Raw genomic sequence first — 88,412 nt, 5'->3', positions numbered from 1 at the left:
CCAGGCCTGATTAGGCGCTTTAGCGTCGACATCAGGCCATATGTGCCGGATGGCGGCGTGACCGCCTTATCCGGCCTACAGAGTGTATTATCGTAGGCCGGGCAAGCGAAGCGCCCCCGGCATTCCTGTTTATATCAACGCAATACTTCCCACTATCACGCCAGAGATCACCACCAGCGCCGCCGTTAACCACAGCGCTTTTGCCGGGAATGCTTTACGCAGCATAATCAGCGACGGCAGGCTGACGGCGGGTAATGTCATCAGCAGCGCAAGCGCTGGCGCAGTCCCCATCCCTGCCAGCATCATCGTCTGTACAATCGGAATTTCTGCCGCGGTCGGGATCACAAACAGACAGCCGGCCACCGCCAGCGCAATCACCCACAGCAGGCTGTTATCGATAGCCCCATCCGCATGTGGAAACAGCCAGACGCGCGCAGCACCCAGCACCAGCACCGCCAGGATGTAGACAGGAATAGTGCTCCAGAACAGCGTCCACAGCGCGCGGCCCCAGCGGACAAAGAACCCGTCCTGTGCGTCCGGTTGCGTGATTTCCACCGGCAACTCAGCCTGCGCAGGCTCTTTCACCCATTTCTGCACCAGCGTTGCCACCACCAGCACCATTGCCAGTCCGGCAACCAGGCGGATAGCCGCAAAATGCCAGCCGAGGACGAAGCCCATAAACACCAGCGTCGCCGGGTTTAACAGCGGATTCCCCATCCAGAATGCCAGCGCCCCGCCCATCGAAACCTGCTGGCGACGCATCCCCGCCGCCACCGGTGCAGCACAGCAGGTGCACATCATGCCGGGCAGAGAGAAAAGCGTCCCGAACAGCGTGCCGCGAAAACGCGTTTGCCCGAGCGTACGTAACAGCCAGTCACGCGGGATCAGAACCTGAATCAGCGAACCAAGGATCACCCCCAATACCGCTGCCTTCCAGACCGCAATGAAATAGACCATCGCATAGTCCCAGGCCGCCTGCCACGGGTTCGCATCAGCCTGCGCCAGAATGGATTTACCGATACTGTGAGTTTCTGCGGCAGTGAAGGCTTTCCCGTAATAAGGCTGCCATTTCACATACCAGAGACCGACGATGACGACGAGAAAGAAAAGAGCGGGCTTCCACCATTGAAACGGTGTTGCCGCCTGAGATGAAGACTGACCAGCCATAGCATTCCCCAGGGCGTGTGAGAGTAATTAGCCGGGAATATACGCCTTTGGGAAATGTTTGGAAATGTTAAATTGACCGGGTGAATTGTCCGGCCTGCACCTCACGCGTCAGGCGGCCCTCTCCCGCAACTGGGACGAGGTCAGGATCGTCACCCCCTCGTGTTCAGGTGCCAGCGCGTCTGCCAGCATTGCGCGCGCCACGTCCCGCGCGTCAATCGACTTCCAGTTGCCGGGCAGCAACCGGAATAATGGCGCAAAAAGGGTTTCGCTGAATCGCTGTCTGGTGCGGTCGCCGAGCAGCATCGACGGGCGCGCAATCGTCAGCTTCGGCCACGCCTGCGCAATCAGCGCCTCTTCCATCTCCCCTTTTACGCGGTTGTAGAAAAACGGCGAACGGGCGTTGGCCCCCATCGAACTCACCACCAGCATATGCTGCGCACCCAGACGGCGACCGGTCAAGGCGGTGTCGACCACCAGTGTATAGTCGGCATGAATAAATGCCTCTTTGCTGCCGGCTTCGCGCCGGGTCGTGCCCAGACAGCAAAAAACGATATCGACAGGATCGGAAACCTGCGCCAGCGCATCGCTCAGTTGCGGATCGTGGGGATTATAGACGCCAGGCATGTCCGCCAGCGGGCGTCGCGTCGGTGCGGCTATCGAATGGATCTTCGGTTCATTCAGCAGCATCCGCAGTAAATGCCCGCCAACCAACCCGGTCGCCCCGGTAATCAGTACCTGACTCATCCTCACTCCTTTCCAGAATAGTCCGCCTTGCGCCCTCAGTCTCATCGACCAGGCTTATTAGTTCACAGTGTAATTATCCATCATCATGGAAAAATTGCCTTATCCAATGCCACTATCGCGGAGGACGCATGAGTAAGAAGATTGCCGTTTTGATCACTGATGAGTTTGAGGATTCAGAATTCACCTCACCTGCGGCAGAATTTCGCCAGGCCGGGCATGAGGTCATTACGATTGAAAAACAGGCGGGGAAAACGGTGAAAGGTAAAAAAGGCGAGGCCAGCGTCACCATTGATAAAGCGATTGATGAAGTCCGGCCTGCTGATTTTGATGCTCTGCTGTTACCTGGCGGTCATTCACCGGATTACCTGCGAGGTGACGATCGCTTCGTCACCTTTACGCGCGATTTCGTAAACACCGGTAAACCGGTCTTCGCCATCTGCCACGGGCCACAGTTACTGATCAGCGCCGATGTTATTCGTGGTCGTAAACTCACAGCGGTGAAGCCAATCATTATCGATGTGAAAAACGCGGGGGCGGAATTTTACGATCAGGAAGTGGTGGTTGATAAAGACCAACTGGTCACCAGCCGTACTCCTGACGATCTGCCTGCGTTCAATCGTGAAGCATTACGTATCCTCGGTGCCTGACTGACGTAACCAAATCAACTTTTTACCAAAGCCCAGGGTGTTGTCGGTGAATTTGAGTTCATCCAGGCGGATTTCCCATACCGGCGCAGACAGCATTCTGGCGACCGGGAAGCGGCGAAGATAGGCCTGTCGTGCCGCGTCGCTTTCTTCTCCTGCCAGTTGACGGATCTCGCCTTTAAACTGTACGCCGCGAATCAAGGCGACCGTTTTCGGTTGACCATTGACGGTCCCGGCAACGGGGGCTCGCGGGCCTGACATCTGCGCATGACGCGTTTTCTCTTCCGTCAGCAGATAAAAAACCACCTTTTTGGCGTCGAAGAGATAAAACGCATTGGCACACCACAGTTCACCTTCGTGATGTACGCACCAGGTCACAACATGTTGTTTTGTCAGCCAACGACCGATCGCAGTGAGTGTTTCCATCTCGGTTCTCTTTTATACTGGATGCCAGAAACGTAACACGCCGAAGGCTATGATGACACCCTGGTATCTTTATCTGATCCGCACCGCCGACAATGCCCTGTATACCGGGATCACGACCGACGTGGCGCGCCGCTACCAGCAACATCAACGTGGCAAAGGCGCGAAGGCGCTACGGGGAAAAGGGGAGTTGACGCTGGCGTTTTCCGCACCGGTTGGCGATCGTTCACTGGCGCTACGCGCAGAATACCGGGTCAAAAAACTCACCAAGCAACAGAAAGAACGGCTTGTCGCAGAAGGCGAAGGGTTTGCAGCGTTACTGAACGACCTGCAAACCCCGACGCTTAAAAACGATTAAAGTGATCGTGATACTCGACCAGTCCCGTGACGCCGCTTAGCGCGTCTTCCGCTAAACGATGTACCTGAAACGCGCTTTCGGTGCCCGGCCAGCGGCAATGCAGATCGTAATGGGCGGCCAGTTCGAAACCAAAGCGGCTATACAGTGCCGGTTCACCCAGGGTGACCACGGCGGCGTAGCCAAATTCGTTGAGTGAATCCAGCCCTTCATAGACCAGTTGGCGCGCCAGCCCCTGCCCACGGTAGTTTTCATCGACTGCCAGCGGTGCCATGCCGACCCACTGCAGATCTTCGCCCTGTACATCGACGGGGCTGAATGCCACGTAACCCACCACCTGGCCTTCATCGTCTGTGGCGACCAGACCGAGCGTCAGAAAACCATCTTCACGCAGGGAGTGTACCAGTTCCGCTTCCGCATCGCTTTCGAATGAACGACGCAGCAGGGCATCAATGCCGGGGGCGTCAATGGGAATTTCTACTCGAATCAGCATGGTTCACCTACCGATGTCTGTTTGGTTTCTGGCGAGTATTTCATGCCCGCCTCAACAAAATCCGCCAGTTGCAGCAGCATAACGCGCAACGCTTTGGGCATCTGCTCCAGCTCAATGGCATCCATCAGGTTCTTAACATACAACCCTAACTCCGTATCCCCTTCAATCACCAGCCGGCGCTGGAAGAAGAGCGTATCCGGATCCTGCTTACGCGCAGCGATCATCAACAGATCGCTGGCATCAGCGCTAAAACTCACGTCGGCTTGCGCATCCTCGCTGACGATCAGTTTGTCATTCTCGACCGAGGTATACCATTTCAGGCCGATATCGCGAACCGTAATGCTTAACCAACGGCCTTCAAGGAACGCCAGCTCCCCGTCAGCCAGGGCCTGGCGAAACTGCCAGCTTAGGACCTGTTCCAGAACCTGGCGCTGCAGTGCAAAGGGCGTCAGTTTAACTGGCACACTCATCAGAGACGGACCGAAATGTACTAAGCGTGAACGCAGCTTATCTAACACGAGCTTTACTCCCTGTTTCAATTATCCTGCTATTCTGCCATATCAGATAAACGACATAGCGGCGTAAATCAACAATTGCGTGCGAAATCCCTAACTCTTTATTGCTGATATCAATACGACTTTAACTGCCTTAAATCAAAAATTGTCGCAGCAAGGTTAACTAAAATCCTTGTTCGTTAACAATTATGCGTCCCAGGCGGCGCAATCTTCAGGATAAATTATGGAGCTGCTCTGCCCTGCCGGAAATCTCCCGGCGCTTAAGGCGGCCATCGAAAACGGCGCGGATGCCGTTTATATCGGGCTTAAAGATGATACCAACGCCCGCCACTTCGCCGGCCTTAACTTTACCGAGAAGAAATTGCAGGAAGCGGTGAGCTTTGTCCATCAACACCGCCGCAAATTACACATCGCCATTAACACGTTTGCGCATCCGGACGGCTATGCCCGCTGGCAGCGTGCGGTGGATATGGCTGCGCAACTGGGGGCGGATGCGCTGATCCTCGCGGATCTCGCTATGCTCGAGTATGCCGCAGTTCGTTACCCGCATATTGAGCGCCATGTCTCTGTTCAGGCCTCGGCTACCAATGAAGAAGCGATCAACTTTTATCACCGCAATTTTGATGTTGATCGCGTCGTCCTGCCGCGCGTGCTCTCTATCCATCAGGTGAAACAGCTTGCCCGCGTGACGCCGGTGCCGCTGGAGGTTTTTGCTTTCGGCAGTCTGTGCATTATGGCCGAAGGCCGCTGTTACCTCTCATCCTATTTGACCGGTGAATCCCCCAATACTGTAGGGGCCTGTTCCCCTGCCCGCTTTGTGCGCTGGCAGCAGACGCCCCAGGGGCTGGAATCACGGCTGAATGAAGTGCTGATCGACCGCTATCAGGACGGGGAGAACGCCGGCTATCCGACGCTGTGTAAAGGTCGCTATCTGGTCGACGGCGAGCGTTACCACGCACTGGAAGAACCGACCAGTCTGAACACGCTGGAGCTACTGCCGGAACTGCTGGCGGCAAATATTGCCTCGGTGAAAATCGAAGGTCGTCAGCGCAGCCCCGCCTATGTCAGCCAGGTTGCGAAAGTGTGGCGTCAGGCGATCGACCGCTGCATAGCCGACCCGCAGAACTATGCGCCGCAGGCAGACTGGATGGAGACGCTCGGCGCGATGTCCGAAGGCACTCAGACGACGCTTGGCGCCTATCACCGTAAATGGCAGTGAGAAAAGCAATGAAATATTCCTTAGGGCCGGTGCTTTACTACTGGCCGAAAGAAACGCTGGAAGACTTTTATCAGCAGGCAGCCACCAGCAGCGCTGATGTTATCTATCTCGGCGAAGCGGTGTGCAGCAAACGCCGCGCCACTAAAGTCGGCGACTGGCTGGATATGGCGAAATCGCTCGCCGGTAGCGGTAAGCAGGTGGTGCTTTCGACGCTGGCGCTGGTGCAAGCCTCTTCTGAGTTGAACGAACTGAAGCGCTATGTCGAAAATGGCGACTTTCTGCTGGAAGCCAGCGATCTTGGCGTGGTGAATATGTGCGCCGACCGCAAGCTACCGTTTGTCGCCGGACACGCGCTGAACTGCTACAACGCCGTCACGCTGCGCCTGCTGCTCAAACAAGGGATGGTGCGCTGGTGCATGCCGGTGGAGCTTTCCCGCGACTGGCTGATAAACCTGCTCAATCAGTGTGATGAACTGGGGATTCGCCAGCAGTTTGAAGTGGAAGTCCTGAGCTATGGGCATCTGCCGCTGGCTTACTCCGCCCGCTGCTTTACCGCCCGCTCGGAAGATCGTCCGAAAGATGAGTGCGAAACCTGCTGCATCAAGTACCCTAACGGCCGCGACGTACTCTCCCAGGAAAATCAACAGGTGTTCGTCCTCAATGGCATTCAGACCATGAGCGGCTATATCTACAACCTCGGCAACGAACTGACGTCAATGCAGGGGCTGGTGGACATCGTGCGCCTGTCTCCGCTAGGCACGGAGACATTCGCAATGCTCGACGCCTTCCGCGCTAACGAAACGGGGCGCGCTCCGCTACCACTCGCTGCACACAGCGACTGCAACGGCTACTGGAAACGTCTGGCCGGTCTGGAATTGCAGGCCTAATGCCTCTCTGCCGGATGGCGGCATAACTGCCTTATCCGGCCTACTCCAGGCCTGATCATCAGGTATTTTCTGTCCGCCACGCGTTTTATAAAGCTCACTTTGTTAACTACGGTTATCATTTTTTAATGCACTATTAAAAAATATGCCGATGACAAAGTGAGCCATTATGACTGACAAAACCATTCCTTTCTCGGTGCTGGATCTGGCACCGATCCCCGACGGATCCTCAGCAAAAGAGGCATTCTCACACTCTCTGGATCTCGCACGCCTCGCAGAAAAAAGAGGCTATCATCGCTACTGGCTGGCGGAACACCACAACATGACCGGTATCGCCAGCGCGGCAACCTCAGTGCTGATTGGCTATCTGGCCGCGAACACCCAGACTTTGCATCTCGGTTCCGGCGGCGTCATGCTCCCCAACCACTCACCGCTGGTGATCGCCGAGCAGTTCGGTACGCTGAACACGCTCTATCCGGGACGCATTGATCTCGGCTTAGGACGTGCGCCGGGTAGCGATCAGCCGACGATGCGGGCGCTGCGCCGTCATATGGGTGGTGATATCGATAACTTCCCTCGCGACGTCGCTGAACTGGTGGACTGGTTTGATGCGCGCGATCCCAATCCGCAGGTACGCCCGGTTCCTGGCTACGGCGAGAAGATCCCGGTCTGGCTGTTAGGCTCCAGCCTCTATAGTGCGCAGTTAGCCGCACAGCTTGGTCTGCCGTTCGCTTTTGCCTCCCACTTCGCGCCGGATATGCTGTTCCAGGCGCTGCATCTGTACCGCACTCAGTTCAAGCCGTCAGCGCGGCTGGAAAAACCGTATGCGATGGTGTGCATCAATATCATTGCCGCCGACAGTAACCGTGATGCGGAGTATTTGTTCACCTCGATGCAGCAAGCCTTCGTGAAGTTGCGGCGTGGTGAAACGGGCCAACTCCCGGCACCGATTCAAAATATGGATCAGTTCTGGTCGCCGTCAGAGCAGTTCGGCGTGCAGCAGGCGCTGAGTATGTCGCTGGTAGGCGATAAAGCGAAAGTAGGCCACGGGCTGGAGTCTATTCTGCGTGAAACCCAGGCGGACGAGATTATGGTTAACGGGCAGATTTTTGACCATCAGGCGCGTCTGCATTCGTTTGAACTGGCGATGGATGTGAAAGAGGAACTGTTGGGGTAGTTTTGTCGTTTGCCGGATGGCGACTGCGTCTTATCCGGCCTACAGGTTCTTGTAGGCCCGGTAAGCGCGCGCCACCGGGCAAAATAATTACTGATAAACCGGCAACAGATTAAAGCTCGACAGAATGTGTACCAGCGCGTTACCCACCCCGAAAACCAGAATCAGGACAATCATCGGCTTACCGCCCCAGACGCGGAATTTCGGGCTACCGAAGCGCTGACGTGATTTACGTGCCAACAATGCCGGCACAATCGCGGCCCAGATGGTCGCCGCCAGTCCTGCATAGCCAATGGCATACAGGAATCCGTTCGGCCACAGCAGTCCCCCGACGATCGGCGGAACAAAGGTGAGCAGCGCCGTTTTGAAGCGTCCTGGCGCCGAATCGTCAAAACCAAACAGATCGGCCAGATAGTCAAACAGTCCCAGCGTGACGCCGAGGAATGAACTCGCCACCGCAAAGTTAGAAAACACCACCAGCAGCAGATCCAGACTACGACTGTTCAGCACGCCGCTCAGCGCCTGCACCAGCACATCAATATTGCCGCCTTTCTGCGCAATGCCGATAAACTCTGGGCGCGGAATGTTCCCCATCGTCCCCAGCAACCAGACGGTGTACAGCATCAGCGCCAGCAGCGTCCCGTAGACCAGGCACTTCACAATGGTGCGAGGGTCTTTACCGTAGTATTTCATCAGGCTCGGGACGTTACCATGATAGCCAAACGACGCCAGACAGAACGGCAGCGTCATCAACAGATACGGCGTATAAGAGGCGTTACTTTCCGCGACGTTAAACAACGTAGTCGGCGTAACGTGCCCAAGCAGACTGCCGAAGGTCAGGAAGAAAGTAATGACCTTCGCACCCAGCACGATAGCCGTCATGCGACTCACCGCTTTGGTACTCAGCCACACCACAAACGCTACCAAAAGAGCAAAGCCAAAACCTGCCGCACGGGCGGGCACGTTCAGCGACATCTCGCTGAACGTATGGTGCAGAATCGAACCGCTCGCCGAAATATAGGCGTAGGTCAGGATATAGAGTACGAAGGCAATAGAGATACCGTTGACCACGTTCCAGCCTTTGCCCAGCAGATCTTTGGTGATGGTGTCGAAGCTCGAGCCAATTCGGTAGTTGAGGTTTGCTTCCAGGATCATCAGACCGGAATGCAGCATGCAGAACCAGGTAAAGACCAGCGCCGCCATTGACCAGAAAAACCAGCTACCTGCCATAACCACCGGTAAAGAAAACATCCCTGCGCCGATAATGGTGCCGCCGATAATCACCACGCCGCCAAGCAGCGAAGGTGATGTCTGGGTGGTGGTTAGTGTTGCCATTTAGCGATTTCTCCAGCGAATAATGTTGTGACCGCATTTTAGTGTGTTGCACTGTACCAGTACAATAGTACAAATGAAATAAAAAAAGCCCCGATGATTTTATCGGGGCTGTATCTATTACTTTACGTCAGTAAACGAAAGGTTTACGCGTCACGACGACGGCTGGTACCGTCTTCACGACGTGGCGCACGACTACCTTCACGACGTTCGCCGCTGAAACGACGACCATCACCACGACCGCCTTCACGACGCTCACCGCCGAAACCGCGACCGCCTTCACGACGTTCGCCGCCGAAGCTACGACCACCGCCACGACGTTCAGTGTGCGGCTGGGCATCGCCCACTAACTGCATGTTCATCGGTTTGTTAAGGATGCGGGTACGCGTAAAGTGCTGCAGTACTTCACCCGGCATACCTTTCGGCAGTTCGATGGTGGAGTGCGATGCGAACAGCTTGATGTTACCAATGTAACGGCTGCTGATGTCGCCTTCGTTGGCGATCGCGCCAACGATATGACGCACTTCCACGCCGTCATCACGACCCACTTCAATGCGGTACAGTTGCATATCACCAACGTCACGACGTTCACGACGCGGACGGTCTTCACCGCTGCGTTCTGGACGGTCGCCGCGCGGGCCACGATCGTTACGGTCACGCGGACCACGATCGTCACGGTCACGGAATTCACGCTTCGGACGCATCGGCGCATCTGGCGGAACGATCAGAGTACGTTCGCCCTGTGCCATTTTCAGCAGAGCGGCAGCCAGCGTTTCGATATCCAGCTCTTCGTCTTCCGCTGTCGGCTGCAGTTTAGCCAGCAGCGCACGGTACTGATCCAGATCGCTACTTTCCAGCTGTTGCTGTACTTTGGCCGCAAATTTTTCCAGACGGCGTTTGCCCAGCAGATCTGCGTTCGGCAGTTCAACTTCCGGAATGGTCAGCTTCATGGTGCGTTCGATGTTACGCAGCAGACGACGCTCGCGGTTCTCAACGAACAGCAGCGCACGGCCTGCACGACCCGCACGACCGGTACGGCCAATACGGTGAACGTAAGACTCGGAATCCATCGGGATATCGTAGTTTACCACCAGGCTGATACGCTCAACGTCCAGGCCACGGGCCGCAACGTCGGTCGCAATCAGGATATCCAGACGACCATCTTTCAGACGTTCCAGCGTCTGCTCACGCAGCGCCTGGTTCATGTCGCCGTTCAGCGCGGCGCTGTTATAGCCGCTACGCTCCAGCGCTTCAGCCACTTCCAGCGTCGCGTTTTTGGTACGAACGAAGATAATCGCCGCATCAAAATCTTCCGCTTCCAGGAAACGCACCAGCGCTTCGTTCTTACGCATACCCCAGACAGTCCAGTAGCTCTGGCTGATGTCCGGACGGGTAGTGACGCTGGACTGAATGCGCACTTCCTGCGGCTCTTTCATAAAGCGACGGGTAATGCGACGAATCGCTTCCGGCATGGTGGCAGAGAACAGAGCGGTCTGATGACCTTCCGGGATCTGCGCCATGATGGTTTCAACGTCTTCGATGAAGCCCATGCGCAGCATTTCGTCAGCTTCATCCAGAACCAGACCGCTCAGTTTAGAGAGGTCCAGGGTGCCGCGTTTCAGATGATCCAGCAGACGACCCGGCGTACCGACGACGATCTGCGGCCCTTGACGCAGGGCGCGTAACTGCACGTCATAACGCTGGCCGCCGTACAGGGCAACCACGTTCACGCCGCGCATGTGTTTAGAGAAATCCGTCATGGCTTCGGCAACCTGAACCGCCAGTTCGCGGGTCGGTGCCAGCACCAGGATTTGAGGTGCTTTCAGCTCAGGATCAAGATTGTTGAGCAGCGGTAAGGAGAACGCTGCAGTTTTACCGCTACCGGTCTGGGCCATGCCCAGTACGTCACGACCATTCAGCAAGTGTGGAATACACTCAGACTGGATCGGTGATGGTTTTTCGTAACCCAGATCGTTAAGGGCTTCAAGGATAGGAGCCTTCAGGCCCAGATCTGCAAAAGTGGTTTCGAATTCAGCCATGTAGTACGTGTGCCTCAAAATTAATGGCGGCCAGTCTACATAACTCATCATGAAATTGATCTGCAATTTTCATTGAAAAGTGTGAACCGGCTCAAAGTAGGTGTATTAACGAACAACAACGCCCTCACCCGTGAAGGTGATGGCAATCAAAAAAGATTACGGGCTGATGTGTACGTCAGCTATTGCTGGTCCGATTCTGCCAGGTCATCTTGGTCCTGGCCCAGGAGCGATAATTCCAACAATGCATATCGGTGCTCAACAAAGTTATGAACGTTGTTAGCCACCGCCAGTTTGAACAATGCCGTAGCGTTGTCCAAATCCCCCAGACTTAGGTAGTACTTACCTAAATAGAAGTTGGTTTCACTGAGATGCTCAGCGAGCGAGGTGTTATCCGTTGCGTCCGCCTTGAGCTTTTCCATCAGCGATGCTTCGCTAAGGTTGCCCAGGTAGAACTCGACAATGTTCCATCCCCATTGTTCTTTATCCGATTTCTCGAAGCGCTGTTTCAGCGCGACTTTTGCCTGCTTCTCATCGAGCTTCTGCTCAGCGAGATAAAGCCACAGGCTGCGGAAAGGATCATTGGGATCGTCTTGATAAAACGCCAGCAGATCATCTTGCGCTAACTTGTCGCGACCGCCGTAATACAATGCGATACCGCGATTTAAGTGCGCGTAGTTGTAAGTTGGATCAAGCTCAAGTACAGAATCAAACGCTTCATAGGCAGCATCAAAATTGCCTGCCTGCGTTAAATAAATGCCTAAGTAATTGAATACTTCAGGCATATCGGGTCGGATTGCCAACGCTTGTGAAAAATCATTTCGCGCTAATGCCCTCAGACCGAGACTATCATACAACACTCCGCGCTCATATAAAAGCTGTGCGCGTTCGTCATCGGTTAAAGCCCGACTGGCAAGAATTTGTTCCATGCGTGCCAGAATCACTTCCTGCTGCAAAGTCGGTTGCAATGGTACTGCGAGGACTTCACTCTTACGCCAGGTGGAATTACTGCATCCAGCCAGCGTGAGTGCTGTTGCCACGAAACACCAGCGCAAAAAAGGCGTCATTTCCCACTCCCGAAGACAACGATTAATTGAACGTCCTGTTCCCCGGTTGCTAACAAGGCGTCCTGCCAGGTTAAAAGCCCTCCGCAACCGCGGAGGGCAAATGGCAACCTTACTCGCCCTGCTGGCTAGCCGGAGCTTCCGGTGCAGCCGCTGGCTGAGATTGTTCAGTTGCTTCTTTAATGCTCAAACGTACACGGCCCTGGCGATCGACTTCCAGAACTTTAACCGGTACTTCCTGACCCATCTGCAGGTAATCGGTCACTTTCTCTACGCGCTTATCCGCGATCTGAGAGATGTGAACCAGACCTTCTTTACCGCCGCCGATGGCAACAAATGCGCCAAAGTCAACGATACGGGTCACTTTACCATTGTAGATACGACCGACTTCGATTTCTGCCGTGATCTCTTCGATACGACGGATAGCGTGTTTCGCTTTCTCACCGTCGGTCGCCGCGATCTTCACAGTACCGTCATCTTCGATTTCGATGGTGGTGCCGGTTTCTTCGGTCAGCGCACGGATCACAGAACCGCCCTTACCGATCACGTCTTTGATCTTGTCCGGGTTGATCTTGATGGTGTGGATACGCGGAGCGAACTGAGAGATGTCGCCGCGCGGCGCGTTGATCGCCTGTTCCATCACGCCCAGAATGTGCAGACGCGCACCTTTAGCCTGGTTCAGTGCAACCTGCATGATCTCTTTGGTGATACCTTCAATTTTGATATCCATCTGCAGTGCAGAGATACCGTCGCGGGAACCCGCTACTTTGAAGTCCATATCGCCAAGGTGGTCTTCGTCGCCCAGGATGTCAGACAGTACGACAAAGTTGTCGCCTTCTTTCACCAGACCCATTGCGATACCCGCAACAGCAGCTTTGATTGGCACGCCTGCATCCATCAGGGCCAGGGAAGCGCCGCACACGGAAGCCATGGAAGAAGAACCGTTAGATTCGGTGATTTCAGACACCACGCGAACGGTGTACGGGAATTTGTCAGCTTCCGGCATAACAGCCAGCACGCCGCGCTTCGCCAGACGACCGTGACCAATTTCACGACGCTTTGGAGAACCGACCATGCCAGTTTCACCTACGGAGTACGGAGGGAAGTTGTAGTGGAACAGGAAGTTGTCAGTGCGCTCGCCCATCAGTTCGTCAAGAACCTGCGCATCACGTGCGGTTCCCAGCGTTGCGGTAACCAGCGCCTGCGTTTCACCACGGGTGAACAGTGCAGAACCGTGAGTACGCGGCAGTACGCCAGTGCGCACGTCCAGACCACGGATCATGTCTTTTTCACGACCATCGATGCGTGGCTCACCGGCCAGTACACGGCTACGCACGACATTTTTCTCGATCGCGTGCAGGATTTCACCCAGTTCGTTAGCGTCCAGGGTTTCGTCTTCAGCAACCAAAGTCGCGATGGTTTCAGATTTGATCACGTCAACCTGAGCATAACGCTCTTGTTTGTCGGTGATACGGTAAGCATCGCTCAGGCGAGATTCAGCCAGTGCAGCAACGCGCGCATTCAGCGCTTCGTCTACGGCTTCCGGCTGCCAGTCCCAACGCGGTTTACCCGCTTCTTTCACCAGATCGTTGATCGCCTGGATAACCACCTGCTGCTGATCGTGGCCGAACACCACTGCGCCCAGCATTTGATCTTCGCTCAGCAGTTCCGCTTCGGATTCAACCATCAGTACGGCAGCTTCAGTACCGGCAACCACCAGATCCAGCTTGCTCTCTTTCAGCTCGTCCTGAGTCGGGTTCAGTACGTACTGGTCATTGATATAACCCACACGTGCCGCGCCGATTGGGCCGTTGAACGGAATACCGGACAGAGACAGCGCAGCAGAGGCACCGATCATCGCCACGATATCCGGGTTAACCTGCGGGTTAACGGAAACGACGGTCGCGATGACCTGAACTTCGTTCACGAAACCTTCCGGGAACAGCGGGCGAACCGGGCGGTCAATCAGACGCGCGATCAGGGTTTCGCCTTCGCTTGGACGGCCTTCACGACGGAAGAAGCTGCCTGGGATACGACCAGCAGCGTAGGTACGCTCCTGATAGTTAACGGTCAGCGGGAAGAAGTCCTGACCCGGCTTCGCTTTTTTCTGGCCGACAACGGTAACAAATACCGCAGTGTCGTCCATGCTAACCATAACAGCGGCAGTAGCCTGACGGGCCATCATGCCGGTTTCCAGCGTGACGGTATGCTGACCGTACTGGAATTTACGAACGATCGGATTAAGCAAAATAATATCCTTTCAAATTTTAGGCGACACAAACTGAATCGCCGTTAATACCCGATCTTCTGCGCATCCTCGCGACTAATGACAACCCTAACCCATACGATATTGGGTAAAGCCTCTCATTAGCCGCGCGAACCTCTGCAACGGAAGATCATTCATAGCAACAATACAATAGTTTCCAGTGAATTGCTGCCATCTGCTTGAAAAAAGGGGCCATGAAGGCCCCCTTTTACGAAACTCGCAAGAATTAGCGACGCAGACCCAGACGCTCGATCAGCGCGGTGTAGCGTGCAACATCTTTACGTTTCAGGTAGTCGAGCAGTTTACGACGCTGAGAAACCATGCGCAGCAGACCACGACGGCTGTGGTGATCTTTTTTGTGCTCTGCAAAGTGGCCCTGCAGATGGTTAATCTGTGCAGTCAACAGCGCAACCTGAACATCGGTAGAACCGGTGTCGTTTGCATCACGACCGAACTCAGAAACGATTTTAGCTGTAGCTTCAGTACTTAGAGACATTTTAAAACTCCAAAGTATTAAGTATGAAAGGACGCCGATCTCTAATTCAGCGTTCCCAGTGTACGCCGTGCGAACTGTTAAAAAATTCACGCAACGTTAAGCGGCAGTATTCTACTCGTAGCGCCTTCTTATCGCAAGACGAACCCGTGCTACGCCGGATACTCCACCACTAATCGGCGAGGAGCCACGCGACCTTCGTCGTCGATCTCGCCCATGCCGATAAATTTACCGTCATCACCTTCCGTAACACGAACCAGCCCTTCCAGCGGCGCGCCGTTCGTGCGAACGGGGTTGCCGTTCTTAAAGTAAACTGAAGAGGTTAACGGCAAATTAACAACAGGATAGTCCGAAGCCGGACTGTCCATTGGCATCAGCAGCGGATCAAGCCACTGTGCGGCCGGAATTCCCTGTTGTTCCGCCTGTTCGACCATTTCACGCAGACGTTCCAGCGTGACCATACGATCCACCGGATATTTGCTGACCGTCAGACGACGCAGGAAGATAACGTGCGCGCCGCATCCCAGTTTCTCACCCAGATCGTCAATAATGGTGCGAATATAGGTGCCTTTCGAGCAGTGCACTTCCAGCTCCAGTTCATTCCCTTCATGGCGGATAAACAGCAGTTCGTAAACGGTAATCGGTCGGGCTTCGCGCGGCACTTCAATGCCCTGACGCGCGTATTCATACAGCTTTTTACCCTGATACTTCAGCGCCGAATACATCGACGGCACCTGTTCGATATCGCCGCGGAACGTGTCCAGCGCGGCAGCCAGCTGTTCAGGGGTGAAGGTGACCGGACGCTCCTGCACAATTTGCCCATCGGCATCGGAGGTGTCTGTACGCTGCCCCAGACGGGCAATCACCCGATAACGCTTGTCGGAATCCAGCAGATATTGCGAAAACTTGGTCGCTTCCCCGAGGCAAATCGGCAGCATACCGGTCGCTAGCGGATCCAGCGCCCCGGTATGCCCGGCGCGGTTGGCGTTATAGATGCGTTTGACTTTTTGCAGTACGTCATTGCTGGACATGCCCTGCGGCTTATCCAGCAGCAGCACACCATGAATGTCGCGACCACGACGACGAGGACGACTCATTAGTCCTCCTTGCTGTCGTCCGGGTTTACACGACGTTCTTCGTCATGTTTAACCACGTTGGTCACCAGGTTGGACATCCGCATCCCTTCCACCAGCGAGTTATCGTAGAAGAAGGTCAGTTCCGGCACGATACGCAGACGCATCGCTTTACCCAACAGGCTACGGATGAAGCCAGACGCTTCCTGTAACGCTTTGATGCCCGCTTTAATCGCGTTTTCATCTTTGTCATTCAGGAAGGTGACATACACTTTGGCATACGCCAGATCGCGGGACATTTCGACCCCCGACACGGTGGTCATCATGCCCAGACGCGGGTCTTTAATTTCGCGCTGCAGGATGATTGCGATCTCTTTTTGCATCTCCTGTCCTACGCGCTGCGGGCGACCGAATTCTTTCGCCATAATAAATTCTCCAGACAAAAAAGGGGCCTTGAGCCCCTTTTAAAAATTATTGCCGGGTGGCGCTTTGAAGCCTGATGACGCTACGCTTATCAGGCCAACAACCCGGACGTAGGCCCGGTAAACGCAGTGCCACCGGGCATAACGAAGATTACGCGATGGTACGCTGAATCTCGATGATCTCGAACACTTCGATCATATCGCCAACGCGAACGTCGTTGTAGTTCTTCACGCCGATACCACATTCCATACCGTTACGGACTTCGTTAACGTCATCTTTGAAGCGGCGCAGGGATTCCAGCTCGCCTTCGTAGATAACCACGTTGTCACGCAGTACGCGGATTGGGTTGTGACGCTTAATCGTCCCTTCGGTAACCATACACCCTGCGATGGCACCAAATTTCGGAGATTTAAACACATCACGAACTTCAGCCAGACCGATGATCTGCTGTTTCAGTTCCGGAGACAGCATACCGCTCATCGCCGCTTTCACTTCATCGATCAGGTTATAGATGACGGAGTAGTAGCGCAGATCCAGGCTTTCAGATTCAATCACTTTACGTGCAGAGGCATCCGCACGAACGTTGAAGCCCACCAGAATCGCGTTGGACGCAGCGGCCAGGGTCGCGTCGGTTTCGGTGATACCACCGACACCAGAACCGATGATCTTCACTTTCACTTCGTCGGTAGACAGTTTCAGTAAGGAGTCGGAGATCGCTTCCACAGAACCCTGAACGTCGGCCTTCAGCACGATGTTCACTTCGTGAACTTCGCCTTCGGTCATGTTGGCGAACATGTTCTCGAGCTTAGATTTCTGCTGGCGAGCCAGTTTCACTTCACGGAATTTGCCCTGGCGATACAGCGCAACTTCACGTGCTTTCTTCTCGTCACGTACGACAGTCACTTCGTCACCGGCAGCCGGAACACCGGACAGACCCAGGATTTCCACCGGAATGGACGGACCCGCTTCCAGCACTTCCTGACCCAGTTCGTTACGCATCGCGCGAACGCGACCGTATTCGAAGCCACACAGTACGATGTCGCCTTTATGCAGCGTACCTTCACGCACCAGTACAGTAGCAACCGGACCACGACCTTTATCCAGGAAGGATTCAATGACCGCACCGCTTGCCATCCCTTTACGTACCGCTTTCAGTTCCAGAACTTCGGCCTGCAGCAGGATTGCATCCAGCAGCTCGTCGATACCGGTACCTGCTTTTGCAGACACGTGCACAAACTGGCTCTCACCGCCCCACTCTTCCGGCAGGATGCCGTACTGGGACAGTTCGTTTTTAACGCGATCCGGATCGGCTTCCGGCTTATCGATTTTGTTCACTGCAACCACAACCGGCACACCCGCCGCTTTCGCGTGCTGGATAGCTTCGATGGTCTGCGGCATCACGCCATCGTCAGCGGCCACAACCAGAACCACGATATCCGTTGCCTGCGCACCACGAGCACGCATGGAGGTAAACGCGGCGTGACCCGGGGTGTCCAGGAAGGTGATCATACCGTTGTCGGTTTCAACGTGGTAAGCACCGATGTGCTGAGTAATGCCGCCCGCTTCGCCAGAGGCCACTTTCGTTGAACGAATGTAGTCCAGCAGAGAGGTTTTACCGTGGTCAACGTGACCCATGATAGTCACAACCGGTGCACGCGGTTCAGCCGCAGCACCTGTGTCACGGTCGCTCATTACCGCTTCTTCCAGCTCGTTCTCACGACGCAGGATGACTTTGTGGCCCATCTCTTCGGCAACCAGCTGTGCGGTTTCCTGGTCGATCACCTGGTTGATGGTCGCCATTGCGCCCAGCTTCATCATCGCTTTGATGACCTGAGAGCCTTTAACCGCCATCTTGTTCGCCAGATCGCCAACGGTGATGGTTTCGCCAATCACAACGTCACGGTTAACCGCCTGCGCTGGCTTCTGGAAGCCCTGCTGCAGTGCGGAACCTTTACGCTGTTTGCCGCCTTTACCACCGCGAACCGCGGCACGCGCTTCTTCACGGTCAGCTTTAGATTCAGCGTGTTTGTTGCCTTTCTTCGCCGGACGCGCTGCTTTCGTGCTGCGACCACGGCCACGACCGCCTTCTACTTCACGATCGTTTTCGTCTTCGGCCTGGCGAGCGTGCTGAGAAGTGGTGACATGATAATCGCTCTTATCTTCTTCCACTTTTTCCTGCTCGGCCCATACGCCCGCGTTCTCTTCCGCCATACGGCGAGCTTCTTCCGCAACGCGGCGCGCTTCTTCTTCAAGCTTGCGACGTGCTTCTTCTTCCGCTTTACGCTTCAGCTCTGCAGCTTCATTCTCACGGCGGGCTTTCTCGGCCTGGGCGGTTTTGGTCATATCGTCAGTCTGTTGATTGCTCACTTTGTCTTTTTCCGCAGCTTCACGTTTCGCTTTATCAGCGGCGTCACGCTTAGCTTGTTCTGCGGCCTCACGGTCAGCTTTTTGTTGCGCCTCGCGTTTGGCCATTTCTTCTGCCTCACGACGGGCTTGCTCTTCCGCTTCACGCTGCGCTTGCTCTTCCGCAGCAAGGCGTTCGGCCTCTTGCGGATCACGTTTCACAAAGGTGCGCTTCTTGCGGACTTCGATTTGTACCGATTTGCTTTTTCCACCGGTACCAGGAATATTCAGGGTGCTACGCGTTTTACGCTGCAGCGTAAGCTTATCCGGGCCAGAACCATTTTCACGGTTCAGGTGCGCCAGTAAAGTCTGTTTTTCTTGTGCGGACACAGAGTCATCAGCAGACTTCGGGATACCGGCATCAGCAAATTGCTGTACCAGGCGATCCACGGAGGTCTGTATCTCTGCGGCCAGCGCTTTTACGGTTACATCTGTCATGCTGTTCCTTCCTGCTACAGTTTATTACGCTTCGTCGCCGAACCAGCAAATATTACGGGCAGCCATAATCAGCTCACCGGCTTTTTCGTCGGTCAACCCTTCGATATCAGCCAGATCATCAATGCCCTGTTCGGCGAGATCTTCCAGCGTACAAACACCACGGGCAGCCAGTTTGAAGGCCATATCGCGATCTAATCCTTCCAGATTCAGCAGATCGTCAGCCGGCTTGTTATCACCGAGGCTTTCTTCCTGGGCCAGTGCCAGAGTGGTCAGTGCGTTTTTAGCACGCTCGCGCAGTGCTTCAACGGTCGGCTCATCAAGGCCGTCAATTTCCAGCAGTTCTTTCATTGGCACGTAGGCCAATTCTTCCAGAGTTGCGAACCCTTCTTCAACCAGAACTGTGGCGAACTCTTCATCAATATCGAGATATTTGGTGAAGGTATCGATCGCGGCATGTGCTTCAGCCTGATGTTTAGCCTGGAGGTCATCAACGGTCATCACGTTGAGTTCCCAGCCGCTTAATTGCGAAGCCAGGCGGACGTTCTGACCATTACGTCCAATTGCTTGCGCCAGGTTACCGGCTTCAACGGCGATATCCATGGTGTGTTTATCTTCATCCACCACGATAGACGCAACGTCAGCAGGCGCCATAGCGTTAATGACGAACTGCGCCGGGTTATCATCCCACAGGACGATATCGATGCGCTCACCGCCCAGTTCGGTCGAGACCGCCTGAACGCGCGCGCCGCGCATACCGACACACGCACCGACCGGGTCGATTCGCTTGTCGTTGGTTTTCACTGCGATTTTCGCGCGAGAACCAGGATCACGAGCAGCGGCTTTAATTTCGATCACTTCTTCGCCAATTTCCGGCACTTCAATGCGGAACAGTTCGATCAGCATTTCCGGCTTGGAGCGGGTGACGAACAGTTGCGCGCCGCGTGCTTCCGGGCGAACAGAGTAGAGAACGCCACGAATACGGTCGCCTGGGCGGAAGTTTTCACGCGGCAGCATATCTTCACGCAGGATCACGGCTTCAGCATTGCTGCCCAGATCCAAAGAGATGTTGTCGCGGTTCACTTTCTTCACCACGCCGGTGATGATTTCACCTTCGTGTTCACGGAACTGATCGACAACCATCGCGCGTTCAGCTTCACGAACCTTCTGCACGATAACCTGTTTTGCCGTCTGGGTCGTGATACGGTCAAAAGTCACAGATTCAATCTGATCTTCAACGTAATCGCCCAGGTTCAGGCTTTCGTCTTCATAACGCGCGGCTTCCAGCGTGATTTCTTTCGTCGGCTGGGTCACTTCTTCCACGATCACCCAGCGACGGAAAGTGTCAAAATCACCGCTTTTACGATCGATTTCTACGCGAACGTCAATCTCTTGTTCATATTTTTTCTTTGTCGCTGTAGCCAGCGCACTTTCCAACGCTTCAAAAATTTTCTCGCGTGGCAGCGCCTTTTCATTGGATACGGCTTCAACAACAGCCAAAATTTCTTTGTTCATCGCGGGCTTTTCACCTCATCCAGACTGTTAAAAGTGGGGAACCAGGTTCGCCTTCTGGATATTACTCAGCGCGAACACTTCATCTTTTCCTTCGACTGTGACAGTGATCATTTCACCATCTACCGCTTTGATAACGCCCTGCCATTTACGGCGGTTCTGTACCGCCATGCGGAGTACCAGCGAAACTTCTTCACCCAGGAAACGCACATAGTGTTCAGCAGTGAACATTGGGCGGTCGAGACCCGGTGAGGAGACTTCCAGGTTGTAAGCCACAGTAATAGGATCTTCGACGTCCAGTACTGCGCTCACCTGATGGCTCACATCAGCACAATCATCAACATTGATGCCATCTTCACTATCAATATAGATGCGCAGTGTGGATGTGCGACCGCGAATAAATTCGATGCCGACCAGCTCATAACCTAAGGCTTCAACTGGTGCTGTAATCATCTCTGTTAATTTTTGCTCTAATGTGGACAAGCCCACCCCCAAGACATAAAAAAAGGGCCTAAAGCCCAGTTATTCTGTAGTCAGATAACAAAAAACCCCGATAAATCGGGGCTTTAGATAACTGAACCCTATAACCGCAACTGCGGTCTGGAGAACCTTCCGAAAGAATTTTTTTCAAATCCAGCTACGAAGGCCATAGTCTTCACAGTATATTTGAAAAAGAACTCTTAGGGAAAGTGGTTGCGGGGGCCGGATTTGAACCGACGACCTTCGGGTTATGAGCCCGACGAGCTACCAGGCTGCTCCACCCCGCGCCTGAAACGTGGCAAATTTTACTCGTTTTGGGTAAAAGATGCAAATACTGTTGGGATTTGGTACCGAGGACGGGACGTAAAATCTGCGCGTATTATATTGATTAACTCCCCATTGTGTCAACCTTGTTAACGACATAACCTGAGACGTCGTCGTCAGCGTTATTTGTGGAAAAAAGCACGAAACTCTTCCTGTCTCCGTAAAAAGATGATTAAATGAAAACTCATTTATTTTGCATAAACATGCACTGAAAGCAGAAAGCCGATCTCACCATCAGTCTATCAAGCAGGGTTTTATTTTATGACGACGATTCTCAAGCATCTCCCGGTAGGTCAACGTATTGGTATCGCTTTTTCCGGCGGCCTGGACACCAGCGCGGCACTGCTGTGGATGCGACAAAAAGGGGCTGTCCCATATGCATATACTGCGAACCTGGGTCAACCAGACGAGGAGGACTATGATGAGATCCCTCGTCGTGCAATGGAATACGGTGCAGAGAACGCTCGCCTGATCGACTGCCGTAAACAGCTGGTTGCTGAAGGTATCGCCGCGATTCAGTGTGGTGCATTCCATAACACCACCGGCGGGCTCACTTATTTCAATACTACACCGCTGGGTCGTGCAGTCACCGGCACCATGCTGGTTGCAGCGATGAAAGAAGATGGCGTCAATATCTGGGGCGATGGCAGCACCTATAAAGGAAACGACATCGAGCGTTTCTATCGCTATGGCCTGCTGACCAACGCCGAATTGCAGATTTACAAACCATGGCTGGATACCGACTTTATCGATGAGCTGGGCGGCCGCCATGAGATGTCCGAGTTTATGATTGCCTGTGGATTCGACTACAAAATGTCCGTCGAAAAAGCCTACTCCACGGACTCCAACATGCTCGGCGCGACGCACGAAGCCAAAGACCTCGAATTCCTGAACTCCAGCGTCAAGATAGTCAACCCGATCATGGGCGTGAAGTTCTGGGATGAGAACGTGAAGATCGCGGCGGAAGAAGTCACCGTGCGTTTCGAACAGGGCCACCCGGTCGCGCTGAACGGTAAAACCTTCAGTGACGATGTAGAAATGATGCTGGAAGCGAACCGTATCGGCGGACGTCACGGTCTGGGGATGAGTGACCAGATTGAAAACCGTATAATCGAAGCCAAAAGCCGTGGCATTTACGAAGCCCCGGGGATGGCGCTGCTGCATATCGCCTACGAGCGTCTGCTGACGGGTATTCACAACGAAGATACCATCGAGCAGTATCACGCCCACGGTCGTCAACTGGGCCGCCTGCTGTATCAGGGCCGTTGGTTCGACTCTCAGGCACTGATGCTGCGTGATGGTCTGCAGCGTTGGGTCGCCAGCCAGATTACCGGTGAAGTGACTCTGGAACTGCGTCGCGGCAACGACTACTCGATCCTGAATACCGTGTCCGACAACCTGACCTACAAGCCAGAACGTCTGACCATGGAAAAAGGTGACTCCGTGTTCTCACCAGACGATCGTATTGGGCAATTGACCATGCGTAACCTGGACATCACCGATACCCGCGAGAAGCTGTTTGGTTATGCACAGTCCGGCCTGCTTTCAGCCTCTTCAGCAACAGGTTTGCCCCAGGTCGAAAACCTGGAAAACAAAGCGAAGTAACGGGTTTAAAATCTGAAAAAGGCCGCGAAAACGGCCTTTTTTTGGGTCGTGTCACCTACATCAGAATGTATATTGCAGCCCTAAACGATATCGACTTTCGCGATCGTCTCGTATCGGGGATACCGCAACATTTCCCACCTCGACATAGGGCGTCCATTGCGCAGAGGCTTTCCATGCAATTCGGCCATTATATTCATAATCCTCTTTCTTATTATCATACTTGATTGCGTCGCTGTGCTTATAGACGTAATTGGTTTCAAAGGTGAGTGTGTTCCACCGATATCCCAGCCAGATATCGCCTCGGTTAATATGTTCGTCATCTTTGCCCGCGCTGGTATCCCGCGCATACTCATAACGATACCGTGCGGAAAGATAGAACCCCGAATCAAAGTTATACCAACCGCGTAAGTACGGTTTATAGATTGTTTTAGACGACGTGGTTTCGAACTCTACTCCGGGTTGTAAATCGATTACCGGAGTCAGTTTGTACGTGTAATTGAGCGAGTATTCGCTACCGTTGTCGACAATATCTGAAAACGGTTTATCCGTTGAATCTCCACCCGATTTAAATTTCCCTTCAACAAAGAATCCCACACCATTCGCAAACCGATGCGAAACCTGAATCCTGTCACGGTGAACTTTATTATCGTCGAGATACTCATGCCTGAAATCAAGCATGACCGCAGTCGAAGAAAATGCTGTCGTGAATAAAAAGAGGCTTAATACAATATTCCTTTTCATAATATTACCCTGTGATATTTATTTTTTAAAAATACCAATTTCAGAATTGGTTGCAGGGGAAATACGCAGCCGTAATTAAACCGTTGCCAGATAACGTCAATAATTCTATTGACTCACGTTCTTAAACGACCAGACGTATTTATTCTTATCATTACTCAATAAGGAGACGTTTCCTTTACAGCAACAACCGTTAACGCCAGATATCTTCAATAATTTCACATTGCTTACTGGCGAGATCCCTGTCCACCCAACTGCGGTCAGCGTTACCCGCCCGGGTTGCCAGCAATTTTTTACTGTCAAAAAGCTGATATTTTTCAGCTTCAGCCAGAAGTGCTCGCGCATCTTGCCGGGCAATAACAATAACGCCATCACCATCGCCGACAATGATATCCCCCGGCATTACCGACATACCGCCACAGGATATTGGCACATTAATCTCCCCCGGTCCGTCCTTAAAAGGACCCGCAGGCGTACTTCCCGTCGCGTAAACCGGAAATTCCATCGCCTGAATACTGTATAAATCACGCACAGGACCATCCAGAACGATCCCGCTGGCCTTACGCGTTTGGGCATACGTAATCATGATCTCACCCATCAGCGCCTGGCTATTACCGCCATCATTGGAGACCACCAGCACATCACCCGGTGTCAGGATATTTAATGCCTTATGGACCATTAAGTTATCACCGGCACGGGCTTTCACTGTCAGTGCCACCCCAACCATATTGTCTTTACATGGCAAAGACAGTCGACGGATAGTGCTGTTCATCGCACTGAGTCTTCCCATGCAGTCAGCAATATTCGCGGCCGGGATAGCTTTAAATGCAGCAATCAGCTCCGGGTCCGGAAGATGACGCTGAGTAAATACTCTGAATCCATTGCTCATACTCTTTCCTCCTTTTATTTGAGTGTCTCAGAGCGATATTCCACCGCTGAGTTTTTTGACTGCGTGTTAAGCGTCTGGCGCATTTGTTCTTTATCAAGAACACCGTCCCATGCAGACACCGCAATGGCTGCAATACCGTTACCGATCAGGTTGACAATCGCCAGTCCGGTTCCGACAAAACGGTGGATACCCAGAATAAGAACCATCCCGGCGACAGGCACGACGGGCAGAACAATCAGGGTACTGGTTAACATGACAAATGCCGCACCCGTCACGCCTGCCGCGCCTTTAGAGGTCAACATCGCAACAAGGATCAAGATCATCTGGCTGGAGAAGGAAAGTTCCGTATTCGTCGCCTGGGCGATAAACAGGATGGCCATCGTCATATACAGGTTGGTGCCATTAAGATTGAACGAATACCCTGACGGTATGACAAGCGCCACTACCGGTTTTGGGCACCCCATCCGTTCCACTTTTTCCATCAGGTGAGGTAAGACGACCGATGAAGAACCCGTCCCCAGAATGATCAACAGTTCTTCTTTGATAAACCGGAGATAAGCGAACAGGCTGAAACGGCAGACGCTGGCGACAGCACCATAAACAACGACCACAAAAACAATCAGCAGCAGATAGAAGCCGAAGACCATTTTGACCAGCGGGATCAACGACGCAAGCCCATAGGCGCCGATGGTATACGCAATGGCGCCAAATGCCCCAATTGACGACAGTTTGGAGATCAGATGCACATTATGGAAAAAGACGCGGGACGCACTTTCAACAAACTGAAATACCGGACGCCCTTTCTCACCGATGGCTGACAAAGAATAACCAAACAGAATAGACACCATCAGAATGGCCAGCACATTCCCCGAAGAGAAGGCGCTTACAAAGGTTGATGGGATAATCCCCATCACGAAAGTCACCACGTTCACCTCTTTGGCGCTCTCGGTATATTTGCTTATCGCTGAGGTATCCAGAGTGGAAAGCTCAACATTAAATCCGGCGCCAGGCTGGATAACATGGCCGCCAATCAGACCGATAATTAAGGCAACAATCGACATGACCGCAAAATAGATCAATGCCTTGCCGCCCACCCGGCCCAGTTCTTTCATATCACGCATCCCGGCAATGCCGGTGACGACGGTACAAAAAATGATCGGGCCAATGATCATGGCTATCAACTTAATGAAGCCATCGCCTAATGGCTTCATTTTTACTGCCAGATCCGGAAAGAAATAGCCAAGAGAAACACCAATCACAATCCCAACTATTACCTGAAAATAAAGTTCTTTATAAAATGGTTTGCTGGTCATCTTATTCACCTCCACATTTCAATGTGGCTTCAGTAACCTCTGAACACTCAAATCCGTATAAAAAGTCACACGCCTCTGGTCGAGCTTATGCCTCAACAGGCGTAAAACCATAGATACGGACGGGGTTTTCGACGAGCAGTTTGCGGCGCATGTGCTCATCCTCACAGAAATCCAGCATCAGATTGACCAGTTCACCGTCGTTAGGCATGTCGTTACTGATATTGGGATGTGGCCAGTCGGTTCCCCACAACACCCTATCCGGGGCGGTTTCAATCAATGCGCGGGCAAAAGGAATGGCATCATTGAACGGTCGAATGCCAGCAGAAATACGCTCCGAGCCGCTGACTTTAACCCATGCAAACGGATTGTCTCGCATGAGGTGCAGTAACTGCTGGAAGGGTTTTTGCTCAAGACCTGACGCGGTTTTCGCCCGACCCATGTGATCGATAATGAACGGAATATCAATTTTGCTAATCACGTCGGAATAGGTAACGATATCCTGCGCGTCCAGATGCAGCACGACATGCCAGCCCAGGTCTTTAACACGGTGCAGAACCGAGAAAAAACGAGGGAGATCGGGTGCGCCGCCAAGGTGTTGAACGAAGTTAAAACGAACCCCTCGCACCCCACCAGTATGGAGCCGCTCCAGTTCGGCATCACTTTCATCGCCATTGACCATGGCAACGCCGAGATAACGTCCTTTGCTTCGGGCGATAGCATCCAACATCGCGCGGTTATCAGTACCATGGCAACTGGCCTGGACAATCACGGCCCGGCTGATGCCCAGCCAGTCATGCAGCGCCATCAGCTTTTCAAACGGCGCATCTTCCGGGGTGTATTTCCGGTTTGGCCCGTAGGGGAAGATGCTACCAGGACCAAAAACATGGCAATGCGCGTCACACGCACCGGGCGGTAACATCGCCCTCGGTTTAATCGGGTTGGGATCGGGTGATTTGCAGCTTTTCATGGGGCCTCCTTGGGCATTATTTTTCATCAAGAAAACTGGGCGGTAACCTGCGGGAAAATGCGCTGATAACCTTCGGCGTATTTAATTTTCAAATCTGAATTTCTCGACGCCTGCACGCCGCGCTGCAATGCGACTCGGGTGTAGTACTCCCAGAGATGTTCCTGTGCCGCCATGGACTCCATCGCTTCACGCTTGGTTTGCCAGACGTCGCTGATATCCAACAACACTTCTGGCTTCCATTCACATTGCTCGGGTTGATGAGGTTCAAACAGAAAGACCGGCGGTGCGCCAATCACGGGCTTTTCAGGATGGTGGCCGTGCGCCTGGGCGACGATACGTGCTTCCTGAGCGATATGCGTCGCCATTGGGTGGTCGAAGTTGTAGGGATCTTTCAACGAATGCGTCAGCACAAACTCAGGTTTGAGTTCACGATACAAATCAGCGAGGGCAAACAGAACGTCATCATTGACTCGCATGGGATAGTCACCGACATCCATAAAATGGATCGTTCTGGCCCCCAGGATCCCAGCAGCCTTCCGCGCTTCCTTCTCCCTTTCCTGTTTTACGGTGGTCATCTCCATGCCTGGCTGACGCCAGAGTTTGGCGGATTCACCACGTTCACCAAACGACAGGCAAACAATATGCATGTCCCAGCCACGAGCGGCATATAGCGCAATGGCACCACCCGCACGCCAGACAAAATCAGCGGAGTGAGCGCTGACGACCAACGCGGTTTTAGGTTGCGTATTCATATTTCTTCCTTCTGTGAGAGCTAACAAATCAAGGAACGAGCACGTCGCCACGCATGATCAACCGTGCCGTTCGCATCAATGCGGCCTGCGCCACAGAGCCATCCTCATTCAGGTGCAGATACACCGTTAATTCGCCGGAAGGATGCTCGATGGACAGGCGTTGTTCAGTGCCACCGGAAAGTTGTGATACGGCGTGAGCGACGGAACCCGGCATAACGGCAGCGGTAGCAACGGTGACGGCACCGAGGACGCCAATGGCGGCATGGCAGGTATGAGGGATGAAGGTTCTGGTGCAGAGCGCGCCTCCAGATTGCGCTCTGGCAACCATGCTGATTTTCGGCACCGACTTATTGGCTAAATCAGTGATACCCATCAGCTTGCCGGCTTTCAAACGCAGGTTTTCAATACGCGCCGCCAGCGCGCTATCCGCATTAAGCCGATCTTTCGTTTCATAACCGGTTATCCCCATATCGCTGGCAGCAACAATAATGACCGGCATGCCGTTATCGATGCAGGTCACCCGGATGCCATCAATGACATCGCACAGTTGACCCGTGGGGAGTAAGGCGCCGCAGACCGAACCTTCCGTATCAAGAAAATTCTGCAACACCGGGGCGGAGGTTCCCGGAACGCCGTCAATACTGACATCCCCTTCGTAACAAGGATGTCCACCGGGCGTTTGTAGGGTCACTTCAGCGATCATGTTGGTATTGAGTGTACGGATACGCAGCACCGTTTGATCGCCCTGCGCGGCAATCAGACCCGCCTCCAGCGCCGCCGGCCCTGCCGCGGCCAACATGTTTCCGCAATTGGGCGTGGTATCCACACGCCGTTCGTTGATGGCGACCTGGGCAAACAAAAAGTTGATATCAGCCTCTGCATCGGGGGCCAGCGAGATAATGCCAACTTTACTCGTCAGCGTCGTGGCACCGCCAAGACCATCAATTTGTCTTTCATCAGGAGAGCCCATCACTGACAGAATTAAACGATCGCGTTCGGCAATCTCCTCCGGCAGATCTTTCGCCAGGAAAAACGGTCCTCTTGATGTGCCACCGCGCATAAACCAGCAGGGTAATGTCTTCATGATCTTCTCGCTTCGTCATAACCATCAGGTCTGTGAGGACTAAGCTAACAACGAAGATGGCTATGAAAAAGATGCAAACGGTTATAGCTGAATTGCATTTTTTGCATAGAAGTCGGGAAGCATGATGTAGTGATGACCACCAATGTCGGCAAGAAAAGATTCAGGATAATCGCTGACTGATAATCCGTTGCTGGAGAAGCAGTTCCATCGTCCGCTGGGCGAGAGAAGAGAAATGATGCTGGTTCGATGTGGCCAGGATGACCCGGTTCAGGATAGGGGGCGTAATGGGAACAGCCGTTAATCCTTCAGGGCGGTAATCAACTTCCAGTGAATTCGCGGGTAATACCGCATACCCAAATCCTCTGGACACCAGTCCCAGCATTGAGGGAACCGTGTCAATCTCCAGGACGACATTCAGACTTACATCATGACGGGCGCATTCTATTTCGACCAGATTGCGCAGCATTTGCTGTCGGTTAGGGATAATAAGGGGATAGGTGCTGAGTTCACGCAGTGGAATATTCTTGTTGCTGGCAACAGGCGAATGACTCGGCGCAATAAGACATAATTTTTCAGTCCAGAGATGCTGATATTTCAGGCTGCGTTCAGGAGAGGGGTTATAAAGTATTGCAATATCCAGTTCCCCCAAAATTAAACGTTTTTGCAGCCAGTACGTCAGGTTTTCGGTAATCGCCAGGGAACAGTCAGGAAATTCAGCAAGAAAATCGGTGACCAGACCCACGGTTAAGAGTTTCCCCAGTGTAGGAGGCATGCCAACCGTCACTTTGCCCTGGTATATACCATCACCGGTACTCAACGCCTGCTCGGCGATTTCAACCTGCCGCAGAATACCTTTGCCGTGCTCCAACAGTTGCCGGCCTTCGGCGGTCAGCGTCACGCCACGACCGTTACGTTTAAGCAAGGTTTTCCCCAGTTCCAGTTCTAACTGACGTACCTGTCGGCTAACCATCGACTGAGATTGATCCAGTGTCTGGGCCGCCTGGCTGAAACTGCTTTGCTCCGCTACCCGGATAAAACTGCGTAATTTCTTTAAATCCACACATCCCTCCTGCGCCGTGTCATGTCATTCTGAAAAGAAAACAGAGAATTAAAGCGACAAAGGTAATCCAGGCAATCGACTAACATACCTCTGGGCGGAGGTTGTGCCGCTGAAAAAATCAGGATTCTCCGACGTACCAGGCCGTCCTCTTGCTCTCTGATGGCACCATGATCCCAAACGTGAAGCCGTCATCATGTGATCCATCACTGATACTGATGATCCTCCTTCTTTTGATAACCATTACACGATCTGCGATCAAAATCACAGACGATCCTTCATCTGCCTGTATATTTAGGTAATCGATTACCTAAAATTAAAAACAATGAAAAAGAAACTGCTAATTAAAGATGTTGCAAACATGGCGGGTGTATCAACGGCAACAATCTCCCGTTTTCTTAATGGGAAATATCAGTCTATGAGCGAAACCACCCGCCAGAAGATTGCCAGTACGATCGAAAGCATTGGTTACCAACCCAATAACATTGCCAGGTCGTTACGCCGTCAGGAAAGTAAAACTATCGCCGTTATTATGGCAGATATTTTTAACCCGTACTCTATGGATGTATTACGCGGCATTGAGGAGTATTGCTCGCAGGAAGGATACAAAATATTTATTTGCGATGCGAAAAACTCAGGAGCCAGAGAACGTAACTACATTGAAGAGATGGTTAATCGGGGAGTGGATGGGTTTATCCTCAACACTACCGGCGAAAACGATCTTTTTATTAAGGGCATTTCTTTAGAACACCCTGTCGTATTAATCGGCAGAAAGATAAAAAACAGCAACATCAGCAGTGTCGCGGCAGATAACGCCCAGGGTGTTAAGCTTGCCCTTGAACATCTGCTGAATACTCATTGCAGTCGTGTCAGTTATTTAACACCAACACCAGGGAATGTCTCACCACGTATTGAAAGAGTTGACACTTTCGAACGTTTTGCCGCTTTAAGCGCTTATTCGCATATTGCCTTTGAATGCATCCAGTTCGATGTCGTCGATCGCGAACACGTGACAAAAGCACTGGAAACGTTGACTCCTCGTTCCTCACCAAACCACACCATCATCACTGGGAACGGGTTGCTGTCATTGTATGTGGTGCAGGCGGCTAAAGCGCTAAGTAAGCGGATCCCGGAGGATTTCTCGCTGATCGGTTTTGACGAGACCGAATGGTCGGAGATCCTCAAAAACCCGCTGACTGTCGTGGCACAACCAACCTATGACATTGGCTGTAGTGCAGCGAAAAAAATAATCACCACGCTCAGAAAAGAAAATGAAAGCAATGAAGAAAGGATCACTCTCTTGCCATTTTCACTGATTGTCAGAGAAACCGCCTGACGGATGAGAGGATATGATGAAAATTAGATCAATCAATACCCGGGTAATTACTGACGAGTTGCCAGAGAAATTTGGCATGTCACAATGGTTCTGGAATAAACGAGCAATATGCATCGTTGAAGTCGAAACCGATGAAGGTATCACCGGCTGGGGCGAATGCTTTGGCCCGGCACAGGCGAATGCCGCGTTGATTAACGAGCTATTCGCTCCGCTATTAAAAGGCAAAAATCCGCTACAGCGCCGGGTAATATGGGAAGAGATGTACAATCGCACGCGGGAATTTGGCAGAAAAGGCATTGCCATTACCGCATTATCAGGAATTGATATTGCACTGTGGGATATTTTTGGCAAAGCCACCGGTAAACCCATTGCTGAACTACTGGGTGCCGATCTTGAAACACCCATTACCGCTTACGCTTCCAGCTTTTATTATTCGCCCACGGATGATTTCCGGCAAATTGCAATAGACGCCAGAAGCGGCCTGGATGAAGGCTATCAACATTTTAAAATGAAAGTCGGCGCCCTGACGCTGCCAGAAGATATTAAGCGCGTTGCACGCGTGCGCGAACTCATTGGCCCTGACGTTACACTCGCCGTGGATGCTAACCGTGCTTATACCACTCATGAAGCGCTGAAATTCGCCCAGGCGATTGAGCAATATGACATTAGCTGGTTTGAAGAACCGATCTTGCCCGACGATACGGCGGCATATCACCAACTTAAACAACAGTTCCCGATAAAACTCGCGGCTGGGGAATCGGAATTCACCCGTTTCGGTTTCCGTCGTTTCCTTGAGGCCGATTGCGTAGATATCGCGCAACCTGACGTCGCCGCCTGCGGCGGTATCAGCGAAATCCTTAATATCGCCGCCCTTTCCACCGCCTATGGCGTTGAGTGCTATCCGCATCAGTGGGGATCAGGCATCTCGCTCGCAGCCACGCTGCACGTGATGGCGGCGCTACCCGCCGCAGTACCACGGATGGCAAAAGAGCCGGCACGGCTGGAGCTCGATCGCGCACCCAATATTTTCCGTGACAAGTTAACCGATCTGGATATTGGTCCAGTCATGACCGTGCCTAATAAACCCGGGCTGGGTATCGAGATCGATCCTGACATGCTTGACCATTACGCGCTGAAATAAAAGGTAGAGAAAATGTTTAAATCAAAATGGTTCAGAATTGGCGTCACGCTGATGGTAGGGCTATTTGTTGCCTACCTTGATCGTTCAAACCTCTCTATCGCACTGCCGGGCATGGAGAAAGAACTTGGCATTGATGGCGCAGCCACAAAGAGTCTCGCATTAACGGGTTTTCTGATTGGCTATGCGCTGGCTAACTTTTTTGGCGGCTTTCTGGCGAACCGTCTGAATCCCAAAATTACCATTGTCACCATGGTGTTCCTGTGGTCGGTAGTACAGATTATGACCGCCTGGATCACCTCAGCAGCGCTACTGATTGCATTCCGTATTATTCTGGGTATTGCCGAAGGCATTTACTGGCCACAGCAGTTTCGCTTCGCCAGGGCCTGGTTTAATAAAGATGAAATCACGCGCGGCACAAACCTGATCCAGTTTTACGGTCAATTTCTGGCGCTGAGTCTGGGCTTTATCATTCTGACCCCGATCTTCGATCACCTCGGCTGGAAATGGGTGTTTTACATTACTGGCGGCATGGGTGTCTTTATTGTGGTGCCAATGTTCCTCGCATTCCTGAAAAACAGCCCGGACAAGGCTTCAGCTCCAGACGAACCAGCGGAAGAACCGGAACCCGCTGGGGGTAAAATAAGCTTCAGCGATCTCGGCGGTGCACCGTTCCTGCTGCTGGTGTTCAGCTATTTTGCTAATGGCATGCTGTTCTGGGGGATCACACTGTTTATTCCAATGGCAGTGTTGTCACTGGGTTTCAGCGGATTTTCACAAGGTGTAGCAAGCGCGTTACCTTATTTTCTGGCGATTCTGCTGGCGATCCCGGTGTCGTGGTACAGCGATAAAACGCAAAAACGCGGGCTCATTGCGGCCTGCGGGCTTGGCTCAGCAGGGCTGTTTTTAATCGCGTTGCCATTTATCGACAGTCCGTTCGGCAAACTGGCGCTAATCACCTTAGCCATCGCCTGGTTTACCAGTTGCTACACCACCAATATCTGGTCAATTATCACTTCCAGCGTGAAGAAATCAGCGGTGGGACCTGCGGCAGGGGTCATAAACGGTGTGGGAGCAGGTCTCGGGGGAACGACAGCCGGGTTTGTTGTACAGTATCTGCAATCCTGGAGCGGATCGTATGTGCCAGGGTTCACGGTACTTGGCGTTGTCGCAATCCTGGGCGGACTCAGCGTTTACACCTACAGCCGGATTATGGCGGCGCGTCCGGTTATCGCATAAGGTAGAAACATAAAGCGGCAGTCGTGACACCACGACTGCCGCTTATTTCTTTTACGTTCTCTGCAAAAAACGCGGGATTATTTATCTGCAGCGATGCGGTCGCGGATATTCTGCGCGCGTTCCTCTGAAGGTGGATGCGAATCAAACAGTGATGCTTCATGACCTGCAGACAACTTCGCCAGTTTTTCAAAACTGGTGACCAGTCCCACTGGATTGATATTTCGTTTTTTCAACAAATCGTATGCAAAGTTATCAGACTCAGTTTCCTGACTGCGCGAGAAGGCGGAATTAACGATCCCTTCCGTCACATCGCCCAGTTGAGATTTCGATAATGCTGCAGCAGCACCGCCGGAAGCTGAAATGGCATCACGAGCCGCGACGGTAGAATAAGCAGTCTGCATAGCTTTGCGGGAATGTCCGAGAGCCACGTGACCGAGTTCGTGACCCAGCACCGCTTTGATTTCGTCATCCGTCATCATATCCATCAGACCGCTGTACACACGTACGCAGCCATTGGCCATCGCCCATGCGTTGACATCTTTGACCATATAAACTTTGTAATTGACTGGCGTGTTATTAATACTGTGTCCCAGCGAGTTGGCTATTTTGACCAGTCGCTTGTTATAAGGGCTAGAAGCGGGAGCAACCGCGTTTTGACTATCCATTTCCTGGCAAGCCGCGTCAGCCAACGCTTTTGCGTCTGCATCGCTGAGCGTCGCCGCTTTATATGCAGTCATACCAGCAGAGGTCAACTGGTTGATATCCATATTTTTACAACCAATAAGCAGAGTCGCTGCCGAGATCGCCAGCGCTAACATAATTTTGTTTTTATTCATATTGTAAAATCTCATCCAATGAAATTGTAATACCTGAAGCCATCCACTCAGGTATAATATTCAGGCTTCAGGAGTGAAGCTGCATAATATTATTAAAGCTATTCATCTACGTGACCATAAACCCCTAAGAATTTTCCAAAAATCACGCCAATGAAGAATATCACTCTTGATTTTGAGTTTAAATCTGCCCCGCTTATTTTCAGACTTTTACGCTTAAATCTCTCTCCTGAAAATAGTGTCTGGTTAAACGGCAGCATCCGGTCTTTTCCCCCTTTATCGGGAGGCTATTCGCCATGGAAAAAAACCGTTTTACCGAAGAACAGACAGCTTTCGCACTGAAACAGACCGAAACCGACACCCGCGTCGGGAAGTCAGCAGAAAGATGGGGATTTCTGAGGCCACTTTTTATAACCAGGAGAAGAAATTTGCTGGTCTGGGCCTGACGTAACTGCGTCGTCTGCAGCAGATTGAGGATGAAAATCAGCGGCTGAAGAAACTGGTGGCCGATCTGAGTCTGGATAAGGAGATGTTGCTGGAGGTATTGAAGCAAAATTCTGAGGCCGGTTCAGAAGCGCCAGGCGGCGCATCACCTGGATCTTTTCGACATCCTGACGGCACATTTCACCTCGCCACGAGTCGGCTAACACGAGGAATAATGCGAAAGGGATTACGTTCTTTCCGGTTTCAATCCCCTGGAAATGTAGTAGTAAACCATAATTGAGACAACCCAAGTCATTACCCTTTCTCTTTTTCTGGCCCGTAATAAATAATGGACGCCTTCACTGTATCTGTTGCTTTTTGGCTATCAGGTGCGCAATCACTTCAATGACTCAGTATTGCTGTATTTTTCCGCCCTCTTTCATCAGATCCGAAAAAAGTTAAATTCGGATCTGTGCATGTCCACTTAAAAAGTTTTTTGTTTGACGCTCTGACCAGAAATGATTTGAGAACACACTGAGCAGAATGGAAAGAGAATATATGATTGCTGCCGGTTGTCGGTGACTCGACTTTATTGATCACTTAGCAGAAGCTTACAGCACTAACCTGCATACCAGGGTGTCGACGAGGAAGTAAATTAATTAATGCTATCCCAGGCCGGAGCGCATTAGCCAGAAGTGTGAATAACCTGACAAAGGTAAAATGAACGAGGGAGATTATCCTGTAGATGTATATAGCACATATTTAAAGCTCATAATGAATTTCTTCCCTCCCTCGCAACAGGTATATCTAATACTTTTTCGGTAAATGCTTGATTGTCACTAGCACCCCTCGGTTAAGCTCAATGTATCCAGCGTCGCGCAAATCCGCCAGGATCCGCATAATGCCACTACGTGACAGATACGTCCGGCCTTTTATGTAATTTGCTGCTGTAATGCTGCTGCGGATCTGGTCAGGTTCGGACATTAGCTCCTGCAACTGAAATCGGATAATTTCATAAGAAGACATCTGCGAGATAAGCGTACAGTGTTCATAAACCCTCGAAACGGTGTAAAGTAGAAATTTACACATACTTTCCCAGAGCAGATTTCTTTCTATAAGTAAATTAAACCTTTCCAGCGGAAGTTGGCTTATCAAGGCGCTTTCCGTCACACGCACATATAAATTTTCTGACTGGGAAAAAGGATTGCTGACACCGAGAATAAAGGTCGCGTTTTCGGAATTAAGAATCATCCCATCACCTCTGCGATTCAGTGTCACGCCCCCCTGATGCAGCAAATAACATGTGCGCTTGTTACCTGTATAAAAACGAAGAATTTCTCCTCTTGCGCACTTGAATGACGTTGCAAATGGCGATATTTGCTCAATGATTTTATCTATCTCAGCTTCCGGTTTTATGGCTTGTGTAGATGGTGCCAGGGGAAGTGTGGCTATAGTGATTTTAGTATTCATTACCTTAACTCCAGACTTACCTTTATCGTCACGCTTCTGCCACAATTATCAATCCGAACATGTACTAAATAAATATTTAATAGGTACAAAAATAGACTGGATAATTAACAAGGCCACAACACATCCATTTGTTCAAAGCTTGATGATTTAATGCTTGTTAATTATCTGTTAAGTATGGAGTCTAAAGCTAGAATAAAAACAATTTGAGTTTGAATAAATAGTTTTATAAATTGCACTCAGGCAACCAAGCCAATAAAGCAAAGCAAGCAAGTAAATAGCTTTGTGTTCTGCCTGCTGTAAAATAGAAATGAAATGACTGGCGTAAAATATATGGTTGTAAGGCCATCTGGATGCTGCTGCCTGAATTTCAGAAATTAATAGTGTTACTAAGGATATTTAATTTATGAAAAAAAATATTATCGCGGCTGCTGTCGCTGTTACCGCTGTTCTGTCTGTGTCTAACGCATTCGCAATTTCCGGCACCGTGAACTTCAACGGCGAAATTCTGGATGCGGCATGCACCGTTGACGTGGGTTCTCAGAACCAGACCGTTGAGCTGGGCAGATATAACAAGTCTGAATTTACTACTTCTGGCGACGTGACGGCTGCAACGAAATTCGACATCGTTCTCAAGAACTGTCCGGCAACGGTGACCTCTGCATCTGTACGTTTCGACGGTACACCTGACGCGACTAATTCTTCTCTGCTGGCTATAGACAGTTCTGTTGCCGGGGCTGCTACAGGTGTTGCTATCAACCTGATGACCGCTGACAAGGCTGACCTGCCGCTGCACGGCTCTAACGGTTACAGCTACCCACTGACCTCCGCTGTAGACAACACCCTGGACTTCTACGCGCAGTACAAATCAACTGCTGATTCTGTCACTGCCGGTCCGGCAAACTCGGTAGCTAACTTCTCCATAGTCTACAACTGATTTTCCCTGCCGGAAAAACAATGGGGCCAGCCTGTCGGCCCCTTTTTTAATCGAGGTATAAAATGCACTTTCTGAGTAAAACTTTAATTGCCTGTGCGATTCTTTCCGCTGGTATTTCAGGGGCCAATGCCGGAGTGGTTATTGGCGGGACTCGCGTAATTTATGACGGCAATAAAAAAGAATCCTCTGTTAGCGTCAATAACCCGGACACAACGCCGTATTTAATTCAGTCGTGGGTGGAAACGCAAAATGGGGGTGCTGAGAAAGCACCTTTTATTATTACTCCGCCCTTATATCGTCTGGATAAAGATCAGCAGAACGTGGAGCGTATTGTATTAGCCGGTTCAGTTGCACAGGATAAAGAGTCGCTCTACTGGCTGAATATCAAAGCCATTCCGGCAGCTTCGCGCAAAGACAATACCCTGCAAATTGCGGTGAAAACCCGTATCAAACTGATATACCGTCCGGCGGCGCTGAAGGGTGTTATTCCGGAAGAGCTGGCGGATAAATTAACCTGGCAGCGAAGCGGAAATCAGATCCAGGTGACCAACCCCACCAGTGTGGTGATGAACTTCAACGAAATTAACGTCAACGGTAAAAAGCTGGAAAACGTGACCTACGTTTTGCCGGGTTCAACTGCACACTTTGATTTGCCGAAAGGTGTTAACGGCGGGGCGGTGACCTTCAAAATAATTAACGACTACGGCGGCATTGGAAACGTTCATAACGCCACACTGTAAACCGCCCCGGGGAAAGGACACCTGTTTCGTACCGACGGAGTAACGTTGTGATAAGTGAAAATAAGCAGGCATTTTTATTTAATCCTGCTCGCCTTGCCTTTTTAATCACTTTAGCGCTCGGTGCAGCCTCAGAAGCCGCCCAGGCACGTGATTATTTTAATCCCGAGCTGATTGAGCTGGATACCCCGGGTATGAAAGGTGCCGATCTATCGGCGTTTGAATCCGGCTCGCAGTTGCCCGGCACCTATCGTGTCGACGTGATCATCAGCGAGCAGATTATCGATACCCGCGAGATCAGATTCGACGCTGTAAAAGGGGCGGATGGCGAAGAGTCGCTGCAGCCGTGCCTGAGCATGGCACTGCTGAAAAGCTGGGGCGTGAAGACCGAGCTGTTCCCTGAACTGACTTCTGGTGGCGAATGCGCGAAGCTAAACGCAATTCCGCAGGCCTCAGCCGAATTCCAGTTCAGCACCCAGCGTCTGGTGATCAGTATTCCGCAGGCAGCCCTATCGCCGCAAGCGCGTGGCTACGTGCCGCCAGAGATGTGGGATGAAGGGATCACCGCCGCGATGCTCAACTACAGCCTGAACGGATCGAACAACCGGGCGCGTAACGGTAATGGCAGCGATTCCAATAGCCAGTACGCCAACCTGCGTCCGGGGTTTAACATCGGACCGTGGCGGCTGCGTAACTACACCACCTGGACCCGTGACAGCAGCGGCAGCGACAAATGGGACACGGTCTACACCTACGGTCAGCGGGCGATTATCCCGCTGAAGGCACTGCTCACCACCGGTGACAGTTCCTCGCCGGCGGACGTGTTCGACAGTATTCCGTTCCGCGGGGCGCAACTGGCCTCTGACGACGACATGATGCCGGATTCGCTGAAAGGTTATGCGCCAGTGGTTCGCGGGATTGCGCGGACCAACGCGCAGGTCGTTATTCGCCAGAATGGCTACCAGATTTACCAGAGCTACGTGGCGCCGGGTGCCTTTGAAATCACCGACATGTACCCGACCGGCGGCGCGGGCGACCTCGACGTCACCGTGAAAGAGAGCGACGGCAGCGAACAGCACTTTACCGTGGCCTTTGCCTCCCTGCCGGTTCTGCAGCGTGAAGGGCGCTTTAAGTATGCGGTGACCGGTGGTCAGTACCGCTCGTATAACAGCGACGTGGACAAAACCCCGTTCAGCCAACTGACCGGTATTTACGGCCTGCCGTATGGCCTGACCCTGTACGGTGGCTTCCAGGAGTCGAGCAAGTATCAGTCTCTGGCGGCGGGTATTGGTAAAAACATGGGCGATTTCGGTGCGTTCTCCACCGACCTGACCCAGGCGAGGTCAAAACCGCAGGATATTGATAAGAGTAACGGCCAGTCCTGGCGGATCCGTTACAGCAAAAACTTTGTTGAGACGGGTACCAACTTCGCCATTGCCGGTTACCGATATTCGACCAGCGGCTACTACGGCATGCAGGAGGTGCTGGATTCATACGGTGACAGCAGCGCGCTACAGGACCGTCGTCGCAACCGCGCCGAGCTGACCATGAGCCAGAATATTGGCCAGAGTCTGGGTTCGCTGATGCTGAGCGCCGTGCGTGAAGATTACTGGAATAGCGGTAAGACCATGGAGTCGTACAGCGCCGGTTATAACAACTCGTGGAACAGCGTGAGCTACGGGATCACCTATACCTACAGTAAAAACGGAAGTACCGACAGCTACGGCCATACGACCAGCTACGACAAGGACCAGCAGATTGCGCTGAACATCAGCGTGCCGCTGGAGAAATTCCTGCCGCGTACCTGGACCAACTACAGCATGAATGTCAGCAAGAACAACGGCACCACACACAACGTAGGGCTGAACGGCACGGCGCTGGAAAACAACGCCCTGAGCTGGAACGTGCAGCAGGGTTACGGCACCAATGATGTGGGTTATTCCGGCAACGCTAACGCGGATTACAAGGGTACCTACGGTGAAGTCACTACGGGTTACGGCTACGACAGGGACAGCGATCGTCTGAACTACGGCCTGCAGGGCGGGATCATTGCCCATGGCGACGGCGTGACCTTCTCGCAGCCGCTGGGTGAAACCAACGTGCTGGTAAAAGCACCTGGCGCGAAGGGGGTGAGCATTCAGAACCAGAGCGGGGCGAAAACTGACTGGCGCGGCTATACCGCCGTCAGCAACCTGACGCCGTACCGTAAGAACGACGTGGCGTTGATGACCGATACGTTGCCGGATGACGTGGAGCTGGAACTGACCAATAAAACCGTTATTCCAACCCGTGGCGCGGTGGTCAGGGCGGATTATGTGGCAAACGTGGGGATGCGGGTGTTAATGACGCTGACGCAGTCTAATGGAATGCCAGTGCCGTTTGGTGCGATTGCGACGATTAACGATCGGAGAAACGACCAGGCATTTATCGTCGGCGGCAATGGACAGGTATATCTGACAGGATTAGAAGAATCCAACGCTTTGAAAGTGAAGTGGGGTGATGGTGCAGAGAATGAATGTCAGGTTACATATCATCCTTCTAAAACCCAATCTGTTAATGGCTTAATCGTTACAGAGTCGCGTTGTGATAAATGAGAGATAAAATGAAAATCGCAAGAATAGTAAATATATTGCTGCTTATCTTATTAATAACTTGTGTAAAAAACACTTTTGCAAGCTGTACAAAAAATGGTTATGTTTCAGGGACGATTTATTTCGGCAATGTGCTGGTTCAACGTGACGCTCCTGTAGGAAGCATTATTGCTACGGCAAGTGTTACAATGCCTACAGGAGTAAATCTTCTGACTTGTTACAGTGGCAATACATATTATTTAATGAATTATAAAGGGGGGCGCGTAGTATATGGTTTTACCAATTACTACGAGACAGGTATAGGTGGCGTGGCAATATCAATAGTAGATAGCGGTGGTGTATATGCTACCAATCCGGCCAGCCCGGTATATCAGGGAACAGCCACGGTTTATTCTGGTCGCACCTACACTGCAACCTTAAAAAAAGTTGGGGATATTTCCTCTGGTACACTTTCGGCAGAGAAAATTCTTTCCGCATATCTTGATTCTAATTCTGCAATCATTTACACCGATATTTATATGGGTGCCGGGAGCGTTACACAAGTCGCTTGTTCGATAACAACGCCAAGCCTAACTTTTCCGATTGGTGATGTATTAGTATCTGGATTCAGTAGTAGCGTAGGAACCGTCCCCGTCGGTGCCCAGAATACGCAAAATCTTGGCCTGAACTGCGATGCCGGAGCCAACATTAACGTTATGCTCCAGGGTACCCAGAACCCGGACGTCAGCACGACCAGCGTATTAGCCTTAACCGGCCAGGGAAATGCCGACGTGGCAAAAGGTGTCGGCGTACAGCTGTTATATAACGGCGCGCCGTTAGTACTCAATAACCGTATTGTGCTGAAACGATCGGCAGGCGGCCAGGAAACCTTCCCGATCACCGCCCGTTATTATCAGACCCGGACCAGTGTTGCCACGGGCAAAGCAAACGCATCCGCGACCCTTGATTTAACGTACCAGTAATAACCGCAGGAATAATTGAAATGGCAAAAATAACCCTTTTCGCCGCGGCTTCGCTCGGCTTAATGATGGCAGGCCACAGCGCATTTGCCGGTGATACCGTGACCATGAATATTACCGGCAACGTAGTGGCTTCTCCGTGCGTGGTGAACGGTGGCACCGGCAACATCGACGTCGATCTCGGTAATATTCAGGCAACCACCCTGGCGGCACCTTCCTCTTCCTCCCCGGAAGTGCCGTTCGATATTAAATTAACCAGTTGCCCGACCGGTACCTCCGGCGTGGTGGCGACCTTCGCCGGTACCAGCGATCCCGTGGCTGGCGCAGGCTATTACACTAACACCGGGACGGCGACGAACGTGGCGGTGGCCTTAATTCAGGCCAGTAGCGGCACCCTGAAGGGGAACGGTTCGACCATCACCCAGAGCGTGCAGGCTGACCGTACCGTGACCATGTCGATGAAGGCGAAGGCTTACTCCAGCGCGGGTGGCGCTACACCGGGCACCATTAAAGCCGTGGTGACGGCAACCTTTACCTATCAGTAACCCGTCAAATGCCCCGGAATGCTGGGGCGAAAAGGTGACAGCTATGTTCAAGCCCGGCCTGAAAACCGCCTTCTGCTTAACGTTATTCTCCACTGCTGTGCAGGCAGATCCCTCAGTATCCGTTTCCGGGAACGTTGTCGCCAGCCCCTGTACGGTGGATACCGGCACGGTCAATAAAACCGTGGAATTAGGCACGCTGCAACGGCGCGATCTGCAAACAGCAGGCGAAGGCGGGGAGTGGCAGGACTTCGACCTGCTGCTCACCAACTGCCCGGCAGGTACCGCCACCGTTACCGCTCTGCTCAGCGGTACGGTGGATACCCAGGACGCCACGGCCTGGAAAAACAGTGGATCCAGTACCAACATGGCGCTGCGTATCGCCAGCCGTGACCATAACACGACCTGGGCTCCGGGGAGTTCCCTGCGGCAGAGCGTCAGTATCAGTACCCGATCGGCATCCTTCCCGCTGTCGGCCAGGATGTTTACCCCGCAGGGCAGTGCGACAGCGGGTACATTTCAGTCTGTGATGAACGTCGATTTTACCTGGCAGTAGAGCGCTCCCTGGCAGGGATAATTATGTTGAAGGTGCACTATGTATCGCTTACCGTTTGAAAGTGCGGTGCTCGGGATCCGTTTTCAGCCCATTTATTCTGTGGCTGAAAAAATGATTAAGGCGTGGGAGGTATTAAGTTTACTGCAACCCGGAATTAATCATGAGCAGTACTTTGCCTCACAGTCCGATCTTGCCTGTCTGAATCTTTTATGCTGGCAGTTGCAGATCGTTGAAAAAATGAAAAACAGAAAAACGTACTATTTAAACGTTCCCGCTCGGATACTCTGTTCTTCACAAGCTACTGAACAACTCCTCCCGTGGCTGCGGGAGGGGATTGTTCTTGAGGTTCAGGATCCTGAGAATTTTATTTCGTTATCATACTCCGGGCGCCAGGCCTTTTATGCCTGTGCCAGGATGATACAATCCATGGGCGCAGAGCTGTGGCTGGATGATATTTTACCGGAGCAGTATGGTTATCTGGAAGCTGAGCTGGCGCGATTCGACGGGGTGAAAATTGACAAAAGCGTATTACAGGAACCCTCATCCTTAAGCCTGTTTATTATGCTTTGCGCCCGGCACGTTAACTCCGTACTTGTGGAAGGTGTGGAAAACAGTCAGCATTTTAAAATAGCGGAACGAGGCGGTTGCCATTTCCTTCAGGGATTTATGTGGCCTGAAGAGCGGTTTTTCATCAGCTATACACCAGGTTAAAAATGCTTAATATTTTAATAAAAGATCCCGATATGATATTCCGCCGGGGCATGATGTATTTTCTCAAAGAATTCTACCTGATGAGATTCAGGTGTGACGTTGAGTTCATGACTGACTACACGCCTGAGAATATTGCCACCGCTGATGTGATTATTCTCTCCATGTGTAATGGTGAACGTTACACCTGTATACCGGAGCTACGGGACCGCCGCAAGGGTATTATTATTGGACTGGTAGATGAAAATGATAATGGACAAAAATCGCCGTCCTGCTTTGGCGATATTGTGTATATTACACGACGAGAATCTCTTGAGGTTCTTACGCAGAAAATTTATATCGCTTGGTTTAAGTGGGTAATCAGCAACGTATTCCCTCAGCCCCCGTCTTGTCCGGATTGTAATCACCGTACTTTATCTCTTCAGCAACGAGATACGATGGCACTGTTTTACGAAGGACTTTCGATAGCTCAGATCGCAAAAATAAAGAATATGAGCTATAAAACGGTCGCTACCCATAAATACCTTGCCATGCGTAAATTCAATCTGGATCGTGATTACGATTTGTTAAGATTTTTAGACGTTTTTCTCAAAAATGACCTGAAACGGAGAAGCTACCGTAAAAAAGGAATTACAGGAAGGGATGACAGATAATACGCCCACTCCCGTAAAGAAAGAGAGGTCAGAACAGAAGAAATAAAACCGTCCCCACTTAAATCGTATTCATCAGCGTTCCTGGCTTTCACGCGCATGATCTATCTGGTTTCACTTTAGTTTCGCCATTCAGGTACACAGCACTGTGGATTTTAGGGGCATCGGCTAGTCGCACCTTAAATCCACTTCGTCGGCGATCGCCAGAATTCCGCGTCACTGCTTGATGCGCGTCTGCTGGCAGTCAATAGTGTCAGGGCGTTTCATCATCTTCAGCATGTGCGGACTGGCGTACTTCAGCGGGATATCCCGTTACGGCAGGATTTTACCGACCTCCATCAGCAGGAAGGTTTCATAATTTATGAGAGCCCCGTCTGTTGTGACGCTACACTTAGTTTAACGTGGATCATATGACAGGAATTTTATGGCTACCGACGTGCCACCCTCGTTGATTTTACAGCCTTCAGAATTCGTCCCGTTGCTGGCTGAACACCTCATGCGCAATGCTGAAGTAAAGCGTATCCTTCCACGTCGCCGGTTAGGATACCAGGTTGGTGGAGAACGCTTCTGCTATCTGATAATCAGGGGCAACGGCACCCTTCACCGGACCCGCGACGATCGCCTGATGGGCACCGTCACGGCACCAGCACTGCTGGGTCTGGCTAACCTGTACCGGCTGGAGACGGATGCCTATATCAAAACGCAGGTCCCCTGTGATATTGCCATTCTCAGGATGGCAGATGTGCACGCCATCATCTGCGCAAATCACCTCTGGGAGCCTGTCGCGAAGCATATGATGGTTGTGGCCGGTAAATTGTTCAGCTCTCACGAGCAGCTCACTGCCCCGTCCGCCTATCAGATTGTGCGTGCCCAGCTCTACGAGCTGCTTAACGAAAATCCGGGGATCAGAGAGAACATAACGGCAGCGCAGTATATTCGTGACAAATCACATTTATCGCGCAGTGGGATCATGCGCATACTCGCAGCCCTGAAAGAGGGCGGGTTTATTGAACTGGACAGAGGGGTGCTTAAAAATATTATAAAGCTCCCGGAAAAATTTTAATTTATATCTCACGACATCCGGAAATTGTCAGAGACGGATCTTCTGCTCCCGCCCCACCGCCCGTCGGCCCATGTACACAAAATTTAGCCAACCAGCGCATCGATATGGAAAATAAACTCCGCGAGTTGTGTGATTTTCCTGATACCACTGAAGGGGAGTATTCTTTTATATTACCAGTCCTTCCTGAGCGCCCCCGGTTTCCGCCGCGCAGTTGCCGCTATTTATTGGCTATCCGGCAACACTGGTGCTACGCCAGATGGCCCTCGTTCAGGATGAACGACCAAAATATCTGCTGCACCGGAAGTGAGCGCTCTGCTCCTTTATGTGCCTTATCTGCACTTGCAAACGCCAGTATTTCGAGCCGTTGGTGTGAACCAGGAAGTGCATTCCAGTGGCACCAGATGGCTTTACTGGATTATCACCTGTGATTTACCCGTTCTGACCTTAGCATCCGTGATGCGCCTTAGGTTTTCCTCTGTCCACCGGTACAAGGTTTACCTTTGTGAAGGCGGTACCAACATTTAGACCAACAAGGATTGATTGATATCGATTGAATTAAGTTGACGTTGAGAGAGTATAAAACGGGGAGAAAACCAGTCACTACGCGGATTTTAGATACAAAAATGGACGTCCGTTGACGTCCATTTTTTTGAATATTGGTACCGAGGACGGGACTTGAACCCGTAAGCCCTATTGGGCACTACCACCTCAAGGTAGCGTGTCTACCAATTCCACCACCTCGGCACTGAGATCTTACTGCGGGATATCGCTGGTCGGCTTAGCCGGAGCAGCTGGCTGAGGCTGTTCGGTCTTCGCCGGCGCACTCAGATTTTCCCACTCACTTCCTTTATTGGTTTTGTTGCTGTTGATATTGCCCAGCACCAGACTGATGATAAAGAACAACGTCGCCAGCACAGCCGTCATACGGGTCATGAAGTTACCAGAACCACTTGAACCAAACAACGTCCCGGAAGCGCCTGCTCCGAAGGAGGCTCCCATATCAGCGCCTTTACCTTGCTGCAGCATGATCAAGCCCACAAGGCCAATTGCCACAATAAGGAAAACTACCAAAAGAGCTTCGTACATAATCAACCTGTTCCTTGCGGAGTTGCCGCATACCAATGCTTCTAACCAATAAAGCAGGATTTTTACTGTTTCCCACTGAAGCGGGTGTGAATACTAACCAAAGCGAATGACCTTCGCAAGGGCAATTTTAGTGCATTGTATCAACTGCGGAAAAAAACAGCAAAAGCCGAGTTTCTCGTGAGTAAAAAGGCGGCAAATACCGCCTTTTTATGCAGTTAAGTCTCTCTCACACCGCTTTGACCGCATCCGCAATGCGATGGGCAAACTCGGTCACCTGCGCTTCATCTTCACCTTCTACCATGACGCGAATTAACGGCTCGGTACCCGATTTGCGCAGCAGGACGCGCCCACGATTGCCCAGCGCAGACTCCACTTCCGCAGTCACCGCCTTCACCGTGTCATTTTCCAGCGGGTCGCCGCTGCCAGCGGTGTAACGCACGTTCACCAAAATCTGTGGGAACATTGTCATGCCGCTGCACAGATCGTGAAGACTCATGTGATTACGCACCATCGCGGCGACCACCTGCAGACCTGCAACAATGCCGTCACCGGTAGTCGTTTTATCCAGCAGAATGACGTGGCCGGAGTTTTCCGCTCCGATACGCCAGCCTTTTTCCTGCATTTTTTCCAGCACGTAGCGGTCACCCACTTTCGCGCGGGTAAACGGAATACCGAGCTGCTTCAGTGCCAGTTCCAGCCCCATATTGCTCATCAGCGTCCCGACAGCACCACCGCGCAATTGTCCCTGACGCAGCGCTTCACGGGCGATGATGTACATGATCTGATCGCCATCGACTTTATTACCTTCATGGTCAACCATGATCACACGATCACCGTCGCCATCCAGCGCGATACCCAGGTCGGCTTTTTCCGCGATCACTCGGGCCTGCAAGGCACGTACATCGGTGGCGCCGACTTCTTCGTTAATGTTCACGCCGTTTGGCTCACAGCCAATAGTAATGACCTTCGCACCCAGTTCACGCAGTACGTTCGGCGCAATATGGTAGGTTGCCCCGTTGGCACAATCCACCACGATTTTTAATTCGTTCAGGCTCAACTCGTTCGGGAATGTGCCTTTGCAAAATTCAATATAGCGACCCGCGGCATCGACAATGCGACTGGCTTTGCCGAGTTCCGCGGAGTCCACACAGGTGATCTCTTTTTCCATCTCGGCTTCGATGGCCTCTTCGACCGCATCGGGCAGTTTGGTCCCGTCGATGGAGAAGAATTTGATACCGTTGTCATAGAACGGGTTATGCGATGCGGAGATCACAATCCCGGCCTCAGCGCGGAAAGTGCGCGTCAGATATGCAACTGCAGGGGTCGGCATCGGGCCCGTAAACGACGCGGACAACCCTGCTGCCGCCAGGCCAGCTTCAAGCGCTGACTCCAGCATGTAACCGGAAATACGGGTGTCTTTGCCGATGATGATTTTACGCGAACCGTGGCGCGCCAGGACCTTACCGGCCGCCCAACCCAGCTTCAGCACAAAATCAGGCGTAATCGGCGCATCGCCCACGCGTCCACGGATCCCATCAGTTCCAAAATATTTACGGTTACTCATAGCGTTTGTTTTCCTTTGCGGACAATGTGGCTTCCACCACACGCATCGCTTCTACGGTTTCTTTGACGTCATGGACACGAATGATCTGCGCCCCCTGCATAGCAGCAATGACCGCACAGGCAAGGCTACCGCTCAGACGCTCTGATGGCCCCACGTTGAGCAGTTGGCCCACCATCGATTTACGTGACATTCCCACCAGCAGCGGCAGGTTAAAATGGTGAAACTCAGCCAGTCGCGCCAGTAATGTATAGTTGTGGGAGAGATTTTTACCGAAACCGAATCCCGGGTCGAGCAACAATTTCTCTTTTGCGATGCCTGCCCTTTCACAACGTGCTATTTGCTCAATAAAGTAGCGATTCACATCCGCAAACACGTCCTCATATTTGGGCGCTTCCTGCATGGTCTTCGGCTGGCCTTGCATATGCATCAGGCAAACCGGTAAACCGGTTTCTGCCGCCGCCTCCAGCGCACCAGGTTCAGAGAGCGAGCGAATGTCGTTAATGATGTGAGCGCCCACTCTTGCCGATTCGCGGATCACCTCAGGTTTTGAGGTATCGACAGAAATCCAGACTTCAAAACGTTGGGCAATCGCCTCAACTACCGGGATAACACGCGCCAGTTCCTCTTCCACACTCACATCCGCCGCACCGGGGCGCGTAGACTCACCGCCGACATCGATGATGGTCGCTCCGGCATTAATCATCAGATTGGCATGTTTCACAGCTTCAATCAGCGTGTTATGCGTTCCACCATCTGAGAAGGAGTCCGGCGTGACGTTAAGGATCCCCATCACATGAGGATGGCTGAGATCCAGTGAGGTGCCCTGGGCATAGAGTTTCATGGTGTTATCCCTGGTATGAATTGATAAGAAAAAACCCCGGAGCAAGCCCCAGGGTTTTCAATAAAACGCAGTCATCAACAACGGTAACTTATTTGTCGCCTAACTGTTCTGACATGGTATTACCTGGGTTCGGCGTGCGCGGTTCATCAACCGGGCGCGGCGCACGAGGTGTGCCATTATTGTCAGAATTGTTAGAGCCCGGTTCTTCCCAGCCAGCAGGCGGGCGAACATCGCGGCGAGCCATCAGGTCATCAATCTGCGGCGCATCGATGGTCTCATATTTCATGAGCGCATCTTTCATGGCATGCAGGATGTCCATGTTGTCATTCAGGAGCTGACGCGCACGATTGTAGTTACGTTCAATCAGTGCTTTCACTTCCTGGTCGATGATACGCGCGGTTTCATCGGACATATGTTTCGCTTTTGCAACGCTACGACCGAGGAAAACTTCACCCTCTTCTTCCGCGTACAGCAGCGGACCGAGTTTGTCGGAGAAGCCCCACTGAGTCACCATGTTACGCGCCAGGTTGGTTGCAACCTTAATGTCGTTCGACGCACCGGTAGAAACATGTTCAACACCGTAGATGAGCTCTTCTGCCAGGCGACCACCGTACAGCGTGGAGATCTGGCTTTCCAGTTTCTGACGGCTGGCGCTGATCGCGTCGCCTTCAGGCAGGAAGAAGGTCACACCCAGCGCACGTCCGCGCGGGATAATCGTCACTTTATGCACTGGATCGTGTTCCGGGACCAGGCGGCCGATAATCGCGTGGCCAGCTTCGTGGTAAGCGGTCGATTCTTTCTGCGCTTCCGTCATCACCATGGAGCGACGTTCCGCACCCATCATGATTTTGTCTTTCGCTTTTTCGAACTCAACCATCGACACGACGCGCTTGTTGCCACGAGCAGCAAACAGCGCCGCTTCGTTCACCAGGTTCGCCAGATCTGCACCCGAGAAGCCCGGCGTACCACGGGCAATGATTGCCGCGTCGATATCCGGCGCCAGCGGTACACGGCGCATATGCACTTTCAGGATCTGTTCACGACCACGTACATCCGGTAAGCCGACCACAACCTGACGGTCGAAACGGCCTGGACGCAACAGCGCAGGGTCAAGAACGTCCGGACGGTTAGTTGCCGCGATAACGATAATACCTTCGTTACCTTCAAAACCATCCATCTCAACCAGCATCTGGTTCAGGGTCTGTTCACGTTCATCGTGACCGCCACCCAGACCCGCGCCACGCTGGCGACCTACGGCATCGATTTCATCGATGAAGATAATGCACGGTGCTGCTTTCTTGGCCTGTTCGAACATGTCACGCACACGAGATGCACCGACACCGACGAACATTTCCACGAAGTCAGAACCTGAAATCGTAAAGAATGGGACCTTCGCTTCACCTGCAATGGCTTTCGCCAGCAAGGTTTTACCGGTACCCGGAGGGCCGACCATCAGGACGCCTTTCGGGATTTTACCGCCCAGTTTCTGGAAGCGGCTCGGCTCGCGCAGGTATTCAACCAGTTCCGCCACTTCTTCTTTCGCTTCGTCACAGCCTGCAACGTCGGCGAAAGTGGTTTTGATCTGATCTTCCGTCAGCATGCGCGCTTTGCTCTTACCGAACGACATGGCGCCTTTGCCACCGCCGCCCTGCATCTGACGCATAAAGAAGATCCAGACGCCGATCAACAGCAGCATCGGGAACCAGGAAATGAAGATGGAAGCCAGCAGGCTTGGTTCTTCTGGTGGTTCACCAACAACCTTGACGTTCTTAGTCAGCAGGTTATCAAGCAGCTTCGGATCGTTTACCGGAATGTAAGTCGTGTAACGGTTACTATCTTTCTTGGTAACGTTGATCTCACGTCCGTTGATACGTGCTTCACGAACCTGGTCGTTGTTGACCTCTTGCAGGAAGGTAGAGTAATCCACCTTACGGCCATTAGACTCGCTGGGCCCAAAGCTCTGGAATACTGACATCAGCACAACGGCAATGACCAGCCAGAGTATTAGGTTTTTCGCCATGTCACTCAAGGGATTAACCTCTTATTACAACTGTGTTAAAAACAGCGTCAGGATACTCTATATCCAGCGTCTTTCAAACTTTCGTCTGAAATCGACCAGTTATGGTTTACGCCCGGTCGCTACAATATACACTTCACGCGAACGTGCGCGAGAAGAGTCCGGCTTACGAACTTTCACCTTCGTAAACAGGGAGCGAATTTCCCTTAGATACTCATCGAAACCTTCGCCCTGGAACACCTTCACTACAAAACTGCCACCCGGCGCTAGTACATCACGACACATTTCTAACGCCAGTTCCACCAGATACATGGCACGGGGGATATCCACCGCCGGTGTTCCGCTCATGTTTGGTGCCATATCGGACATGACAACCTGGACTTTACTGTCACCCACGCGTTCCAGCAGCGCCTTCATGACAAGTTCATCACGAAAGTCGCCCTGAAGAAAGTCCACACCAACGATAGGATCCATAGGTAAAAGATCACAAGCGATGATACGGCCTTTGCCGCCAATCTGCGAGACCACATACTGTGACCAGCCTCCTGGCGCGGCACCGAGATCGACTACCGTCATCCCCGGCTTAAAAAGTTTGTCACTTTGCTGTATTTCATCAAGTTTAAACCAGGCACGGGAACGCAACCCCTTTTTCTGTGCCTCTTGAACATATTTATCGCTAAAGTGTTCCTGAAGCCAGCGACTCGAGCTGGCAGAACGCTTCTTACCTGTCATTTAACTTTCCCATCGGGGCAGAACATCGTTGCCATACGGCGTAAATTTCCACGCACTATTTGGCGATATATGGGAGATGGCGGTAGAATGACCCGTTTTCAATCCCAACGTAAGCAAAAATATACGATGAATCTGAGTACTAAACAAAAACAGCACCTGAAAGGTCTGGCACATCCGCTCAAGCCGGTCGTTATGCTTGGCAATAATGGTTTGACCGAAGGGGTACTGGCCGAGATTGAACAAGCGTTAGAGCACCATGAACTTATCAAGGTGAAAGTCGCGTCTGAAGATCGCGAAACAAAAACCTTGATCGTGGACGCTATCGTGCGCGAAACCGGCGCCTGTAATGTACAGGTCATCGGTAAAATGCTGGTGCTTTATCGCCCGAGTAAAGAACGCAAAATCTCGCTGCCACGCTAAGAATATCCTAAAGTCGAACACAAAACCTGTGTAAAACGAGGGATTTCCCGCAAGCAGGAGAGCAAAATGCCACGCTCTCTTCGTTGATAAAAGGCCGCTATGCGGCCTTTTTCCTTTCTTTACAATACATCAACATCTTGAGCACTTACAGGTATTCTACCTTAGTGACCTCATATTCCACTTCGCCGCCCGGGGTTTTGATCACCACGACGTCATCCTGTTCTTTGCCAATCAGGCCACGCGCAATCGGCGAGTTGACGGAAATCAGGTTCTGTTTGAAGTCCGCTTCATCATCACCCACGATGCGCCAGGTCTGTTCTTCGTCGTTATCGAGATTCAAAACGGTGACTGTGGCACCAAAGACAACGCGACCGTTATTCGGCATTTTAGTGACATCGATGACCTGTGCATTCGACAGCTTCGCTTCGATGTCTTTGATTCGACCTTCGCAGAAACCCTGCTGTTCACGCGCCGCGTGATATTCCGCATTCTCTTTCAGATCGCCGTGCTCGCGCGCTTCGGCAATAGAGGCAATAATTTCAGGACGGCGCACAGATTTCAGAAAATCCAGCTCTTCGCGTAATTTTTCTGCACCACGTAAGGTCATCGGAATCGCTTGCATTTGTTATACCTCTTGAACATTCCTGTAGGGGGCGATCGCTCCGCCCCGGCTGTTAAGCCTGCCCCGGTATGGCGTCATACCCGGGCCAGAAGCAAAAAAATACCGACCCGGAAGCAAGGTCCAGGTCAGCTACAATTCTTAATTTGATGTTCATTTTACCCTGGAGTTCCCTATGGGTCATCGTTTACTTTGCAGGGCATTGCGCCGTAGTATGACGGCTTGTTTCCAGGTTGTTAGCGCGAGATTATGCGATTTCCCAGATTTATCATCGGATTGACTACCAGCGTAGCGTTCAGCGTCCAGGCCGCGAACGTTGACGAGTACATCAACCAGCTCCCTGCCGGAGCCAACCTTGCACTCATGGTCCAGAAGGTCGGCGCCCCGACCCCCGCGATTGATTATCATAGTCAGCAAATGGCGCTTCCTGCCAGTACGCAGAAAGTGATCACCGCGCTGGCGGCCTTAATTCAGCTCGGCCCGGACTTCCGCTTTACCACCACGCTGGAGACCAAAGGCAGCGTCGATGAGGGCGTACTGAAAGGCGACTTAGTTGCGCGATTTGGTGCCGATCCGACGCTAAAACGCCAGGATATTCGGAATATGGTGGCGAACCTGAAAAAATCAGGTGTCACGAAAATTACCGGAAACGTCCTTATTGATACCTCTGTTTTTGCCAGCCACGATAAAGCGCCAGGGTGGCCCTGGAACGACATGACCCAGTGTTTCAGCGCGCCGCCAGCGGCCGCGATTGTCGACAGGAACTGCTTCTCAATTTCGCTCTACAGCGCGCAAAAAGCGAACGATTTGGCCTATATTCGCGTGGCGTCTTACTACCCTGTCACCATGTTCAGCCAGGTTCGCACCCTCGCGCGCGGCTCGGCAGAGGCGCAATATTGTGAGCTGGACGTGGTTCCGGGCGATTTAAACCGCTTCACGCTGACCGGTTGTCTGCCGCAGCGTGCTGACCCTCTCCCACTGGCATTTGCCATTCAGGACGGTGCAAGTTATGCCGGGGCGATCCTGAAAGATGAGTTAAAACAAGCCGGTATCAGCTATGGCGGGACATTATTGCGCCAGACGCAGGTCAACGAACCGGGTACCGTTGTGGCAAGCAAGCAGTCTGCGCCACTGCACGATCTGCTTAAGATTATGCTGAAGAAGTCGGACAACATGATTGCCGATACCGTCTTCAGGATGATTGGCCACGCGCGGTTTAACGTGCCGGGAACGTGGCGTGCAGGCTCCGATGCCGTGCGGCAGATCCTGCGCCAGCAAGCGGGAGTGGATATTGGCAACACAATTATCGCCGACGGCTCCGGTCTGTCGCGCCATAACCTGATTGCCCCTGCCACCATGATGCAGGTGCTGCAATACATCGCACAGCACGACAACGAACTGAACTTCATCTCAATGCTACCGCTGGCGGGCTATGATGGCTCTCTGCAGTACCGTGCGGGTCTGCATCAGGCGGGCGTCGACGGTAAGGTCTCGGCGAAGACGGGGTCGTTGCAGGGTGTATACAACCTGGCGGGCTTTATTACCACCGCAAGCGGGCAGCGGATGGCGTTTGTGCAGTATCTGTCGGGTTATGCAGTAGAACCTGCCGATCAACGTAACCGTCGCATTCCGCTGGTTCGCTTTGAAAGTCGGTTGTACAAAGATATTTATCAGAATAACTAGGCGGGTATTTTGCCGGATGGCGCTAACGCTTATCCGGCCTTCAGATGATGTATGCCCGATAAGCACTAGCGCCACCGGGCATTGAAACGGGGATTAACGCTTATAGATGAACTCGACGCCTTCTTCGTCGTCTTCGTCCCAGTCGTCATCCCAGTCGTCTTCTGCTTCTTCTTCCACTTCCGCGATTTGCTGGCGATGATAATCATCCCACATGAACTCGACTTTCTCTGGCTGCTTCGCTTCTTCCGCCTGAGTAATCGGGTTCTCGATGATAAAGGTCATCACATCCCAGCAGAGATCCTTCACGCCCAACTGGCTGGCGGCAGAGATCAGATAATATTTATCTTCCCAGCCCAGCGCCTGCGCGATGGCTTTGGCTTTCTCTTCCGCTTCGGCTTTATCCAGCAAATCGATCTTGTTGAACACTAACCAGCGCGGTTTGGCAGCCAGATCCTGACTGTATTTTTCCAGTTCGCCAATGATGATCCGCGCATTCTCAACCGGATCGGAACCGTCGATCGGATCAATATCAATGAGGTGCAGCAGTACGCGGCAACGTTCAAGGTGTTTCAGGAAGCGAATCCCCAGACCGGCACCTTCCGCAGCACCTTCAATCAGCCCCGGGATGTCCGCGACCACGAAGCTCTTTTCGCTATCCATACGGACAACGCCAAGACTTGGCACCAGCGTAGTAAACGGATAATCCGCTACTTTAGGTTTCGCCGCAGAGACCGCGCGGATAAAGGTTGATTTACCGGCATTTGGCATCCCCAGCATGCCCACATCCGCCAGCAGCATCAACTCCAGCAACAGGTCACGCTTGTCACCCGGCGTCCCCATCGTTTTCTGACGCGGTGTGCGGTTGACTGAAGATTTAAAACGGGTGTTACCCAGACCGTGCCAGCCGCCTTTTGCGACCATCAGTCGCTGACCGTGTTTGGTCATGTCACCCATGGTTTCGCCCGTGCCCTGGTCTATCACACGCGTACCTACCGGTACTTTAATGGTGACATCTTTCCCACGTTTACCGGTACAGTCACGGCTGGCGCCATTCTGACCACGCTCTGCGCGGAAAGATTTCTCAAAACGGTAGTCGATCAGGGTGTTCAGGTTTTCGTCGGCTTCCATCCAGACGTCACCACCATCACCACCGTCGCCGCCGTCCGGGCCGCCTTTCGGGATATATTTCTCACGGCGGAAGCTAACGCAACCATTACCGCCATCGCCTGCAACGACCAGAATCGTTGCTTCATCAACAAACTTCATTTTACTCTCCGTAAATCATTCGCCTGAGCGGGGCTGCGATACCACCGATTCATGCTTACGTAATCCGCCCCAAATACGATGACCAATGGCGGAGTACATCGCGCCCGCAACCACGACAAACGCACCGAGATAACCTAAAAGGTTTAACATCGGTCTGGCGAAGAAATCGGGCCAGGCCATAGATAAAAGATCTGAAAATAACAGCGTAAACAGCGGGGTGAGCGTGATTAATGCGCTCACCTGAGCTGCCTGCCAACGCGCCATCGCTTCCGCCAGGGCGCCATATCCTACCAGCGTATTCAGCCCACAAAAAATCAAACAGGCAAGCTGCCAGTCACTGAGCTGGGCTATTACGCCGGGCTTTGCCAGCGGCAACAGCACTATCGTACATAAAGTGTACAGTAAAAACAGGATCTGCGGTGATGCCAGACGCCGCAATAACACCTTTTGCGCGACGCCATAACTGACCCAGACCATGGCCGCACCGACGCCAAAAATAACACCCCAGGTGTAATCGGTCAGTTTGGTAAAAATTTCTATCAGACTGGTGTTGAAGAACATCACCAGCCCGCTTAACAGCATTATCGCGCCAACAATCTGCGTACCGCGCATCTTCTCTTTAAGGATAAATACGCTCGCGACCATCATACCCACTGGCGACAGTTGACCAATCACCTGCGAAGCCGTCGGGCTTAAATACTGCAGGGAAGAGCTGAACAGGATGAAGTTCCCAAAGAGTCCAGCGGTGGCAATCGCCAACAGGATCAGCCAGCGCGACTTGCGAAAAATTCGCAGCGGCGGAAGCCTGCGCTTCGCGGTCAGAATCGCCCCGAGGCCAACGCTCGCGATTAAAAAACGGTAAAACACGATGGTAGAAGGTTCCATCACCTCCAGCACCTGCTTCATAGCAATTGGCAAAGCCCCCCAACACACTGCGGTTGTGAGCGCCAAAAGAATACCAATGCCAGCCTGCTGCTTCATGCCCGTTTTCCCTGCAAGGGCTCGTTATCCGGTACAAATCGGTTTCACGAGCATATTTACCGGTCGTCGAATGTAAAAAGCCCCGCAACAGGGTGCGGGGCTTTTATCCGTTACCGGACCACGAAAAACTTACTCAGCAACGATGCTGATGTATTTACGGTTGTTCGGGCCTTTAACTTCAAATTTCACTTTACCGTCTGCTTTAGCAAACAGAGTGTGGTCACGACCGCAACCTACGTTGGTGCCAGCGTGGAACTTGGTGCCACGTTGACGAACGATGATGCTACCCGCCAGAACGGATTCGCCACCGAAACGCTTAACGCCCAGGCGTTTAGCTTCTGAATCGCGACCGTTACGAGTTGAGCCGCCAGCCTTTTTATGTGCCATTTAAATCTCTCCTCAGGTCTTAGGCGCTGATGCCAGTAATTTTCACATCAGTGAACCACTGACGATGGCCCTGCTGCTTACGATAGTGTTTACGACGACGAAACTTAACGATTTTAACTTTCTCGCCACGACCGTGAGCAACAACTTCAGCTTTGATTACGCCGCCATCAACGAAAGGAACGCCGATTTTGACTTCTTCACCGTTTGCGATCATCAGAACTTCAGCGAATTCGATAGATTCGCCAGTTGCGATGTCCAGCTTTTCCAGGCGAACGGTCTGACCTTCGCTTACTCGGTGTTGTTTACCACCACTTTGGAAAACCGCGTACATAAAAAACTCCGCTTCCGCGCACACCTTTCAATGATTCAGAGTGCGCTATAAATATTCACAATAGGGCGCGAATATTACGCAAAACGTGAGCCTTTGACAAGTGCTACAGTCAATACATGAAGAAAAAAAACACAACGTGTATGGTAACGTTTATCTGCGGCGTTTTTTCAGTACAATCAGCATATATTTCTAACCCTAAACCCTAAGTTACCTTGCCACATGACGAGGTAAACGGGGCGAAAAGCCCGGCTTTTGCGATGAATTTAGAAAAAATCAATGAGTTAACCGCGCAAGATATGGCGGGTGTCAATGCGACAATCCTTGAACAGCTTAATTCCGACGTCCAACTGATCAATCAGTTAGGCTATTACATTGTGAGCGGTGGCGGTAAACGTATTCGCCCGATGATTGCCGTACTCGCGGCGCGCGCCGTTGGCTATCAGGGACACGCCCATGTCACGATCGCGGCATTGATCGAATTTATCCACACCGCCACCCTGCTTCATGACGATGTGGTGGATGAATCCGATATGCGTCGGGGCAAAGCCACAGCGAACGCTGCATTTGGCAATGCTGCCAGCGTGCTGGTTGGCGATTTTATCTATACCCGAGCTTTCCAGATGATGACCAGCCTCGGCTCACTGAAGGTGCTGGAAGTGATGTCTGAAGCCGTGAACGTCATTGCTGAAGGTGAAGTCCTGCAGTTAATGAACGTTAACGACCCGGACATTACGGAAGAAAGCTATATGCGCGTGATCTACAGTAAGACAGCGCGACTGTTTGAAGCGGCGGCGCAGTGTTCCGGTCTCCTCGCAGGCTGTAGCGAAGCCGAGGAAAAAGGGTTGCAGGACTATGGTCGCTATTTGGGAACGGCTTTCCAGTTGATTGACGATCTGCTGGACTACAACGCCGATGGCGAACAACTTGGCAAAAATGTCGGTGATGACCTGAACGAAGGCAAACCTACGCTACCGCTGCTGCATGCGATGCGTAACGGCACGCCTGAGCAGGCGCAAATGATTCGCCACGCCATTGAACAAGGAAATGGCCGACACCTTCTGGAGCCGGTACTGGACGCGATGAACGCCTGTGGTTCACTGGAATGGACACGCCAGCGCGCAGAAGAAGAGGCTGACAAAGCCATCGCCGCACTGCAGGTACTTCCTGACTCCCAATGGCGCGAGGCGTTGATCGGTCTGGCGCATATTGCCGTACAGCGTGATCGCTAATGACGACGCAATCATCCCGCCACGTCGCGCGGGATGATTCACATAAGTTCCAATAAAACCCGCGCAAGCTCACTTCTCTATTGCAACTCACGCAATAAATCTTAATAAATTCTGAATATTCAAACTCTTTACATGAACATATTAGAACATCAATTCTCTGAGCGTATAGTGTCTTTTGCAAATTGATTGTGCAAATCAACGATGAATGACCATGAGCGAGGGGATAAATGGAGAGCAAACTCATTGACTGGCATCCGGCAGATATCATTGCTGGATTACGTAAAAAAGGGACATCAATGGCTGCCGAATCGCGCAGGCATGGATTAAGTTCCTCCACGCTGGCAAACGCCTTAACCCGACCGTGGCCGAAAGGCGAGCTGATCATAGCGAAAGCGCTTGGAACGGAACCCTGGGTTATCTGGCCGTCACGCTATCATGATGCCAGAACACACGAATTCATCGACAGGACGCGTCTGATGCGGGCGGCGCGCCGGGAAAAGCCGGACGTAAAGTAACTCACGAAACAGTAGCCCCGGCACAGCGCATCGGGGCTACTCAATGACACACAATTATTCGGCTTTCACGCGCTCGATGTTAGCGCCCAGCGCACGCAGTTTATCTTCGATGCGCTCATAACCGCGATCGATATGATAAATACGATCAACGACCGTCGTCCCTTCCGCAATACATCCCGCCAGCACCAGACTGGCAGAAGCACGCAGATCCGTCGCCATCACCTGCGCGCCGGAGAGCTTATCGACACCGTGACAAATCACAGTATTGCTTTCGATTTCCGCATGGGCACCCATACGGCTCAGCTCAGGCACGTGCATAAAGCGGTTTTCAAACACGGTTTCCGTGATGAAGCCAGTCCCTTCCGCCACCAGATTCAACAGCGTGAACTGGGCCTGCATGTCCGTCGGGAATGCCGGATGTGGAGCGGTGCGCACGTTGACCGCTTTCGGACGTTTGCCGTGCATGTCGAGGCTAATCCAGTCTTCACCCACTTCGATATCCGCACCGGCATCGCGCAGTTTCGCCAGTACCGCATCCAGCGTATCCGGCTGCGCGTTACGGCAGATAATTTTGCCACGGGAAATCGCCGCCGCCACCAGGAACGTCCCGGTTTCGATACGGTCTGGCAATACGCGATAAACACCGCCACCCAGGCGTTCTACGCCTTCGATGGTGATACGATCGGTTCCCTGACCGGTAATTTTCGCCCCCAGCGCAATCAGGAAGTTGGCGGTGTCGACAATTTCCGGTTCACGGGCGGCGTTTTCAATGATGGTGGTGCCTTCCGCCAGCGTCGCGGCGCACATGATTGTCACCGTTGCGCCAACGCTGACTTTATCCATGACGATATGCGCGCCCTTCAGACGACCATCAACAGAAGCTTTCACATAGCCTTCTTCCAGCGTGATCGTCGCGCCCAGTTGCTCCAGACCGGTAATATGCAGATCAACCGGACGTGCGCCAATAGTGCAACCGCCAGGCAGTGAAACCTGACCCTGACCAAAACGGGCGACCAACGGCCCCAGCGCCCAAATCGATGCGCGCATGGTTTTCACCAGATCATACGGTGCGCAGAAGACATTAACGTCGCGGGCGTCGATGTGCACGGAGCCATTGCGTTCCACTTTCGCACCGAGCTGGCTCAGCAGCTTCATCGAGGTATCAACGTCCTTCAGTTTCGGGACGTTCTGGATCTCTACCGGCTCTTCCGCCAGCAACGCCGCAAAAAGGATCGGCAGAGCGGCGTTTTTCGCGCCAGAAATTGTGACTTCGCCCTGGAGCCGGGTTGGCCCCTGTACACGAAATTTATCCATGATGTTGTTCTCAGTTAAAATTCATCGTCGTTACCGGTGCTTCACCCGTAACTCAAAAACCGTTTAGTTTACGATCGCGCGCCCACTCTGCTGGGGTATACGCTTTGATCGACAGGGCATGAATGCGGTTGTCCGCAATGTATTCCATCAGCGGCGCATAAACCGACTGCTGTTTCTTCACCCGGCTCATGCCGTCAAACATCTCACCCACGGCAATAACCTGAAAGTGACTGCCATCGCCAGAGACGTGGACTTCCTGGAGGGAGAGTGCGTTCATCAGCACGCTCTGAATTTCATTATTTTCCATGGGCTCTTCATTCGTCAGATTGTGAAAACAGCCCAACATCTTAGAGCAAAGTTGCGCTGTCATAAATAAGCAAAAAGCCTCGCGGGTAAATCCAGCGAGGCTATAGATAATAACGTACTGATATCACTGACGCGGGAGCACGTCAGCAGGTAAGTTATAGAGTTCCGCCAGGGTGAAGACTTTGTCGTTCACCCCCGTCAGAGACACGTTGTTGCCCTGCTTTTTCGCCAGACTGATGAGATGGACCAGCAGCGCCAGTCCCCCCGTATCCACTCGGGAAATCTGGCTGAGATCGATGCAGGTCACGCCGGTCATCGCCTCAACGCGCGCATCCCACAAGGGATTCAGCACGTCCTGGTCCAGCTCTCCCACGAGCGCCAGCCTGTCACCGTCACGCGTCCAGCTGAGTGACTGAGTCATTTACTTCTTCTCTTCCAGCGTGATTTTTTGCTGCGCAATAGATTTCAGCTGCGCCGTCAGTCCATCGATCCCTTTAGTACGCAGCAGATCGCTCCACTCGTTCTGTTTGGTGGTGATCATGCTGACGCCTTCGGCGATCATGTCATAGGCCTGCCAGTGACCCGTCTGGGTATTTTTACGCCACTGGAAGTCCAGACGTACCGGAGGACGACCGTTTGGATCGAGAATCGTCACGCGGATCGGAACGATGGTCGCATCACCCAACGGTTGTTCCGGGGCAATCTGATACGTCTGACCGTGATACATTGCCAGCGCCTGGCCGTAGGCCTGTTTCAGGTATTCGCGAAACGCGGCGAAATAGGCATCACGCTGAGCCGGAGTCGCCTCTTTGTAATAACGACCCAGCACCAGCGCGCCGGCGTATTTAACCTGGACATACGGCAGCAGTTCCTGGTCAACCACATCGCGCAGATAGTCCGGATTCGAACGGATTTTCGGCTGTTCGTTTTTCAGGCGGTCGAAGGTTTTCTGCGCCGCTTCATCCATCAACTTGTAAGGGTTGGTCTGATCGGCTGCAATGGCGGTGCTCAGCGGTGCAATCACCAGTAGAGCCACCATCATTAAACGTTTAATCATAATTCGATTCTCCTGAGATTAATTCGTTGTGCCCGCAGGCCCAGTGGCTTCATTATGACCTTCGGTCGGCGCCGATGCATCGCCAGAATTCTTATTGTCATCGCCTTTACTGTTGCTGTTGTAAAGGAACTGACCAATCATATCTTCCAGCACCATCGCGGATTTAGTGTCCTGGATCGTGCCGCCATCCTTGAGGATAGACGTTCCGAGCTCAGGATCTTCAAAACCAACGTTCAGCGCCAGGTACTGTTCCCCCAGCAGACCGGACGTCCGGATGCTCAGTGAACTGGTATCAGGGATGTTGTTATAGCGCTCTTCGATGTCCAGCGTCACACGGGGTAAATAGGTCTTCGGGTCTAAGGAAATATCCGCCACGCGGCCAACCACCACGCCACCGATGCGCACCGGCGAACGCACTTTCAGACCGCCGATATTATCGAATGTCGCGTAAATCGTGTAGGTCGGTTCTGTGCGCATAGAGGTCACGTTGGCCGCCTTCAGGCAGACAAACAGCGCGGCCAGCAATGCGGCTAACAAAAAGATCCCCACCCAAATTTCATTTTTTTTCGTTTGCATGAACTCAATTCCCAAACATCAATGCGGTCAGTACAAAGTCCAGACCCAGAACGGCCAGCGACGAGTGCACAACGGTGCGTGTGGTTGCCCGGCTAATGCCTGCCGAGGTCGGAATCGCATCATACCCATTGAACAATGCAATCCAGGTTACCGTAATGGCGAACACCACGCTTTTAATCAAACAGTTGACCAGATCCAGACGCCAGTCGACGGCATTCTGCATCGCAGACCAGAAGAAACCGGCGTCAATCCCCTTCCAGCTTACGCCGACCAGAGAACCGCCCCAGATCCCTACGGCCACAAACAAAATCGTCAGCAGCGGCAGCGAAATCACGCCCGCCCAGAAACGCGGGGAGATCACCCGACGCAGTGGGTCAACGGCCATCATTTCCATACTGGAAAGCTGCTCCGTGGCGCGCATCAGGCCAATTTCAGCGGTCAGAGCGGAACCCGCACGACCGGCAAACAACAGCGCGGCGACGACCGGACCGAGTTCACGTAGCAGCGACAGCGCCACTAACATCCCCAGACTGGTTTCCGCACTATAGGTGGTGAGTACCAGATAGCCCTGCAACCCCAGCACCATGCCGATAAACACGCCAGAAACAATAATGATCAGCATCGACAAGACGCCCACATTATAAAGCTGGCGCACCAGCAGCGGCGCGTGTTTACGAAATTCAGGTTTGCCGACCAGCGCATTGAACAACATTAACCCAGCGCGCCCGAACGTTCTGAGGGTTTTAATCCCCTTATGTCCCAGCGTCGCCAGTGCATTTAACAGCATGAGTGGCTTAACTCCCTGTTCCGAGTAAATCAGAGTGATAATCGCCCGCAGGATAGCGGAACGGGACCGGCCCGTCTGCAATGCCATCCAGGAACTGACGTACGCGCGGGTCGTCATTCTCTTGCAGCGCTTGCGCGCTGCCGTGGGCCACAATCTTTTTGTCCGCCATAATATAGGCGTGATCGGCAATGCTCAGAACCTCCGGCACATCGTGAGAGACCACGACGCAGGTCACGCCCAGCGCATTGTTTAATTCTGAAATCAGTTTGACCAGCACGCCCATGGTGATCGGATCCTGACCGACAAACGGTTCATCAAACATGATGAGATCCGGTTCCAGCGCAATGGCGCGCGCTAACGCCGCCCGACGTGCCATCCCTCCGGACAGTTCTGAAGGCATCAGTTTTGCCGCACCGCGCAGACCGACGGCTTCCAGTTTCATCATCACCGTGCTTTTCAATAACGACGGGGGAAGCGTGGTATGTTCGCGTAACGGATATGCCACGTTATCAAACACGTTCATGTCAGTGAACAGCGCCCCTGACTGAAACAGCATACTCATCCGTTTGCGTACCGTGTAGAGGCGCGAGCGAGACATTTCAGGGATGTTCTCACCATCAAACAGGATCTCTCCCTTATCTGGCAGAATTTGTCCGCCGATCAGGCGCAGCAGCGTCGTTTTACCGATCCCCGATGGCCCCATGATCGCGGTGATCTTGCCACGCGGTACGGTCAGAGAGATGTTATCGAAAATGCAGCGATCGCCGCGCGTAAAGCTGACATCGCGCATGTCGACTAAATTCGCCACAGACTGACCCATTGATTCATCCTTCGTGTTGCTTGTTGATCTCAGCATGGCGTGGAATTTAGCCATGAACCCAACATATTTACAGAATATTACCCGCGCTGGTTAGCGAAAGCTGGCATTTGTTTTACTTTTTAGCTGCATAAAGTCAAAATTAAGACTTCGTAACGGTTTCCAGACAATCCCGGTGGACCGGCGAGTATACCTGAAGAAAGGACTTTAGATGCTTTTAGCAACGGCGCTGTTAATTATTGGTTTATTATTGGTCGTCTACGGCGCCGACCGCCTGGTATTTTCCGCGTCAATCCTATGCCGAACCTTCGGGATCCCGCCGCTGATCATTGGTATGACGGTAGTCAGTATAGGCACATCTCTGCCTGAAATTATTGTTTCTGTCGCCGCCTCCCTGCACGGGCAGGTAGATTTAGCCGTTGGCACCGCGCTCGGATCCAACATAACCAACATTTTGTTGATCCTCGGACTTGCCGCGCTGATCCACCCTTTTACCGTGCATTCCGATATTCTACGTCGCGAATTACCGCTAATGTTACTGGTTAGCGTCGTAGCCGGATCCGTACTGTATGACGGACAACTCAGCCGCAGCGATGGTATCTTTCTTTTACTATTAGCCGTGTTATGGCTGTTGTTCATTGTTAAAATCGCCCGTCTCGCTGAGCGTCAGGGCAATGACAGTCTCACGCGGGAGCAGGTTGCTGAATTGCCGCGCGAAGGCGGACTGCCGGTGGCGTTTTTATGGCTGGGCATTGCGCTGATTATCATGCCAATGGCCACCCGAATGGTGGTGGATAACGCCACCGTGATTGCCAATTACTTCGCGATGAGCGAACTGACGATTGGCCTGACGGTAATCGCGATCGGCACCAGCCTGCCTGAACTGGCAACCGCCATCGCGGGCGTGCGCAAAGGTGAGAACGATATCGCGGTGGGTAATATTATCGGCGCGAACATTTTTAACCTCACCATTGTCCTCGGCCTCCCCGCCCTGATTACGCCGGGTGAGGTGAACCCACTGGCGTTCAGCCGTGACTACAGCGTGATGCTGCTGGTGAGCATCATCTTTGCATTACTCTGCTGGCGGCGTCCCCGCCAGTCCGGTCGCGGCGCGGGCGTGCTGTTGACCGGCGGTTTTATCGTATGGCTGGCGATGTTGTATTGGCTGTCGCCGCTTCTCGTTGGATAACTGGAAACAGACATATGTCGCACTTAGCGTTACAACCGGGTTTTGACTTTCAGCAAGCCGGCAAAGAGGTTCTGGCGATTGAACGTGAGGGCCTGGCGGAACTCGATCAGTACATCAACCAGGATTTCACTCTCGCCTGTGAAAAAATGTTCAATTGCACCGGCAAAGTGGTGGTGATGGGCATGGGGAAATCGGGGCATATTGGCCGCAAAATGGCCGCGACCTTTGCCAGCACCGGTACCTCTTCATTCTTCGTCCATCCGGGTGAAGCCGCCCACGGCGATCTGGGGATGGTGACCTCGCAGGATGTGGTGATTGCCATCTCCAACTCTGGAGAATCCAGCGAGATTGCGGCCCTGATTCCGGTCCTTAAGCGACTGCAGGTTCAGCTTATCTGCATCACCGGTCGACCAGAAAGCAGCATGGCACGTGCTGCGGATGTCCATCTGTGTGTTAAAGTACCGCAAGAAGCCTGCCCGCTTGGACTGGCACCAACGAGCAGCACCACCGCCACGTTAGTGATGGGCGATGCGCTGGCGGTGGCGTTATTAAAGGCGCGCGGCTTCACTGCAGAGGATTTTGCCTTGTCGCATCCGGGCGGTGCGCTGGGGCGTAAACTGCTGCTGCGCGTTAACGATATTATGCATACGGGCGATGAGATCCCGCATGTCACCAAAGATGCCAGTCTGCGCGACGCGCTGCTGGAAATCACCCGCAAGAACCTCGGGATGACCGTGATTTGCGATGATGCGATGAAGATCGACGGTATCTTCACCGACGGTGATTTACGTCGCGTCTTTGATATGGGTGTTGACGTACGCCAACTCGGTATTGCCGACGTGATGACGCCAGGGGGCATTCGCGTGCGTCCAGGAATTCTGGCGGTCGATGCCCTGAACTTAATGCAGTCCCGCCATATCACCTCCGTGATGGTTGCCGATGGCGACCAGTTACTCGGTGTGTTACATATGCATGATCTCCTGCGTGCAGGCGTTGTGTAGAAATTCAAGGATAAAGAGAAATGAGCAAAGCAGGTGCGTCGCTTGCGACCTGTTATGGACCCGTCAGCGCGGACGTCATCGCCAAAGCAGAGAATATCCGTCTGCTGATTCTTGATGTCGATGGCGTACTGTCGGATGGCCTGATTTATATGGGCAACAACGGTGAAGAACTGAAAGCTTTCAACGTCCGTGACGGTTACGGGATTCGTTGTGCGCTGACGTCTGATATCGACGTCGCCATCATTACCGGACGAAAAGCTAAACTAGTAGAAGATCGGTGTGCCACACTGGGGATCACGCATCTGTATCAGGGGCAGTCGGACAAGCTGGTCGCCTTTCACAGTCTGCTGGCAAAACTGGCGATTGCGCCGGAAAACGTGGCCTACGTCGGGGATGATCTGATCGACTGGCCAGTGATGGAAAAAATTGGCCTGAGCATTGCCGTTGCGGATGCGCATCCGTTACTGCTTCCGCGCGCGGATTACGTCACCAAAATCGCGGGTGGACGCGGCGCGGTACGCGAAGTCTGTGATTTACTATTACTGGCGCAGGGTAAGCTTGATGAGGCCAAAGGGCAATCGATATGAGTAAAGCCAGACGTTGGGTTATCATTCTACTGTCGTTGGCCGTGCTGGTGCTGATTGGTATTAACCTGGCCGATAAAGACGACACGGCTCAGGTGGTGGTGAATACGAGCGATCCGACCTACAAGAGCGAGCACACGGACACCGTTGTCTACAGTCCGGAAGGCGCACTGAGCTATCGTTTGATCGCCCAACATGTTGAATATTATTCCGATCAGGCCGTTTCGTGGTTCACGCAACCCGTGTTAACGACGTTTGATAAGGACAAGATCCCGACGTGGTCAATCAAGGCTGATAAAGCCAAGCTGACCGAGGATCGAATGCTGTATCTTTATGGTCACGTTGAAGTCAACGCGCTGGTGCCTGACGCTCAACTTCGCAGAATTACCACCGATAACGCGCAGATCAATCTGGTGACGCAGGATGTTACCTCTGAAGACCTTGTCACGTTATACGGAACAACATTTAACTCCAGCGGACTGAAAATGCGCGGCAACTTACGCAGCAAGAACGCCGAGCTGATTGAAAAGGTTAGAACCTCCTATGAAATTCAAAACAAACAAACTCAGCCTTAATCTTGTGCTTGCCAGCTCACTTCTGGCCGCCAGTATTCCGGCGTTCGCCGTCACCGGTGATACCGAACAGCCGATCCACATTGAATCGGACCAGCAGTCTCTGGATATGCAGGGCAACGTCGTGACCTTCACCGGCAATGTCATTGTGACCCAGGGCACCATCAAAATTAACGCCGATAAAGTGGTCGTTACCCGTCCTGGCGGTGAAGAGGGCAAAGAGGTCATTGACGGCTTCGGCAACCCGGCCACCTTCTATCAAATGCAGGACAACGGTAAGCCGGTAAAAGGCCATGCGTCGAAAATGCATTATGAGCTGGCGAAAGATTTTGTCGTGCTCACCGGCAATGCGTACCTGGAACAGCTCGACAGCAACATCACCGGGGACAAAATTACCTATCTGGTGAAAGAGCAGAAAATGCAGGCCTTCAGTGAGAAAGGCAAGCGTGTGACCACTGTTCTGGTTCCGTCGCAGTTGCAGGACAAAAACAAAAACCAGGCCCCGGCTCAGAAGAAGAGTAACTAATTCGCTATGGCAACATTAACTGCAAAGAATCTGGCGAAGGCCTATAAAGGCCGCCGCGTCGTGGAAGATGTCAGCCTGACCGTCAACTCGGGCGAGATTGTCGGTCTGCTTGGGCCAAACGGTGCGGGTAAAACCACCACCTTTTACATGGTCGTCGGTATTGTGCCGCGCGATGCCGGTAACATCATCATTGATGATGAAGACATCAGCCTGCTGCCGCTACACGCCCGCGCACGCCGCGGGATTGGCTATCTGCCACAGGAAGCCTCGATTTTCCGTCGTCTGAGCGTGTTCGACAACCTGATGGCAGTACTGCAAATTCGTGACGATCTCTCTAGCGAACAGCGTGAAGACCGTGCGAACGAGTTGATGGAAGAGTTTCACATTGAGCATCTGCGCGACAACATGGGTCAGTCGCTCTCCGGGGGGGAACGTCGCCGTGTGGAAATCGCCCGCGCGCTGGCCGCCAATCCAAAATTTATCCTGCTGGATGAACCGTTTGCTGGCGTTGACCCCATCTCCGTTATCGATATCAAACGCATTATTGAGCATCTGCGTGACAGCGGCCTCGGCGTGTTGATTACCGACCATAACGTCCGTGAAACGCTGGCCGTGTGTGAGCGAGCCTATATCGTGAGCCAGGGACACCTGATTGCGCACGGTACGCCGACAGAAATCCTGCAGGACGAACACGTTAAGCGCGTATACCTTGGGGAAGACTTCAGACTCTGATAGGGTAGAAGTTTGTGACGTCATAGCGGGAGAAGACGACTCTGAACATGAAGCAAGGTTTGCAACTCAGGCTGAGCCAACAACTGGCGATGACGCCGCAACTACAACAGGCGATTCGTCTGTTGCAGTTGTCCACGCTGGAACTGCAGCAGGAACTCCAGCAGGCGCTGGAAAGTAATCCGCTGCTGGAGCAAACCGATCTTCACGACGAAGTTGATACCCGCGAAACTCAGGACAGTGAATCGCTGGATACCGCCGACGCCCTCGAACAAAAAGAGATGCCGGAAGAGTTACCGCTCGACGCCAGCTGGGATGAAATCTACACCGCCGGGACGCCATCGGGCACCAGCGGTGACTACATCGACGACGAACTGCCCGTTTACCAGGGAGAAACCACACAGACCCTACAGGATTATCTGATGTGGCAGGTAGAACTAACCCCGTTCTCCGATACCGACCGCGCGATCGCCACCTCGATTGTTGATGCCGTTGACGACACTGGCTATCTCACCGTTTCGCTGGACGATATCCTCGAAAGCATGGGCAATGAAGAGGTGGGTCTTGACGAGGTTGAAGCCGTTCTCAAACGTATTCAGCGGTTTGATCCTGTTGGCGTGGCGGCAAAAGATCTGCGCGATTGTCTGCTGATCCAGCTCTCACAGTTCGACAAAGCGACGCCTTTCCTTGAAGAAGCCCGGCAGATCATCAGCGATCATCTCGATCTGCTGGCGAACCACGACTTCCGCACCCTGATGCGCGTCACGCGCCTCAAAGAAGAGGTGCTCAAAGAGGCGGTCAATCTGATTCAGTCGCTCGATCCCCGCCCCGGTCAGTCGATCCAGACCGGTGAGCCAGAATACGTGATCCCGGATGTACTGGTGCGTAAGCATAACGGTCACTGGACGGTCGAGCTCAACGGCGACAGCGTTCCCCGCCTACAGATTAATCAGCACTACGCCGCAATGTGCAGCGGTGGACGCAATGACGCCGACAGCCAGTACATCCGCAGCAATTTGCAGGACGCAAAGTGGTTGATTAAGAGTCTGGAGAGCCGCAACGATACCCTGCTGCGCGTCAGTCGCTGTATCGTTGAACAGCAGCAAGCCTTCTTTGAGCAAGGCGAAGAGTTTATGAAACCGATGGTGCTGGCGGATATCGCCCAGGCCGTTGAGATGCACGAGTCGACCATTTCTCGTGTGACCACGCAGAAGTATCTGCACAGTCCACGCGGCATTTTTGAACTGAAGTATTTTTTCTCCAGCCATGTGAATACCGAGGGGGGTGGCGAAGCTTCCTCCACGGCGATCCGCGCACTGGTGAAGAAGTTGATTGCGGCGGAAAACCCCGCGAAGCCCCTGAGCGACAGCAAGCTAACATCGATATTGTCGGAACAAGGTATCATGGTGGCGCGCCGCACCGTTGCGAAGTACCGAGAGTCTTTATCCATTCCGCCGTCAAACCAGCGCAAACAACTGGTTTGACCCAACCGATAAGGAAGACACTATGCAGCTCAACATCACTGGAAACAACGTCGAGATCACAGAAGCCCTGCGTGACTTTGTGAATACCAAGTTCGCCAAACTCGAACAGTATTTCGACAGGATCAATCAGGTCTATATTGTGTTGAAAGTGGAGAAAGTCACCCACATCTCGGATGCAACACTGCATGTAAACGGTGGCGAAATTCACGCCAGCGCGGAAGGTCAGGATATGTACGCGGCCATTGATGGCCTGATTGATAAGCTGGCAAGACAGCTCACTAAACACAAAGATAAATTGAAACAACACTAATTGTCCGGGCAGTTAGCGGGTGCAGGACGGCCTGTTGTGCAGAACAACAGGCCATTTGTACAGTTAGCGCTCCGAACTTGTCCCGCCGTTGTGGGGCAGGTTCTTAGGTGAAATTATGATAAATAACGATACGTCTCTACAACTGAGCAGTGTACTTAACCAGGAATGTACGCGCAGTGCCGTTCACTGCCAGAGCAAAAAACGCGCGCTGGAAATCATCAGTGAACTGGCGGCAAAACAGCTCAGTTTACCGCCGCAGGTCGTTTTTGAAGCGATCCTGACGCGCGAAAAAATGGGCAGTACCGGCATCGGCAATGGGATCGCCATCCCGCACGGTAAGCTGGAAGAAGATACCCTGCGCGCCGTCGGCGTGTTTGTGCAACTGGAAACGCCAATCGCCTTCGACGCGATTGATAACCAACCCGTTGATCTGCTTTTTGCTCTGCTGGTGCCTGCGGATCAAACCAAAACGCATCTGCATACGTTATCACTGGTGGCTAAGCGTCTGGCGGATAAAACCATCTGCCGTCGGCTGCGCGCCGCACAAAGTGATGAAGAGTTGTATCAAATCATCACTGACACCGAAGGTGGTCAGGATGAAGCGTAACTCCCCTTTTGCCGTGGTGAGGAGAAACAGTACATGGTACTGATGATCGTCAGCGGTCGTTCAGGGTCAGGTAAATCTGTTGCCCTGCGCGCGCTGGAAGATATGGGCTTTTACTGCGTGGATAACCTCCCCGTGGTGCTGTTACCCGATCTGGCTCGTACGCTTGCCGAACGCCAGATTTCGGCAGCGGTCAGCATTGACGTACGCAATATGCCAGAGTCGCCAGAAATTTTTGAGCAAGCAATGAACAACCTGCCCGAGGCGTTCTCGCCGCAGCTGCTGTTTCTTGATGCCGATCGCAACACGTTGATTCGTCGCTATAGCGATACGCGTCGTCTGCACCCCCTCTCCAGCAAAAACCTGTCGCTGGAAAGCGCCATCGATCAGGAAAGCGACCTGCTGGAACCGCTGCGCTCTCGCGCCGACCTGATTGTCGACACCTCAGAAATGTCGGTACATGAACTGGCAGAAATGCTGCGAACTCGCCTGTTGGGTAAACGCGAGCGTGAACTGACCATGGTGTTTGAGTCCTTCGGCTTTAAGCATGGGATCCCCATCGATGCCGATTACGTCTTCGACGTACGCTTCCTGCCGAACCCGCACTGGGACCCGAAACTGCGTCCGATGACCGGTCTCGACAAACCCGTTGCCGCCTTCCTCGACAGGCACACAGAAGTACACAATTTTATCTACCAGACTCGCAGCTATCTTGAGCTATGGTTACCCATGCTGGAGACCAACAACCGTAGCTATCTGACCGTTGCTATCGGTTGTACCGGCGGGAAACACCGTTCGGTGTATATTGCAGAACAGCTGGCAGACTACTTCCGCTCACGCGGTAAAAACGTACAGTCACGCCATCGTACGCTGGAAAAACGCAAAACATGACCGTGAAGCAAATTGTTGAAATTACGAATAAGCTGGGCATGCATGCCCGGCCAGCAATGAAGCTCTTTGAATTAATGCAGGGATTCGATGCGGAAGTCCTGCTACGAAATGATGAAGGCACGGAAGCGGAAGCCAACAGCGTCATCGCTTTGCTGATGCTGGACTCCGCCAAAGGCCGACAAATTGAGATCGAAGCCTCGGGTCCGCAAGAGGTCGAAGCGCTGGCCGCTGTCATCGCCCTTTTCAATTCGGGATTCGACGAAGACTAAGCTTTCACGTCCGACGGATAGCTTCGCAGAAAACGCCACCCGGCGTTTTTTTATTTTTTACCCTCTTAACTGTACAATTCGTGCGCTTTTTCACTTAAGGATTATCTTAAGAAAACCTTAAGACAAGTCGTTTAGGTTTCATTTAACTTGAGTGTTCATACTGGATTATTGTCAGTAAATATTTCCAGGATATCACTCATGATTCGTTTATCAGCAGAGACTCCCCTGGGCACCGGACGACATCGTAAGTGCTATGCGCATCCGGATGATGCTCAGCGTTGTATTAAGATTGTTTACAACAGTGGCCAGGGCGGCGACAAAGAGACACAGCGCGAGCTGAAGTACTACGCGCACCTCTCTCGCTACCTGAAAGACTGGAGCGGTATCCCGCGCTATTACGGCACGGTAGAGACCGACTGCGGAACGGGTTATGTTTACGATGTGATTGCCGATTACGACGGCAAGCCGTCCATCACTCTCACCGAATTTGCCCGCCAATGTCGTTACGAAGACGACTTTGTCGTGCTACGTCAGATGCTGAAGAAGCTAAAACGCTACCTGCGTGACAACCATATCGTTACCATGACGCTGAAACCGCAGAACGTTCTCTGTCACCGTATCAGCGAATCGGAAGTGGTGCCGGTGGTTTGCGATAACATTGGCGAAGGAACGTTGATCCCGCTGGCGACCTGGTCAAAATGGTTCTGCCGTCGTAAGCAGGAAAGATTGTGGCAGCGTTTTATCGCCCAACCGGTCCTGGCCGTCGCGCTGGAAAAAGATGCCCAACCGAAAGAACGCGGCGGATTGTCGCTCTCTTCGCGCGAGGCTTAATGCCGATTTAATGCAGGTGATGGCGGGTCATAAATGACTCCCCGCCCAACTGCCGCATTTGACGCAGTATCCACGCCTGACGGCTACGCACATAGCCTGAGGGCGCAGCGGCCTTAAAGCGCAGAGGATTGGGCAATACGGCAGCAAGTAGCGCCGCTTCTGACTGGGTTAATCGACTGGCCGGTTTGCCAAAATAGCGCTGCGCCGCGGCTTCCACGCCAAATACGCCATCACCAAATTCCGCGATATTCAGGTAAACGGTGAGGATCCGCTTCTTACTCCAGACGGTCTCAACGCCGACCGTAAGCCCGGCTTCCAGCCCTTTACGCAGCCAACTGCGGCCATCCCAGAGAAAGAGATTCTTAACGGTCTGCTGTGACAACGTCGAGGCACCGCGAATGCGGTTTTCATTACGTTCGTTATGTGACAACGCCTTCTCGATGGCGGCGACGTCAAAGCCCCAGTGGTCCGGGAAGGTCTGGTCTTCTGCGGCAATCACCGCGAGTCCCATCCACGGTGAGATCTCATCCATGCTCACCCAGTCGGAATGGGCAACATAGCCAAAATCGCCCTGTAGCCAGGCGCCTATCTGCCGCTCGACCATCACCGCCGAAAAGGGAACGGGGACTATGCTGAACAACGCAATGCCACCACCCCAGAACACAGCAAGGACGATCGCGACACGCAACATCACCCGCCGCAGAAAGGCGAAAACCCCTTTTTTCATTCCGCCAGAACCAGCACGCGTGATACCAGTTTTTCGATACCCATTGCTGCCTGAGCGATATCCTGCGCCAGCATATAGGCAGGCGTAGTGACGATTTTATTGTCTTCATCAACGACGATATCGTCGACCGGGCACGGCACATGCTCCGCCCCCATCTCTTCCAGCACTTCTGCCGTATCAATATCGGTCCCGATAGTCAAACGCAGCGGGAAGTCGAAGATTTTCGGCAGCATTGCCGGGGCGATGCACATAAAACCCAGCGGCTTACCAGACTGGTGCATCGCCAACGCGAGCCCGGCTAAATCCGGATCAACCCGGCATTCGCTGCCCTGACTGGCGAAGTTGCTCAAATTTTTAGCCGCGCCGAAACCACCGGGAACAATCAGCGCATCCAGGTCCGTCGAGACGGCCTGAGAAAGCGGACGAATATTGCCACGCGTAATACGAGCCGCTTCAATCAGCACATTGCGGGTTTCCGCCATCGGTTCGCCCGTCAGATGATTAATGACATCAACCTGCGCTTTGTCGGGCGCGAAGCAGACGGCCTGCGCACCGCTGCGGGCAATAGCCAGCAACGTCAGTACGGCTTCATGAATTTCAGCACCGTCATACACACCGCATCCACTAAGAACTACGCCAATTTTTTTCATTCAAATGTCCTTTTCACCACTTTCTGCAGCACATTAATAATTGTGATTAAAATGCTACGCTTCACACATTTAACTGATTCATGTAACAAAGCATTTAAGATTTGCTATCTTAACTGCGTGCGGCCCGAATTTAAGCGCTGCGCCTTTTAAATCACAATTATAACTTACGGCGCAGCCACGATTTCCCTGGTGTTGGCGCAGTATTCGCGCACCCCGGTCAAGCCGGGGTCATTTTTTTCCAGCGTTTGCCACCCAGGCTTTTAACACCGCAACGTCGTGTTGCCACTCCTGCTTCATCTCTTCAATCCATTCGCCCACGTTATCTTCCCATGCAGGAAGATCGGGTGACTGGATCTGCTGCCCCAGTTGTTGCAGATGACGAAGGCCAACAGAACCAGCAGCCCCTTTAATTTTGTGCCCTTCTTCAACCACACCTTTCTTATCACGCGCGGTCAGATTGGATTCCAGAACGCTTAAATAGCCTGGCATCATCTTCTCGAACACTGCCAACCCATCGGTAATCAGTTTCGGCCCCACCAGCTCTATGTACTGTTCCAGCATCGGAATATCTAATAGCGCTTGCGATTTACTGCTCTCTTCAGATTTCACCGTGCACTCCTCTTCGTCTTGGGTATCCCAGTACTTCTTAATCATGGCGGTTAACGCCGGTACCGATAGCGGCTTGCTCAGCACGTCATCCATACCCGCATCCAGATACTCTTTTTTATCTTTCAGGACGTTCGCCGTAAGCGCCACCAGTGGCGGCAGATCTTCACGCGTATAGCGCTGGGTCAGTTCGCGCGAAATATCGAGGCCGGTCATATCCGGCAACTGAATATCCAGCAACACCAGGTCATACTCACCCGGCGTGAACATCTCCAGCGCCGCTTTCCCGGTCATGGCGACATCCACGCTGTTGCCGAGTTTTTCCAGCACCGAGCGTGCCACAATGACGTTCAGTTCGATATCTTCCACCAGCAGGACGTTCAATGCCGGCAGCGGCAAATCATCATCCTCAAATGCATCTTCAACTTCTTCCGCCACCGCAGGCGCATTGACGGTCAAGGTAAAGATCGAGCCTTTGCCGGGCTGACTTACCACGGTGATGTCCCCGCCCATGTTTTTCGCCAGACGTCGCGAGACCGCCAGACCGATGCCCGTACCGGTCGCCGGTTTTCCGCCGTGGCTGTCTTTCACCTGATAATACATGGCGAAGATTTTATCCTGCTCATCCTGCGGAATGCCGATGCCAGAGTCTTCCACTTCAAAGTGCAGAATGCTGCCTGCGTCGTAACGGACGCGCACGGTCACCTGACCCTGCTGGGTAAATTTCACTGCGTTGCTGATAAGGTTCCACAGGATCTGCCGCAGACGCGTTCCGTCGGTCACGACTTTATGCGGCAGCGGCAAGGTCGGGTCGAGCACAAAACGCAATCCTTTCTGCTGCACCTGCAGGCCAGAGAGGTTCTCCAGATCGGCCAGGAAGCTGGTGAAATCCACCGGCTGGTTATCCAGTTGAACTTTGCGCCGCTCCATCTTATCCATATCAATGATATCGTTGAAGATATTCCCTAGCGTCACGGCGGAGACATGGATAGTTTTCAGGTATTTTTCCTGCTCGGTCGTCAGTTCAGTGTCCAGCAGAATACGACTCAGGCCGACAATTCCGTTCAGCGGCGTACGCAGTTCGTGACTGATGGTGGAGATAAAGGTCGTTTTATCGCGACTGGCGCGTTCAAGTGCATCCTGATAGCGCTTGCGCTCGGTAATATCACGACCAAATCCCATCAGGCCATGACGTTTACCCACGCGATCGTAATAAGGTACTTTGCGGATTTCAAAACAGGCTTTGCGCCCGTCCGGATAATCGAGCCATTGCTCATAGGTCAGCGACACATTATGGCGGAAGACTTTTTCGTCAGTCTCAATGACCTTTTCGGCCGCTTCCGGCGAGTACACATCGGCAGGCTTTAAATGCACCAGTTGCTTTTCGCTTTTGCCGGTGAGCAATTCCATCGCCCGGTTACAGCCGGAAAACTCTTTATCTTCATTGCGATAAAAAACCAGATCTGGCGAGGCATCCAGAAAGGAACGTAAGAAAGAGGATTGCTGTTCAAGCTGAATCTGCGCCTCTTCGCGCTCTTTGATCTCAACTTTGAGCTGTTCAAACGTTGACTGGCGTTCCGCCTCCGCCTTTTCGCGGTCGGCAATCTCCTGATTCAACTGCGAAATATTATCTTTCAGTTGGACGTTAAGCTTGAGGTCGCGTTCGCGCATCTCTTCCAGCTTTTGCACCAGTCGGGATAACCGCTGACGGGACTCCTCCAGTTGCTCCACCACCACTGACAAAAAATAGACCGCCCAGGGGGTGATTAACAAACCAAAGAAAATGGAGCGAATGACATCGATCTGTTCGACCCGACCATGCAGCACCATGGTGACCGCCATCTGCACCACAATTGCCAGCACAACGAGCGCTAACGCCAACAACAGCGAAAAGCGCACCAGACCCAATTTCATCATCAGGTCCACATAGTACTGCGCCAGCATACGAATTTGCTTCATCAGGGATTTCCTTTACGACAACCTGGCACAATAATACTCAATTCTGCGCAAGACGTTAGAGAATGTGCAAGAAATCCGTAGGCCCGTCATAGTTCAGGCGTCAGGCGAAACCCATGGCCTCCCAAGCGCAGAACCCTGTACGCCATGAGTATTCAAATAACGATCCAGTTCGACCATCCCGGTCCAGCGGTTTTCGCACCACAGCGGTGCCAGCAGCGTGGGGCGGCGTGCGCTGGCAGAAATACGATGATAAATCACCTCCGGCGGCGTATGGCGGATCATCTCGCCTGCAGTTTGCGTGTAGTCCGCCAGTTCAATCCCGTTCAGACGCCCCGCCTCCCAGGCCCTGGCCATAATGCTGCCCTTCACGATGTGCAGCGGGTGCAGTTTGATGCCATCCACTCCCGTCTCCACCACCCGCTCAAGCGTTTGCAGGCATTCGGCCTGCCCTTCTCCCGGCAGGCCGACAATAAGATGCGAACAGACTTTCAGTCCGCGTTCACGCGCAAGGCGGGTCGTGCGCTGATAGCAGGCAAAATCGTGCCCGCGATTGATACGATGCAGGGTTTTGTCATGCGCGGTTTGCAATCCCAGCTCCAGCCACACTTCATAACCCTGATCTTTATATTCGCAGAGCAGATCGAGAACCGCCGCCGGCACGCAGTCGGGACGCGTCCCCACGCACAGGCCGACAATACTGGCCTGGCTGACTGCCTGCTGATACATCGAACGCAACACCTGCACTTCAGCAAAGGTACTGGTGTAGGCCTGGAAGTAGGCCAGATAACGTTTCGCCCGATTAACCCGATGCGCCTGGTGCGCGAGCTGTTCCGCGATCGAATGATGCTGCTGCGCTTCATCCGCAAAAGAAGCAACATTACAGAAGGTGCAACCGCCGCGTCCGATGGTGCCATCGCGATTTGGGCAGCTAAATCCACCGTGGAGCGTCAGTTTATGAACCTTTTGTCCATAACGACGAGAAAGATCCCCACCAAACATATTGACTAATTTCTGTAACTGCATAATCTGATAGACCGCGCCTTGAAAAGAGGCCAAAGCCTGCCATTTTTAGCCCTTGTCGGCGATGACCTGGATCAATCGCCCCGGCAGGCTTTTATCAATTGCATATCCAGTCAAAATAAACGATATTTCATTCACAACCCAGCCAATTACTTTTCCTTATCTCCGGCCATTTTTTTTATCTTCTGACGTCGATTGCGCAAAAACAGTGACATAAAACGCCATATCGCAACAAACCAGCATGAAACACTGCATATAACGGTGAATAAAGCGGAGACATGAGCTAACAGGCGGTTATGACAGTGAGACAGATCACACTCCCCGCCTCGTTTCCAGTACGTTAATTCAATGTCAAAATGATATTATTCTTAATACTTTCATCAAGATATATGCTCGATAGCACATTATTAGAGAAATAAGATTGCCATTTGACCTGTGTGTGGATTCCCGATAACGTGGAAATCCGCTGGAAGCTTTCTGGATGAGCGGTGTGCTCATCATATTTATGCAGTAATTGAGATTCCCTCTGACAGCAAGTCCTCAAACTTGTTTGACCTAAGCGAAAAGGATAAAGAGGGCGAATGCGAGGTAAGCGTATGACACGCAAACCCCGTCGCCATGCTCTTGGTGTGCCCGTGCGCAAACGGTATCGGAAGGGGGTCCCGCAGAGCCTGGGGAGGTTCACTGATATGTTGTACGATAAATCCCTTGAGAAGGATAACTGTGGTTTCGGCCTGATCGCCCACATAGAAGGCGAACCTAGCCACAAGGTAGTGCGTACCGCCATACACGCACTGGCCCGAATGCAGCACCGTGGCGCAATCCTCGCCGATGGTAAAACGGGCGATGGTTGTGGTCTGCTGCTGCAAAAACCTGACCGCTTTTTCCGCATCGTTGCCGAAGAGCGCGGCTGGCGTTTAGCCAAAAACTACGCGGTCGGTATGATCTTCCTGAACAAAGATCCTGAACTGGCCGCTGCATCTCGCCGTATTGTCGAAGAAGAGCTTCAGCAGGAAACCCTGTCGATTGTTGGCTGGCGCGATGTGCCGACCAACGAAGGTGTACTGGGTGAAATCGCCCTCTCCTCCCTGCCGCGTATTGAACAAATTTTTGTGAATGCCCCTGCGGGCTGGCGTCCACGCGATATGGAACGTCGTCTGTTCATCGCCCGTCGCCGTATTGAAAAACGACTGCAGGAAGACAAAGACTTCTACGTCTGTAGCCTGTCAAACCTGGTCAACATCTATAAAGGTCTGTGTATGCCGGCGGATCTGCCGCGCTTCTACCTGGACCTCGCGGACCTGCGTCTGGAATCGGCCATCTGTCTGTTCCACCAGCGCTTTTCCACCAACACCGTGCCGCGCTGGCCGCTGGCGCAGCCGTTCCGCTACCTGGCGCACAACGGTGAGATCAACACCATTACCGGTAACCGCCAGTGGGCCCGCGCCCGTACCTATAAATTCCAGACCCCGCTGATCCCGGATCTGCACGACGCCGCGCCGTTCGTTAACGAAACCGGCTCCGATTCCAGTTCCATGGATAACATGCTGGAACTGTTGCTGGCCGGGGGGATGGATATCATCCGTGCCATGCGCCTGCTGGTGCCGCCGGCCTGGCAAAACAACCCGGATATGGATCCGGATCTGCGCGCCTTCTTTGACTTTAACTCCATGCACATGGAGCCGTGGGACGGTCCGGCGGGTATCGTCATGTCCGACGGGCGTTTCGCCGCCTGCAACCTCGATCGTAACGGCCTGCGTCCGGCGCGTTATGTCATCACCAAAGACAAGCTGATCACCTGCGCGTCTGAAGTCGGGATCTGGGACTACCAGCCTGACGAAGTGGTCGAAAAAGGTCGCGTCGGCCCGGGTGAACTGATGGTTATCGACACCCGTGGCGGCTGCATTCTGCATTCGGCCGAAACTGACGACGACCTGAAAAGCCGCCATCCGTATAAAGAATGGATGGAGAAGAACGTCCGTCGCCTGGTGCCGTTTGAAGATCTGGCTGACGATCGGGTGGGCCAGCGTGAACTGGACGACGACACGCTCGCCAGCTACCAGAAACAGTTTAACTACAGCGCCGAAGAGCTGGATTCCGTACTCCGCGTGCTCGGTGAAAACGGTCAGGAAGCGGTCGGCTCAATGGGTGACGATACCCCGTTTGCCGTACTTTCCAGCCAACCGCGCATTATTTACGACTACTTCCGCCAGCAGTTTGCTCAGGTGACTAACCCACCTATCGATCCGCTGCGTGAAGCACACGTCATGTCGCTGGCGACCAGCATCGGTCGCGAGATGAACGTCTTTTGCGAAGCGGAAGGCCAGGCGCACCGTCTGAGCTTTAAATCGCCGATCCTGCTGTATTCCGATTTCCAACAGCTCACCACGATGAAAGAAGAGCACTATCGCGCTGACCGGCTGGATATCACCTTCGATGTAACGCAAACCACGCTGGAAGAAACGGTCAAAGCGCTGTGCGATACCGCCGAGCAGATGGTACGCAGCGGCACCGTTCTACTGGTGCTGACGGATCGTAATATTGGCAAAAATCGTCTGCCGGTACCGGCTCCAATGGCGGTCGGCGCGGTACAGACGCGGCTGGTAGAACAAAGCCTGCGCTGCGATGCCAACATCATCGTCGAAACCGCCAGCGCCCGTGATCCACATCACTTCGCCGTGCTGCTGGGCTTTGGCGCAACGGCCATTTATCCGTACCTCGCGTACGAGACGCTGGGCCGTCTGATAGACACCCAGGCGATCGCCAAAAACTACCGTACCGTGATGCTGAACTACCGTAACGGCATCAATAAAGGGCTGTACAAGATCATGTCCAAAATGGGCATTTCGACCATCGCCTCCTACCGCTGCTCCAAACTGTTTGAAGCGGTAGGTCTGCATGATGATGTCGTTGCGCTGTGCTTCCAGGGCGTGGTCAGCCGTATCGGCGGCGCGGGTTTTGCTGACTTCCAGCAGGATCTGCTGAACCTGTCTAAGCGAGCCTGGCTGGCGCGTAAACCGATTACGCAGGGCGGCCTGCTGAAGTATGTGCACGGCGGCGAATATCACGCCTACAACCCGGATGTTGTACGTACTCTGCAACAGGCGGTTCAGAGCGGTGAATACAGCGACTATCAGGAATACGCAAAACTGGTCAACGAACGTCCCGCGACGACGCTACGCGATCTGCTGGCGATTAACCCCGGCGACGAGGCGGTCAGCATTGAGGCGGTCGAACCGGTAAGTGACCTGTTCAAACGTTTTGATACTGCGGCAATGTCGATTGGCGCACTGAGCCCGGAAGCACATGAAGCGCTGGCCGAAGCGATGAACAGCATCGGCGGTAATTCTAACTCTGGTGAAGGCGGCGAAGATCCGGCGCGCTACGGCACCAATAAAGTGTCGCGCATCAAACAGGTGGCTTCCGGTCGTTTCGGCGTCACGCCGGCGTACCTGGTTAACGCCGACGTCATTCAGATTAAAGTCGCTCAGGGCGCTAAGCCCGGCGAAGGCGGTCAGTTACCGGGTGACAAAGTGACCCCGTACATCGCTAAACTGCGCTACTCGGTGCCGGGCGTGACGCTGATCTCCCCGCCGCCGCACCACGATATCTACTCTATCGAGGATTTAGCACAGCTGATTTTCGACCTGAAGCAGGTTAACCCGAAAGCGATGATCTCCGTGAAGCTGGTTTCTGAACCGGGTGTCGGCACCATCGCCACTGGCGTAGCGAAAGCCTATGCGGATCTCATCACCATCGCCGGTTATGACGGCGGCACCGGTGCAAGCCCGCTCTCTTCGGTGAAATACGCGGGCTGTCCGTGGGAACTTGGACTGGTGGAAACCCAGCAGGCGCTGGTCGCTAACGGCTTGCGTCACAAGATCCGTTTGCAGGTCGACGGCGGTCTGAAAACCGGCGTGGATATCATTAAAGCGGCGATTCTCGGCGCAGAGAGCTTCGGCTTCGGGACCGGTCCGATGGTGGCGCTGGGCTGTAAATACCTGCGTATTTGCCATCTGAACAACTGTGCAACCGGCGTGGCAACCCAGGACGACAAACTGCGTAAGAACCACTATCACGGTCTGCCATTTAAAGTCACCAACTACTTTGAGTTCATCGCTCGCGAAACTCGCGAACTGATGGCGCAGCTTGGCGTGACGCGTCTGGTGGATCTGATTGGCCGTACCGACCTGTTGAAAGAACTGGACGGGTTTACCGCCAAACAGCAGAAGCTGGCGCTGTCCCGACTGCTGGAAACCGCAGAACCGCATCCCGGCAAAGCGCTGTACTGCACCGAAAACAACCCGCCGTTTGATAATGGCGTGCTGAACGCGCAGTTACTACAACAGGCGAAGCCGTATGTCGACGAACGCCAGAGCAAAACCTTCTGGTTCGATATTCGCAACACCGATCGGTCCGTTGGCGCATCGCTCTCGGGGTATATTGCTCAGACCCACGGCGATCAGGGACTGGCCTCTGACCCGATTAAAGCGTACTTCAGCGGCACGGCAGGCCAGAGCTTCGGTGTCTGGAACGCGGGCGGCGTGGAGCTGTATCTGACCGGCGATGCCAACGATTATGTCGGTAAAGGCATGGCGGGCGGCCTGCTGGCGGTACGTCCTCCGGTTGGTTCCGCTTTCCGCAGCCATGAGGCGAGCATCATCGGTAACACCTGCCTGTATGGTGCGACCGGTGGTCGTTTGTATGCGGCAGGGCGGGCAGGTGAACGTTTCGGGGTACGTAACTCCGGCGCGATCACCGTGGTGGAAGGGATTGGCGACAACGGTTGTGAATACATGACCGGCGGGATCGTCTGTATCCTCGGCAAAACCGGGGTGAACTTCGGCGCAGGCATGACGGGTGGGTTCGCCTACGTGCTGGACGAAGACGGCGAATTCCGTAAACGCGTGAACCCAGAACTGGTCGAAGTACTGGGCGTTGATGAACTGGCTATCCACGAAGAGCATCTGCGTGGCCTGATCACCGAACACGTGCAGCATACCGGTTCGCAGCGCGGAGAAGAGATTCTGGCCAACTGGTCAGCCTTCGCCAACAAATTCGCGCTGGTTAAACCGAAGTCCAGTGATGTGAAAGCACTGTTGGGTCACCGTAGTCGTAGCGCAGCAGAGCTGCGCGTGCAGGCGCAGTAAGGGGTAGCAACAATGAGTCAGAACGTATACCAGTTTATCGACCTGCAGCGTGTTGATCCGCCGAAGAAGCCGCTGAAGATCCGCAAAATCGAGTTTATTGAAATCTACGAACCGTTTTCAGAAGGTCAGGCAAAAGCGCAGGCAGACCGCTGTCTGTCCTGCGGCAACCCGTACTGTGAGTGGAAATGTCCGGTTCATAACTACATTCCAAACTGGCTGAAGCTCGCCAATGAAGGACGAATCTTTGAAGCTGCGGAACTGTCTCACCAGACCAATACGCTGCCCGAAGTGTGCGGACGCGTGTGCCCACAGGACAGACTCTGCGAAGGTTCCTGTACGCTGAACGATGAGTTTGGCGCCGTCACCATCGGCAACATCGAGCGTTATATCAATGATAAAGCGTTTGAAATGGGCTGGCGTCCGGATATGACCGGCGTTCGCCAGACCGACAAACGAGTGGCGATCATCGGCGCCGGCCCGGCTGGACTGGCCTGTGCCGACGTGTTAACCCGCAACGGTGTGAAGGCCGTGGTGTTTGACAGGCATCCGGAGATCGGCGGCCTGCTGACTTTTGGCATTCCGGCCTTCAAACTGGAAAAAGAGGTGATGACCCGCCGCCGTGAAATTTTCACCGGTATGGGGATCGAGTTCAAACTGAACGTGGAAGTGGGTCGTGATGTACAGCTCGACGACCTGCTGAAAGAGTACGATGCGGTATTCCTCGGCGTCGGCACCTATCAGTCCATGCGCGGCGGGCTGGAAAACGAAGATGCCGATGGCGTGTTCGATGCCCTGCCGTTCCTGATCGCCAACACCAAGCAGATCATGGGATTTGGTGAAACCACCGACGAGCCGTACGTCAATATGGAAGGGAAACGCGTGGTGGTGCTGGGCGGCGGCGATACCGCCATGGACTGCGTGCGGACCTCCGTTCGTCAGGGTGCAACGCACGTCACCTGCGCCTATCGTCGTGATGAAGAGAACATGCCGGGCTCCCGCCGCGAAGTGAAGAACGCGCGCGAGGAAGGCGTTGAGTTCCAGTTCAACGTGCAGCCGCTGGGCGTGGAAGTGAACGCCAATGGTAAGGTCTGCGGCGTGAAAATGGCACGTACCGAAATGGGTGCGCCGGATGCGAAAGGCCGCCGCCGTGCGGAGATCGTAGCGGGTTCCGAGCACATCGTGCCGGCAGACGCCGTGGTCATGGCGTTTGGTTTCCGTCCTCACAGCATGGAGTGGCTGGCGAAACACAGCGTCGAACTGGATTCTCAGGGTCGAATCATCGCCCCGGAAGGCAGCGACAACGCTTTCCAGACCAGCAACCCGAAAATCTTCGCCGGTGGTGACATTGTGCGCGGTTCGGATCTGGTGGTTACCGCCATTGCCGAAGGGCGCAAAGCGGCTGACGGGATCATGAACTGGCTGGAAGTGTAGTAAACCTTTCTGACTCCCCTGCCCCGAGAACTCGCTCAGGGATGGGGAGTCACCCTTGTTCTTCACAATATCCCACCTCCATTCTTCGAAAGCGGCTCGCAAATATCGCCGTAATTGGATGTAATGGGCTGAGAATAATTGACCGCCTATCCCCTTAAGTATACTGATAGCGATATATTTTCAATTCGTAACTATCATGTCAGGGATAATATGATGGCAACAACATCAGCACAACACACAGGCGATTATCAGCAAATCCACGACGGCATTATCCATCTGTTGGATACCGCCAGGACAGAGACCGTCCGCAACATCAACGCGATCATGACGGCGACGTACTGGGAAATTGGCCGACGCATTGTCGAGTTTGAGCAGGGCGGTGAAGCGCGGGCAGCTTATGGTACTCAACTGATTGAGCAACTGTCCGTTGATTTAACCCGGCGCTATAAACGTGGGTTTTCTACAAGAAACCTATGGCAAATACGCAATTTTTATATTTATTTTCAACATGTTGAAATTCCGCAGACACTGTCTGCTGAATCTCCTCTTCTGGTACAACTCGCCAGGATATTCCCGTTGCCCTGGTCAGCCTATGTCCGGCTCCTGTCGGTTAAAAACGCAGATGCCCGCACCTTTTACGAGAAAGAGACATTACGCAACGGTTGGTCGGTACGACAACTCGATCGGCAAATCGCTTCTCAGTTTTATGAACGGACACTGCTGTCTCATGATAAACCCGCATTGCTGCAACAGGCCGCACCCACCGTGCCCGACGTCTTACCAGAACACGCAATACGCGATCCCTTTATTCTCGAATTCCTCGAACTGAAGGATGAGTATTCGGAATCCGATCTGGAAGAAGCGCTGATTAACCATCTGATGGAATTTATGCTTGAGCTCGGTGACGATTTCGCGTTTGTCAACCGCCAGCGCCGATTACGCATTGACGATAGCTGGTTTCGCGTCGACCTGCTTTTCTTCCATCGCCGCTTGCGCTGTCTGTTAGTCGTTGACCTGAAAGTGGGAAAATTCAGCTATGCCGACGCAGGACAAATGAACATGTACCTGAACTACGCGAAAGAGCACTGGACAATGCCTGGGGAAAATCCGCCAGTCGGGTTAATCCTGTGTGCGGGAAAAGGGGCTGGAGAAGCACACTATGCGCTGAACGGTTTACCGAATACTGTGATGGCAAGCGAGTACAAAGTGCAATTACCTGACGAAAAATTACTGGCAGATGAACTCATCCGTTCGCAAATAGCACTGACAGCGCAGAAAATTGAATCCTCAGAAACGCCTTTGACGGAATGATGAACGGGCGGAATATAAAAACGTAAGGCCGGATGGTAAAAACCATCCGGCCTTTTCATGCGGCTAACAGGCTGGCGCGCACCTTCACGACAACTTTCTTAATCTCTTTCGGTTCACCAACACAGCATCCTGGCTTGTGTGGTTCTCCTGGCATAAACACCGCGAACATACCCGGCTGTAGGGAAATGGTCTGGCAATCAGCAATCTCACGGCAAAGCTGATAGTCCTCTTCTACATGCACCTCTTCACACTGCCGTGCGGAATCAACCACGCCGAACTGAATACGCTCCTCCCCGGTCAGTAATAGCTGGATATCGATATACTGCTCGTGCCGCTCTGCCTTTTTCTCTGTGGACGATTGCGTGGCAAACTGCATCACATTCATAAAGATATCGTCCCCGCGTAGCTCAACGCGACCAGGGACTTGCTCTTGTGGTCTGGCGGTCAACGCCAGCGTCAGCGCCTCTTCCAGCACGGGATGCAGACCCGCTGCAGACAACGAACAAACTTCACCCAATATCATCCTTTTTCTCCCTGTGCTAACAATGCCGCGCCCAGCAGTCCCGCGTCGTGACGGTAGTGTGCTGCGCTTAATTCAACGTGATAAACCGGGGGCATCTGTTCGAGACAGGCGCGGACCTGCGCCAGATACCCTTGCGCCAGTCCAACGCTGCCGCCGACAACCACCCGCTGGCAATCGGTGATCGCTTTCGTATCGGCTATCAGTCGCGCCAGCACCTGTGCGGAGTATGCGACCAGACGGCTGGCCTGTTCATCACCCTCTGCCGCGCGGGAAAAAATGGTTTTCGCATCACATCCGGCGAGCGCCCCTTGTGCCGCTGCGGCAATCCCGCGCCCCGACGCGATCGCCTCGACGCACCCCACCCGCCCGCAGCCGCACATCGGCCCGTTAGGATCCGCGAGGGTATGTCCCAGGTGTCCGGCCAGGCCGCCAGTGCCGGTAACTAAACGACCGCCGCTGATCACCCCCCCGCCCACACCGGTTGAAACGGTGATAAACACCATATCGCGCGTATCATCGGCCATGGCGTGATACTCCGCCCATGCGGCGGCCTGTGCATCGTTGACCGCCAGCGTTGGTAAACGGGTGAGGGCTTCTAACGTCTGCACCAGCGGAAAGTGAAGCAATCCGCCCAGGTTCCCCGGGTTAATCGCCAGCAGATTCCCTTCACGAATAATCCCCGTCGAAGCAATTGCCACCCGATGCGCCTGTGCCTGCAACGGTTGCACCAGCGTTTTCAGCGCGTCGCACAGTGCCTGCGACGTTTTACTGGCAGGTGTGGGCAGCTCGCGACGTTCGCGAATCTGCAAATCATCCTCCACCAGCGCGGCGGCAAGTTTCGTGCCGCCAATATCAATTGCCAGTGTCGTCATAGCACCGCCTTTTTCAGCGCCGTGTTATACCACTCGCAGATGTGCTCCAGCCGGGTAATAGCCGATCCGACCGTCACTGCCCAGGCACCGTGTCGCATCGCTTCACCAGCCTGCGCCGGGGTGTTGTAACGGCCTTCGGCAATCACCCGACAACCGGCTTCGCTCAGCGCTTTCACCAGCGCCAGATCCGGCTCTGCAGGCGTTTCTGCCGTGGTGTAACCCGAAAGCGTGGTGCCAATAATTTCTGCACCGAGCGCCTGACAGGCCAGACCGTCCTTCAGCGAGGAGCAATCGGTCATTGCCAGCAACTGGTGATGATGAATACGGGCCAGCAGCGCTGCGACCGGCACCGGACGGACACGGTCAGTCCCGTCAATCGCAATAATGTCCGCACCGGCCTGCGCCAGCGCATCGACATCCTCCAGAAACGCGGTAATGCGCACCGGAGAATCCGCAAGATCGCGCTTGAGAATGCCGATTATCGGTACGGAAACGACGGCACGCGTCGCCTTCAGATTCTCAACACCTTCAATACGCAACGCGACGGCACCCGCCTGCTCTGCCGCCAGCGCCATCGCCGCCACAATCTCAGGTTTATCCAGTGGGCTGCCGGGAACCGGCTGGCAGGAGACAATCAGACCACCCTGCGCGGCAATGTTTTTATCCAGTTGTGCAAGTAACGACATACCTCTTCCCTTACGAATGCTGCCCGGTACAGGACCGGGCAAGTGGATTAACTTTTGCTTTTGACTAAAGGGCTTTTATCACCGCCGAACGGGATGGCACCGCTAAACGGTTTACCGTCGATAGCGTCATGGGTACGCAGCGCCTCAGGTCGCAGCCAGCGCTGGACGCGGGACGGCATATCCAGACCAATCAGCAGGATCACCACAAAGGTCAGGCTGAAAGAGAGCGATCCCAACGCGGTCCCCAGATCCAGACGCTGGGCAATCAGCGCCCCCAGAATCGGTGCCAATGCCCCGCCGAGCGCCCCGACGTTATAGGTGAAGCCCAGACCGGCCGCACGCTGATCGGTATCGAAATAGCCGCCAATCAATTTCGGCAAGATCCCGGAGATTCCTTGCCCCAACATCTGCTGGAAAAACAGCAGAAAGCCGAGCACCCAGACGTTAGTACCGCCTATCGCAAACACCGGAATGATCAGCACCTGTGAGGCCAGCAAGCTGCACACATAAGCTTTACGGGTCCCCAGCCAGTCACCGAGGAAGCCACCCACGCAGCAACCGACCGCGGCGCCAAAGCCGCTAAAGAAGAGCACGCGCGCCACGGTGGAAGGATCGTATGCCAGTTCAGTTTTCAGATAGGTAGGCAGCAGCGCCTGAATCGGCCACGAGTAGAGGAAAGCAAACAAGACGACAACCATGAGCGTGACGCCCGTCGGCCAGCGCTTGCCGCTGCTTTGTACCATGAAGCTGATGAAGATCACCGCACACAGCAAACCCAGTACCGCGACAATCGCCGCATTTTGCAGGTCGCCGGCAAAGCAGAACCACAGTGCCGTCGCCGCCGCTATTGTCATCAGAATATTGACGACGCGATGCTCACCCCGGTAGAGAATATCAACCATCGTGCGTACCGGCG

At 53.0% G+C, this 88,412-nt stretch carries 87 protein-coding genes, 2 tRNA genes and 4 pseudogenes (1 of these 93 only partly in view); 39 read left to right on the top strand and 54 right to left on the bottom strand.

Features of this window, described 5'->3' with window-relative positions:
• Window positions 1–129: 129 nt before the first annotated feature.
• Both ACERJC_RS22475 and ACERJC_RS22470 read right to left on the bottom strand, forming a co-directional pair.
• Complete coding sequence (locus ACERJC_RS22475; protein ID WP_286631672.1) at window positions 130–1,167, bottom strand: permease; 1,038 nt, start codon at window positions 1,165–1,167, stop codon at window positions 130–132.
• Between the two features lie 108 nt (window positions 1,168–1,275).
• Window positions 1,276–1,911: an NAD-dependent epimerase/dehydratase family protein gene (locus ACERJC_RS22470; protein WP_152406128.1), complete on the bottom strand. Its 636-nt coding sequence runs from the start codon at window positions 1,909–1,911 to the stop codon at window positions 1,276–1,278.
• A 128-nt stretch (window positions 1,912–2,039) separates the two neighbouring features.
• Here ACERJC_RS22470 and yhbO point away from each other — a divergent pair, with 128 nt between their 5' ends.
• On the top strand, window positions 2,040–2,558 hold the full coding sequence (yhbO, locus tag ACERJC_RS22465) for a protein/nucleic acid deglycase (protein ID WP_042325142.1): 519 nt from the start codon (window positions 2,040–2,042) through the stop codon (window positions 2,556–2,558).
• Here the strand turns inward: yhbO and ACERJC_RS22460 are convergent.
• A complete protein-coding gene (locus ACERJC_RS22460) occupies window positions 2,538–2,981 on the bottom strand; it encodes a YhbP family protein (RefSeq protein WP_178826395.1) in 444 nt (147 codons plus the stop codon). The genes yhbO and ACERJC_RS22460 overlap by 21 nt on opposite strands.
• Before the next feature lie 52 nt (window positions 2,982–3,033).
• On the opposite strand from ACERJC_RS22460, the gene ACERJC_RS22455 reads away from it, so the two are divergent.
• Window positions 3,034–3,336 (top strand): GIY-YIG nuclease family protein, encoded by a 303-nt coding sequence (locus ACERJC_RS22455; RefSeq protein ID WP_152406404.1) that lies wholly within the window; start codon window positions 3,034–3,036, stop codon window positions 3,334–3,336.
• Here ACERJC_RS22455 and ACERJC_RS22450 read toward each other — a convergent pair.
• Together ACERJC_RS22450 and ubiT are read right to left on the bottom strand one after the other, a co-directional pair.
• Window positions 3,323–3,826 (bottom strand): GNAT family N-acetyltransferase, encoded by a 504-nt coding sequence (locus ACERJC_RS22450; protein WP_152406130.1) that lies wholly within the window; start codon window positions 3,824–3,826, stop codon window positions 3,323–3,325. The genes ACERJC_RS22455 and ACERJC_RS22450 overlap by 14 nt on opposite strands.
• The gene (gene ubiT / locus ACERJC_RS22445; RefSeq protein WP_178826391.1) at window positions 3,820–4,344 is read right to left on the bottom strand and encodes a ubiquinone anaerobic biosynthesis accessory factor UbiT; all 525 of its coding nucleotides are present in this window, start codon (window positions 4,342–4,344) and stop codon (window positions 3,820–3,822) included. Before ubiT ends, ACERJC_RS22450 begins: the two co-directional genes overlap by 7 nt.
• A gap of 220 nt (window positions 4,345–4,564) precedes the next feature.
• On the opposite strand from ubiT, the gene ubiU reads away from it, so the two are divergent.
• The 3 genes from ubiU to ACERJC_RS22430 all read left to right on the top strand — a co-directional run bounded on the left by ubiU (window position 4,565) and on the right by ACERJC_RS22430 (window position 7,621).
• Window positions 4,565–5,560: a ubiquinone anaerobic biosynthesis protein UbiU gene (gene ubiU, locus ACERJC_RS22440; RefSeq protein WP_152406131.1), complete on the top strand. Its 996-nt coding sequence runs from the start codon at window positions 4,565–4,567 to the stop codon at window positions 5,558–5,560.
• Between the two features lie 8 nt (window positions 5,561–5,568).
• Window positions 5,569–6,447: a U32 family peptidase gene (locus tag ACERJC_RS22435; protein WP_444861459.1), complete on the top strand. Its 879-nt coding sequence runs from the start codon at window positions 5,569–5,571 to the stop codon at window positions 6,445–6,447.
• Window positions 6,448–6,613: 166 nt separating this feature from the next.
• The gene (locus ACERJC_RS22430) at window positions 6,614–7,621 is read left to right on the top strand and encodes a luciferase-like monooxygenase (protein ID WP_373672505.1); all 1,008 of its coding nucleotides are present in this window, start codon (window positions 6,614–6,616) and stop codon (window positions 7,619–7,621) included.
• 87 nt (window positions 7,622–7,708) lie between these two features.
• Here the strand turns inward: ACERJC_RS22430 and mtr are convergent, their stop codons facing one another.
• The 12 genes from mtr to ACERJC_RS22370 form a co-directional block, all read right to left on the bottom strand.
• Entirely contained in the window at window positions 7,709–8,953 is a 1,245-nt protein-coding gene (gene mtr / locus ACERJC_RS22425; protein ID WP_286631675.1) for a tryptophan permease, read from the bottom strand.
• A gap of 143 nt (window positions 8,954–9,096) precedes the next feature.
• A complete protein-coding gene (deaD, locus tag ACERJC_RS22420; RefSeq protein ID WP_152406135.1) occupies window positions 9,097–10,989 on the bottom strand; it encodes an ATP-dependent RNA helicase DeaD in 1,893 nt (630 codons plus the stop codon).
• Window positions 10,982–11,062 carry a protein YrbN gene (yrbN, locus tag ACERJC_RS22415; protein ID WP_010723222.1) on the bottom strand — a complete coding sequence of 27 codons (81 nt, stop codon included), beginning with the start codon at window positions 11,060–11,062 and terminating at the stop codon, window positions 10,982–10,984. The genes deaD and yrbN overlap by 8 nt, the downstream gene beginning before the upstream one ends.
• A gap of 106 nt (window positions 11,063–11,168) precedes the next feature.
• Window positions 11,169–12,053, bottom strand: coding sequence for a lipoprotein NlpI (nlpI, locus tag ACERJC_RS22410; RefSeq protein ID WP_152406136.1), 885 nt, complete (start codon window positions 12,051–12,053; stop codon window positions 11,169–11,171).
• A gap of 109 nt (window positions 12,054–12,162) precedes the next feature.
• A complete protein-coding gene (gene pnp / locus ACERJC_RS22405; protein ID WP_373672504.1) occupies window positions 12,163–14,298 on the bottom strand; it encodes a polyribonucleotide nucleotidyltransferase in 2,136 nt (711 codons plus the stop codon).
• Between the two features lie 244 nt (window positions 14,299–14,542).
• Window positions 14,543–14,812, bottom strand: a complete 270-nt coding sequence (gene rpsO, locus ACERJC_RS22400; RefSeq protein ID WP_000059465.1) for a 30S ribosomal protein S15 — start codon at window positions 14,810–14,812, stop codon at window positions 14,543–14,545.
• A gap of 149 nt (window positions 14,813–14,961) precedes the next feature.
• On the bottom strand, window positions 14,962–15,906 hold the full coding sequence (gene truB, locus ACERJC_RS22395) for a tRNA pseudouridine(55) synthase TruB (RefSeq protein WP_373672503.1): 945 nt from the start codon (window positions 15,904–15,906) through the stop codon (window positions 14,962–14,964).
• The gene (gene rbfA / locus ACERJC_RS22390; protein ID WP_042325117.1) at window positions 15,906–16,307 is read right to left on the bottom strand and encodes a 30S ribosome-binding factor RbfA; all 402 of its coding nucleotides are present in this window, start codon (window positions 16,305–16,307) and stop codon (window positions 15,906–15,908) included. The genes truB and rbfA overlap by 1 nt, the downstream gene beginning before the upstream one ends.
• Before the next feature lie 148 nt (window positions 16,308–16,455).
• Complete coding sequence (gene infB, locus ACERJC_RS22385; RefSeq protein ID WP_046487982.1) at window positions 16,456–19,146, bottom strand: translation initiation factor IF-2; 2,691 nt, start codon at window positions 19,144–19,146, stop codon at window positions 16,456–16,458.
• Between the two features lie 24 nt (window positions 19,147–19,170).
• Window positions 19,171–20,658, bottom strand: a complete 1,488-nt coding sequence (gene nusA / locus ACERJC_RS22380; RefSeq protein WP_046487985.1) for a transcription termination factor NusA — start codon at window positions 20,656–20,658, stop codon at window positions 19,171–19,173.
• 27 nt (window positions 20,659–20,685) lie between these two features.
• Window positions 20,686–21,138 (bottom strand): ribosome maturation factor RimP, encoded by a 453-nt coding sequence (gene rimP, locus ACERJC_RS22375; RefSeq protein ID WP_043001756.1) that lies wholly within the window; start codon window positions 21,136–21,138, stop codon window positions 20,686–20,688.
• Between the two features lie 207 nt (window positions 21,139–21,345).
• Window positions 21,346–21,422 (bottom strand) — tRNA-Met (locus ACERJC_RS22370).
• Between the two features lie 298 nt (window positions 21,423–21,720).
• Between ACERJC_RS22370 and argG the strand changes: the two genes are divergently transcribed.
• Window positions 21,721–23,064 carry an argininosuccinate synthase gene (gene argG, locus ACERJC_RS22365; RefSeq protein ID WP_152406140.1) on the top strand — a complete coding sequence of 448 codons (1,344 nt, stop codon included), beginning with the start codon at window positions 21,721–21,723 and terminating at the stop codon, window positions 23,062–23,064.
• Between the two features lie 60 nt (window positions 23,065–23,124).
• Here the strand turns inward: argG and ACERJC_RS22360 are convergent, their stop codons facing one another.
• The 7 genes from ACERJC_RS22360 to ACERJC_RS22330 form a co-directional block, all read right to left on the bottom strand.
• On the bottom strand, window positions 23,125–23,805 hold the full coding sequence (locus ACERJC_RS22360) for an oligogalacturonate-specific porin KdgM family protein (protein ID WP_152406141.1): 681 nt from the start codon (window positions 23,803–23,805) through the stop codon (window positions 23,125–23,127).
• A 190-nt stretch (window positions 23,806–23,995) separates the two neighbouring features.
• Window positions 23,996–24,691, bottom strand: coding sequence for an RraA family protein (locus tag ACERJC_RS22355; RefSeq protein ID WP_178823968.1), 696 nt, complete (start codon window positions 24,689–24,691; stop codon window positions 23,996–23,998).
• 14 nt (window positions 24,692–24,705) lie between these two features.
• Entirely contained in the window at window positions 24,706–26,004 is a 1,299-nt protein-coding gene (gene dctA, locus ACERJC_RS22350) for a C4-dicarboxylate transporter DctA (RefSeq protein ID WP_152406143.1), read from the bottom strand.
• Between the two features lie 85 nt (window positions 26,005–26,089).
• On the bottom strand, window positions 26,090–26,971 hold the full coding sequence (locus ACERJC_RS22345; RefSeq protein ID WP_373672502.1) for an amidohydrolase family protein: 882 nt from the start codon (window positions 26,969–26,971) through the stop codon (window positions 26,090–26,092).
• Between the two features lie 26 nt (window positions 26,972–26,997).
• Window positions 26,998–27,723 (bottom strand): PIG-L deacetylase family protein, encoded by a 726-nt coding sequence (locus ACERJC_RS22340; RefSeq protein ID WP_152406145.1) that lies wholly within the window; start codon window positions 27,721–27,723, stop codon window positions 26,998–27,000.
• Between the two features lie 28 nt (window positions 27,724–27,751).
• Window positions 27,752–28,807, bottom strand: coding sequence for a 4-oxalomesaconate tautomerase (locus tag ACERJC_RS22335; protein ID WP_152406146.1), 1,056 nt, complete (start codon window positions 28,805–28,807; stop codon window positions 27,752–27,754).
• Between the two features lie 160 nt (window positions 28,808–28,967).
• On the bottom strand, window positions 28,968–29,867 hold the full coding sequence (locus ACERJC_RS22330; protein WP_178826919.1) for a LysR family transcriptional regulator: 900 nt from the start codon (window positions 29,865–29,867) through the stop codon (window positions 28,968–28,970).
• Between the two features lie 322 nt (window positions 29,868–30,189).
• On the opposite strand from ACERJC_RS22330, the gene ACERJC_RS22325 reads away from it, so the two are divergent.
• From ACERJC_RS22325 to ACERJC_RS22315, 3 genes are read left to right on the top strand one after another with little or no spacing between them, the layout of a single operon-like run.
• Window positions 30,190–31,200, top strand: a complete 1,011-nt coding sequence (locus ACERJC_RS22325; protein ID WP_373672501.1) for a LacI family DNA-binding transcriptional regulator — start codon at window positions 30,190–30,192, stop codon at window positions 31,198–31,200.
• 13 nt (window positions 31,201–31,213) lie between these two features.
• Window positions 31,214–32,341, top strand: coding sequence for a mandelate racemase/muconate lactonizing enzyme family protein (locus tag ACERJC_RS22320; RefSeq protein ID WP_373672500.1), 1,128 nt, complete (start codon window positions 31,214–31,216; stop codon window positions 32,339–32,341).
• A 12-nt stretch (window positions 32,342–32,353) separates the two neighbouring features.
• Window positions 32,354–33,577 (top strand): MFS transporter, encoded by a 1,224-nt coding sequence (locus tag ACERJC_RS22315; RefSeq protein WP_373672499.1) that lies wholly within the window; start codon window positions 32,354–32,356, stop codon window positions 33,575–33,577.
• Between the two features lie 77 nt (window positions 33,578–33,654).
• On the opposite strand, the gene loiP is transcribed toward ACERJC_RS22315, so the two are convergent.
• The gene (loiP, locus tag ACERJC_RS22310; RefSeq protein WP_373672498.1) at window positions 33,655–34,413 is read right to left on the bottom strand and encodes a metalloprotease LoiP; all 759 of its coding nucleotides are present in this window, start codon (window positions 34,411–34,413) and stop codon (window positions 33,655–33,657) included.
• A gap of 293 nt (window positions 34,414–34,706) precedes the next feature.
• Here loiP and ACERJC_RS22305 point away from each other — a divergent pair.
• Window positions 34,707–34,994: pseudogene (locus ACERJC_RS22305) on the top strand (transposase); the annotation flags it as partial.
• A gap of 646 nt (window positions 34,995–35,640) precedes the next feature.
• On the opposite strand, the gene ACERJC_RS22300 reads toward ACERJC_RS22305, so the two are convergent.
• Window positions 35,641–36,303: a winged helix-turn-helix transcriptional regulator gene (locus tag ACERJC_RS22300; RefSeq protein WP_371896120.1), complete on the bottom strand. Its 663-nt coding sequence runs from the start codon at window positions 36,301–36,303 to the stop codon at window positions 35,641–35,643.
• 403 nt (window positions 36,304–36,706) lie between these two features.
• Between ACERJC_RS22300 and ACERJC_RS22295 the strand changes: the two genes are divergently transcribed.
• The 8 genes from ACERJC_RS22295 to ACERJC_RS22260 all read left to right on the top strand — a co-directional run bounded on the left by ACERJC_RS22295 (window position 36,707) and on the right by ACERJC_RS22260 (window position 43,983).
• Complete coding sequence (locus tag ACERJC_RS22295) at window positions 36,707–37,237, top strand: fimbrial protein (RefSeq protein WP_178826075.1); 531 nt, start codon at window positions 36,707–36,709, stop codon at window positions 37,235–37,237.
• 62 nt (window positions 37,238–37,299) lie between these two features.
• A complete protein-coding gene (locus tag ACERJC_RS22290; RefSeq protein ID WP_178826073.1) occupies window positions 37,300–37,977 on the top strand; it encodes a fimbrial biogenesis chaperone in 678 nt (225 codons plus the stop codon).
• 50 nt (window positions 37,978–38,027) lie between these two features.
• A complete protein-coding gene (locus ACERJC_RS22285; RefSeq protein ID WP_373672507.1) occupies window positions 38,028–40,568 on the top strand; it encodes a fimbria/pilus outer membrane usher protein in 2,541 nt (846 codons plus the stop codon).
• A gap of 8 nt (window positions 40,569–40,576) precedes the next feature.
• Window positions 40,577–41,527 carry a fimbrial protein gene (locus ACERJC_RS22280; protein ID WP_178826363.1) on the top strand — a complete coding sequence of 317 codons (951 nt, stop codon included), beginning with the start codon at window positions 40,577–40,579 and terminating at the stop codon, window positions 41,525–41,527.
• A 20-nt stretch (window positions 41,528–41,547) separates the two neighbouring features.
• Window positions 41,548–42,069 (top strand): fimbrial protein, encoded by a 522-nt coding sequence (locus ACERJC_RS22275; protein WP_286631691.1) that lies wholly within the window; start codon window positions 41,548–41,550, stop codon window positions 42,067–42,069.
• Between the two features lie 43 nt (window positions 42,070–42,112).
• Complete coding sequence (locus ACERJC_RS22270; protein ID WP_286631692.1) at window positions 42,113–42,622, top strand: fimbrial protein; 510 nt, start codon at window positions 42,113–42,115, stop codon at window positions 42,620–42,622.
• A 39-nt stretch (window positions 42,623–42,661) separates the two neighbouring features.
• The gene (locus ACERJC_RS22265; protein WP_286631694.1) at window positions 42,662–43,333 is read left to right on the top strand and encodes an EAL domain-containing protein; all 672 of its coding nucleotides are present in this window, start codon (window positions 42,662–42,664) and stop codon (window positions 43,331–43,333) included.
• A 2-nt stretch (window positions 43,334–43,335) separates the two neighbouring features.
• On the top strand, window positions 43,336–43,983 hold the full coding sequence (locus ACERJC_RS22260; RefSeq protein ID WP_178823018.1) for a helix-turn-helix transcriptional regulator: 648 nt from the start codon (window positions 43,336–43,338) through the stop codon (window positions 43,981–43,983).
• 53 nt (window positions 43,984–44,036) lie between these two features.
• Here the strand turns inward: ACERJC_RS22260 and ACERJC_RS22255 are convergent.
• Window positions 44,037–44,152: pseudogene (locus ACERJC_RS22255) on the bottom strand (hypothetical protein); the annotation flags it as partial.
• Between the two features lie 47 nt (window positions 44,153–44,199).
• Window positions 44,200–44,322, bottom strand: a pseudogene (locus tag ACERJC_RS22250) (hypothetical protein); the annotation flags it as partial.
• Window positions 44,323–44,404: 82 nt separating this feature from the next.
• Between ACERJC_RS22250 and ACERJC_RS22245 the strand changes: the two are divergent.
• Window positions 44,405–45,043 (top strand): winged helix-turn-helix transcriptional regulator, encoded by a 639-nt coding sequence (locus tag ACERJC_RS22245; RefSeq protein WP_286631696.1) that lies wholly within the window; start codon window positions 44,405–44,407, stop codon window positions 45,041–45,043.
• A gap of 211 nt (window positions 45,044–45,254) precedes the next feature.
• Window positions 45,255–45,382 (top strand): annotated as a pseudogene (locus tag ACERJC_RS25565) (phage integrase family protein); the annotation flags it as partial.
• A 318-nt stretch (window positions 45,383–45,700) separates the two neighbouring features.
• On the opposite strand, the gene ACERJC_RS22240 reads toward ACERJC_RS25565, so the two are convergent.
• The 6 genes from ACERJC_RS22240 to rlmE form a co-directional block, all read right to left on the bottom strand.
• Window positions 45,701–45,787 (bottom strand) — tRNA-Leu (locus ACERJC_RS22240).
• Between the two features lie 9 nt (window positions 45,788–45,796).
• Window positions 45,797–46,129, bottom strand: a complete 333-nt coding sequence (gene secG / locus ACERJC_RS22235) for a preprotein translocase subunit SecG (RefSeq protein ID WP_046488020.1) — start codon at window positions 46,127–46,129, stop codon at window positions 45,797–45,799.
• A gap of 226 nt (window positions 46,130–46,355) precedes the next feature.
• A complete protein-coding gene (gene glmM / locus ACERJC_RS22230; RefSeq protein WP_152406151.1) occupies window positions 46,356–47,693 on the bottom strand; it encodes a phosphoglucosamine mutase in 1,338 nt (445 codons plus the stop codon).
• Complete coding sequence (folP, locus tag ACERJC_RS22225; RefSeq protein WP_061076185.1) at window positions 47,686–48,534, bottom strand: dihydropteroate synthase; 849 nt, start codon at window positions 48,532–48,534, stop codon at window positions 47,686–47,688. Before folP ends, glmM begins: the two co-directional genes overlap by 8 nt.
• An 88-nt stretch (window positions 48,535–48,622) precedes the next feature.
• Entirely contained in the window at window positions 48,623–50,554 is a 1,932-nt protein-coding gene (gene ftsH / locus ACERJC_RS22220; RefSeq protein ID WP_152406153.1) for an ATP-dependent zinc metalloprotease FtsH, read from the bottom strand.
• A 99-nt stretch (window positions 50,555–50,653) separates the two neighbouring features.
• Window positions 50,654–51,283 carry a 23S rRNA (uridine(2552)-2'-O)-methyltransferase RlmE gene (rlmE, locus tag ACERJC_RS22215; RefSeq protein ID WP_042291855.1) on the bottom strand — a complete coding sequence of 210 codons (630 nt, stop codon included), beginning with the start codon at window positions 51,281–51,283 and terminating at the stop codon, window positions 50,654–50,656.
• Between the two features lie 126 nt (window positions 51,284–51,409).
• Between rlmE and yhbY the strand changes: the two genes are divergently transcribed.
• Window positions 51,410–51,703, top strand: coding sequence for a ribosome assembly RNA-binding protein YhbY (gene yhbY, locus ACERJC_RS22210; RefSeq protein WP_041686369.1), 294 nt, complete (start codon window positions 51,410–51,412; stop codon window positions 51,701–51,703).
• A gap of 145 nt (window positions 51,704–51,848) precedes the next feature.
• On the opposite strand, the gene greA is transcribed toward yhbY, so the two are convergent.
• Window positions 51,849–52,325, bottom strand: coding sequence for a transcription elongation factor GreA (gene greA / locus ACERJC_RS22205; RefSeq protein WP_042325084.1), 477 nt, complete (start codon window positions 52,323–52,325; stop codon window positions 51,849–51,851).
• Window positions 52,326–52,571: 246 nt separating this feature from the next.
• Here greA and dacB point away from each other — a divergent pair, with 246 nt between their 5' ends.
• Window positions 52,572–54,005, top strand: a complete 1,434-nt coding sequence (gene dacB, locus ACERJC_RS22200) for a serine-type D-Ala-D-Ala carboxypeptidase (RefSeq protein WP_371896115.1) — start codon at window positions 52,572–52,574, stop codon at window positions 54,003–54,005.
• 93 nt (window positions 54,006–54,098) lie between these two features.
• Here the strand turns inward: dacB and cgtA are convergent, their stop codons facing one another.
• The 4 genes from cgtA to rplU all read right to left on the bottom strand — a co-directional run bounded on the left by cgtA (window position 54,099) and on the right by rplU (window position 56,970).
• Window positions 54,099–55,271, bottom strand: coding sequence for an Obg family GTPase CgtA (gene cgtA, locus ACERJC_RS22195; protein WP_373672497.1), 1,173 nt, complete (start codon window positions 55,269–55,271; stop codon window positions 54,099–54,101).
• Window positions 55,272–55,286: 15 nt separating this feature from the next.
• Window positions 55,287–56,252: a DMT family transporter gene (locus tag ACERJC_RS22190; protein ID WP_373672496.1), complete on the bottom strand. Its 966-nt coding sequence runs from the start codon at window positions 56,250–56,252 to the stop codon at window positions 55,287–55,289.
• Window positions 56,253–56,381: 129 nt separating this feature from the next.
• Window positions 56,382–56,639, bottom strand: coding sequence for a 50S ribosomal protein L27 (gene rpmA / locus ACERJC_RS22185; protein ID WP_003861831.1), 258 nt, complete (start codon window positions 56,637–56,639; stop codon window positions 56,382–56,384).
• Window positions 56,640–56,658: 19 nt separating this feature from the next.
• Window positions 56,659–56,970 (bottom strand): 50S ribosomal protein L21, encoded by a 312-nt coding sequence (rplU, locus tag ACERJC_RS22180; RefSeq protein WP_042325074.1) that lies wholly within the window; start codon window positions 56,968–56,970, stop codon window positions 56,659–56,661.
• A gap of 257 nt (window positions 56,971–57,227) precedes the next feature.
• Here rplU and ispB point away from each other — a divergent pair, with 257 nt between their 5' ends.
• Together ispB and sfsB are read left to right on the top strand one after the other, a co-directional pair.
• Window positions 57,228–58,199 (top strand): octaprenyl diphosphate synthase, encoded by a 972-nt coding sequence (gene ispB, locus ACERJC_RS22175; protein WP_152406156.1) that lies wholly within the window; start codon window positions 57,228–57,230, stop codon window positions 58,197–58,199.
• A 227-nt stretch (window positions 58,200–58,426) separates the two neighbouring features.
• Window positions 58,427–58,714 carry a DNA-binding transcriptional regulator SfsB gene (gene sfsB, locus ACERJC_RS22170; RefSeq protein ID WP_152406157.1) on the top strand — a complete coding sequence of 96 codons (288 nt, stop codon included), beginning with the start codon at window positions 58,427–58,429 and terminating at the stop codon, window positions 58,712–58,714.
• A gap of 54 nt (window positions 58,715–58,768) precedes the next feature.
• On the opposite strand, the gene murA is transcribed toward sfsB, so the two are convergent.
• The 7 genes from murA to mlaF all read right to left on the bottom strand — a co-directional run bounded on the left by murA (window position 58,769) and on the right by mlaF (window position 63,574).
• Window positions 58,769–60,028: a UDP-N-acetylglucosamine 1-carboxyvinyltransferase gene (murA, locus tag ACERJC_RS22165; protein ID WP_152406158.1), complete on the bottom strand. Its 1,260-nt coding sequence runs from the start codon at window positions 60,026–60,028 to the stop codon at window positions 58,769–58,771.
• A gap of 52 nt (window positions 60,029–60,080) precedes the next feature.
• Window positions 60,081–60,335 (bottom strand): BolA family iron metabolism protein IbaG, encoded by a 255-nt coding sequence (gene ibaG, locus ACERJC_RS22160; RefSeq protein WP_042325065.1) that lies wholly within the window; start codon window positions 60,333–60,335, stop codon window positions 60,081–60,083.
• A 123-nt stretch (window positions 60,336–60,458) separates the two neighbouring features.
• Window positions 60,459–60,755 (bottom strand): lipid asymmetry maintenance protein MlaB, encoded by a 297-nt coding sequence (gene mlaB, locus ACERJC_RS22155; protein WP_178823013.1) that lies wholly within the window; start codon window positions 60,753–60,755, stop codon window positions 60,459–60,461.
• Window positions 60,756–61,391, bottom strand: coding sequence for a phospholipid-binding protein MlaC (gene mlaC, locus ACERJC_RS22150; RefSeq protein ID WP_152406160.1), 636 nt, complete (start codon window positions 61,389–61,391; stop codon window positions 60,756–60,758).
• 18 nt (window positions 61,392–61,409) lie between these two features.
• Window positions 61,410–61,967: an outer membrane lipid asymmetry maintenance protein MlaD gene (gene mlaD, locus ACERJC_RS22145; protein WP_152406161.1), complete on the bottom strand. Its 558-nt coding sequence runs from the start codon at window positions 61,965–61,967 to the stop codon at window positions 61,410–61,412.
• A gap of 4 nt (window positions 61,968–61,971) precedes the next feature.
• Complete coding sequence (gene mlaE / locus ACERJC_RS22140) at window positions 61,972–62,754, bottom strand: lipid asymmetry maintenance ABC transporter permease subunit MlaE (RefSeq protein ID WP_042325057.1); 783 nt, start codon at window positions 62,752–62,754, stop codon at window positions 61,972–61,974.
• 7 nt (window positions 62,755–62,761) lie between these two features.
• Window positions 62,762–63,574: a phospholipid ABC transporter ATP-binding protein MlaF gene (gene mlaF, locus ACERJC_RS22135; protein WP_152406162.1), complete on the bottom strand. Its 813-nt coding sequence runs from the start codon at window positions 63,572–63,574 to the stop codon at window positions 62,762–62,764.
• A gap of 208 nt (window positions 63,575–63,782) precedes the next feature.
• Between mlaF and ACERJC_RS22130 the strand changes: the two genes are divergently transcribed.
• The 12 genes from ACERJC_RS22130 to yrbL all read left to right on the top strand — a co-directional run bounded on the left by ACERJC_RS22130 (window position 63,783) and on the right by yrbL (window position 72,561).
• Window positions 63,783–64,760, top strand: a complete 978-nt coding sequence (locus ACERJC_RS22130) for a calcium/sodium antiporter (protein WP_152406163.1) — start codon at window positions 63,783–63,785, stop codon at window positions 64,758–64,760.
• A gap of 14 nt (window positions 64,761–64,774) precedes the next feature.
• On the top strand, window positions 64,775–65,761 hold the full coding sequence (gene kdsD / locus ACERJC_RS22125; protein WP_042325051.1) for an arabinose-5-phosphate isomerase KdsD: 987 nt from the start codon (window positions 64,775–64,777) through the stop codon (window positions 65,759–65,761).
• Window positions 65,762–65,781: 20 nt separating this feature from the next.
• Complete coding sequence (kdsC, locus tag ACERJC_RS22120; RefSeq protein WP_046488128.1) at window positions 65,782–66,348, top strand: 3-deoxy-manno-octulosonate-8-phosphatase KdsC; 567 nt, start codon at window positions 65,782–65,784, stop codon at window positions 66,346–66,348.
• The gene (gene lptC, locus ACERJC_RS22115) at window positions 66,345–66,920 is read left to right on the top strand and encodes an LPS export ABC transporter periplasmic protein LptC (protein ID WP_042325047.1); all 576 of its coding nucleotides are present in this window, start codon (window positions 66,345–66,347) and stop codon (window positions 66,918–66,920) included. Before kdsC ends, lptC begins: the two co-directional genes overlap by 4 nt.
• Window positions 66,889–67,443, top strand: coding sequence for a lipopolysaccharide ABC transporter substrate-binding protein LptA (gene lptA / locus ACERJC_RS22110; protein ID WP_042325045.1), 555 nt, complete (start codon window positions 66,889–66,891; stop codon window positions 67,441–67,443). Before lptC ends, lptA begins: the two co-directional genes overlap by 32 nt.
• Window positions 67,444–67,449: 6 nt before the next feature.
• Window positions 67,450–68,175 carry an LPS export ABC transporter ATP-binding protein gene (gene lptB / locus ACERJC_RS22105; protein ID WP_042325043.1) on the top strand — a complete coding sequence of 242 codons (726 nt, stop codon included), beginning with the start codon at window positions 67,450–67,452 and terminating at the stop codon, window positions 68,173–68,175.
• A 47-nt stretch (window positions 68,176–68,222) separates the two neighbouring features.
• Window positions 68,223–69,656, top strand: a complete 1,434-nt coding sequence (gene rpoN / locus ACERJC_RS22100) for an RNA polymerase factor sigma-54 (protein WP_286631705.1) — start codon at window positions 68,223–68,225, stop codon at window positions 69,654–69,656.
• A 22-nt stretch (window positions 69,657–69,678) separates the two neighbouring features.
• A complete protein-coding gene (gene hpf, locus ACERJC_RS22095) occupies window positions 69,679–69,966 on the top strand; it encodes a ribosome hibernation promoting factor (protein ID WP_003025078.1) in 288 nt (95 codons plus the stop codon).
• A gap of 115 nt (window positions 69,967–70,081) precedes the next feature.
• Complete coding sequence (ptsN, locus tag ACERJC_RS22090; protein ID WP_046488143.1) at window positions 70,082–70,573, top strand: PTS IIA-like nitrogen regulatory protein PtsN; 492 nt, start codon at window positions 70,082–70,084, stop codon at window positions 70,571–70,573.
• A gap of 33 nt (window positions 70,574–70,606) precedes the next feature.
• The gene (rapZ, locus tag ACERJC_RS22085; protein WP_012908509.1) at window positions 70,607–71,461 is read left to right on the top strand and encodes an RNase adapter RapZ; all 855 of its coding nucleotides are present in this window, start codon (window positions 70,607–70,609) and stop codon (window positions 71,459–71,461) included.
• Window positions 71,458–71,730, top strand: coding sequence for a PTS phosphocarrier protein NPr (gene npr / locus ACERJC_RS22080; protein ID WP_152406165.1), 273 nt, complete (start codon window positions 71,458–71,460; stop codon window positions 71,728–71,730). Before rapZ ends, npr begins: the two co-directional genes overlap by 4 nt.
• Before the next feature lie 198 nt (window positions 71,731–71,928).
• Complete coding sequence (yrbL, locus tag ACERJC_RS22075; RefSeq protein ID WP_373672494.1) at window positions 71,929–72,561, top strand: PhoP regulatory network protein YrbL; 633 nt, start codon at window positions 71,929–71,931, stop codon at window positions 72,559–72,561.
• A 7-nt stretch (window positions 72,562–72,568) separates the two neighbouring features.
• On the opposite strand, the gene mtgA is transcribed toward yrbL, so the two are convergent.
• From mtgA to mnmL, 4 genes are all read right to left on the bottom strand, one after another.
• Window positions 72,569–73,288, bottom strand: a complete 720-nt coding sequence (mtgA, locus tag ACERJC_RS22070; RefSeq protein ID WP_373672493.1) for a monofunctional biosynthetic peptidoglycan transglycosylase — start codon at window positions 73,286–73,288, stop codon at window positions 72,569–72,571.
• Window positions 73,285–73,938: an isoprenoid biosynthesis glyoxalase ElbB gene (gene elbB, locus ACERJC_RS22065; RefSeq protein ID WP_152406168.1), complete on the bottom strand. Its 654-nt coding sequence runs from the start codon at window positions 73,936–73,938 to the stop codon at window positions 73,285–73,287. Before elbB ends, mtgA begins: the two co-directional genes overlap by 4 nt.
• Window positions 73,939–74,166: 228 nt before the next feature.
• Entirely contained in the window at window positions 74,167–76,503 is a 2,337-nt protein-coding gene (gene arcB / locus ACERJC_RS22060) for an aerobic respiration two-component sensor histidine kinase ArcB (RefSeq protein ID WP_178825893.1), read from the bottom strand.
• A gap of 93 nt (window positions 76,504–76,596) precedes the next feature.
• Window positions 76,597–77,526, bottom strand: a complete 930-nt coding sequence (mnmL, locus tag ACERJC_RS22055; RefSeq protein ID WP_178825891.1) for a tRNA modification radical SAM protein MnmL/YtqA — start codon at window positions 77,524–77,526, stop codon at window positions 76,597–76,599.
• Window positions 77,527–78,212: 686 nt separating this feature from the next.
• Here mnmL and gltB point away from each other — a divergent pair.
• From gltB to ACERJC_RS22040, 3 genes are all read left to right on the top strand, one after another.
• Complete coding sequence (gltB, locus tag ACERJC_RS22050) at window positions 78,213–82,673, top strand: glutamate synthase large subunit (RefSeq protein WP_373672491.1); 4,461 nt, start codon at window positions 78,213–78,215, stop codon at window positions 82,671–82,673.
• A 12-nt stretch (window positions 82,674–82,685) separates the two neighbouring features.
• A complete protein-coding gene (gltD, locus tag ACERJC_RS22045; RefSeq protein ID WP_152406172.1) occupies window positions 82,686–84,104 on the top strand; it encodes a glutamate synthase subunit GltD in 1,419 nt (472 codons plus the stop codon).
• Between the two features lie 213 nt (window positions 84,105–84,317).
• Complete coding sequence (locus ACERJC_RS22040) at window positions 84,318–85,415, top strand: PDDEXK nuclease domain-containing protein (RefSeq protein WP_373672506.1); 1,098 nt, start codon at window positions 84,318–84,320, stop codon at window positions 85,413–85,415.
• Between the two features lie 55 nt (window positions 85,416–85,470).
• On the opposite strand, the gene nanQ is transcribed toward ACERJC_RS22040, so the two are convergent.
• The 4 genes in view from nanQ to ACERJC_RS22020 are tightly spaced (at most 47 nt apart) and all read right to left on the bottom strand, a layout consistent with a single transcriptional unit that may run on beyond the window.
• On the bottom strand, window positions 85,471–85,938 hold the full coding sequence (gene nanQ, locus ACERJC_RS22035; protein WP_373672490.1) for an N-acetylneuraminate anomerase: 468 nt from the start codon (window positions 85,936–85,938) through the stop codon (window positions 85,471–85,473).
• Window positions 85,935–86,810 carry an N-acetylmannosamine kinase gene (gene nanK / locus ACERJC_RS22030; protein WP_286631714.1) on the bottom strand — a complete coding sequence of 292 codons (876 nt, stop codon included), beginning with the start codon at window positions 86,808–86,810 and terminating at the stop codon, window positions 85,935–85,937. The genes nanQ and nanK overlap by 4 nt, the downstream gene beginning before the upstream one ends.
• Window positions 86,807–87,496 carry an N-acetylmannosamine-6-phosphate 2-epimerase gene (locus ACERJC_RS22025; RefSeq protein WP_371896107.1) on the bottom strand — a complete coding sequence of 230 codons (690 nt, stop codon included), beginning with the start codon at window positions 87,494–87,496 and terminating at the stop codon, window positions 86,807–86,809. The genes nanK and ACERJC_RS22025 overlap by 4 nt, the downstream gene beginning before the upstream one ends.
• Window positions 87,497–87,543: 47 nt before the next feature.
• Window positions 87,544–88,412, bottom strand: partial view of an MFS transporter gene (locus ACERJC_RS22020; protein WP_373672488.1) — the 3' portion only. Its footprint extends 622 nt past the window's final position; 869 of the gene's 1,491 nt are visible here — the last part of the coding sequence; its start codon lies off the right edge, out of view; the stop codon is at window positions 87,544–87,546.

Origin of the sequence: Citrobacter telavivensis (assembly GCF_041807075.1) — a bacterium.
GTDB classification, from domain to species: domain Bacteria; phylum Pseudomonadota; class Gammaproteobacteria; order Enterobacterales; family Enterobacteriaceae; genus Citrobacter_A; species Citrobacter_A telavivensis.
This window is presented reverse-complemented; position numbering and strand designations above follow the sequence as displayed.

Coding starts and splice junctions, on each gene's coding strand:
- mlaE (WP_042325057.1), bottom strand. CDS start 62,754: ATGCTGTTAAATGCACTGGCGACGCTGGGACATAAGGGGATTAAAACC.
- rpsO (WP_000059465.1), bottom strand. CDS start 14,812: ATGTCTCTAAGTACTGAAGCTACAGCTAAAATCGTTTCTGAGTTCGGT.
- dctA (WP_152406143.1), bottom strand. CDS start 26,004: ATGACCAGCAAACCATTTTATAAAGAACTTTATTTTCAGGTAATAGTT.
- yhbY (WP_041686369.1), top strand. CDS start 51,410: ATGAATCTGAGTACTAAACAAAAACAGCACCTGAAAGGTCTGGCACAT.
- ACERJC_RS22190 (WP_373672496.1), bottom strand. CDS start 56,252: ATGAAGCAGCAGGCTGGCATTGGTATTCTTTTGGCGCTCACAACCGCA.
- greA (WP_042325084.1), bottom strand. CDS start 52,325: ATGCAAGCGATTCCGATGACCTTACGTGGTGCAGAAAAATTACGCGAA.
- mlaD (WP_152406161.1), bottom strand. CDS start 61,967: ATGCAAACGAAAAAAAATGAAATTTGGGTGGGGATCTTTTTGTTAGCC.
- ubiU (WP_152406131.1), top strand. CDS start 4,565: ATGGAGCTGCTCTGCCCTGCCGGAAATCTCCCGGCGCTTAAGGCGGCC.
- ACERJC_RS22335 (WP_152406146.1), bottom strand. CDS start 28,807: ATGAAGACATTACCCTGCTGGTTTATGCGCGGTGGCACATCAAGAGGA.
- npr (WP_152406165.1), top strand. CDS start 71,458: ATGACCGTGAAGCAAATTGTTGAAATTACGAATAAGCTGGGCATGCAT.
- rplU (WP_042325074.1), bottom strand. CDS start 56,970: ATGTACGCGGTTTTCCAAAGTGGTGGTAAACAACACCGAGTAAGCGAA.
- yrbN (WP_010723222.1), bottom strand. CDS start 11,062: ATGAAAATTGCAGATCAATTTCATGATGAGTTATGTAGACTGGCCGCC.
- ACERJC_RS22355 (WP_178823968.1), bottom strand. CDS start 24,691: ATGAGCAATGGATTCAGAGTATTTACTCAGCGTCATCTTCCGGACCCG.
- rpmA (WP_003861831.1), bottom strand. CDS start 56,639: ATGGCACATAAAAAGGCTGGCGGCTCAACTCGTAACGGTCGCGATTCA.
- ibaG (WP_042325065.1), bottom strand. CDS start 60,335: ATGGAAAATAATGAAATTCAGAGCGTGCTGATGAACGCACTCTCCCTC.
- kdsC (WP_046488128.1), top strand. CDS start 65,782: ATGAGCAAAGCAGGTGCGTCGCTTGCGACCTGTTATGGACCCGTCAGC.
- ACERJC_RS22245 (WP_286631696.1), top strand. CDS start 44,405: ATGGCTACCGACGTGCCACCCTCGTTGATTTTACAGCCTTCAGAATTC.
- mtgA (WP_373672493.1), bottom strand. CDS start 73,288: ATGAAAAAAGGGGTTTTCGCCTTTCTGCGGCGGGTGATGTTGCGTGTC.
- glmM (WP_152406151.1), bottom strand. CDS start 47,693: ATGAGTAACCGTAAATATTTTGGAACTGATGGGATCCGTGGACGCGTG.
- folP (WP_061076185.1), bottom strand. CDS start 48,534: ATGAAACTCTATGCCCAGGGCACCTCACTGGATCTCAGCCATCCTCAT.
- ACERJC_RS22040 (WP_373672506.1), top strand. CDS start 84,318: ATGGCAACAACATCAGCACAACACACAGGCGATTATCAGCAAATCCAC.
- nanQ (WP_373672490.1), bottom strand. CDS start 85,938: ATGATATTGGGTGAAGTTTGTTCGTTGTCTGCAGCGGGTCTGCATCCC.
- ACERJC_RS22430 (WP_373672505.1), top strand. CDS start 6,614: ATGACTGACAAAACCATTCCTTTCTCGGTGCTGGATCTGGCACCGATC.
- ACERJC_RS22450 (WP_152406130.1), bottom strand. CDS start 3,826: ATGCTGATTCGAGTAGAAATTCCCATTGACGCCCCCGGCATTGATGCC.
- argG (WP_152406140.1), top strand. CDS start 21,721: ATGACGACGATTCTCAAGCATCTCCCGGTAGGTCAACGTATTGGTATC.
- sfsB (WP_152406157.1), top strand. CDS start 58,427: ATGGAGAGCAAACTCATTGACTGGCATCCGGCAGATATCATTGCTGGA.
- nlpI (WP_152406136.1), bottom strand. CDS start 12,053: ATGACGCCTTTTTTGCGCTGGTGTTTCGTGGCAACAGCACTCACGCTG.
- elbB (WP_152406168.1), bottom strand. CDS start 73,938: ATGAAAAAAATTGGCGTAGTTCTTAGTGGATGCGGTGTGTATGACGGT.
- murA (WP_152406158.1), bottom strand. CDS start 60,028: ATGGATAAATTTCGTGTACAGGGGCCAACCCGGCTCCAGGGCGAAGTC.
- ACERJC_RS22260 (WP_178823018.1), top strand. CDS start 43,336: ATGCTTAATATTTTAATAAAAGATCCCGATATGATATTCCGCCGGGGC.
- lptA (WP_042325045.1), top strand. CDS start 66,889: ATGAAATTCAAAACAAACAAACTCAGCCTTAATCTTGTGCTTGCCAGC.
- mlaF (WP_152406162.1), bottom strand. CDS start 63,574: ATGGGTCAGTCTGTGGCGAATTTAGTCGACATGCGCGATGTCAGCTTT.
- ACERJC_RS22455 (WP_152406404.1), top strand. CDS start 3,034: ATGACACCCTGGTATCTTTATCTGATCCGCACCGCCGACAATGCCCTG.
- ACERJC_RS22290 (WP_178826073.1), top strand. CDS start 37,300: ATGCACTTTCTGAGTAAAACTTTAATTGCCTGTGCGATTCTTTCCGCT.
- ACERJC_RS22265 (WP_286631694.1), top strand. CDS start 42,662: ATGTATCGCTTACCGTTTGAAAGTGCGGTGCTCGGGATCCGTTTTCAG.
- secG (WP_046488020.1), bottom strand. CDS start 46,129: ATGTACGAAGCTCTTTTGGTAGTTTTCCTTATTGTGGCAATTGGCCTT.
- rapZ (WP_012908509.1), top strand. CDS start 70,607: ATGGTACTGATGATCGTCAGCGGTCGTTCAGGGTCAGGTAAATCTGTT.
- kdsD (WP_042325051.1), top strand. CDS start 64,775: ATGTCGCACTTAGCGTTACAACCGGGTTTTGACTTTCAGCAAGCCGGC.
- ACERJC_RS22360 (WP_152406141.1), bottom strand. CDS start 23,805: ATGAAAAGGAATATTGTATTAAGCCTCTTTTTATTCACGACAGCATTT.
- mlaC (WP_152406160.1), bottom strand. CDS start 61,391: ATGATTAAACGTTTAATGATGGTGGCTCTACTGGTGATTGCACCGCTG.
- ftsH (WP_152406153.1), bottom strand. CDS start 50,554: ATGGCGAAAAACCTAATACTCTGGCTGGTCATTGCCGTTGTGCTGATG.
- ACERJC_RS22130 (WP_152406163.1), top strand. CDS start 63,783: ATGCTTTTAGCAACGGCGCTGTTAATTATTGGTTTATTATTGGTCGTC.
- arcB (WP_178825893.1), bottom strand. CDS start 76,503: ATGAAGCAAATTCGTATGCTGGCGCAGTACTATGTGGACCTGATGATG.
- dacB (WP_371896115.1), top strand. CDS start 52,572: ATGCGATTTCCCAGATTTATCATCGGATTGACTACCAGCGTAGCGTTC.
- ACERJC_RS22460 (WP_178826395.1), bottom strand. CDS start 2,981: ATGGAAACACTCACTGCGATCGGTCGTTGGCTGACAAAACAACATGTT.
- ACERJC_RS22345 (WP_373672502.1), bottom strand. CDS start 26,971: ATGAAAAGCTGCAAATCACCCGATCCCAACCCGATTAAACCGAGGGCG.
- infB (WP_046487982.1), bottom strand. CDS start 19,146: ATGACAGATGTAACCGTAAAAGCGCTGGCCGCAGAGATACAGACCTCC.
- rlmE (WP_042291855.1), bottom strand. CDS start 51,283: ATGACAGGTAAGAAGCGTTCTGCCAGCTCGAGTCGCTGGCTTCAGGAA.
- lptC (WP_042325047.1), top strand. CDS start 66,345: ATGAGTAAAGCCAGACGTTGGGTTATCATTCTACTGTCGTTGGCCGTG.
- ACERJC_RS22270 (WP_286631692.1), top strand. CDS start 42,113: ATGTTCAAGCCCGGCCTGAAAACCGCCTTCTGCTTAACGTTATTCTCC.
- nusA (WP_046487985.1), bottom strand. CDS start 20,658: ATGAACAAAGAAATTTTGGCTGTTGTTGAAGCCGTATCCAATGAAAAG.
- cgtA (WP_373672497.1), bottom strand. CDS start 55,271: ATGAAGTTTGTTGATGAAGCAACGATTCTGGTCGTTGCAGGCGATGGC.
- loiP (WP_373672498.1), bottom strand. CDS start 34,413: ATGAATAAAAACAAAATTATGTTAGCGCTGGCGATCTCGGCAGCGACT.
- gltD (WP_152406172.1), top strand. CDS start 82,686: ATGAGTCAGAACGTATACCAGTTTATCGACCTGCAGCGTGTTGATCCG.
- yhbO (WP_042325142.1), top strand. CDS start 2,040: ATGAGTAAGAAGATTGCCGTTTTGATCACTGATGAGTTTGAGGATTCA.
- ACERJC_RS22275 (WP_286631691.1), top strand. CDS start 41,548: ATGGCAAAAATAACCCTTTTCGCCGCGGCTTCGCTCGGCTTAATGATG.
- ACERJC_RS22315 (WP_373672499.1), top strand. CDS start 32,354: ATGTTTAAATCAAAATGGTTCAGAATTGGCGTCACGCTGATGGTAGGG.
- yrbL (WP_373672494.1), top strand. CDS start 71,929: ATGATTCGTTTATCAGCAGAGACTCCCCTGGGCACCGGACGACATCGT.
- mnmL (WP_178825891.1), bottom strand. CDS start 77,526: ATGCAGTTACAGAAATTAGTCAATATGTTTGGTGGGGATCTTTCTCGT.
- ispB (WP_152406156.1), top strand. CDS start 57,228: ATGAATTTAGAAAAAATCAATGAGTTAACCGCGCAAGATATGGCGGGT.
- mtr (WP_286631675.1), bottom strand. CDS start 8,953: ATGGCAACACTAACCACCACCCAGACATCACCTTCGCTGCTTGGCGGC.
- ACERJC_RS22340 (WP_152406145.1), bottom strand. CDS start 27,723: ATGAATACGCAACCTAAAACCGCGTTGGTCGTCAGCGCTCACTCCGCT.
- ptsN (WP_046488143.1), top strand. CDS start 70,082: ATGATAAATAACGATACGTCTCTACAACTGAGCAGTGTACTTAACCAG.
- mlaB (WP_178823013.1), bottom strand. CDS start 60,755: ATGACTCAGTCACTCAGCTGGACGCGTGACGGTGACAGGCTGGCGCTC.
- rpoN (WP_286631705.1), top strand. CDS start 68,223: ATGAAGCAAGGTTTGCAACTCAGGCTGAGCCAACAACTGGCGATGACG.
- ACERJC_RS22475 (WP_286631672.1), bottom strand. CDS start 1,167: ATGGCTGGTCAGTCTTCATCTCAGGCGGCAACACCGTTTCAATGGTGG.
- ACERJC_RS22280 (WP_178826363.1), top strand. CDS start 40,577: ATGAAAATCGCAAGAATAGTAAATATATTGCTGCTTATCTTATTAATA.
- ACERJC_RS22470 (WP_152406128.1), bottom strand. CDS start 1,911: ATGAGTCAGGTACTGATTACCGGGGCGACCGGGTTGGTTGGCGGGCAT.
- ACERJC_RS22325 (WP_373672501.1), top strand. CDS start 30,190: ATGAAAAAGAAACTGCTAATTAAAGATGTTGCAAACATGGCGGGTGTA.
- hpf (WP_003025078.1), top strand. CDS start 69,679: ATGCAGCTCAACATCACTGGAAACAACGTCGAGATCACAGAAGCCCTG.
- ACERJC_RS22435 (WP_444861459.1), top strand. CDS start 5,569: ATGAAATATTCCTTAGGGCCGGTGCTTTACTACTGGCCGAAAGAAACG.
- nanK (WP_286631714.1), bottom strand. CDS start 86,810: ATGACGACACTGGCAATTGATATTGGCGGCACGAAACTTGCCGCCGCG.
- deaD (WP_152406135.1), bottom strand. CDS start 10,989: ATGGCTGAATTCGAAACCACTTTTGCAGATCTGGGCCTGAAGGCTCCT.
- ACERJC_RS22295 (WP_178826075.1), top strand. CDS start 36,707: ATGAAAAAAAATATTATCGCGGCTGCTGTCGCTGTTACCGCTGTTCTG.
- rbfA (WP_042325117.1), bottom strand. CDS start 16,307: ATGGCGAAAGAATTCGGTCGCCCGCAGCGCGTAGGACAGGAGATGCAA.
- truB (WP_373672503.1), bottom strand. CDS start 15,906: ATGAGTCGTCCTCGTCGTCGTGGTCGCGACATTCATGGTGTGCTGCTG.
- lptB (WP_042325043.1), top strand. CDS start 67,450: ATGGCAACATTAACTGCAAAGAATCTGGCGAAGGCCTATAAAGGCCGC.
- ACERJC_RS22320 (WP_373672500.1), top strand. CDS start 31,214: ATGATGAAAATTAGATCAATCAATACCCGGGTAATTACTGACGAGTTG.
- ACERJC_RS22025 (WP_371896107.1), bottom strand. CDS start 87,496: ATGTCGTTACTTGCACAACTGGATAAAAACATTGCCGCGCAGGGTGGT.
- gltB (WP_373672491.1), top strand. CDS start 78,213: ATGTTGTACGATAAATCCCTTGAGAAGGATAACTGTGGTTTCGGCCTG.
- ACERJC_RS22300 (WP_371896120.1), bottom strand. CDS start 36,303: ATGAATACTAAAATCACTATAGCCACACTTCCCCTGGCACCATCTACA.